A 113,229-nucleotide genomic window follows, 5' to 3' on the forward strand; every position below is an offset into this window, starting at 1 on the left:
CTGTCCATACCTTCCGTATGTTCCGTGTTACCAAGACAGTCACGGTGTGCGTCCCGTGACTCCCCGTCCGCCTCGTCCCCGTCAGGGGTCACCCACGTGACCGAGATCGGACGGCTCTGTCGGTGTCGTGCGCTCGCTCACGCCCCGAGCCGCGCCAGTTCGTCGTCCGTGAGTTGGAGCGTCGACGCGGCGACGTTCTCGGCGAGGTGGTCGAGGCTCGATGTCCCGGGGATCGGCAGCGTCACCGGCGAGTGTGCGAGGAGCCACGCGAGTGCGACCTGGTACGTCGAGGCGTCGTGTGCCGTCGCGATCTCCCGGAGGGCCTCGCCCTTCCCGCCGAGGTCGCCTGCGCCGATCGGGAACCACGGGATGAAACCGATGCCGTACGACTCGCACGCGTCGAGAACGGGCTCCGAGTCGCGGTCGACGACGCTGTAGCGGTTCTGGACCGTCGCGATCTCGACGATCTCGCGTGCGGCCTCCAGCTGGTCGACCGAGACGTTCGACAGCCCCACGTGTTGGATCACGCCGTCGTCCTTCAGTTCGGCGAGCGCCTGCACGGACGCCTCGAACGGCACGTCGGGATCCGGCCGGTGCAACTGGTAGAGGTCGATGGCGTCGACGCCGAGGCGGTCACAGCTACACAGGTGTGCGTTACGGAGGTAGTCCGGGTCGCCGTTCGGGAGCCAGTCGCCGTCGCGGTTACGCATGAGTCCACCTTTCGTCGCGATCACCACGTCGTCGTACGGGGCGAGCGCCTCGCGGAGGAGCCGTTCGCTCACGCCGGGACCGTACGAGTCCGCGGTGTCGACGAAGTCGACGCCGAGATCGACTGCCCGTCGGAGGACTGCCTTCGCGTGGTCGACGTCGTCGGGCTCGCCGATGATCCCCTCCCCGGTGACCCGCATCGCGCCGAAGCCGAGCCGGTGGACGGTGAGTTCGCCGCCGACGTCGAACGTGTCGCTCTCGTTCGTGACCATGGACGAGGACACGGCTCTGCCAGGCATAGGTGTTGGCTCTCTCATGGGTCCCGTCTTCGATCCGCCGTTCGTCGCGAGGGGACCACACGGCTTTGATTCCGCCGACCGTACTGGGGGACATGACGAACCCGACTGACCGGAACGAGGTTCTCGCGGCGTCGTTCGAACGGATCGCCGCGGCTCTCCGCACGGGGGACGCGACCCTCTACGGCTACGACGTCAGCACGGAGCCGCAACTGCGCGAACGCGGGGGGATCTCCCACGAGGGAGGGTGGCTCTCCTTCGAGCTCGTCCGCTCGTCAGAGGCGGACGACTGATCGCGTGGCCGCCACCGCACCGCCACCACACCGCCACCGCTGTCGACCGATCGCGTGTACCGCCGTCGACACCGCCGAACGCGTCGACCCAAAACAGCAGCACGAAGCGCGGAGCGCGACCGTCCAGCCGACGAAGCCCGGGGCCGCACATCGTACGAGTGGCTGGGCCGTGACAGTCGATCGCTCCTCTGATCCCGTCGGCGGTCGATAACAGGGCCCGGTCGTCGGCGTGATCGCGGACGCCCGTTCGGATCGACGCGTGAACCGACCGCCACTACCTGACGAACGACCTGCGACTCGACCACCAGCAGCCAGTCGAAAACGACGAGCACAAACGTCGTGACTGGCTCTCTGGAACCGATGAACGTCCGGTTTCTCGGCGGTGCTCGCGAGGTCGGTCGGAGCGCTATCCTCGTGAACGACCGTCTCCTCCTCGACTACGGGATGCTGACGGGGAACCCACCACAGTTCCCGGTCGGGACGCCCGAGCCGGACGCCGTCGTCGTCAGCCACGGTCACCTCGATCACGTCGGCGCCGTTCCATCCCTGCTCTCCGGGGACCGACGACCCCCGATTCACTGGACGCCGCCGACGCGGGAGCTCGCGCTCACGCTCGCCCGGGACACGCTCAAGCTCCACGGCGTCGCCGGGAGCGGGGCGACCGGCCGATCGCGGCGTCGCCGACGACGCGGTGGCACCTACGCCTGCCCGTTCACCGAGGAGGAAGTCCGACGCGTCACGCAGGTCTCCGAGACCCACGGCTACCGCGAGCCGTTCGAGGCGGCGGGACACGAGGTGACGTTCTACAACGCCGGGCACATCCCCGGGAGCGCGCACGTCCTCGTCGACGACGGCGAGACGCGACTGTTCTACACTGCCGACTTCCACACCGACGACCAGCGGCTGGTGTCGGCCTCGACTGCGCGTCCCGACGCGGACGTCGTCGTCTGTGAGAGTACGTACTCCGACGTCGACCACGAGCCTCGACAGCGGATCGAAGAACGGTTCGTCGAGAGCGTCCGGACGACGGTCTGGGAGGGCGGCACCGTCGTCGTCCCCGCGTTCGCCATCGGCCGTACCCAGGAGATGCTGCTGGTCTGTGCCGCCCACGACATCGACTGTTACGTCGACGGTATGGGCAAACGGGTGACGAAGCTGCTCCGCCGGCACCCCGACTTCGTCCGGGACGCTGACGCGCTCGGGCGCGCGAAGTCGAACGCCCGCTTCGTCACGGGTCGCGACGGCCAGCGGAAGCGCATCGCCGCACAGAACACGGTGATCGTCACGACCAGCGGGATGCTCTCCGGCGGACCGGCCATGACCTACATCCCGGCGATCCGGTCGAACCCGACGAACAAGATCACGCTGACGGGGTACCAGGTCGAGGGGACGCCGGGCCGCGAACTGCTGGAGCGGGGTCGGGCGGAGATCGACGGGCGCGTGATGCCGATCGGTGCGCAGGTCGAGTGGTACGACTTCTCCGCCCACGCCGACCGCGAGGGACTGTTGGATCTCCTCGGGTCGTACCGTGACGCCCGGATCCTCGTCAACCACGGCGACCGCTGTGAGCGGTTCGCGGCCGAACTCTCGGCCGAGGGGTTCGAAGCCTCGGCACCCGACGTGGGTGACGAGCTCACAGTGTAGGCGTCGCCCCCGGACTACTATCCGGCCGTATTCTTTTTGCTCTCGCGCACGTGCGCCCGCAGACACTGCCGGCCCAGGTCGCCCCGCCGGGCCCTGACGCGTCGCGGATCGTCGCCCGCTGCAGAACGATCCTCACGCGTGACGACCCGTCGTCGACTCTCCCGACGGCCTCGCTCCGCAGGTGACCTCCTCGACGAATATCAATTCGAAAAACCGAATCCGCAACGAGAGATCGATCTGAGGTCCTTTGCTTCCCCTGTTTTATATACTATTCAAGTACCCTCTTTTGAGTTCGATATCGTTATTGAGAACTGGCGGGCCACGTTTTTGTACCAGACTCTGAAACGAGGGGGTAAGCACGGGCGGCTGAGGGATCTCGGGGGGGACTGTCCTCCCAACACACCCTGTGTGTGTCGATGGGACGGATCCGCTCGGTCAGAACGTGCCGAGAACGACAATGAACTTCAAGAAACTACTGACGGAGGACCGCGCAGTGAGCCCGGTCATCGGCGTCATCCTGATGGTCGCGATCACGGTGATCCTGGCGGCCGTCATCGGGACGTTCGTGCTCGGTCTCGGCGACCAGGTCTCCGAGAGCGCACCGCAAGCACAGTTCACATTCGAAAACAGTTCGGGTACCCTGGACGCGACCCACGACGGCGGTGACCCCGTCCCGGCGAACACGCTGAGCGTGTCCGTCTCGGGGACCGGATCCGAAGACTTCACCGGCACGCACGGCAGCGAACTCACGGCCGGTGACACGCTCACGGTCGCGACCGGCCTCAGCGGCGACTCGGTCGTCCGCCTCGTCTGGCAGAGCAAGAACTCCGACAAGACCGCGACCATCGCGAAGTTCGAGTCGTAAGTCGGTCGGACCACCTACTTCACTATGAACTTCAAGAAACTACTGACGGAGGACCGCGCAGTGAGCCCGGTCATCGGCGTCATCCTGATGGTCGCGATCACGGTGATCCTGGCGGCCGTCATCGGGACGTTCGTGCTCGGGCTCGGTGACCAGGTCTCCGAGAGCGCACCGCAGGCACAGTTCACGTTCGAGTTCGACGGCACCGACCAGGTGAACGCGACCCACGACGGTGGGGACGCCATCCCGGCCGACGAGCTGTCGGTCGCGTCCGGCGTGTCCCTCAACGTGTGGAACGGCGACAGTGGCTCGTCGTACGCGGGCGGTTCGACGAAGGTGGACCTCTCCGGCAACGGCGGGTTCGCCGCGTCCGACACACTGCAAGCGGGGACGACGATCTACATCCAGGACAACAGCGGATCCGGTCTCTCCGACGAGACCATCCGCATCATCTGGTCCAGCGCGAACTCCGACAAGACCGCGACTATCGGCCAGTTCGAGGCGTAACCGCCTCGTCACCACTTCTCCGATTTTTTTCGACCGGCGAGCGGCGCCACCGGTCACTCTTCGGTTGAGTACCGCCGCACCTGAAACGGCTCGTACCCGCCGTACGCCACCTCCAACGCGCCGAGCCACCAGTTCCACCGGCTCGCGACAGAGCCGTCCGGCGCGTCGTTCAACTGGGTCACGACCTCCTCGACGGTCAGTTCGATCCCGCGATCACGTTCGGCCTTCCCCGACGCTGCGAGGTCGAGCGCCTGCCGAACCACCACGCGCCGCTCCGCCTCGCTCCCGTCGAACGCCTCAGCGAGCGCCCGGTCGAGTTCGCTCTCGTTCACGTCCGTGGTTCGGTGCGTCGACACTTCACCCTTCGCGAGGACGGTCGGCTGTCGGTGCGACGCTCTGCGCGAAGAGGTGGTGGCGCGTCTCGCCGCACCGTCCCCTCGTGTGCGACCCACGACGAGCGACGAGCGAACCGAACGCGTCGAGCGAGCGGGCCGGTCGGGGAGGGCTTCGAACGAGCGACGCGCGTACGAACGGCTCGAAGCGGCTCCGTCGCTTCGGTGGCGTGGTGTCACCGTCCCGGTGACCGCCGTGCCGCGGTCACTGTCTAGTCACCTCCCCACTTCCATCGGTCGGACCCGGGGGTGTGTCTCGTTCGCTCACCGGTGCCGGGTACCGTCCCGGACTGGACGGCCACCCTTCCCACCGAAACCTCTCTCACCGCCACTCCTTTCAGTTCTCGTCCCGCTCACTCCCACCACTCGCTCCGCCGCTCGTCGTACGACGCGTCCCGGAACGGTGGTGGCTTCTCGTCGTCGCTCTCGGTTCCGAACGCCACGGCGAGCCAGTAGCCGGTGTGCCAGCCGAGGGCGGCGGTGTCGATCCCGACGAGGGTCACGGTGAACTGCGAGTACCGTTCGCTGGCACCGTCGCCGTCCGGATCGGGCCCGCGGCTCGACCCGCAGGAGCCCGACCCTGCGGTACACGGCGACGAGTCGGCGTAGCGGACGACGAGGTCGGCGTCGGGGTCGTCGACGACGCGGAACGTGAGGTTGGTCGGCATGCCGGGCGCGCCGCGTTTGTAGTACCCCAGGGCCCGGTACACCTGCTGACGCGCCGCGTCGGGGTCGGGCGCGTCGTCGACGTCGACGAAGACGGTGAAGTCGGGATCGACCCAGGGGAACGCGCGTTCGGTCGCGTTCGGCTGTGGAAGGGTCGTGAGCGTCACGCCGGTCCGCATCACCGCCTGTGGTTCGTCGTCGTGTCCTAGCCCGAGCGTGTGACCGAGTTCGTGCGTGACGACCTGGACGGTCGACGCGTCGGAGAGGCCGATCTTGATCTCGACGGTGACGGGACGGTCGATCTGCCCCGCTCGGGTGATGTACGGCGCACAGCCGGCCGTGTGGTCGGTGCGCTCGCAACCGGTGATCTCGTCGCGGAAGCTGACGACGAGGTCGGGGTTCGGCGCGTCGGGCTGGACCTCGTAGTCGACCGCGTAGCCGGCGTACCGCGTCGCGTTCGCCTCCCAGTACGCCGTCGCCGCCCGGACCAGCGGGACGACGTCACGCCCAGGTGGGCTCTCGACGGCGACGACGACCGGATCGGTACCCCACGGGTTCCCGTCCGGCGCAGTCGGCGTCGCGGTTTCGGTCGTCGCGTCGGCTCCCGGTCCGCCGTCGCTACTCGTCACCGACGACGGACTGCTGCCCGAACTCGGGCGGTCGTCGGCTCTCGACCCACCCTCCGCTCCGAACGCCGGACCGAGACAGCCGGCGAGGACGACGAGAAGGAGGAGCGAGAGGGCCAGCACGCGGCGGGACATCTATCCAGCCATCCGCGACCGAGGCACAAATCAGTTGGCCCACGTTCTCACGCGTGATTCGAGCGACGAGCGGCCCGGACTCACGACGCCGCGAGCCGATCCGTGTCACCCGCGTCGTCTCGCTCGCCGGCGAGCGTCGGCGTCTCGGGCGCGACGTCCGCGAGTCGCATCGCGTTGCCGGTGACGCCGAGACTCATCCCCATGTCGCCGACGACGACGGCGTGGATGACCGACACGAGGCCGAGCGGCGCACCGATCGCGAGCACGGCCTTGACCGCGAGCGACGACCAGACGTTCTGTCTGATGACGCGGCTCGTCCGGCGCGAGAGGTCGACGAGGTACGGCACCCGGTGGAGGTCGTCGCTCATGAGCGCGACGTCGGCGGTCTCGATGGCCGTGTCGGTGCCCGCAGCGCCCATCGCCACGCCGACCGCGGCCGTCGCGAGCGCGGGGGCGTCGTTGACGCCGTCGCCGATCATCGCGACCGGGCCGTGGTCGGCCGCCAGCCGGGAGAGGACGTCGACCTTCTCGTCCGGGAGCAGGTCGGCGTGGACCTCGTCGACACCGACCTCCTCGCCGATGACGCGGGCCGTCCGCTCGTTGTCCCCGGTGAGCATCGCGGTCCGGACGCCGAACTCGCGGAGCCGGTCGACCGTCCAGCGAGCCTCGGGCCGGACGGTGTCGGCGACGGCGACGACGCCCTCTAGTTCCGACTCGGTTCCGACGAGGACGACCGAGGCGCCCCGGTCTTGCAGTCGGGGGATGACCTCGTCGGCGAGGTCGACGTACGCTCCCGCGTCGTGGTCGCAGTCGCGGGTGATCACCCCGCCGTCCGTCCGTGCGTGGAGGTCCGAGTCGGGGTCGAGGTGGGCGTGGCCGAGGTCGAACCCGAGATCGGCGAACAGGCCCGGCTTCCCCGCGTAGTGGGTGACGCCGTCGAGATCGGCCCGTACCCCTTTTCCCGGGATCGACTCGAAGGCGGTGATCTCGCGATCGTCGACGCCCCGCTCGTCCGCGTGAGCGACGACCGCCGCGGCGATGGGGTGTTCGCTCCGCGACTCGAGCGCTCGCGCACAGGCGAGGAGGTCGGACTCGGTGGTCTCGCCCAGTGGCACCACGTCGACGACACTCAGTTCGCCCGTGGTGAGCGTCCCGGTCTTGTCGAACGCCACGACGTCGACATCGGCCATCGCCTCCAGGCGATCGCCGCCCTTGACCAGGACGCCGTTGCGCGCGGCGCTCGTCACGGCCGAGACGATCGACACGGGGGTCGAGATCACGAACGCACAGGGGCAGGCGACGACGAGGAGGGTGAGCCCGCGCACGAACCACGTCTCGAACGCCGCCCCGAGCAACAGCGGCGGGCCGAACGCGGTGAGCAGCGCGCCGACGACGATGACGGGTGTGTAGTAGCGCGCGAACCGATCGATGAACTGTTCGTGGTCGGTCCGGGTCTCCTCGGCGTCGGTGACGAGGTCGACGACGCGGGCGAGCGTCGACTCGCTCGCGGGTGCCGTCGTCTCCACCTCGAGGTAGCCCTCCGCGACGATGCTTCCCGCGTACACCTCCGCGCCGACTGATTTGTCGACGGGGACGGACTCGCCCGTGATGGGTGACTCGTCGACCGCACTCTCCCCCTCGACGACGCGGCCGTCGACCGGCACGTTTTCGCCCGGGCGGACGACGACGACCTCTCCCACCGCGACGTCGTCGGCCGGGACGACCCGTTCCTCGCCGTCGCGCACGACCGTGGCGGTGTCCGGCGAGAGGTCGACGAGTTCCTGCACCGACGAACGTGCCCGGTCCATCGAGAACCGTTCCAGCAGTTCGGCGACCGAGTAGAGCACGGCGAGCGTCGCCGCCTCGAACGGGAGGTCGACCGCGAGCGCCGCGAGGACGCCGATGCCCATGAGGAGGTCGACGTCGAGCGAGCGGTTGCGCGCCGAGTAGTAGCCGTTTTTGACGATCGGCCGCCCGGCGACGACGGCCGCGAGCACGAGCGCCAGCCACGCGACGGTGATCTCGCGCCCGACGACCGTCGCGAGGAGCGGGTCGACCGCCGGGACGGCGAACTCCAACAGCCCGCCGGCGAGGAGGAACACCGCCCCGACACCGGTCGCCAGCGCGCGGCGTGACCGCCAGATCTCACGGGTCGATGCCGTTTCGTCGCCCGACTCGACGTGGTAGCCCGCCCCCTCGACGGCGGCGACGACGTCGCCCCGCGACGCCCGTCCGGCGTCGACCGTGACGATGAGCGTCCCGGTCGTGGGTCGGGGGTCGACCGACGTGACGCCGTCGACGTCCGCGAGCGCGCGTTCGACTTTCCCGGCGCAGGAGGGGCAGTCCATCTCCGGCACCGAGAGCGTGAGTCGCTCGTCGGTCTCGACGGGGTAGCCGGCGCCCTCGACGGCCGCGCGGATCGCCGCCGGTGTTGTCTCGTCGGCGTCGTAGGCGACGACGAGCGTCCCCGACGTCGGCCGCGGCGAGACGCGCTCGACACCCCCGACGTCCGCGAGCGCGTGTTCGACCTTGCCGGCGCAGGAGGGACAGTCCATCTCCGGCACCGAGAGCGTGAGTTCGGTCCCGTCGTTGTCGTCTCTCGCCCCGTCCCGTGTCGAAGCGGTCGCTTCCGCACCCGTCGTTCCTCCCGACCGGCCGTCGGCGTGGGGAGACTCGCGGTCCCCGACTGCCGTGGCGTCACCGTCGCCGACGGAACACCCGTCGGCGCAGTCACAGCCACCGCCGGCCTCGGGTGGCTCGTCTCGCTTCATATCGTCCCGTAGCGGTCGACCAGTTATTAAATCACCTATCATCCGTTCCGTTCTTGATAGGGATGATTAACAACTGAACTCCGTTCAGTTAACAACGAGCGCGAGACGGTCGCCGTGCTCGGCGACGTGAGTGGCTGAGAGGAGTAAGCCCCCTTCTGTTCGTCCCGGCATTCGGCTGAGCGTCCGCGTCCTCCCCGGACGTCGTCCGGGGGCACGGCGGGGAGTGCCCGACCGTGCTGTCCGGACTACCTTGGCGGCGCGGACTTGCACCGGCGAGGATTCGCCGTTCCATCCGTTCTCGACCCGGGGCTCACGGGCGACGCCCGTTCGCCGTCGGGGTACCAGCGGCACCCCGCATCCCTCGGTGGGTTAACTCCCCTTCCTCGCGGTCGGGTTCGCACACCTCATCGGTCGGGTCGAGGGGTCTCGTTTCTGTTCCAGAGCCAGCCGTCTCCGACTCCGGGCTTGCGCCCGGTCGCCTGTCCGGACGGTGGGGGGACTTTCCTCATGGCCGCCTGTGCGGCCACGGGAGCCGGGCTCTCTCTGCCACTATAGACTACTCCCGGTCGGCGGTTAAGCCGTTCGATGTCACGGACGCGCGACGGCGACGAGGCTCGGTACGGCCGCCCGAGGCTGAAATAAACCCTCACGATTCTTCTTGTGTGAAAGGAAGGGTTCAAGTCGACAGCCGCCCTCTTCGAGGGTATGTCGGAGGCGCAGACCGTTCGCCTGACCTACGAGGATGGGGCGCGTGCGGTCGAACTGGCCCGTGAATCCGTCGAATCGTACGTTTTACACGGCCAACGAGAGCAGCCGGGCAGTATGCGCGACGCCTTCTACGCGCGCACCGGTGCCTTCGTTCGCCTGCAGTCGACCCGTGGCCGCGGTCGACTCCGCGGGTGTGCCGGCGCGTATCGGGGCAAAGACCAGCTGGGTCACGCCATCGTCGACGCGGCCATCCAAGCGGCGTCGGGCGACTCCTGCGGCTCGGAGATCGAACCGCAGGAACTCCCGCACCTGAACATCTCGGTCTGCATCGTCTGTAACCACCTTCTCACCAACGACCCACTCGCCGACCTCGAGCTCGGCCGCCACGGCGTCGCCGTCGACAGCAAGGGCAAACACGGCTGGCTCTACCCCACGATCCCCGTCGAGAACGACTGGTCGAAAGAGGAGTACCTCACCCGGGTCTGCCGCAAGGCCAAGCTCTCCCCGTTCGCCTGGCAGACCGACGACGCGATGGTGACGCTGTTCGAGGGGCAGGTCTTCCGCGAGCGCAACGACGGTGGCAGCGTCGAAGAACTCTCGCTGTAACCCGACCTGTTTACTGCGTCGGGCACACTCGCTCCGCTCGCGCACCGTCCCTCGCACAATGCTCTGTTAGAGCCGTCTTCGGTCTGGTTCTCCGGTCGCGTTCGTCGTGTGTCGAGCACGAGTCCCCTCGCCTCGAACAGTGGGAGATCACCGCCGGTCTCAAACGACAGGGGATCACCACCGGTACACCAACGCACGCGAGCTGTCGTCTCCCACGAGGACGTGCCAAACAGTCATTACGCGAGTCGAACGAGAGTAGGTATGAAGATATTCGAGACGCAGCTCCCGGGCGTCGGTCGGCGATACCAGGTGTCTTTCTCGGACGGCGGAACACTCACGATCCTCGTTCACAACGATGGACGGCGAAACGTGTACTGGCGGGACGACCCCGACGAGGACAGCGAGGAACTGTTCGTGACGACGGAGCGCGAGGCGGAGAAACTCGCGGAGATCTTCGACGGGACCTTTTTCGAGCCTGTCGGTGACGACCTCGGTGAGGTACTCTCGGACGCCCGTCTCAAATGGGTGTCTCTCCCCGGGGAATCCCCTATCGTCGGTCGAACGATCGGTGACGTCGGTGTTCGGACGCGGACGGGGGTTTCGATTCTCGCTGTCGAGCGAGACAAACGAACGATCGCAAATCCAACCCCGGGGACGGAGTTACTCGCGGACGACGTCCTCGTCGTGGTCGGAAGCGAGGAAGCACACGACGCGTTCGACGAACTCCTCGCGCCCTGACACCTCTCACGGTGACGTTCGTTCACTGCTCCCCTCCAACGGCACCGGAACATAATTCATCATAGTCCGTCTATCGACGCCGTACGTGTGGCCACTCCGAATCTCGTCCTCACTGCCGGGCTCTTTCTGACGGTCCTCGCCGTCGGTGGACTGGCCGCCCGGCGCGTTGGCCAGTCGGTGATTCCGGCGTACATCCTCGTTGGCAGTCTCCTCGGCCCCTTCGCACCGACGGTTGGTGGGGTCTCGCTCACGCTCGTCGAGTCACCGGCGTTCGTTCGGTTGCTTGCGGATCTGGGAGTCGTGCTGCTGCTGTTCTTCGTCGGCCTCGAACTGAGCCTGACATCGTTAGTTCAGAAACGGGCACGATTCGTTCGTGCGGGTGCAATCGACATCGGAGTCAGCCTCCCGCTGGGCATCCTCGTCGGTCTTCTCTTCGGTTTCACGCTCCTCGAGGCGTTGTTCGTCGGCCTCATCGTGTTCAATTCCTCGACGGTCATCATCGCCAAGTCGCTCATCGACCTGGAGTGGATTGCCAACCGCGAGAGCGAGGCGATTCTGGGTGTCATTGTCATCGAGGACATCGTCACGGCCGCCATCTTCGCGGTCCTGTCGGCGGTCGTCCTTGGTGCGACCGACGTCACCACACTTGGAGCAACACTCGGGCAGGCAGCGGTGGTCCTCCTCCTGCTCGGGCTGGTCGCCTACTACGGCGAGGAGTGGGTCGACCGGGCTTTCGACATCCGGTCGAGCGAACTGTTCCTCCTCGGCGTGCTCGGTGCGACCACACTCGTCGCCGGGATCGGGCTGGCTGCCGGCGTCAGCGACGCGATAGTCGCGTTCGTCGTCGGAGCGTCGTTCGGCCAGACCAGCCACGTCGCCCGCATCGAGAGCCTGCTGGCCCCGACCCGCGACCTCTTCGCGGCGGTGTTCTTCTTCGTCATCGGTCTCCAGACGAACCCCCGAGTGGTCACCTCGGTCGCCGGGGCCGTCGCCGTCGCGGTCGTCGTCACGCTACTCGGTCAGGTCGTCAGCGGGTTTTTCGCCGGACGCAGCTATGGGCTCTCTGTCGAGCAGGCATCACGGATGGCGAGTGCACTCACCCCTCGTGGTGAGTTCTCGCTAGTGATCGCGGCGTTCCTCGTGACGGCAGGCACCACCGACACCCTCCGGGAGACGATCCCCGCGTTCACCGTCGGCTACGTCCTCCTGACGAGCGTCCTCGGGACGGTTCTCATGCGGAACACCCACCTCATCGAACGGGTTGCAAACAGATACACCAACGGCTGAGTGGGGAGCAGGACTTCGGAAAAACGACCCGTCTCGATTCGATTGACTAAACGTCTCCCAGCGGAACCGTCGACTCCTCGCTGGTGTGGTGTTCCCAACTCTTCACTCCTCGCTGGCGTGGTGTTCCCAACTCCTCACTCCTCGCCGTACCCACACAGTGCCGCGTCGGCCTCGGCCCGTGACACTGCCGCGTCGAGAGTCAGGTCGACCCCGTCGACGAGTTCACCGTCTCGAACCAGCGGCTCCAACAGCGCCTCACCGTCTTCGGGTTCGGGGTCGTCCCGCCGGCGAACCTCGTGTCCGCCCTCTCGGGTCCGGTACACCTCCTTCACGCCGCCGAGCTTTCCGCGCTTGGCGCCCGCGACGCCCTCCACCTCGACGATGTCGAGCGCGAAGTCGACCGGATCCGCGTTCGAGACGTATCCACCGACGCCGAAGCCGTCGGCGACGTCGCGGAGGGCGCGGAGGTCGGCGGGGACGAGGCCGCCGCTGGCGAATATCTCGACGTCCTCGTACCCCTCGCTGTCGAGCGCCCACCGCACCTCCCGGAGGATGTGCCGGAAGTCGCCCCGTCTCGAACTCGTCGTGTCGAGTCGGACGCTGTCGAGGCGGTCCATCGCCTGCGCCGCTCGCAACACCTCGTCCACCTCGTCGCTGTAGGTGTCGCAGAGCGCGACCCGCGGGACCTCGGGCGCGACGGTCTCGTCGAACGCGCGCCACGCCGACTCCTGTTCGCCGGGACCGAAACAGATCACGAGCGCGTGGGGCATCGTCCCCGACGCCTCCCGCCCGAGGATCTCGCCGGCGGCCACGTGCGAGAAGCCGTCGAGACCGGCGACGAGGGCGCTCCGCTCGACCATCGCCGCGATCGAGGGGTGGACGTGTCGCGCCCCGAACGAGAGCACGAGCGAGTCGGGTGCGGCGGTGCGAACGTCGAGCGCGGCGGTGGCGACGCCACTGGCGTGGCTCAGAAAGCCCAGGAGCGCGGTCTCGTACTGGGCGAAGTCGAGGTAGTTGCCCGCGATCCGCATCACCGGACCGCCGTCGAACAGCCGTCCCTCGGGGATCGCGTCGACGTCGACCGGGAGCCCACGGAGCAGGTGCGCTGCGTCCTTCACGCCCGCGAGGAGTTCGTACCCTCCGCCCGAGAACTGATCCGCGGTGACCTCCGTGACCACGTGCGGGTTGCGACCGGCCGCTTCGAGCGTCTCCTCTGTGCGCTCGAAGTAGGCGTCCGTCGCTCTCCCCTCGGCGATGGCGTCGGGGGTCACGATGTCGAAGTCGGTCATACACCCGGTTGCGAGCGGGGCGTGAAAAGTTCACTCGTTCGGTCCACGGGTTCGAAGAGGAATCGTCTTCGATGCGGGCGCTGGCTGGCCGGTCTCTCCCGCGCGGCCGCTCCGGACAGAGCGAGGTCGAGTCGAAGTGAGGTGGAGTCGAGACGACGCCGGACGTGACTGGTACTGAACGTTTCGGTCGGCGAGTGTGGGTTCGTGGGATGCGATCGCGCGGGGGTTCCGTCAGTGCCGACCGTCGCCCACCATGCCGGGGGAAGACGCCGATCGGGGTCAGTTCGGTTCCCGCCTCTCACGGGCCACTACTCGCGGACGTCCAGGGCTCCCTCCTCGGCGGTCCGGGCGTCACGCCACCACACTAACTCGAACTCGATACTCTGTTTCGCTTCGGTGTCCCCGTCGGACCAGTCCGACTCCCCCTCCAGTTTGAACGTGATCGGGTCGGACGGGTTCAGCCGCACGTCTGTCCCCCCGAGCTCGAGCGTCACGTCGCCGCCCTGATCGAGCTGGTCGGCCAGGCCTCGAAGGTAGTCGGCAACCTCTGCCCGCGTCTTCTGCGCTTCGGTTTCGAGTTCTCCCATACGACCCGACTCTCCCCGACGAGCCATAAACCGCGCCCGAGGTTCTCGCGGAGCGGTAACCGTCCCGACAGTCCCGCCGTCCGGCGTGGCAAGCAGGTCCGTGCTGACTGCGACGACCGACGGACGCTACACACTGGCGTGGTTACCACCGTCTCCGAGTCACGTATTTCACGCCGGGCGAGTGAATAAGAAGACGGTTCAGCGTGGCCGAACGTCGTCGAGGTCCTCGACCGTCGGCGCGTTGACGATCACGACGCGCGTGCCCGAGCGGGTGACGCGGAACGCGTCGGCGTACGGCCCCTCGGAGACGACCCACACGTCGTCGGCTTCCTCGGTCGCTCCCTGCGCGCGGAGGATCGCACGGTACGCCTGCAGGAACTCGCTGGCGTCACGGTCCGTGTCCCACTCCGTCACCCAGACGTAGCCGTACTCCGCCGACTGGCCCGATCCCTTGTGGTACGGGAACACCCGGTCGTTACCCCACCCGGCCGACGGGTCGGCGGCGTAGTTGTACGTGTCGTAGTCGCTGTCGGTCTCGAACAGCCCACGCGGGTCGAGTGTGTCGGCGCTCGAGTCGCGTGCCTGCGTCCAGAACATCGCGAAGATCGACGCCTCCCCGACCGTATCGGAGCCGTCCTCGCCCTGGTCGGGGTAGAGCGCCCACCCGTTCCGGCTCCGGTCTCTGAACTCGATGGGGACCGGCTCCTCGTCGGTGACGTGGATCACCTGTTCGGTCGTCGTGGGCGGCGCGTCGAACTCGTCGTTGACGGCCTCCCAGCCGCCCTGGTTCTTGAGCGTGGAGACGTACACCGGACCGTCGGAGTACGGCTGGAACACGGTAAGGAGGATGCCGAGATTCGGCGGTGGCCCACTCGACCCGCTCTGCTGGGAGGGCGTCGGCACGCACTCCCACTCGCCGCTCGCACACCGGCGGACGTACTGGTCCTCGACGAAGTTGGCGTCGCCCTCGATCAGCCCGTCGACGGCGAGGTCGTGGTCCTGGGTTCCGCCGCGGTACCGCTCCTCCGTGAGGTCGAACCGCTGGTCCTGGGCCGCGTGGACCAGCTCGTGGATGAGCGTCGTGTTCCGGAGGACCGGCGACTCCGGGTTCTCCGTGATGATCTTGATCTCGTCGTCACCGGGCGCGTAGAACCCGACGACCGAACTGCCCTGCGTGTTCGACAGCTCCTGCTGGACGTTCGCGTCCTCGCCCACGATGAACAGCGCCTCCCACACCTGGTTGTTCCAGGCGGCGAAGTCGTCCTCGGCGGGCGTCGGGACGTCGCTCGATCCGTTGCGGTACTCCGATCGGGCGATGACTTCGACGGGGACCTCGGACCGGAACTCGATCCCGCGGATGACCTCCACGCGGGCCATCGACCGACCGACGAACGCGTCGAGTTCCGCGTCGGAGAGCCCGTCGGACTGGTCGACGTCGATCGACTCGTTGTACCAGTAGCCCGCCTCCCAGCCGAGTCTGTCACTGGTGGGGTCGGCGAAGTCGAACGACCCGTCGCCGGTCGCCGTGTCGCCGGTCGACCCGTCCCCACCGTCCGCCGCGTTCCCGTCGGCGGCGACTGGTGGGGAGTCCGCGAAGGGGGCCGCACAGCCGGCGAGAACCACGAGTGCGACGACGAGGAGGGTCGACAGACGGAGCCGTCTCATACCCGGTCCACGGGTTCGACGCTCAAGAACCTTGTCAGCGGACTGGCCGACGACCGTGCGTGACGCGCTGGGACACGAGCGAGTCGGTTCTCGATCCTCAGTACCACCCCGCCCGCCACCCCGTCGCTCCCCTGAACGGCCCCGTCGCCGCGCCTTTACTCTCGACGCTCCTACAGGTGTGTATGCCCGACAGCTTCGACCCATCCCGGACGGCAGTCGTCGTCGTCGACATGCAGAACGGCTTCTGTCACCCCGACGGGAGCCTCTACGCGCCGCCGAGCGCCGACGCCGTCGCCCCGGTGACAGACCTCGTCTCCCGCGCCCGCGACGCCGGCGCTCGCGTCGTCTACACGCGCGACGTCCACCCGCCCGAACAGTTCGAGGACACCCACTACTACGACGAGTTCACGCGCTGGGGCGAACACGTCGTCGAGGGGACGTGGGAGGCCGACCTGGTCGACGACCTCGACGTGCGAGACGAGGACCTCGTCGTCGTGAAACACACCTACGACGCCTTCCACGAGACGCAACTGGAGGGGTGGCTCCGTGCGCACGGCGTCGACGACCTGCTGCTCTGTGGGACGCTCGCGAACGTCTGCGTCCTGCACACGGCGGGGAGCGCCGGCCTCCGCGACTTCAAACCCGTGCTCGTGACCGACGCGCTCGGCTACATCGAAGCCGACCACAGGGAGTACGCGGTCGACCACGCCGACTGGCTGTTCGGCGAGACGACGACCCTCGACGACGTGCGGTTCGGCTGAGGTCCCCCCTCGACTACTCGTCGCGGTCGCTGTCGCTCGCGACGTCTCTGAACAGCCGGTAGGCCACCTGCCCGGTCGCCACCGGATGCCGGTCCTCGCCGTCGGGGGTCGGTCCCTCGACGGTCACTGCCGAGACGCCGATGGTTCCCCCGGCGCGGACGACCTCCGCCGTCGCCGTCAGGTCGCCCGACGCCCGCCGGAGGTAGTTCACGTTGAGGTTCACCGTCGCGAGACCCCCGGCGAGCGGGTCGTCGAACATCGTCCGCTGGGCGACCGCGCCGGCCGTGTCGACGAGCGTCGCCGCGACGCCGCCGTGGACCTGCGGTGCCGAGCCGAGTTCGGGCTCGTCGTTGGTCAGCTTCTCGTCGAAGGGGATGGACATGGTGACGTGACCGTAGTCGACCGAGTCCACCCGCGTGCCGAGCCACGAGAGGTAGCCGTGTTCCTGTTCGATGTGCTGCTGGACGAACGCCGCGGCGTCGTCCGGGAACTCGGTGGTGCCATCCTCACTCATACACCCGTTGGTGGCGGCGGAGCGTATGTAGCCACCGGTGAAGCCTCGCCGTGATTCGGTTACAGTTCGCCGCGTTCGTGCCGGTGTATCGGCCGACGAGAACGTACGGGAAACCGACCGCTCGATAGGGTTATTCTCGCTGCCATCCAACTGAGGTGTCGAATATGAGTGACGACTACGACGACTACGACGACTACGACGACGTATCGGACGACTACGACGACTACGACGACGTATCGGACGACTTTGAGGTCGCCGAGGGAGCTGATCCCAATGACATGTCACTCGTAGAATCAGATCCTGACGACCCGGACCCGAACGCCGTTCGCCATCCGAAGTTCGGAGGCGGGTACTACGTGACGCTCCCGAACGGTTCGACGGGATACCGCTGGTCGAACGGCGACGTGACCAACCAGAACGGAGATATCGTCGACTACCAACCGTAGGACGGGCATGGGCGCGGGAGTGGAGAGTTACAATCGTCGTTGGAATAGATTAGGCGTTTCCACGACGAGACTGTCGCGTCGACCGAGAGATTCGCTGGCGCCCCCCTGCTCTCTTCGCGGTCGAAAGAGCGTTTTGAAGCTGGTCGATGACCGGTTTGTTCGCCTTCATCGAACCGATGGTCTCTCCAACCGAAAAGTACCACTTCTTCCCGAACTCGCCGGTAACCGTGATACTGGACTTCCGTTCTTTTCGATAGATGTTCGAGAGTATCGGTGTCCAGACGATCGAGTTCAGCGAGTCTTTGCGGCTCCACGGTAGCTCCTCCGGGGAGACGGACCGAACCCGCTCAAGTGGCATCTCCAACCAGTTGTCTTCGGATTCGTACAGGAACAGGAGGCGGTGAGTGGTGACGACCAGCGTACCGGGTTGCCAGCCTTTCGTCTGTTCGTCGTCATTGTGAGCGTGTGATTTGAGCTCGGTCGCCCAGACGACGTCCTCCTCGGGCAAAGCGGTGAGACTCCGTTCTCCATCGTGTAGATTCCGCCAATTGAGTGGCGTACGTTCGGAAGACGAGACGAACGACAACTTGACCGTACCGTCCTGCGGCGTAGGGAGACACAGTATCCGCCCCTCCGTAACCAGCTCTCGGTCCGGAGTTCGGTGGAACTCCTGTGCGACGGCAACCGTGTCCTCGAACCGCTCTACTAACAGCCGTACGACCGAATCAGGTGGGATCAGTCCCCGCAACAAGTCGTTGAAGTCCTTCCTGAGTTCCAGCGCACTGACGCTTGGAACCGAAATAAAGTACCTAGTCGAGCTCCCGTCCTCAGTCAGATAGTTTATGCTAGTGAGTCGGTCCTCGGTGGCCCGCGTATCCTGTCTGTACTCGAAGTCCCGGTCGATCCAGACGGATCGTAGGTGAGAGAATGGTATGTAGCGCTCTTCCTCCTCTCGCAGTCGCTCTTCGAGAGGGAGGAAGTGCAGGCCCTCGGGCGTGGCAACGAACAACGTATCTATGACGTGTGTCTCCCAGTGAGCCATGAGGAACTCTCGTTCACGAGGAGTTTGCAGGTCGAAGACGTAGTCCATTCGCTCATGCGTCAACGTGTGGCGGAATTCATCCTCTCGCTTCGTCGAGTCGATCGTTAGCTCCTCCAGTATCCCAGAACGCATACTAAAAGGAGGACGCCGTAGATATTAAATTGATATCATATATTATATCAGACAGGAACTCCCGAACTACCACGGAAGAGTTCAATGCAGATGCCGTTCTTTGTGGCGGAAGCAGTGATACCGAGCGACTGATCGGTATTTGATTGCTCGACCGGGTCACCTCAGTCGAATCGGGTCGTCGCTGTCTCGCACCGTCACGCGAACCTCGTCGCCGACAGCGAACTCGCGGTCCGGACAGACGAGCTTCGCACCGAACTCAGGGTCGCGGGCGGCGAACAGCGAGAGTCCCGTGATTCGCTCGCCGTTCGCCAGTACGTTCACGTCGCGCCACGCCACGTCGCGACCCGTCGCATCGCCTATCGGGTGACCGAGGAACGACACCGGCCGGAGCGGGTCGCCCGCACCCGCACCGCGAGTGAGGAGTCCGCCGCCCGCGTAGTGACCGAACCCGCCGTCAAGGACGCACCCGTCGTCGGTGGCGACGCCCGCGAACGCCTCGCCCGGTGTGGGGTGGGCGGGTGCGTCGAGCACGACGTACGTCTCCCCCGCCTCGACGACGGTTCCGGTGCCGTCCCACGCGAGCGGTGTCGGCACGACTGGGAGCGACAGCGGGAGCGATCCCGACGCTCGCTGGAGGTTCTGTGTCGGCCTCCGAAAGCCGAGGTGGACGTGGTTGTCGACCCACGGGGCGAAGAAGCCCGATCTGACCAGCTCCCCCAACGAGTCGCCGACAGCGACCCAGTCGCCCGGTTCGACCGCGGGGTCGACGTGGAGGACGCGCGCGACCACCCGATCGAGGCCCGTCTCCGCACACCACGCCTCGTCGCAGTCGACGAGGATCAGGTGGTCGTGTTCGACCGCGTACGGTTTCTCGGGCGTGCGGACGGTCCGGGTGGCGAGCACCTCGCCGGCGACGGGCGAGAGCCCCTCGTTCGAGTCGGGGTAGAGGTCGATCGCGTGCCCGCGGTCGTGCGCCGGGTACGGCGAGTTGTACAGCGAGAGCCGACGGAAGGGGACGAGCGACGCGGACGGGAGGGTGACCCGGCTTCGCCCGCCGTCCGTCTCCGACGCGGGTCTCATCACCTGCTCCAGGGACGACAGGGGTATGAGTGCGTCGGCTCCCACGTCGCCTCGACTGTCCGGACGCACCGTCTCGACCGTCCGGACGCGTCGCTCCGACCGCGGTTCGACCCAGAGCCACCACAAACCCGATACCGTCGCTGGTCGACATCCACCTATGCGCCGCAGAACCGCCCTCGCGACGGCGGGTGGCGTGCTGACGGGCATCGCCGGCTGTGTCGACGCGCCCGGTCGCGGCTCGCAGGTGTCGACTGGAGAGACGCAGACGTCGACCCCGGCCGACCACCCGCCGACCGGCACGTGGCCACAGGTCGCCTACGACGCCCGGAACACGCGCCACACGCCCGACGCACGCGGCCCCCGTGACGACGCGACCGTCGCGTGGCGTGCGCTCGGTGACCGTCCCGTCTATCCCCCCGTCGTCGACGACGATCTCTTCCTCACGGAGGCGTGGACCGACGGAGCCGCGTTCGCGCTGGCGTCCGCGGACGGGTCGGAACGGTGGTCCAACGGCGACCTCCCGCCGATGCGCTGGGCGCCGGCCCTCCACGCGGATCGGCTGTTCGTCCTCACTCGTACGAGCGAGAACGTGGTTCGCCTCCACGCGCTCGACGCCACTACCGGCCGGGAGGCGTGGGTCCGCGAGGACGGAGTCACGGCCGCCAGCGGCGAACACCCACCGACCGGCCCGACCGTCCACGATGGCTCCGTCTACGTCGCCGCCAACCGTGGGGTGCTCGCGTGCGAGGCCGCCACGGGCGAGATCGAGTGGGACGCCACGCTCGGCCCGCACGTCGTCGCGACCGAGGACGGTCCGACGTGGCGGACCGACTGGGCGCGACCGGCGGTCACTGCCGACCGCGTCCTCACGTTCGACACGAACGAGAGCTACCGGGCGACCCGGGAGGTGTACGCGGTCGACCGGGCGACGGGTCGTCGCGAGTGGACGGCCGAACTCGACGTCGGGGATGGCTGGTCGCTCACGGGCCACGTCGTCGCCGGCCCCGATCGCGTCTTCGTCACGGCGATCGACCCCTTCGCCAGCATGGGGGACTCGGTCCGCCCGGGGAACGCCCGCCTGTTCGCGCTCGAAGCCGAAACCGGCGCGATCGCGTGGGACTGGACCGTGTCCGAACGAACGCTCACGGTCCCGGCGTACGCCGACGGGACCCTCTACGTCGGCGCGTGGGAACACGACGCCGACAGCCAGCGCCTCCACGCCCTCGACGCGACCGACGGGAGCCGACGGTGGACGTACCGTGCGCCCGAAGCCGTCCGCACTCCGACCGTCGCCGGCGACACCCTCTACGTCGGCCAGGGGCGGGAGCTCGCCGCGGTCGACGCGACGGACGGGACCCGGCGCTGGCGACTGCCGATCGGCGCGCACGTCGCCCCGCCGGTCGTCGTCGACGACACCGCGTACGTCCAGACGAACCCCGGCCACAACGACGACAGCGCGGTCGTCGCGGTCCGGGAGCCGTGAGTGCGCCGACCGAAGACACCGTTACGTGCCTCCACCCCTTCCGCGGCAGTATGCGACTGGTCAGAGGCCGCGCGGGGACGCTCGCCGCCGACCGCGCCGCGACGACGGCGATGCTGACTCGCGCGGGCGAGACGGGCGAGGCGGCGTTCCGGGCGTGGACGCCACATCGCCAGGTGGCGTTCGGTCGGCTCGACGCACGGACCGACGGCTACGAGGCGGCGCGTCGAGCGGCCCAACGGCGAGCGTACGGGGTCGTCGAGCGGAGCGTCGGCGGACGGGCGGTCGCCTACACGGGGACGACGGTCGCGTTCGCCCACGCGCTCCCGCTGGCGGACCCCCGCCGCGGGCTCACGGAGCGGTACGAGAGTGGAGTCGACGGCGTTCGTACTGCCCTCTCCGAACTCGGCGTCGACGCCGCGCCGGGCGAACCGTCGGAATCGTTCTGCCCCGGTGATCACTCGGTGCAGCTCGGTGGCGACCGCGCGGGGAAGGTCGCGGGCATCGCCCAGCGGATCCAGTCCGACGCGGCGCTCGTCGCTGGCTGCGTCCTTGTCGACGACCGGGCGGCGCTCGTCGACGTCCTCGACGCCGTGTACGAGGCGCTGGCCGTCCCGTTCGATCCGGCGTCGGTCGCGACCGTCGCCGACGCCGGGGACCCGACCGACCCCGCGGCGGTCTGTCGGGCGCTCGAACGGGCCTTCGTCGGCGACCCCGCCGACGAGCGGGTTCGCGTCGAAGCCGTGGCCGAACTCGTGACCGCGGCCGACGTCGAACCGATCGATCCCGACGCGGCCGATGTCGAACCAACCGACCCCGATGCGGCCGATCCCAAGACGGCCGACTCCGATGCGGCCGATCCCGAGACGGCCGGCTCCGGTTCCGCGTCGACCGACGTCGACCACGAGCTTTAGCACCCGCCTCCGCGACGAAGAGGTATGCTCATCCGAAACGCGGTGCTCGCCGACGGCCGTCGCCGTGACGTACGCATCGAGGGCGAGCGGATCGCGGACGTCGCCGACGCGGGGTCGCTCGACAGTGGCGACGACCGGGTCGTCGCGGCCGACGGGCGACTGCTCCTCCCCGGCTGCATCGACGTCCACGTCCACTTCCGCCAGCCGGGTCACGCACACAAGGAGACCTGGGCGACCGGCTCGCGGAGCGCGGCCGCCGGCGGCGTCACCACCGTCGTCGACCAGCCGAACACGACCCCGCCGACGACGACCGGCACGGCGTTCGACGAGAAGGCGACCCTCGCGGCCGACTCGCTCGTCGACTACGGCATCAACGGTGGCGTCACCGAGGCGTGGGATCCCGACACGCTCCTCGAGCGACCACTGTTCGCGCTCGGCGAGGTGTTCCTCGCGGACTCGACGGGCGACATGGGTATCGACGCGGACCCGTTCGCCGACGCGGTCGCCCGCGCCGCCGACGCGGGCGTCCCCGTCACGGTCCACGCCGAGGACGCCTCGCTGTTCGACGACGGCGTCTACGGCAGCGACGCCGGGGGCGTCGGCCGCGACGCCGACGCCGACCGCTGGAGCGCGTTTCGGACCGCCGAGGCGGAGGCGGCGGCGGTCGAACGTGCGGTCGCCGTCGCGGGTGACACCGGTGCGCAACTCCACATCGCCCACACCTCGACGCCCGAAGGGGTCGATACGGCGGCGGCCGCGGGCGCGACCTGCGAGGTGACGCCACACCACCTCTTCCTGTCGCGTGAGGATCTCGACGACCTGGGTACCTACGGGAGAATGAACCCGCCCCTGCGGGACGAAGCGCGCCGAGCGGCCGTCTTCGAGCGCGTCGCCGACGGCACGGTCGACGTGCTCGCCACGGACCACGCACCGCACACGGTCGACGAGAAAGAACAGGGGCTGTGGGACGCACCCAGCGGCGTCCCGGGCGTCGAGACGATGCTCCCGCTGCTCCTCGAAGCGGCACGCCAGGGGCACTGGTCGTACGAGCGGGTGCGAGACCTCACGGCGCGGAACCCCGCCCGGATCTTCGACCTCCCGCGGAAGGGCCGGATCGAACGAGACGCCGACGCCGACCTCGTCCTCGTCGACCCCGACCGCCCACGGGAGATCAGGGGCGAGGCGCTCCACTCGAAGTGCGGGTGGACGCCGTTCGAGGGCTGGACGGGCGTGTTCCCCGACCTGACGCTCGTCCGTGGCCACGTCGTCTACGACGGTCGGGGTGAGAGAGAGACGTTCGGGGACGCGGTCGGTCAGAACGTGCGGACGTAGTCGTCCCGACCGCTGCTCTCACGCTCACCGGCGAACGTCCCAACGAGCTCCACCTTCTCTATCGCTGTTTTCAGGAGCGAGAAACCGTCGTCCTCAACGATCTCCCGGACCGTCTCACCCCGGCACCGGTCCCGGAGCGGTCGTGCGTGGCGGAGACGTCGCTGGACGGGGTTCTACACCGGGTGATCACCCCGCTGCGACTCGCGCGTTCCCGCGCGACTTTACCACACCACCCACGCCGACTCCCGGTCCGGTACGTCCTCCGCCGGTCGGCGTCGGCCGGCACTGCGGATCCACGCGGGGGCACAGTCGCCACGAACAGTATAACTCGTCGACAAGTATGTGCGGTATGGTAGCATATCCGTAGTATTATTTGTAGGGCCATTGAAAACAACGGTATTATGACAGGACTGCAGTACCCGTCGAACTACGTCTCGACGCTCCACGTCGCCCGGCCCACTCTCGGAGTCGAACTGCCCGAAAACGCCTCAGCCCGCCGGATCGACGAGATCAGAAGCGCGCTCGGGGCCGCCCGCGACGCCTACGCCGCCGGGGAGTACCGACGGTCGATCGACCGGTACGAACGTGCCCGGTCCCTGACGTTCGAGCTCGTCGATCCGCGTGATTCGGCTCCCTGGTACGTCGGGTACGACGACCTCGACCTCCCGATGGGTCGGGACGTGGAACTCGCGATCATGGACAGTGGCCTCCAGCTGGCCGAGGACATCCGTCTGTTGGACCAGACGGCGGGTTCCCCGGCGATCGCTCCGGAGACGAAGCTCTCCTCGGACACTCTCGACCTCGAGACCGTCGGATTCCGCGGGCAGGACCCGTCGATCGCGGACCTCAACGTGGACATCCAGGCGGGACTCGAGAAGCTGAACGAGGGGGCGGTCGGTAGCTCGATCGAGCGATTCCGCGGGGTGCTGTCCCGACTGGAGAACCCGACCACCGCCGCGGAGAAGGAGACGGCCGCGACTGCCGCGCTGAACCTCAGCACCGCGCTGGCGATGGCGAACGACGACCAGGGGGCCGACGAGGCGGCCGCCCGCGCCGAGGAACTGTTCTCGCAGACGAACGACGATGTCGGACTCTCGCAGGCCCGGCACAATCGCGGGGCAGCACTGTCACGGCTGGAACGGGGCCGTGCGGCCGAGGAGCAGTTCGAGGCTGCGGCGAACGTGTACGCCCGCGCGCTCGACACCGGCGGTGGCAGCAGCGGTGGCGGTGGTCGTGGTAGTGGCAGCGAACGTGGACGCAGCGGCACGGGCAGTAGTCAGCCGATCGGTGGCTCCGTTCCGACCCCCGAAGGTGTGTTCACCATGCCGAACCTCACCCCGATGAGCGGGTCGCTCCCCGGCGGGACGACCGGCCCGCAGGAACGCGGCCCGTCGTCGTCGCTGCGCGTCGATCCGGGGACGATCCTGCCGTCCACGGACCCCTCGACACTCACGTTCGTCGAGGAACGCGACCCGGAACGTCTCAACATCCGCTGGCCCGAGGGAGGGGTCGCCGGCGTCCCGGTGCCACGGGACGGCGACGCCGACTCCTGGGAGCTGGCGGTGCCCGCGGGGCAGGGGATCCAGACGTTCACCTGGACGGGCGGCAAACGCCCCGACGCGGCCGAGGCGATGGAGACGCTCCTGGGACCGCGCGTCGAGACGTCGACGCTCGACGACCTCCGCATGTGGCCCGAGCACCCCGCGAGCCAGTCGCTGTACCTCACGCACGTCTACGCGTTCGCAGTCCCGGTCGGGCTCGGCGACTGTCACCGACAGCTCGGCGAGTACGCCCGGGCCGAAGCGTACTACCTGAAGGCGGCGGACTATCGGTACCTCAACCGCGAACTGGAGGCGACGAACCTCTGGGGGAAGCTGGCGAAGAACGTCCAGCAGTGGGGCGACTCGATCTACCGCGAGGACGACCTCGAGGGGGCGATGGAGGTCTACCGGAAGCTCCTCGCGAGCGACGGGACGACGCCCGACACCCCGCTCTACCAGCGGGATGCGTTCGAGAAGCCGAGAGCGCAGGCGACGACCGTCGTCGAGAACCTCGACGATCCGGGATCGATCGACGTCGATCCCTCGATCGCCTCCCCGATCCTGACGGTGTGGGCACGCTGGCAGTACCTCAACGCCGGGCTGGACTTCTACGGGACGACGTTCCTCCCGACGTACACGTTCGAGTACCTCCGACGCGTGGCGCGGACGCTCGCGAAGCAGGGCATCCAGGCCGAGCGGTCGTACGTCGAGTTCGCGTCCCGGGCCGAACAGGAGGAGGCGAGGCGGCGCGAGCTCGAACAGACCGCGGAGATGGCGGAGAAGAAGGCCGACGTCGCGCGCGAACGGCACCAGGCGAGTGAGGACGAGACCGACGTCTACGAATCGTCCAGAGATCTCGCCGAAACCCGGCTCCGGAACGCGAAGGACGAACGCAACCACTACCGGTCGGCCGGCTGGTGGCAGTACCGGACCGAGTCCGCCCGTGCGGCGGGTCGGGACGACTGGCGAGAGGGGAAGATCCGGGACCTGGCGCAGAAGTTCGAGGACGGCGAGACCATCTCGGGTTCGCCCGGCAAGCTGAACGCCGCGATGGCCTACCTCGGCGGGAAGAAGTCCTACGAGTACCAGCTGGAACGGCTCGAAAACGACGCGGAGGAGCTCCGCGAATCCAGACAGATCGCCGAAGACCGCCTGGACGTCGCGAGACACCGCCAGGAGGCCGCACGCCTCGAGCGGGAAGCAGCCGAGACACGCGTCGACCTCGCGCGGGACGCGATCCGTGCGTTCGAGAACGAGACGTTCACGCCCGAGGTGTGGGCGCACATGGCGGAGTTCATGCGTGACCTCGCACGCACCTACCACGACCGGGCAGTCGAGGTCGCGAAACTGATGGAGCGGGCGTACAACTTCGAGAACGACACGGACCACTCCATCATCAGCTCGGACTACGGGATCGGCGACCAGGGTGGCCTACTCGGCTCGGACGCGCTCCTGTCGGACATCGACGCGTTCTCCCACCGGCTCGTCACGGAGACGGGCGGGAAGGCCTCGCGGCTGAAGGACGTCGTCTCGCTCGCAAACGACTACCCGTTCCAGTTCCACCAGTTCCAGCAGACCGGCGAGCTGTCGTTCGAGACGATGCTGTACGACTTCGACCGTCGCCATCCGGGATTCTACGGGCAACGGGTACAGGCCGTCGAGCTCGAGATCGCCGGGCTCGTGCCGTCGTCGGGCGTCCAGGGCACGCTTCGCAGTGGCGGATTCTCGCGCTACCGGACGGCCGACGGCGGGGCTGACGTGCGCGTCCACAGCGCCGACACGCTCGCGCTCTCGGAGTACGAGGAGCTCGAGGACCGGTTCGTGTTCCGCACGGATCCCGAGGAGTACGGGCTCTTCGAGGGGCACGGCGTCGCGACGACGTGGCACATCGACCTCCCGCAGCGGGCGAACAACTTCGACTTCCGTCGCATCCGCGACGTCCGGCTCGTCGTCTACTACGAGGCACAGTACGACGCCGACCTGGCGGAGTCGGTCGAGTCGCGCGAGCCGCTTCCGGGCGAGTTGACCGCAGCGAGGGACTTCCAGCCCCGGTACGACTTCCCGGAGTCGTGGTACGCGATGCTCGACGACCGCGAACTGACGTACGAGCTCACGGCGGCCCACCTCCCCAGAACTCAGGAGGGGTTCACCCTGAAACGGCTGTCGGTCGTCCTCGAGACGGCGGCCGACGTGGCCGCGTCCGACGTCGACCTGACGGTGACTCTCCCGGGACAGCAGCCGGTGACCGTGACGACGGACGCCGACGGTCGGGTCGACGCGGCGAACACGTCGCTTTCCGAGGCGCTCGGTGGCGACGTGCTCGGCACGTGGTCGCTCGTGGTCGAACCGCCGGACGGGAGTGAGCTGGCCGACGACGGGGGTGGACTCGATCCCGACGCCATCGACCAGGTGCTCGTCCTGACCGAGTACGGCTTCCAGTATCCGGGGTAACGATGGAGGCAACGTCTGGTGTCCTCGGCGAGGTCGTCTCGCTCCCCGAGGGCGGTGGCGAGATCCGTGGCCTGGGGGAGCGCTTCCAGCCCGACCTGCTGCGGGGGACGGGAAACTACTCGGTTCCGATCGAGGTGCCCGACAGTCCAACTGGTCCCAAACCGGACCTCTCCCTGGAGTACTCGACGGGGACGGGCAACGGCGTGCTCGGGATGGGCTGGTCGATCGCGGGCACGATGGCGGTGAGCCGACGGACGGACGACGGCGTCCCGCAGTACGACGGCACCGACGAGTTCGTCCTGGGAGGTTCGGTGCTCGTCCCCGTCGGGGACGGTCGGTACCGCCCGCGGAGCGACGAGGAGGCCCGTCACATCAGCCGCGGCGACGGCGGCTGGATCGTGCGAACGAAGCAGGGCGACCGCTTCGAACTCGGGACGACGGCGGGTAGCCGGGTCACCGACGACGACGGCAGCCGGACGCTCTCGTGGCGACTCGCCGAGCACACGGACCCGGCCGGGAACACGATCACGTACGAGTACGAGACGGACGGGAACGCCGCCTATCTCTCGGCCGTCTCGTGGGGAATCTACCGGGTCACGTTCGAGTACGAGCCGCGCCCGGACGTCCTCCGGGCCGGCCGGGGCGGGTTCGAGGTCCGGACCGCCCGACGGTGTTCGGCAATCGACCTCCAGAGCGATGCGCTCGATCAGCCGACCATCGCGCGCTGGGAGTTCGGGTACGAACAGGCCGACGGTTCGGGCGTCTCGCTCCTGACGAAGATCGAACAGACGGGAACGGGGCCGGACGGCGAGCGGGAGACGCTCCCCCCGGTGACGATGTCCTACACCGGCCACGACGCCGACGCCGCCAGATACGAGCGCGTCTCGTCACGTGACGGCCTGCCACCGCTCGACGACCCGTCGACGACGCTCGTCGACATGACCGGCGACGGTCTCCCCGACCTTCTCGAGACGGCGGACGACGGGCACTACGTCTGGCCGAATCGGGGCAACGGGACGTTCGGCACGCGTCGGTCTGTCCCGATCCAGCCGTACGGGATGCAACTCGGCCAGCGTGGCGTCTCGCTCGGCGATCTCGACGGCGACGGCGCCGTGGACCTCTTCCGGACGACCCGTGGCATCGGGACGATCGTCCGGAACGCGGGCGACGGCTCGTGGGTCGAGCGGCCGACCGTCTACGCGGAGACGGTGCCGCTGGACCTCTCGGCGACGGACTCCCGCGTGACCGACCTGGACGGCGACCGCTGCGTCGACCTCCTCCAGTCCGGCCCCGGCGGGTACACGCTCTCGTACAACCGAGAGGGCGAGGGGTGGTCGCGGCCCCAGGCCGTCTCGAAGTACGGCGAGGCGGGACCCCTCCCGACCGTCGATCTCGGCTCCGAACTCGTGTACGTCGCGGACTTCACGGGCGACGGGCTCTCTGACGTCGCCGTCGTCGAGTCGGGACACGTCGCGTACTGGCCACACTACGGCCGGGGCATCTGGGGTAACCGCGTCGAGATGACGCATCCGCCGTCGATGCCCGGAGGGTTCGACCACGAGCGCCTGTTCCTCGCGGATCTCGACCGCGACGGCACCACCGACCTCCTGTACGTCGACGGCGACACGGTCTACTACTGGCTGAACCGGACGGGTGCGGGCTGGAGCGAGCGGTTCGAGGTGCCGTTCGTGCCCCCGCCGAACGTGGACGCGCTGCATCTGACGGACCTGAACGGGACCGGGACGCGCGGCCTGGTCTGGAGCGCGACCGACGGCGCGGCCGGCGGCACGTCGCTCCGTCACCTCGACCTCCGGGGGGAGACCAAGCCGTACCTGCTCGCCGAGATCGACGACGGCACCGGACTCCGGACCGAGATCCAGTACACGACCACGACCGCGGCCCGCGTGGCGGACCGCGAGGCAGGCGACGAGTGGGACTCCTACCTGCCGTTCCCCGTCCAGGTCGTGGACGCGTACGTCGAGACCGACACGGTCACAGACACCGTCCGCCGCACGACGCTCCGGTACCACCGCGGCCACTACGACGCCGCGGCCGGCGAGTTCCGCGGGTTCGAGCGCGTCGAACTCGGGATCGTCGGCGACGACCACGCGCCGACGGTCGAGCAGGTGACCACCTTCGAGCAGGGCGACCCGGTCGATCCCGCGCCGTCAGCCGGCCAGTCCCCGGAGGAGCGTGCGGCGGCGCGGGCGCTCCACGGCCGGCCGCTCACGACGGAGACGTACGAGATCGCCGCCGATGGCACGCGCACGCGCACCCGGAGCGCGACGATGTCGTACCGTGCCCGGCTGGCGTTCGTCGATGGCGACCGGTTCGTCCACGTCCCCGAGCGAACGCGCACCGAGACCCGGATCCACGCGCCGGGTGAACCCGACCGGATCGACGTCGCCGAGTACGAGTACGACGAGTACCGGAACGTGACACGGCGCGTCCGTCGTAGTCGCTTCGACGACCAGCCCGCGGGCGAGGCGGCCGTCAGCGACCGCCGCATGCGCTACGTCGACAACGAGGCGGACTGGCTGGTGGGACTGCGGGCGAGCGAGACGGTCCGCGACGGCGACGGCCGGCTGCACGCACACACCCGTCGGTTCTACGACGGCGAGGCGTTCCACGGGCTACCGGCGGGCGAGGCGACGAGCGGTCTCCTCACGCGGAAACAGGAACTGGTGCTCGCCGACTGGGCGCTCCCCGACGGGTACGCCGACGAGATCGACCCGTCGTGGGGGCTCACGCACGAAGGCGAGGGATACTACCGGGAGGCGACCGCGGTCGAGTTCGACGACGCAGGCCGAACGGTCGGGATTCGGGAGTCGCTCGGGGTCGAACACCGGATCGAGTACGACGACGAGGGCTTCCCGACGCGGCTGCTCCAGGCCGTCGGTACGGCCGACGAGGGCACGGTCTCGGCGACGTACGACCGGCGGACCGGCCAGCCGACCTCCATCGAGTATCCCGAGGGCGCCGCCGCACGCTACGACTACTCCCCGCTCGGCCGCCTCCGCGCGAAACACGAGACCACGAGCGACGGCAGCCTGGCGTTGACCGGTGCCTTCACCGTCGACTACGGCGATCCGACGGCGTCGCCGCCGCAGCCACCGAGCGCGACGAGCTACGAGCCACGCGAGGCGGGCTGGGCGACCGACGACCTGCTCGACGTGGACGCCGCGACGCTGTCGGGTGTCGACGTCGCCCAGGAGTTCTACGACGGTCGGGGCAACCGCCTCCAGCAGGTCCGGACCGGAAACGTCGCCGCCGACGGCTCGACGCGGTGGATCGTCGGTCGCCGCAGCACGTACACCGTCCGCGGCGAGACTGGCTTCGAGTACCCGAACGCGTTCGTCGACACGCTCGAGTATCACCCGGACCTGCCGACCGACGGCGAGACCGCGTACCACTACGACAGTACGGACTCGCTCACTCGCGTCGAGCGGGCCGACGGGACTGCCGTCCGGATCGAGCGGTACCCCGACCGTATCGAGCGCTGGGAGCCCGGTGTGTCGACGAGCGACCCGCCGATCGTCGAGCGGCTGACCGCCCGCGGCGACCTCGCCGGCGTCGAACGCCCGACCGGTGACGGGGACGTGAACGTCACGACGTACGACCGGGACCTCCGGGGACGCATCGTCTCGATCACGGACGCGACCGGCCGCGTCGCCACCGAGTACACGTACGCCGGCTCCCCGAACCCGATCCGGATCGACCACGCAGACGCCGGCCGACGCACGTTCTGGTACGACGCCGCCGACAACCGGCGGCTCCGCACGGACTCCCTCGGACACCGCCTGTCGATGCGGTACGACGACCAGGGGCGTCTCGTCGAGGCGGTGGACGAGACCGATCCGGCCGAGCCGACGACCGTCCGGACGAAGACGTACGACGGGACGCGACTCGTCGAGACGACCGACGGGGACGTCACCGTCTCGTTCGGGTACGACGCCGCCGGTCGCCGGACGGAACGGACCGTCAGCGCGGGCGACGATCCCGAACTCGCGGTCGGACGCGAGTTCACCGTGCAGGGCGACCTCGCCGCGATCACGTACCCCGACGGGACCCGGGTGGCGTACGACTACGGCGACCACGGGTCACCAGTCTCCGCCTCCGGGTTCGTCGACCGCGTGACGTACGACGCCCACGAGCGGCCGACCGAGGTCCAGTTCGCCGGGAGCGCGTCGACGAGCTACACGTACGACCACGTCGAGCAGGACATGACCGCGGCCACGCTCACCGACGGGAGCGGGAACACGCTCCGGTCGCTCGACTACGAGTACGACGCCGGCGGGAACGTGACCGCGATCACGGACGACCTCGGCGGTGAGACGCTCGACCGTCGGTTCGAGTACGACCGGTTGTTCCGGCTCACTGCCGCCGAACAGCGCCGTGGCGACCCCGGTGGCGAGCCGGACCGCCGCGACGAGTACGCCTACACCCCGACCGGCGACCTCACGCGGAACGACGAGTCGATGGACGGTCCGATGCGGTACGCCGACGCGGACCACGCCGGTCGGCTCACGGCGTTCACGCGCGCCGGCGACGGGAGTCCCACCTCCGTGTCGTACGACGCCGGCGGCCGGGTGACGGGCTACGGCGACCTGCAGTCGCTGGAGTACGACATCTGGGACCGGCTCGTCGCAGCCGAACGCGCCGACGGAACGGCCGTGACGTTCGACTACGACGCCGACGGGAACCGCGTCTCGAAGACCGTGACCGAGGACACCGAAACCCGGACGACGACGTACGTCGGCGACCGCTACCGGACGGGTCCCGACGGCGAGCGGCTCACGATCACCATCGGAGAGCTCACCGTCGCCGTGCGGACCACCCCCGCCGGCGACGACGACTCCCGGACGGCACACGTGCTCACTGACCATCTCGGGTCGATCGTCGCGGCGTGTGACCCGACCGGGACCGTCGTCCACCAGCAGGTGTACTCGCCGTTCGGCCGCCGGCTCCGACCAAACGGTGAGCACGACCGGTACATCGGGCTAGATGCCGACGACGGCCTCGGCCTCACGCAGTTCGGAGACCGGTACTACGCGCCCGAGCTCGGGCGATTCATCACGCCGGACTGGTTCATCATCGAGAACCCACAGCCCGCGATCGGACATCCACAGGGGCTGAACGCGTACAGCTACGCTGTGAACAACCCGATGCGGTTCAGGGACCCGACGGGGAAGTTCGCGTTCCTCGCCGCGGTCGCGATCGGCGCGGCCGCCGGCTTCGCCGTCGGGTTCGTCGGCGGCACCGTCTACGGCCTGAGCCAGGGCGACAGCCTCGGACAGAGCATGCTCCGTGGGCTCGAAGCCGGGTTGCTCGGCGTCGCCGGCGGCGCGCTCGGCGCCGCGACCGGTGGCCTCGTCTTCGGCGTCCTCGGGTTCCCCGCAGGCGTCGGCGCCGCGATCGGTGGGGTCTTCGGCGCGCTGAACGGGTACATCAGCGGCGCCACACAGATCTACCGCTGGAGCGACGGCTCCGGGTTCGCCGACTTCCTCTCCGATTCGACGTGGGGGCTCGTCGGCACCTCGCTCGGCGTGATGGTCCACCTGGTCAACTGGACGTTCTACGGTGGTGGGAACTACGCCGCGGCTGACAGCCACCGGTCGAACCACCACATCTACGACGGCGGGGTCGCGGTCAAGAGCGACTACGCGTTCACCCAGGGGAACGTGATCAGCAACCTCCAGGGGAACCGCGGCGACCTCTATCGGCACGAACAGCTCCACGTGATGCAGAGCCGGGTGTTCGGCCCGGTGTTCCAGGGCGTCTACGCCGGCTGGCTGGTCGCCGGTGCCGCCGTCGGCTTCGGAATCGGTCTGTTCACCGATCAGGACCTCGGTCAGGACATCGAGGACGTGGCCTACTTCAACAACCCCTGGGAGACGTGGGCGTATTCGCAGGAGGGGCCACGGTTCGGCAGCGGGCGCGAGCCGTGGGGCGATCTGGCCTGGCTCTGAGGCCCGCCCCGGACGAACCGTTGCACTCCCCGGTTAACGTCGACGAACGCTGGATTCGTGTAGCGGTCGCGGAACGTCTCGGCGAGCGCGTTCGAGCGAAGCGTCACCTCGCCACCGACGACCCGGCCGGGGTCGTCGACCAGTCCCATGGCCGACAGCGCCGTCACGCTCTTGCCGCTCCCGGACTCGCCGGCGAGTCCGACGGTCTCGCCCTCGTCGATGTCGAGTGAGACGCCGTCGACTGCCTTGACCTGGCCCCGTTCGGTCGAAAACTGCGTCCTGAGATCGGACAGCGAGAGTACGGGGGGCATCCCCTCTATGTCGATACCTGCGACGGAACTAGTTTTGACTCGTCGAACGTGCGAGTGAAACAAACGCTTATTTGCCGGCGTCGTCCGAAGGTGGCCGTATGAACGGACACAGGTCGGGAGACGTCGGCGGCGGTGCGGACCACCCCCTCGCCGGCGCCGTCGACCGCTGGGAGGCGGTCCTCGACGACATGGAAGCGACCGCCGCGGACTATCGAGACGAGGGCTGGACCGTCGTCGAACTCCACCCGGGCGACGTCACCCCGCTCCCGCCAGCGACGGGGGGCGATGCGCTCGCCGACGACCGGGTCGGCCTCGACGTCCTCGTCCCCGACAACGAGTTCGAGACGGTCGAACGCGAGGCCGAAGACGCGACGTTCGACAGCTACGACGCCTACCGCGCACAGGCCGGAAGCGTCGTCTTCGCCGTCGTCGCCGTCGAGGCCACGGCGAGCGAACTCGCCGTGTTGGTCCCGTTGTACTACCGGGCGGCCGACGCACGAGAGATGACCAGACGGACGCTGGAGCGGGGGCGAATCGACCTGTTCGTCCGACCGCTCGCCGACGACCGCCGGGTAGTGTTCAGCCAGGAGCGACCGGAACTGATTCTGCCCGAGTCCACGGACGAGTGAGTCGGCCGCCGTCCGTCTTCAGGCCGCGGCGGACACCAACTGGTCGCGGACCGCACCCTTGTCGTAGTACACCCGGTGTTCGGTGACGGTGCCGTCGGCGACTCGGACGGTCGCCATCTCGGTGAACTCGACCGTCTCACCCGTCGGTGGCATGCCCTGGAACTCCCCGTCGTGCGTCATCGTCACGTCGGCCTCGTACATGACCACGTCCCCCTCGGCGATCATCCGTCTGAGCTGGACCTCGAAGCCGGAGAACCCGTCCGTGACCGCCCGCATGAACGCCGCCAATCCGTCCCGCCCGTGGAACTCCTCGCCGTCGGGGTCGACGTGAACGAACGACTCCGAGACGAGGTCGGCGATCCGTGAGTCGTCCCCCTCGTTCCACATCTCCACGTAGGCCCGTGCGACACGTTCGGCGTCGTCGGTGTGTTCTGCCATGGTCGTCCGCACTTCGACCCACCGCCGTGTAGCGTTACGCCGTGGGAGGTCTCTCACGGCGTGAACAGCGGCCGAGTGCGGTGTCGCCGGTGGCGAGTTTTTTGTCCTGACGTGTGGTACCATATTGCATGGAAGACGCTATCGCTGAGATACAGTTCCTGGCCAACTCCTCGAACCGTATCCGGGTACTGGCGGCAGTCGCCGACGGTGCGACGACACGACGGGAGGTGGAAGTAGAGACGGGAGTTGCACGGTCGACAGTCGCCCGTGCCCTCGACGAGGCCGAGGACCGTCACTGGGTCGGCTCCGAGGGGAGTCGGTACTGGGTGACCCCAAGCGGAGAGGCCCGGCTCACGGCGTTCCGCTCTTACCTCGCGCGGACGGAAGGAATGCAGCACCTCGACGACGCCTTCGAGTGGCTCCCTGACCCCCTCCACGACCTCGACTTCCGTCACTTCCGGGACGCCGACCTGACGTACCCGACGCCGGACAACCCGACCGCGCCTCACGACCGGGCGCTCGCACTGCTCCGTGAGGCCGACACGTACCGGAGCCTCACGGAGAACGCCCCACCCGAGTATATGCGACTCACCCGCGACCGCGTGGCCGAGGGCGGCCTCACCTTCGAGGGCGTCGTCGAGCGCTCGTTCGTCGAGTCGCTCACCGACCCCGACCGGCTCACCGTCTGGCGCGACGTCGCCCACCGGACGTGGCTGTACGACGGTGACGTCCCACTCAACCTCCAGGTGGCCGACGATACGGCCCTCGTCTGGCTGTGTGGCGAGGGATCCGACGGGACCGAGACCGTCGTCCAGGGCCTCCTCGAGTCCGACGAGCCCGCCGTCGTCTCGTGGGCGTCGTCGGTCTTCGAGGAGTTCCGCGCCGAGGCGGAGCCGCTCGAACCCACGGAACTCGCCACGGCCTGACCATCCGACGACGGGGGTGTGAGCGGGCGACGGTAGGAACCGTTCCCGCACGACCACGCCGGCCGCACACCGCTGCCAGGCGTGCTAGTCGTCCGACGCCTGTGAGAGATCCTCCGCCCGGAGTTCGGAACTCGCCTCGCGGACCTCGCGCATCACGCTGGAGATGCGCTCCTCGGCACCCAACTCCTCGGCGACCGCGAGATCGACGCCCTCGACCTCGAGCAGGAACTTGGCGATCTCCGACACCTCGTACATCAGTTCGTCCAGTTCCTCGGCGGTGAAGAAGCCGCACATCGCGCCGTAGAGGAACGTCGCGCCCGATTTTCTCACCTTGTCGCGGAAGGCGTGACGCGCCTGGTTGACCGCCTGCGGGGAGTAGGTGTCGGTCATGAACGGGACGAGTTCAGGGAGGTTGTCCCCGATCTTCGTCATCTCGACGCCCGTCTCGGTCCGGAAGTCGGCACACAGCCGGGCGATCGCCCACTCGCGGGCGGTGATGTACGTCCGCTCCCGCAGGAAGTCGTTGACGCGGTCGTACTGCGCGCCGTCGACCTTCTTGAACCGTTCGTACTTGCGGACGTCTTCGGGCGGTCGGTCGGTGTCGGTCGGCTCCCGGCTCCCGGCCGCGTCCTCATCGTGCGTCTCACTGTCGGTCTCGTCGACGGACGCGTCTCCGTCGGTCGCGTCCCGGTCGTTCGCTTCGCCGTCGGCCGTGTCCCGGTCGCTCGCTTCGCCGTCGGTCGCGTCCCGGTCGTTCGCTTCGCCGTCGATCGCGTCCCCACCGGTCGCGGTCGATTCGACCGCCTCGACGTCGGACACGACCTCGCGTTCGGCTCCGTCCGCTCCCTCCGCGTCTCCCGACCTCGGCGTCGCCGTGTCCGCCTGTCGTGTCCCTTCGGCCGCCTCGTCTCTCTCCGTGAGACCATCGGCCGCTGTCTCTCGCTCCTCGCCGTTCGTCGCGGCGGGGTCGTCGCTCATGCCCTCTCGTTCCCGCGGCCGAGCGAAAAGCGTGTCGGGAGTGTCAGACGTCCGTCCGTCGGGAAGCGGACGCCACGTCCCGACTACGCCGGGTTCGTGCCCGCCAACGGGCAGTCCTATCGGCTCACCGACCACCCCCGTCGGTCGCTCGCATCCCCGCCGAGACGACCGACAGTATATCCCGTTCCGTCCCGACTCGCGACTGTGAACCCGAACCTGCCCGACGACGTGGCCGCGGCGCTCGGTCGCGCGTGGGTCGACGACGAACCGTGGTCCGTGGTGACCGCCCTCAGCCGGATCGACGGGCGACTCGGCGGTTCCGACGGCGAGCGGGCGGCGGCGTCGGTCGTCGCCGACGCGTTCGAGCGGGCGGGCGTCCGCGACGTCTCGCTCGAACGGTTCCCGACGCAGGCGTGGACGCGCGGCGAGAGTCGTCTCGAACTCCTTGAATCGGGCTCGGGGTCGTCGCCGCGAGCGTTCGACTGCGTCGCCCTCCCGTACTCACCGTCGGGCGACGTCGAGGCCGACCTCGTCGATGTCGGCCACGGGACCCCGGCCGAGACCGATGCCAGAGACGTCTCCGGTGCCGTCGTCGTCGCCTCGACGACCACGCCGGGTGAGAGCCGCTTCGTCCACCGCATGGAGAAGTACGGGAGCGCGGTCGACGCCGGTGCCGTGGGTTTCGTCTTCGTCAACCACGTCCCCGGCCAGTTGCCCCCGACGGGGAGCCTGCGGTTCGACCGCGAGGCCGAGATCCCCGCCGTCGGTGTCTCCCGCGAGACCGGTGACTGGCTGACGGACGCCGCCCGAGACGGGACCGCGAACGAAGACGCCGGGCGGGTCCGGCTCTCTGTCGAGGCACGGACCGACGCCGCGGAGAGCCAGAACGTGGTCGGCGTTCTCGGGCCCGGACCGAAGGCGGTGACCGACGACGACTCGGCTGGGGAGGGGACGACCGACGGCGACCTGCTCCTCGTGGCGCACTACGACGCCCACGACGTCGGCGAGGGCGCGCTCGACAACGCCTGTGGCGTCGCGTGCGTCGTCGGCGCGGCCCGGATCCTCGCCACGATGGACCTCCCACGCCGCGTCCGCGTCGCCGCGGTCGGCTGCGAGGAGACCGGCCTCGTCGGTGCGGAGTCCCTCGCGGCCGACGTCGACCGCGACGAGATCGCGGCGGTCGTCAACGTCGACGGCGCGGGGCGGTTCCGCGACCTCGTCGCGATGACGCACGCGTCGGCCGACAGCCGCGACGTGGCCGAGACTGTCGCCGAGGCGACAGGACATCCGATCCAGATCGAGACGGAGCCGCACCCGTTCAGCGACCAGTGGCCGTTCGTCCGCCGGGGAGTGCCGGCGCTCCAGTTACACGCCGACAGCGGCGAGCGTGGCCGTGGCTGGGGCCACACCGCGGCGGACACCCGCGACAAGGTCGACAGCCGGGTGCTCCACGAACACGCGATGCTGACCGCGTTGCTCGTCCGCGAACTCGCCGGTCGAGGGCCCGCACGTCTCGACCGCGACGCGCTCGCCGAACGGTTCCGTGCGATCGACTTCGAACCCGGCATGCGCGCGGCCGGGCTGTGGCCCGACGACTGGGACTGAGCGGGCCCATCTCGACGGCGCTCAAGCGAGGGGCGCGAGGTCGTCGAGCGAGTCGATCTCGTACGTCGGCTCCGCGGTGAGGTCGTAGTCCGCGCGGTGCGGTCGGCGGACGAACGCGGAGTCGATGCCCGCCCGGCGGGCGGCCAGCACGTCGACGTTGCTGTCGCCGACGTAGAGCGCGGTTCCGTCCCGTGAGTCGACGCCGAGATCGGCGAGGGCGCGTTCGAGGTAGTGTGGGGAGGATTTCGTCAGGCGGACGGCATCGAGCGTCGGTTCGCGGCCGTACCGGACCGCGAAGCGTTCGGCGAGGTCGTACGCCTCGACGACGTGGTCGACGGTGCGCTGCTGCGTGTTCGAGACGATCGCGAGGTCGCAGTCGAGGTCGAACAGGGCGTCGACGTCGTCGTACAGCGACTTGCGCCCCGTCTCGAGCGCCTCCCGCTGGGCCGCCGCGGCGCACGCCTCGTGTCGGGGCCAGAACGTCTCGGCGGGGACGCCGTGGACGTCACAGACGCGCCTGATCCGACCGAGTCCCCCGTGAACGACGCTGTCGATCCCTTCGGTCGTCGGGTCGACGTCGAACGCCGCGAAGGCCGCCCGCGCCGCCGCCCGCCACACCTCGCTCGACGTCCGCTCGGTGAGGACGCCCTCGTTGTCGAGGATGATCGCGTCGTACCCCATACGCTCCACAGGTCGACGAGCCTCCCAGTCTCTTGCTACGAGCCGTACTGGGGGTGGCCTACCGTTCCTGTGTGCTATTGTGTCGCGTCGCCGGACCGCCGTCACTGTCTCGGATGTCTTCCACGGGGCCGCCGTCGAGTCCGTCGCGGATGTGCCCCGCGACCCGAGCACGGACGAGTCCGTCGACGACCCGGTCGTCGAACAGCGCCTTCGACCGCGCTGCCGCCTCGTCGTCGACCGAAAACGACAGCTCGGGGTAGTCGACGGCGGTGAGCACGAGCGGTTCGGCGGGCGCGGGTGGGATCCCGTCCGGCCCGGCGAGCGGTGTCGGGATCAGGGCCCGCTCGACGGTCGCGAGCGGCTCGCCCTCGCCGACGGCGTGGACGAGTGAGACGGCCCGGCGGACCAGCTGGCGGGCGAACCCACCGGCGACGAACCGGACCACGAGAAACGCCCCCTCTCGCTCGACCATCGCGCGCAGTTCCCGGAGCGTCCCCTCGTCGTCGGGGGTGAGGTTGGCGAAGTCGTGTTCGCCGCAGAGCGCCGCCACCGCGGCGGCGACGCGGCCGTCGTCGGCGTCCGGTGCGTGCAGGTAGTAGGTGTACGTCCGGCTGGCGGCGTCGTGCGTCGCGTGGAACCCCGCTCCGGTGTCGGCGCGAGCCCACGCCCGAACCTCGGCCGGGAGTTCGCTGTTCAGCGCGGCCGGCGAACACCACGCGGGACAGCGGAACCCGACCGTCTGTGCGAGCGCCGAGACGCCCGCGTCGGTCCGACCCGCCGCCGCGTAGCCGGGTGGGAGGTCGTCCTCTGCGGCGAGCCCGAGCGCCCTGATCGCGTCGAGGAGCGTCCCCTCGACGGTCGGGACCGTGGGCTGGCGCTGGAAGCCGTAGAACGACCGGCCGTCGTAGGCGATCCGGAACGCTCGCATCCGGTCTTCTCCCCCGGAGGGGTCGTCGGTCGTGATCCGTGGCGTCCCGTCGCTTCCGCGGCCGCCGCTCTCGTCGGCGCTTCCAGGGGATCCGACGCCCCCAGAACCTTCGAACGCGTCGACCTCCACGGCTCCGTCGACGCTCCCGCCGTCTTCGGCCATCGGAGGACCCTTCTCGCGGCCGACACTTGAGTCCGCCGAGGCGCGTCAGATCACCGCCGGAGCGTCAGACCCCGCCCAGGGCGTCGCTCCCGCCATCGGTTTCGGTCTCGACTTCGGCTTCGGCGTCGTCCGCGTCGGTTCGCTTCTCGCCCCGGACGGTCAGGACGGGCACCGCGCTGCTCCGGACGACACGCTCCGTCACACTGCCGAGCAGGAACCGCTGGACGCCGTGTCTCCCGTGCGTTCCCATCACGACGAGGTCGATGCCGTGTTCGTCGGCGTAGTCGGTGATGACCTCGTGAGGGTGGCCGTGGAGGACCGCCGTCTCGCAGTCGACGCCCGCGTCCGCCGCCGCGTTCGCCACGTCGCCGACGAGGGACGCGCCCTGCTCCTCGAAGCCGGCGAGGACCACATCGGAGTCGGCTCGCGCGGCGCGGAGCGCCTTGTCGTCGATGACGTAGATGGCGTGGAGCGTCGCGTCGTACGCCGCCGCGAGGCCGATGGCGTGTTCGCGGGCGGCCTCGCTCGGGGCGCTGCCGTCGGTGGGGAGGAGTATCGTCTCGTACATGTTGACGGGGACGACCGCGGAGGTGTTAAACACCCGCGCCGGTTCCCCCGCGATGAGACCGGGGTCGGTGTCGATCGTGTGGCCGAGGTCGGTGTCGATCGTGTGGCCGAGGTCGGTGTCGATCGTGTGGCCGAGGTCGGTGTCGATCGTGTGGCCGAGGTCGGTGTCGATCGTGTGGCCGAGGTCGGTGTCGACCGCCACGGCGTCCGCCCGTGCGTGCCCGTCGGACCGACACCATCGGGCGACGTCGCCGGGGTCGGATCTGCAGCCGACTCGTCCCGTCTCCGTCAGGCGAAGTCGTCGTAGCCGGGCGCGTCGCGGTCGCCCGGGAAGTCGTCGACGGGCGCGGTCGTCTGCTCGCCGGTCGCCATCTCCTTCAGTGTCACCTCGTCGTTCGCGAGGTCCTGTTCCCCCACGACGACGACCGTCCGGGCGTTGATCGAGTCGGCGTACGACAGCTGCGAGCCGAACCCCCTGTCGGCGAGGTCGGTCTCGACGACGTGTCCCCGGTCGCGGAGGTCGCGGGCGATCCGCGCGGCGACCTCGCGGGTGTCGCCCACGGTGAGGACGTAGTAGTCCGTCGCGAGCTCCTCGGCGGGCCAGACGCCGGCCCGCTCGCAGAGCAACTGGAGCGTCGCGTCGCCGAGTGCCACGCCCACCGCGGGCGTCGGCTGGCCGCCGAACGACTCGATGAGGTCGTCGTAGCGGCCCCCGCCGAACACCGCCCTCGAAACCGAGCCGGTGGTGTCGAAACACTCGAAGACGACGCCGGTGTAGTAGTCCAGCCCCCGCGCCGTCTCCAGCGAGAGGGTACAGTACTCGCGAACGCCGAGGTCCTCGGTCGCGTCAAGGACGGCCCGGAGGTTCCCGACCGCGGCCTCGACCCGGTCGGTCCCCGCGAATTCGACGAGGGCGTCGAGGTCCTCTGCCGAGAGCAGGTCGTCGAACTCTCGAGCCTGATCGTAGCTCAGCCCCGCCTCGTGGAGGAGGTCGTAGTACTCGTTCCGCTCGACCTTCGCGCTCTTGTCCACGGCGCGGATGGCCTCGCGCACGTGAACGCTTTCGTCGAACGACTCCAGGAGGCCACCGAGGATGTCGCGGTGGGAGACCCGGAACTCGAACTCGTCGGCCGACAGCCCGAGGCCGGTGAGCGCGTCGGCGGCCACCGCGAGGATTTCGGCGTCGGCCTCCGGTTCCGCGGAGCCGAAGACGTCGACGTTCGTCTGGTAGAACTCGCGGAAACGACCCTGCTGGACCTGCTCGTACCGCCAGAACGGTCGCGTCGAGGTCCACTTGATCGGCTTCGACAGCTCCTGTCCGCGGGCGACGACCATCCGCGCCACCGTCGGGGTGAGCTCGGGAGTGAGCGCCACGTCGCGTCCGCCCTTGTCCTCGAACGTGTACAGTTCGTCGACGATCTCCTCGCCGCTCTTGTCGACATACATCCGCGTCCGCTCCAGCGCCGGCGTCCCCACCTCGCGGAAGCCGTAGCGGGCGGCCGCGTCCTCGACGGTGTCGAGTACCTCCCGCCGGGCGGCCATCTCCCCGGGGTAGAAGTCACGAAACCCCTTGAGTCGGTCGTACATGGCCGGAAGTTTGCGAGGCGGGCTTGAAAGCTTTCACATCCCGCTCGTTCGCGTTCTGCGTGCGGACGTGTGACACTCGTTCGCGCCCGGTGCGTGGTTGTGCGACGTTCGCTCGCGTTCGGTGTGACGGCGTCCGACTTGGTTGGGCACGACTCGCGGAGTCCGGTGGGCACGTCCAACAGTGAGACACAGTGAGCACGTCCGACAGCACGACGACCGCACGACGCACGGGCGCGGTGACGCCACAGACCTCCCCAGCCGACTCCCTCACTCACTGCGTTCGCTCGATCGTCCCTCGCGCGTGTCGCGGACGGAGCCGCGACCGTCACGCGCCACCGCATCCCGTCTCGTGTGCTCGGTTCGCCCGTTCGCGGCTTCGGCTTCCACGACGGCGTACGAGATCTTCGGGAGGGGACTGAACGGGTTTCTCGTCGTAGAGGCTGTCACTGGTACCGTTCTCGTGTTCCCGACCGACACCCGGTCACGATTCAGAGACGCGTACACGCACTGTCCCACTCGGCGCACGACTGTCCTCCCGTGTCACCACAGACACCCGTCCTCCGACCTTCACAGCGCGATGAGACCCACGCCACAGACCGCCAGCGCGGCGGCGACGAGTCTGGTCGCGAACGCGCGTTCCCGAAGCACGATCCCCCCGAGCACCACCGCGACGATGGCCTGCGTGTTGATGATGGGCGAGGCGATGCTCGCCGCCACCTGCTGGAACGCGAGTGAGGTGACGTGCTCGCCCAGGGCGACGCCCCCGCCGGCGGCGACGAACTTCGGAAGGTCCTCGCGCACGGGCACCCACTCGCGGAGTGCCAGGGGGAGAACGACGACGAGCACGCCGACGAGGAGCGTCGGCACCCAGAGTTCGGGCTGGAGACCGAGTTCTTGGAGGGCGAGTCGCTTGCCCACATCGCTGACGCCGTAACACGCGGCGCTCAGGAGCGCGAGCTGTGCAGGGCGGGCGGTCGCGGCCTTCCGAAGCGGGTCGAGGAGGCTCCCGGTGCGGTAGTTCGCGACGTAGACGGCGAGCGTGGCGACGACGACGCCGGCCACCTGGAGGGGCGTCAGCCGCTGGTGCAGGAACAGCACCTCGATCGGGAGGACGAAGACGGGGACGATCTTGTTGATGGGGGTGACGTACGACACCTCCCCTACGGAGAGCGCGCGGAGGAACAGCAGGAGCGCCGCCGCCGTCGCCAGGACGGTGCCGACGACCACCCCCGCCTCGCTCGCGCCGAACGCGCTGAACGGGGAGAGCCCCACGGTCCGGACCCGCGAGGCGGCCAGGGGGAGATACCAGAGGATCGCGGCGGCGTTGACGACGACGGTCAGCACGGTCCCTGGGTAGCGTGCGAAGTAGCGTTTCAGGCCGAAGATGTACGTCCCCCAGACGAACGCGGCGACCACGGCGTAGGCGATGCCGGGCGAGACGAGAACCATCAGTGGCGCGTCTTCGGTCGGTGGCCAAAGACGTTCGGGTTCGTCACGGGCGGCCGGTGCTACCGCTCTTTCAGCCCGCGAACGCGCGTCTGGGTGTGGTCCGGGAACACCTCACTCACCGCGGCGTCGCCGTGGACCTCGGCGAGCAGCGCGCGGAGTTCCGACTCGTAGTCGGCTTTCGGCACCGCCGCGCTGGGCCCCGACTCGACGTCGAGCCGGCGTTCGACGAGCCGGTCGATCGCGCGGCGTCCGAACCCCGACAGCGGCGAGAGGTAGTCGACGTCGTAGCGGTCCTCGAGCGACTGTGCTTGCGCGCGCGAGACGGTCGGGACCCGGTCGTCGCGGCGGGTCCCGTCGGCGATCGCGGTGACGTCCAGCTCGGCCACCCGCTCCAGTGCGTGGATGTGGACCCGCTGGATCCCGTTCCGGGGGTAGCCGTCGTCGTAGATGCGGTCGACGGCCTCCCGCGCGACGTCGGGGTCGAGTTCGACGCGCTCGAAGCCGTAGCCGAGCGCACGGGCGGCCTCGCGGGCGTGACGCCAGTCCTCCGTGACGCCGAAACAGGCGGTCACGAGCGTCACATCGTAGAACGAGTCGAGTAGGAGCGCGGCCAGCGTGGAGTCCTTCCCGCCGCTGTACAACAGGGCGAGCTCCATCACCGGCGTCGGATGTCGAAGCTCTTCGAGTCGGGCTGCATCTCCTTCAGGAGGTTCTTCATCTGTTCCTCGTCGATGCGCTGCTGGAGTCGACCGCTCTGGGCGAGGGCGACCAGCTGGCGCTCGACCTGGTCGGCGAAGTCGGGCTTCGACATCTGGACCGCGTTGAGCCGCTGGCGCGCCCCGTCGGTGAGGTGCTGTTTGAGCAGGGCCTGCTTCTGCGCCTCCGCCTGTTCCTGGGCGGCCTGTTGCGCCTCCTCGTCGACGGCCCCCTGACCCTGGCCGCCGCCCTGCTGCTGCTCTCGGAGTTCCTGCATCTTCTTCTCGCGGAGCTCTTCGAGCCGGTCGTCGTCTGGACTGCCACTCATACGCTCGTGTTCGCGGTAGCGACAAAAAACCGTTACGGACCCCTCAGCTCGCGTGTTCTCTCCCCGGTCCGACGAAACCGGCGGACGCGACGTTCAGGCGTACCGTTCGAGGTCGGGACGGTCCAGCGAGCCGAGCACGTCGCCGGCGACGGAGTCGAGGAAGCTCTGCCCCTCGGGCGTGATGCGGCGTCCCTCGCCCTTGACCGTCGTCACCAGCCCCTCTTCTTCGAGCTGCTGGAGGGCGACGCGGATGATCTTCTTCGACCCGTCCGACTTACTCGCCTTCGCGACGCGATAGCGGCTCGAGCCGCGCTTCTTTCCGCCGTACTCCGTCGCCAGCCGGTCGATACCCGTCGGCCCGTCCATCGCGATCTTCCGGAGGAGCGACGCCGCACGGACGTACCAGAAGTCGTCCTGTTGTGGCGGGAGCTCCCGGCCCGATCCGCTCTTCGTGAAGTTCGCCCACTCGGGCGGCTCGATCCGGTCTTCGAGTTCCGCGGCGACCGCCTCGATGAGGGCGTCTGCCGGGACGTCGTAGAGGGTTACCATGGGCAGTAGTTCCCGAGGACGGCGTTTAAACCCATCGTATCAGACCGATGGTGTGGGCGTCTCACACGCCCCCTGAGCCGCCTGCGGCGGTTTTAGGGAGGTTCCGGCTTCGAGCGCTGTGTGTCGTGACCGTCCGCCGCGCTTTCGGATTCGTGCGCGTTCGTGCCGGCCGCGCTCGGCGTCTCGGACGCGGCTCGGCGGCGACTCAGAACCGACTCCCCATGCCGGTCGTCCCGAGCACGGTCCCGCCGAGCACGACCGGCGTCCAGTAGACGAACCCTCGAAAGAGCACCACGCCCGCGGTCGCGATCTTGAAGCCGACGGCCGGCGAGGCGGCGGCGATGAGGATGGCGAGCGTCCACTCGATCCCGCCGGCACCCCCCGGAAGCGGCGTGACGCCCGCGATCGCGCCGATGGGGACGACGAACAGCGCGATGGAGAACGCGATGGGCTCGCCGATGGCGACGAACGCGAACCAGAGCGCGACCATCTGGAACCCCCAGCCGACGGCGGAGAGCACGAGCGCGATAGCCAGCCCTCGGGGGTTCGTCGCGATGCGCTCGATGGCGCGGAAGAAGCCCGTGATGCGCTGTTCGAGCCCCTCGGCGGTCGGGACCGACACCCGCGGAACCACGCGGGCGACCGCACGGATGAGCGGGATGAGCGCGTCGACGATCCGGTGTTCGAGTTCGTACCGGCGGGTCCAGCCGACGTAGACGAGCGAGGGCACCACGAGGGCGAGGATGCCGACGGCACCGATGGCGAACTCCAGCCGCCGGCCGAGCGTCACCTCCGTGGCGTAGTAGCCCGCGCCGACGAGCGCGATGGTGATCGACGGGACGAAGTTGAGCGTGTCGACGCTGGCGATGGCGGCCAGTCCAGTCTCGTACTCGGCGTCGGTTGTGCGGTTGATGAGGAGCGCCGTGACGGGTTCGCCACCGGCCTGCCCGAACGGCGTGATGTTGTTCGAGAACATCGCCCCGCTGAACACCAAGAACGACCGCACTCGCGAGAGTTCGACGCCGAGGACGCCGAGGACGGTCCTGAGCGCGCCCCCCCACGCGGCGAGCCACCCCAGCGTCGCGAGGAGGACCAGCCCCACGTAGCGCGAGTCCGCCGTCGTGAGCTGCGTAACGAGGTCGTCGACGCCTGCGGTGTAGAACAGTACGGCGAACACCGCGAGGGTCGCCGCGAACCCGACAAGGGTCGCACGGAGGTTCTCGCGGCCCATACCGGCGCGTGGTGGAGCGAGTGTATTAAGGCTCCGAAAGCGACCGTCGGGAGCGACTCCGAACGCGACCGGCGACTGCCACGAGCGGAAGGGAACCTTTTCGACGGCGGCCCTCCCGGTGGGGACATGGACGAGCGGACCGCGCTGCGGATGCTCGCCGACGTGCTCCCCGTCGCCGGGGACGACGCCGCCGTCGTCGACGACCTGGTCGTGACGACGGACATGCTCCACGAGACGACGGACTTCCCGACGGGGACGACCCGGTACACGGCCGGCTGGCGCGCCGTCGGGGCGTCGCTCTCCGACGTGGCGGCCATGGGCGTCCCGGCGACGGCAGCCGTCGCCGCCTACGCCGCCCCGCAGTTCGACGAGGACGAACTCACCGCCTTCGTCCACGGGGCACGCGACGTCGCCGAGCGCGTCGACGCCACGTACGTCGGCGGGGACCTCGACCAGCACGAGGAGTTCACGACCGCCACCACCGCCATCGGTCGTGTCGGAGAGACGGTGCCGGTACTGCGGTCGGGAGCCCGTCCGGGCGAGGTGGTCTGTGTCACCGGAACGCTCGGTCGCAGTGCCGCTGGCGTCCGGGCGTTCGAACACGACGACGCCGACCGGGGCAACGAGCTGTTCCAGTTCGTTCCCAGAGTCCAGGAAGGGACGCGGCTCGCCGCGCACGCGACCGCGATGATGGACTCGAGCGACGGGCTCGCCCGGTCGCTCCACCAGCTGGCCGACGCCTCCGACTGCGGGTTCGTGGTCGACGCCGATCGGATCCCGGCTCACGACGCTCTCGCCACGTACGCCGATCCGGCCGACGTGTGGGACCTGACCGTCGCCTTCGGCGAGGACTTCGAACTCGTCTGTACCCTGTCCCCGTCGGCCCTCGCCGAGGCGCAGGCCGCACTCGACGCGTTCGGCACCTCGCTGACGGTCGTCGGCGACGTCGTCGAGTGCGACGCGGGGATCACGGTCGACGGCGAGCCGCTCCCCGACCGTGGATACACTCACGGCCAGTGAGTGCGGGACGGCACGCACGGTGTGCGAATCGTGGCGGCCTGATCGGGGCCATATCCCCCGATTAATGGGTCGTTAACGCCGGATTTCTCGACGCACTTCCCGACGTCAGACGCCCATGATTCGGATCGGGACGAGGAGGAAACAGAGCGCACCGAGCGCGAACGTGAGCAGGCCGACGACCTGCCGGCGCCCATCGAGCGGTGTCTCGTCGATGGGTTCTGCCGGGCCGTTGTAGGCGATGACGGTCGCGAACAGCCCCCAGAACGCCCAGAGTCCCACCGACTCGTTGAGTCCCAGTCCCCGTCCGTAGTGGAGGTACGCCGCGAGACCGAACAGGACGAGCGGCACCAGCGCGGCGACGGTCTCCTGCCGTTCGCCGAGCATCGCGCGGAGCATGTGTCCGCCGTCCAGCTGGCCGACGGGGAGCAGGTTGAGCACGGTGAAGAACATCCCCACCCACCCGCCGATGATGACGGGGTGGACCGTCTTCGCCGGATCCGTGTAGCTGGTCGGCTGGCCGATGGCCGTCGCGATGAGATCCAGGAGGGGCGGGTTGTTGAACACGATCACCTCGCCGCTCTGCTGGAGCACGCGGGCGGGGACCGTCATCGGCGGGAGCGAGAGCCCGACGACGGTGACCACGATGGTCGCGGCGAGTCCAGCCAGCGGGCCAGCGACGCCGATGTCGAACAGTGCACGCCGGTCGGGCATCTGTCCGCGCATCCGGATGATCGCCCCGAGCGTACCGAACGGGAAGATGAAGGGTATCAGATAGGGGAGCGAGACGTCGACGCCGTGGTACCGGCCGACGACGTAGTGACCGAGTTCGTGGGTGGCGAGGACGCCGAGGACCGCGGCGGTGAACGGCCACGCACGCAGCACCAACAGCGGGTTCCGCTGGAGCGACTCGAGCGGGACGTAGTACCACGCGACGCTCCCGACGAACAGCGTCGACAGCACCGTCGCCACGAACAGCGCCACGTTCTTCCACGGAATCCCGTCGGGACCGGGTGAGATCGGTTCGGCGATCACGACGTCGTCGGTGCCCGACCGCGTCGTCGCCAGACGGGCGTCGTACCCCGCTTCGCGGAACGCCGGCCACACCTCCTCGATGAGCGTCCCGCGTGGGACCAGCGCCTCGCCGTAGAAGAGGATGCGGTCGCCGTCGCGATGCGTCTCGCGGAGGGCGAAGACGGACTGGAGCACCTCTCTCGGCGTCTCCGATTCGGCCGGAGCCATCACTCGCGGTAAGGGGGACACCGGTATAAATCTCGTGTCACCCGCGGCTGCCGACGCTGTCGAGTGTCAAAAAGCAACCGCAGAGAGCGGGGGGGGGGGGGACGTGTCGGGCGAGCGTGTTACGCGGGGGCGGCCTCTCGTCGCTCGATGCGCCAGGTGGTCGCGGACGTGTACGACCACTTCTCGACTTCGAGTTCGGTCGCGGAGTCACGGAGTTTGACCATCAGGGCGCCGATCTCCTTGGGGGACAGACCGACGTCGTCGGCGATGAACTTGCTCTTGAAGTACATCTCGCCGTCCTGTGCCTTCTCGAGCAGGTACTGCTTCAGGCGTTCTTCTTTCGAGCTGCCGTCGGTGGAGGGGGGTACGGTTGCGCTCATCTCGTTCACCTCACTCCACTGCTGGACTCGGAAGGGTATATAAACGGAGGAACGTTAGGAGCAGTTCGGATGCTTTCAGGCCGATCCGACGTTTTACGAACGGTTCACGACTCTTTGAGACATTGTTAGACATTTTATACTGACTCTTGAGATTTTTATTCGGCAAAAATTATATCGAATTTAATACCTCCCTCTCGGCGTCGAAACCCGTCTGACGGGCGGCATGTTGACGCAATAATTGCCGAAAGAGCCGTGCCAGGCACCTGGGGCGTGCGGCGAGCGCCACGGCGTGTCGCGGGGATCGCGCCCCTCGACACCGACCGAGAGACGCCCGGGGTGCGTTCCGTTCTCGACTGAGAACGTCCAAGACACGTCGTCGATCCCCGAGACAGTCGGCGACTGGACGGTCGCGCCCGCGCGTTCGCCCGCGACGACCGACCCGACTACCGCTCGTGCCGCCAGAACGTGTCTTCGACCGTGACCTCCTTTTTGAACAGCGGCACCTCGTCCTTGAGCCGGTTGATACCGTCCTCGACGGTCCGGAACGCCTCCTCGCGGTGTCCGGCGAGGACGACGACGAAGACGATGTCGTCGCCGTCGGGGATAACGCCGGTTCGGTGGTGCATCTCCACGTCGAGCACCCCCTCACGCGCCTCCAGTTCACGGCAGATGGTCGCCATGCGCTCCTCGGCGACGCCCTCGTACTTCTCGAACTCGAGTGCCGTCGTCCGCGGGTCGTCGTCGCCGTCCTTCGCACGGACGCGGCCAGTGAACGTGGCGATCGCTCCCGCGCGGTCGGCTCGGGGGGACGCCTTGATCCGGGCGACGAGCGTCCCCAGCGTGACGTGTGGTTCGACGCCGCCGAGCGCGTCGAGCACCGCGTCGAGGTCGACCTCGTCGGCCGACGCCGCCGCCACGAGCGACTCTGGCACGTCTACGTCGCCGAGAGCGACCGTCGGCACGTCCACGTCGGCGAATCCGAGACAGATCGCGTAGGCGTACCGTGGTGCGACGTCGTCCAGCACTGCCCCGAGCGAACGGCCGGTTCCCGCCGCGTTCCACGACTCGTCGGCCAACCGGTACGTGTCGGCCGTCCCGTCGTGGTCGACTGTCTCAACCGACTCGACGACCACGACGGGTCCGTCGAGCCGTGGGGTGAGCCGCGCCGCCAGGTCACCCGCACCCGTACCGGCGATGCCGAATACTCGCATACCCCAACGCGGTGACCGACCGGCTTTAGTGTTTCCCGCGCCGGGTCGACCGCGGCACACGGCGCCTCCACGGCTCGTCCCTGGCTGCGACTTGATAACTCTTAAGCCCCGCTCTCGGCAATCCGATGCCAATGAGAGTCGTGGTTTCTATCGGCGGGAGCGTGCTCGCGCCGGAGCTCGATCCTCGACGCGTCGAGGGGCACGCTGCCGTCATCGAATCTCTCGCGACGGAGGGCTGTGAACTCGGTATCGTCGTGGGCGGCGGCGGCGTCGCACGCGACTACATCTCTGCCGCACGCGATCTCGGAGCGAACGAGGTCCAGCTCGACCAGCTCGGTATCGACGTGACGCGCATCAACGCGCGGCTGCTCATCGCGGCCCTCGGTCCCCGCGTCGATCCGAAGCCGGCACACACCTACGAGGACGCGGGCGACTCCATCAGGCGCGGGGACGTGTCGGTGATGGGTGGCGTCACGCCGGGACAGACGACCGACGCGGTGGCCGCAGCCCTCGCGGAGTACGTCAACGCCGACCTCCTGATCTACGCGACGAGCGTCGACGGCGTCTACAGTACCGACCCGAACGTCGACTCCACGGCGGAGAAGTACGAGACGCTCTCGGCCGCGGAGCTCGTCGACGTCATCGGCGGCATCGAGATGAACGCCGGGGCCTCCGCCCCCGTCGACCTCCTCGCCGCGAAGCTCATCGAGCGGTCGAAGATGCGGACGATCGTGCTCGACGGCACGGACCCCGGCCGGATCGAGGCGGCCGCCCTGCGCGGCGACCACACCGGGACGGACATCGTCCCCGAAGGGACGGACGAGGTGCCGACCTACTGGGCACAGCGATGACCGACGACGGGCGCGACCCGGACCTGGACGCGGACGAGGTCGACACGGATGCCGACGAGGCTGACACGGATGCCGACGAGGTCGATCCGGTCATCGATGGCGACGACGGCCCGACAGACGAAGCCGACGGGGAGACCGGCCCGTACCGCGTCTTCTGGGCCGACGAGGTCGCCGACGCGATCGAGGCGCGGTCGCCGGAGGACCCGATCGTCATCAAGGGTGGCGTCTCCCCCTCGGGGATCCCGCACCTCGGCCACTTCAACGAGATCATGCGGGGCTACTACGTCGCCGCGGTGCTCCGCGAACGCGGCCACGAGGTCCGACAGGTGTTCACCGCCGACGACCGCGACGCCCTCCGCAAGGTGCCGCGAACGCTCGCCGACGCTGACTGGAACCTCGTCGGCCTCGGCGACGTCGACGCGGGCGCCCTGGGACGGAACCTCGGGGTGCCGTACACGTCGATCCCCGACCCGTTCGACGACTGCGACCACGACTCCTACGGCGACCACTTCAGTTCCCTCCTGGACGAGAGCGCCGAGCGCATCGGCGTCACCGTCGAGATGCTGTCGAACACCGCGATGTACGAGGCGGGCGACTTCGACGACGTGGTCCACCACGTCCTCGCGAACGCCGACACGGCCCGCGAGGTTCTGAGCGCGTACCAGGGGGGCGTCGACGACTCGTACGTCCCGTTCATGGCGCAGTGTGCCGAATGCGGGCGGCTCACGACCGCGATCGTGGGGGTCGACCTCGACGCCCGGACGGTCGACTACGTCTGTTCCGGGCTGGAGGCCGGCGGCCAGCAGATCGAGGGCTGTGGCCACGAGGGGACCGCGACGTTCCGCGAGGGCAAGCTCCCCTGGCGGTTCGAGTGGCCCGCCCAGTGGCAGGTCCTCGGCGTCGACTTCGAGCCCTTCGGCAAGGACCACGCCGAGGGGTCGTGGCCCTCCGGCGAGGAGATCGCCCGCACCGTCCTCGGCATCGAACCGCCCGTCCCCATGACGTACGAGTGGTTCACGCTCAACGGCGAACCCCTGTCGTCGTCGTCCGGCAACGTCGTCACGGTCGACGAGGTGCTCACGCTGCTCGAACCCGAGGTGCTGCGGTACTTCTTCGTGCGGAACCCGAAGAAGGCGAAGGACTTCGATCTCTCTCGGCTGGACCAGCTCGTCGACGAGTTCGACCGCTTCGAGCGCGTCTACTTCGGCGAGGTCGACGACGACACCGTCGAGGCGCTCGCCGACCGTGCCTACCCGTTCGTGGTGGACGACGTGCGCGAGGAGCGAGTCCGCATCCCGTACACGTTCGCCGCGGTACTCGGGATGACCGACGATCCCGAACTCAGAGAGCGGATGGCCCGTAACGAGGGACACATCGCGGACGACACGCCCGCGTGGGCCGTCGAGGAGGCGCTGGCTCGGGTGGAGAAGGCCCGTGCGTGGGCCGAACGGATGGACAACGAGTACAACTACCGCCTCCAGGCCGACCTGCCAGACGTCGACGTCGACCCGCCGGTCGCGGCGGCGCTCGACGACCTCGCCGACTTCGTCGCCGAGGGCCACGCGGGCGAGGAGATCCAGGGACAGATGTACGAACTCCCCGACGAGCATGGCATCGAGACGGGCGCGTTCTTCGGTGCCGGCTACCGACTCTTCTTCGACGCCGACTCCGGTCCCCGGCTGGGCGAGTTCCTCGGCGAACTCGACCGCGAGTTCGTCGTGACCCGGCTTCGGCGCGAGGGCTGAGGGCTAGTTCCCCTCGATGGCGTCGACGACGACCGTTCCGATCACCGCCAGCCGCGGGTCGACGTCGCCCGTGAGTTCGATCGTATATTTATCGCGGAACGAGAACTGTTCGCCGACGGTCCCGACCACGGTCCCGTCGGGTGTGACGATGTCGTACGAGAAGGGGATGAGCGTCGTGACCAGTCGCCGGAGGGCGGCCATCAGGTGGTTGTCCTCGCGGAGGACCGCGACGACAGTCCCCTCGGCGTCGAGCAGGGCGTACTCGTGTTTGAGGAACGACGCGATCTCGCGCCTGACGCTCCCGACACGCTCGTCGGTGCGGGCGTCGACGACGTCGTACGCGGCGGCGACGTCGAGGACGCTGTCTGCCTTCACGCGGAACATCTCCTCGCCGTCGGGCGTCGAAAAGCGGAAGTCCTCCTTCAGTTTGAGCTTCTTCTTCTTCGCGGTGAGGATCGGCTCGTCGGCGTCACCCTCGTAGACGTTGTACTTCGTGCCGATGCCGATCTTCTGGCGGATCTCGTAGCGGGTGGCGTCGAACATCCACCCCAGCCACGCCGCGCCAGCGGATCAATCTGTCTCCTGCTCGAGAACTGTATTCGCCTCCTGTCACCGTGCTGGAAACTACGTTCGCACCGGGCGCGCCGTCCCGGTTCCGAGAGGGGACACGCTCAAGAGGGTTGCGACCCTCCACCGGACGAGAACAATATGGGTATCCTCGACATCGGCGGCGGACGGGACGCGGACGACGAATCGTCGGTCGACGACGCGACGGACGCGACGGACACGACGGACACGGAACGCGGTGGCCGTGGCGGTCGCCGGCTGCTCCTCGCGCTCGCGATCGTCGGCGGCATCGGAGTGGTGCTGTACCTCCGTTCGCGGCGGCGGGCCGCCCGCGAGGCCGAGTTCACGGAGATCGAACTGGAGCCCACCGACGCCGCGTCGGAGTCCGAATCCGAGTCCGCCTCGACGGAGTAGTGCCTCGCGAACGCGCGACACGCCCCCTCCTGTGACGCACCGGCGACACGCACAATCCGAACGTCTTTGAGCGCGGCTCCCTTCCTCTCGGCTGATGAACACGCTGATCTGGGTGCTCGTCGGCGTCTTCGCCTACTCCCTCATCGGCTTCTTCCTGAAGTCGCGCGGCATCCTGCCCTCCTCCGTTCGTGTCCAGGGACCGCTCACCACGCTGCACACGAAACGGGGGCGTGACTTCCTGAACTGGCTCGCCCGGCCGAAACGGTTCTGGCGAGCCTGGAGCAACGTCGGCGTCGGCATCACGCTGGTCGTGATGGTCGGCACGTTCGCCCTCCTGTTGTTCCAGGGACTCAGCATCCTCCAGAACCCGCCCGCTCCCACGCAGGTGAACCAGCCGCGGAACTTCCTCGTCATCCCGGGCGTCAACGACTTCCTCCCTCTCTCGGTCGCGCCCGAGATCGTCTTCGGGCTCCTCGTCGGCCTCGTCGTCCACGAGGGCGGCCACGGCCTCCTCTGTCGCGTCGAGGACATCGACATCGAGTCGATGGGGCTGGTCTTCCTCACACTGATCCCCGTCGGGGCGTTCGTCGAACCCGACGAGGAGAGCCAGCGCAACGCCGACCGCGGTGGGCGGACACGCATGTTCGCCGCGGGCGTCACCAACAACTTCGCCATCACGGTCGTGGCGTTCGCGCTGCTGTTCGGCCCCGTGATCGGTGCCGTCGGCGTCGCACCCGGCATGGCCGTCCAGGGAACGTTCGACGGCGCGCCCGCGTCCGCCGCAGGTATCGGAAGCGGCGACCGGGTGCTCGCCGTCGCGGGCGAGGACGTCTCCACGGAGACGGAACTCGACGCGGTCCTGTCGTCGACCGACGCCCGGACCGTTGACGTGCGGGTCGACGGCGGCGACGGCCCGCGGACGGTGTCGGTCGAGCGCCGCCTCGTCGTCGTCGGCTCCGTGGGTGGGAACCCGGCGAACCTCGACGTCTCCGACGGCGACGAGCCCATCGCCGTCACCGCGGTCAACGGCACCGAAGTGTTCACCCGGGCGGGCCTCCGCGACGCGACCGAGAACCGGACGTTCGCACGCCTCTCGACCGCTCGCGGTGAGGTCACCGTCCCCGTCGGCGCGTACATCACGCAGGTCGCCCCCGACGGCCCCCTCGCCGACGGTGAGGCCCCGACGAACGGGAGTCTCATCGTCACGAGCCTCGGCGGCGAGCGCGTCACCTCGTCGGCGGATCTCAACGCGGTCCTCGACGGGACGACGCCCGGCCAGACGGTCGAGGTCCGTGCGTGGGCCGACGGCTCGCTGGAGACGTACACCGTCACGCTCGGGGAGAACCCCCGCGACGGCAACGGCTTCCTCGGCGTGAGCATCTTCCCGGGGACGAGCGGTCTCCTGCTCACGGACTTCGGCGCACGGTCGTACCCCGCGGGCACCTACCTGACCCTGCTCGGCGGCGACGGCGGCGACGCGCCGATCGACGTCGTGGACTCGCCGCTCGGACTCGTCTACGTCTCGCTCATCCTGCCGCTCGCTTCGGTGATCCTCGGCATTCCCAACTTCCCGGGGTTCACCCCCGCGGTGATGAACTTCTACACAGTCCAGGGACCACTCGCGGTCCTCGGGAACGGGGTGTTCATCCTCGCGAATCTGCTGTTCTGGACGGCGTGGATCAACCTCCAGCTGGGGCTGTTCAACTGCATTCCGGGCTACCCGCTCGACGGCGGGCGCATCCTCCGCACCGGGACCGAGGCGATCGTCTCCCGGCTCCCGGTCGACCAGCCGCACGCGCTCGTCCGGACCGTGACGACGAGCGTCGGCCTCGTGATGCTCGCGTCGCTCGTGTTGCTCATCTTCGGGCCGACGCTTCTGCGGTGACGAGCTAACCGGACACTGGCGCGGAGCACTGTACTGTACTGTCCGTTCGCGTCGTGAGCGTCCAGACGGTAGTGGGAGCGATCGGGACCGGCGTGTCGCGCTACTCGACGATCACGCCGTCGTCCTTGACGTTGGGCGCGCCGACGATGAACAGCTCCCCGTCCTCGAGCGCCGTCACCTGACGGGCGACCTCCGGCTCGACCACGAGCACGTCGCGGGCGGCGAGCTCGAACGTCTCCTCCCCGCTCTCGGATTCGATCCGGACCTCGAACCGTCCCGAGAGAGCGAGATACAGCTCCTCCTGCTCGCGCTGTCGGTGGTACGGCGTCGACTCGCCGGCGGGGAGGTTCCAGACGGCCGGGCGCATCTTCTCCGGCCGGAGTTCGTAGCCGATGGGGAGGACGGACGCCTCCGTATCCGGTCTGTCGACCGCGACCGGGTCGAGGTCGTCGAGTGAGAGACGTGCGGGCATACGCCACTGCTCGCCCCGTGAGCGCAAGAAGGTATCCCTGTCTGCTCCTCGATGGCCGAGTCACCCGGGGTCGACACGGTCGAGCCGGTCGGGCACCTCCCCGTAGAGCGCGTCGAGCAGGTCGGTGGACAGTGCCAGGAGCTCCGACTGTGCGTCGACGTCGAGCGAGACCCCGACGACGCGGCCGGACGGCTCCACGAGGTGGACGACGAGCGCGCCGTCGAACAGGTGGTACGAGAGGTTGAGTCGGCCGAGTTCGGAGTCGTCGACGAGCGGCGTGGCGCTCAGCCGCTCGGCGTGGTACAGCTCCTCGATCCGGACGAGCCGCGCCTCCGCCTGCGATTTCTCGACTTCGATGTCGTCTCGGAGGTAGTGGATGCGGCTGTTGTTCGGCGTGTACTCGACGCAGCTGCGCAGTGCGTCCCCGAATCGGTCGTCCAGATAGCGCAGTAACCGCTCGATGTCCGCTCCCGGGGACTCGTCCATCCGAGAGAGTGCAATTCGGGACAGATAACTGTAGCCCCTGGCATACCGCCGCGCGTCTCTGCCGTCGTGGTCCCGGCGTTCGATGGCACGCCGCTCACGACGCGACCGTCGTCGCCCAACGGCCGACGGCTCTCTCACGGGAGTGCTCCCTCGCTGGGCGCGACACGCAAGCCCCATACTCCTCGCCTCCCAACCGCCGGGTATGACAGAGGCTCCGCCGACCGACGAGGGGTGGTTCGTGCTCCACGACTTCAGAACCGTCGACTGGGACGCCTGGCGCGACGCGCCCGAGCGCGAGCGAAGCCGCGCCGTTGAGGAGGGGGTCGCCTACCTCTCCGCACACGAGGCCGTCGAGGACGACTCGGCGGGCGCGTCTGCGGTGTTCAGTGTCGTCGGCCACAAGGCCGACCTCCTGCTCCTGCACCTCCGACCGACGCTCGACGCGCTCTCGCGGGCGGAACGACAGTTCGAGACGACGGCGCTCGCCGGGTTCACGGACCAGCCGACGTCGTACGTCTCCGTCACGGAGGTGTCGGGGTACGTCTCGGACGACTACTTCACCGGCGACGAGGCGGCGATCGACGAGGGACTGCGCCGGTACATCGAGGGGAAGCTCCACCCCGACCTCCCCGACGACGAGTACGTCTCCTTCTACCCGATGTCGAAGCGCCGGGTGGGCGACGACAACTGGTACGCCCTCTCGTTCGACGAGCGGCGCGAGCTCATGTCCGAACACGGCGACACCGGCCGCGACTACGCCGGCCGGATCAAACAGATCATCTCCTCTTCGGTCGGCTTCGACGACCACGAGTGGGGCGTGACGCTCTTCGGTGCCGACCCGACCGACATCAAGGACATCGTCTACGAGATGCGGTTCGACGAGGTCTCGGCCAGATACGGCGAGTTCGGCCAGTTCTACGTCGGGCGTCGGTTCCCGCCGCACGACCTCGGCCCCTATCTGCGAGGGGAGTCGGTGCCGACCGGCGAGGCCGCGGGCCACGACGAGGGAGTGGCGCACGGCCACGCTCACGACGCCGCTGGCGACCACCCCCACGGTCCCGACCACGATCACGGCGGGGGCGAGGGCGACCACCCCCACGGGGCGGAGCACGACCACGGGAGCGGCGGTCAGCACGACCACGACCACGGAGACGATGGCGGATCGGACACGGGGACCGACGCGGACATCCGCGGCGAACTCGACGACCTGGACGTCTACGCGGGCAAGCCACACGGCGAGGACGTCTACGCGACCGTCCTCTACTCGGAGGCCGACCCGGACGACCTCTTCGAGGAGGTCGACGGCCTGCGGGCCAACTTCGACCACTACGGCACGCACGTCAAGACGGCGGTGTACGAGGCCGACTCCGTGGACAGAGCCGCCGTGGTGAGCATCTGGGAGACGGCGTCGGCGGCCGAGACCGCCGCGGGCTTCCTCTCGGAGCTCCCCGGCGTGGTCTCTCGCGCCGGCGAGGAGAGCGGCTTCGGGACGATGGGGATGTTCTACACCGTCAAACCGGAGTACCGCGAGGAGTTCGTCGAGAAATTCGACGTCGTTGGCGGGGTGCTCGACGAGATGGAGGGTCACCACGAGACGGCGCTGATGGTCAACCGCGAGGACGACAACGACATGTTCATCTCCAGCCAGTGGCGCTCGCAGGAGGACGCGATGGGATTCTTCCGCTCCGACGACTTCCGCGAGACCGTCCAGTGGGGCCGCGACGTGCTCGCGGACCGCCCCCGGCACGTCTTCCTGGCCTGATTCCGGACCGGCCGGTTCTTCCCGGGTTCGAGTCCCGTACCGTCGTCCCTCCACTGCCCGGTCCGCCCGACGGCACGACGGCTCCCGGCCGAGCGTGGGCGCGCGCTCGACGGTCGGCGGCTCCGGCACGCGGAAGACGACACGGACGACGGTGCCGTCGGTCGGCTTTTGCCCTCCGAGCACCACGTCCCTCCCGATGCCGGACCACGGGTCCCGACAGGACGGAGACGCGGTCGGTCGGTACGTCGCCCGGGACGGCGCGTTCCTCGACGTGAACGCGCGGCTCGCGGCACTCGTCGACGCCTCCCCCGAGTCGCTCCTGGGTGGCGATCCACTCGACGTGATCGTTCCGGCCACCCCCGACGAGACGGACGCCGAACCGCTCCTGCGCGGGACAGAGACGGCACGGGCCGACGGCGTCACACACCCGGTCACGCTCCTCGGACGCGACCCGCTCGACGCGACTATCCGGCTCGCACGGATCGACGACGACGGCGAACCGGCGGTCTTCGGCGTCGTCGTCCCGCACACCGACCCGTCCGTGCCGCATACGGTGTCGGTGCTGGAACGCGCGACCGCCGACCTGGTCCGGGCGACGGGTCGCGAGGAGGTCTGTACGGTCGCCGTCGAGACGGCGGTCGAGGCGCTCGGCCTCGACGTGGTCGGGATCTACGCCCTCGACGACGGACGGCTGTCGCCGGTCGCGTCGAGCGAGGCCGCTGCGGGGCCGTCGTTACCCACGATCGGTCCCACGGACGGGACGCTCTGGGAGCCGCTCCGCACCGGCGAGCCACGCGTCGTCTCCCGGACGGATCACGATCTCGACGTGCCGCTGTCGCTCCTCGTCGTCCCCCTCGGCGACCACGGGCTGCTCGTCGCGGCGGCCGACGGCGACCGGCGTCTCGAGGAGAGCGTCGAGGTGGTACGGCTCCTGGCGACGAACGTCGGCGCAGCCCTCGACCGGGTCGAACGCGAGGAACGACTCGCACGGCTCCACGAGACGACCCGACGCCTGATGAGCGCCGAGACCGCGGCCGAGGTGGCGGACGTCGCCGTCGACATCGCCCGGGACGTCCTGAGCCACGACATCTGTTCGATCAATTTCTACGACCCCGACCGGGACGCGCTCGTGCCGGTCGCGGCGAGCGAGCGTACCCGCGAGTTCCTCGGCGACGAGGGTGATCCGCCCTCGTTCGAGCGGGGCGAGAGCCTCGCGTTCGAGGCGTTCGAGACGGGCGAGACGCGCGTCTACGACCGCGTGAACGAAGAACAGGGCGTCATGGACCCGACGACGCAGATCCGGAGCGAACTCATGATCCCACTGGGAGATCGGGGACTGTTCGTCGCCGGCTCCGTCGTCGCCAGCCAGTACGCCGACACCGACGTCTCGCTGGCGCGCGTGCTCTGTGCGAACGTCGAGGCCGCACTCGAACGGGCCGAACGCGAGGAGACCCTCCGCGCCCGGGAAGCCGAACTCCGCGAGCGCAACGCCCGCCTCGACGAGTTCGCTTCCGTCGTCTCGCACGACCTCCGCAACCCGCTCAACGTCGCGGAGGGACGGCTCGAACTCGCCCGCGAGGCGTGTACGTGCGGCGATCCGGTCGATCAGCACCTCGATATCGTGGCCGAGAGCCACCGGCGGATGGCGGAGCTCGTCGACGACCTCCTCACGCTCGCCAGACAGGGTCGGGGGCTCGGTGACACCGAACCCGTCGACCTCGCGACGCTCGCGCGGACCTGCTGGGAGGGGATCGGCAGCGGCGACCTGGTGATCGTCGACGACGTGACCGTCGACGCCGACCGCAGCCGCCTGCGCGAACTCGTCGAGAACCTCCTGCGGAACGCCGTCGAACACGCCGGGCCGGAGCCGACGATCCGGATCGGTGCGCTCCTCGAAGACGGCGACGACGCGGCCGACGACGGTGAGCGCGCGGGCTTCTACGTCGAGGACGACGGTCCGGGGGTCCCACCCGAGGAGCGCGAGACGGTGTTCGACCACGGTTACTCGACCGACGACGACGGGACGGGCTTTGGCCTGGCGATCGTCGGCGCCGTGGCGGAGTCGCACGGCTGGAAGGTGCGGCTGACCGACGGGAGCGACGGCGGCGCGCGGTTCGAGTTCTTACTCTAGCTCGACCCGGTCGACGAGTTCGTCCAGCGGGAGCTCCTCGTCGCCGCCCGAGCGGAGGTAGACGACGACGCCCACCAGCCCCGTCAGGAGCGTCAGGGCGACCCACTTGCCGATCGGCCGGCCGTGGCGTTTCGCGTCGGCGGCGACCAGGGTCGCGAGGACGGCGTGGACCGCGAGGGTGGCCTTGAGGAGTGTCGCCTTCGACATGGTCAGTCACCCGCCGCCTGCTTGTCGACCCCTTCGAGGTCGGCACCGCCGACCGACGATCGCAGGGAGTCCATCCCGTCGAATCGGTCGACGCCGAAGTTCTCCCGGTACAGCGCTTCGACGCGCTCGAACTCCTCGTCCGAGAGCGGCGGTGTCTCCGGTGCCCGCGCCCACTCGGTCACGTCGTCCTCGGTGCGGAACGTGGGCGTCACGGCGGCGACCTCGTCGTGGGCGAGGAGCCACTGGATCGACGCCTGCGCCATCGTCCGGTCGCCGTCCCGCTCGAGGAACCGCAGCGATTCGAGCTTCTCCCAGCCGGTCTCGTACCACTCCGTTGGCCGGTGGGCACGGTGGTCACCCTTCCCCAGCTCCGTGTCGGGCGTCACCTGCTCGTTCAGGAGTCCCGAGGAGTGTGGGACCCGGGCGACGATGGAAGTGTCGGCGTCGTGTTCGCGGATGGTCTCGACGAAGTGCCGGCCCGGTGTCTGCTCGAACACGTTGAACACCGTCTGGATCGCGTCGAAGTCGAGTTCGACCGCGCGGTCGCCCTCGGCGAGCCAGCCGATGGAGGGGCCGAGCGCCCAGCCGAGCGCCTCCACTTTCCCCTCCTCACGGAGCTCCTCGAGCGTCTCCATCACGTCCGGGGTGACCTCGTCGACGTTCGCGTTGTGCAGCTGGAGGAAGTCGACGTACTCCGTCCCGAGCCGGTCGAGCGAGCGGTCGACCGCCGTGCGGATCCACTCCGGCGTCACCTTCTTCGGGAGTTCGCCGTGACCCGCCTGGGGGTTGTTGTAGAAGTCGTAGCCGATCTTCGTCGCGAGCGTCACCTCGTCGCGTCGCCCCTCGAGCGCCCGCCCGACGAGTTTCTCGCTCTCGCCGTGGCCGTAGACGTCGCCGGTGTCGACGTACGTGATGCCGCAGTCGAGCGCGTGGTGGACCAGATCGATCGCCTGTTCCTCCGTGCGGTCGCCCCACCAGTCGGTGCCGACGACCCACGCGCCGAAGCCGACTTCGGAGACCTCGACCCCGGAGTCACCGAGTTCGCGGTAGTTCATGTCTCGGTCTGGGGGTTCCGGCGACTTATACCGTCCGCTGTCTCCCGGCACGTGGGACGGTCGATAGCTCACTCGAGTCGCGGTCCTCACTCGAGTCTCGTCCCGTCGCGCGGACAGTAGTCGTACGCCTCGTCGGTCGTCTCGAACCCGCAGACCGGGCAGGTCCCGAGGTCGACCGCTTCGTCGCGTGCGTCACGACCCGCCCTCCGGAACAGGAACGGGACGAACGGGACGAACAGGAAGAACGCGAGCGTGTCGAACACCCACCAGAGGGCGACGCTGAGGAGGAGGCTGGCGACCAGTCCGACCAGCGCGGTGAGCGCGCGGGAGCCGACCATACCGATCGGACGTGGTCGAGGGGCAAAAATACCGACCAGCAGTGGCCGAAAGCGAACGGAACGGTGAGTGCCGTCACCGACCCCCGACGGGGAACTGCGACAGCCGCGACTCAGTGCCACCACAAGTCGGAGCCGCAGCCGGTCTGCTAGAACGCGATGTACGGCTCTTCGTCCGCGCCCTCTCTGCGGATCTCGACGAGGAGTTCGTCGCCCGGTCCCTCGCCGGCACAGTCCGGGTAGAACAGGTAGTCCGCCCGGACCGACCGGTCGTCGTTCAGGTGTGCCCGGACGACGAGCTTCCGACTCTCCACCGCGTCGACCCGCCGCACCGCCGAGGCCGCACCGTCGTCGGGCGGGGGAAGCTGGTATTCCTCGTGTAACACGACCGACTCGCTCCGTTCGCTTCCTCCCGCCCGGAGGAGTTCGAGGTCCAGCCGGTGTGGGGCGGCGTCGAAGTTCAACAGCGTCAGCGTGAGTCGCGGCCCGACGAACGGCAGGTTCGCACAGCCGGCGAGCGTCGACAGGCCGACGCTCCCCCCGAGCGCGAGGATCGATCGACGAGTGAGAGCCATCTCACTCGAGCCGTGTCCCGGTGTCGGGTTGTAACTGGTGGATCGTCGGTGGCCTCCCGACCCCCGACGATGCGAGGGGCCAACGCGTTGCGGTCCAGTCCCGCATCCACCTCCCGTTCGCGTCTCCGACGGACGCCCGCGTCGAGAGGAGCGTTTTTGCGTCCCCTCCACGGAGACGACGCCATGGATCTGCACGGACTCCGGATCGCGACTCTCTCACTCGGGGAGCCGACGCCGGAGCAGGTGGCGGCGTACGACTCGCTCGCAGCCGTGGGCGGAGTCGACCACGTCGACCTCGCGGCGGTCGCCGCCGCCGAGGTCACGCTCGCCGACTACGACGTCCTGTGGTGGCACCGCGACCGCCCGCTCGACTGGGACGCCGACGACGGATCGACGCTCGCCACCTGTGCCGACCCGATCGGCACCTACCTCGACGATGGCGGTGGGCTCCTGTTGACGCTCCACGCGCTCTCGGCCGTCTCCGCGTTGGGAATCGATCCCGTTCCCCCCGACGCGACCGGCCACGAGACCGCGCCGGCACAGGTGGGCTACCTCGCCAAGGCGGTCCACCGCGACCACCCCGCGTTCGAGACGTTCGGAGCCGCCGCCGGCGACCTCCGCGTCTACACCCGCGCCGCGGACGCCGACACGGCGTTCGCCCGGTACGAGCGCGTCCTCCCCGAACGCGGGACGGTCCTCGCGGCGGGGCTCCGCGGCGACGACTACCTCGTCGGGCAGAAACCGCTCGTCGAGTGGCAGGTCGGCGCCGGCTCCGTGGTCGGCGCGGGCGTCGGTCTCTCGTTCGCTCACGCCCGCGACTACGAGTGTGCGGCGAACCAGGAACGGCTGGTCGGCAACCTCCTCGTCGCGCTCGGGGGGAACCGGCTCCCCGCGTTCACCGACCGTCCCACGACGGCGGCGGGGTTCGAGCGCCTCCGGGCGACGTTCGCCGACGACCACCACCGTCCCCGATACCACTTCTGCCCACCGGCGAACTGGCTGAACGATCCAAACGGGCTCATCCACCACGACGGCACGTACCACCTCTTCTACCAGTACAACCCCGGCGGCCCGAACCACGGGACGATCCACTGGGGCCACGCGACGAGCGACGACCTCGTCCACTGGACGGACGAACCGGTCGCACTGACGCCCGACGCCGACGGGCCCGACCGGGACGGCTGCTGGTCGGGGTGTGCCGTCGACGACGACGGGACGCCGACCCTCCTCTACACGGGCGGGCGGGGACGCGACCAGTTGCCCTGTCTCGCGACGGCGGCGACGGACGACCTCCGGGCGTGGCGGAAACACGACGACAACCCCGTCATCGAGGCCGCGCCGACCGACCTCTCGATCCTCGGCACCGACCACTGGGACGCGGAGTTCCGCGACCACTGCGTCTGGCGCGAAGAGGGGACGTGGTACCACCTCATCGGCTCCGGCGTGACCGACGTCGGCGGCACCGCCCTCCTCTATCGAGGCGACCGCCTCGACGAGTGGGAGTACGTCGGTCCCCTGCTCACGGGCGACTGGGAGGGTGCTGGTCCGGTGTGGGAGTGCCCCGAACTGCTCGACTTCGGCGAGAAACAGCTCCTGCACGTCTCGAACTACTCGGAGGTGCCGTACTTCCTCGGCGAGGCCGACCTCACGAGCCCGGGCTTCCTCGTCGAGGAACACGCCCTGCTGGATTACGGCGACTTCTACGCGCCGCAGACGATGCGCGACGCCGACGGGCGGAACCTCGTGTGGGCGTGGGTGCCCGAGGCCCGCGGCGTCGAGGCGCAGTGGCACGCCGGCTGGTCGGGGTTGCTCACCCTCCCTCGGGTCGTCGACCTAGGCGACGAGGGACGCCTCCGCCAGCGCCCGGCGCCCGAACTCGCGGCACTCCGGGGCGACGGCGAGAGCGAGACAGTCGCCCTCGCGGCCGACGAGCGGACGTCGCTGCCGCTGTCGGGCAACGCCTACGAACTCGATCTGACGCTCCGGGTCGAGGCGGGTGCGACGGTCGAACTCGTGCTGTTCGAGTCGCCGGCGCGGACCGAACGGACCGTCGTCCGGTGGATTCCCGGTGCGGACGAAGCCGAGGGGGAGATCGTCGTCGACCGCTCGCGGAGCGGCCACGGCCACGAGGACGAAGAGCGCGACCAGCGCATGCCGCTCGGCCGCGTGACGCGGACCGACGAAGCCGTCGACGAACAGCCGTCCGTCGCCGACGGTGGGTCACCGGACGAGCCACTCGAACGAGGGACGACGGCCGCCGCCGAGTCGGGGAGGCGCGAACTGTCGCTCCGGGTCTTCGTCGACGGCTCCGTGGTCGAACTGTTCGCGAACGAGTCACGCTGTCTGACCTCACGCGTCTACCCGACCCGACCGGACGCCGACGGCGTCGCGCTCGTCGCCCGCGACGGTCCGGCGACGGTCGACGTCGATGCGTGGGAACTGGACGGGGCGTTCTGACTGCTGACTGCCCGGCGACTCAGTGGCCGTAGCCGCCACGGTCGCGGTCGTGACCGCCGCGGAGCCGGCCGATCCGTTCGTCGATCGTCTCGGGCAGCTCCTCGTCTCTCGTCGGGAGGTGGCCGTGGTCGAGCGTCCCGCGGATCCACGTCTCGTGCCCGTCGACGCCCAGGCGGACCGTGGGTGCGAGCGTCCCGCCGAAGCGCCGGAACTGCTCGGGTTCGGGGAACAGGCCCACGTCGTCGAGGCTGGGTCGGTCGTAGTCGTAGTAGTTGAAGAAGGAGGTGACGAGGATCTCGTCGCGGTGGCCGTACGCCAGCCACGAGTACGCCTGGAACGGGGCGTTGGCGGGGTTGGTGAGGACGAGCCCCGAGCCGTTGAGCGGCTCGTACTCGCCGAACAGGGCGTCGGCAGCGAACCCGTACAGGGCGTCGTAGCCGTCGAGGCCCGGCGCGAACGTGTGCTTGTGACTGGCGATAAACAGGTAGTACGTGCCGTCGCGGTAGACGACGTGCGGCCGTTCGAGTTCCTGGTTGACGCAGACGCCGTCGATCAGTGGCGGCAGGAGCTCGCACGCTGTCGGCTCGTCGTGCGCGGCCCGGGCGATCCCGACGGAGCCGTTGAACTCCTGCTGGACCGGGTCGCCATCGCACGCCTCGGACCCCTCGGGGACCGGGGTGTTGCCCTCAAACAGGACGTACGCCTCGCCCGTCTCGGGGTCCTCGAAGTACCACGGGTCGCGGAACGTGTAGATCATCCCTCTCGATTGCTCCTCGCGTTCGTACCACTCGCCGTCGGGACGGGCGAGGGTGTCGTGCGTCCACGGCCCCTCGAAGCTGACGCCGTCGTCTTCGTCGACGACGAGCGACCCGCCGTGGGCGACCGCGAGGCGCTGGGTGTACGAGAGTTCGTCCTCGCCGCGGCTGCCGGCGGCGGTGTAGTACAGCGACACTGCCCCCGTCGAGGGATCGTAGATAGCCGACCCGGCCCACTGTCGCGAGCCGAGCGGGTCGGTGTCGCCGAAGACGCGACCGCCGGGCGTCCACTGTCTCCCGTCGGTCGAGTAGTAAAAACGGTGCGTGGCGACGTCGTGTCGTTTCCCGGGGAGGAGGTCGTTCGGGGCCGACAGCGCGACGATGACGCGGTAGCCGTTGACCTCGGCGATCTCCCCGCCGGGCGTGCGGAGCAGCCAGGTGTCCCAGATATGGTTGTCGGGGTCGGTCTTCTCGGCGGGCGGGTAGATGATCGGCGCCGTGTTGTCGTCGGTCCGTTCGATCCCGTGGGCGTGTTCTCGCGTCCACGCGGTCGTGTCGAGAGACGGGCGTTCGCTCATGCGCTGGTGTGGACGACGCCGACAAAAATACCCCCTGCTCCGGACGGCCGCGGCGACGAGACACGCTCTGACTGGCGGCTCGCACATCCAAATCCCTATGAGCGCCGCCGGCCAACAGTGATCGATGACAAAGCGTCACGTGTCTCTGCCCCCGATCGCAGAGGACGGAGTCCGGTCTTTCATCAGTGAGGTGGACGAACGGCTCTCGTCGGACGAGGAGACGTGCGAGGTGGTCGAAGACGTCCTCGTCGACCTGTTCGGCGACCGGGAGGCGTACGATCGGTGGCAGTCCGGGGAGTCGATCTCGGCGGCGGAACGTGTTCGCCTGCAGGGGTACGATCCGTGCAACGCGACGCTCGAATCGGAGTACTACGCCGAGAAGGACGAGGCCGTGTTCAAGCGATCGAAGTACCTCCAGTGGCTCTGGCGGCAGTTCGACGCGACGCCGATGGCCGACAACGTCGCCTTCGCCCTCCGTTTCAGAGCGATGCTCGCAGAACACCTCTTCGACGAGGTGGGCGAGAACTGCCGCTTCTTCAAGGGGATCACGTTCACTTACGGCCACAACATCTCGATCGGCGACAACACTGTCGTCCACGACGACGTCCACCTCGACGACCGCGGCCGCCTCACGATCGGCGACCGCGTCTCCATCTCCGACAGTGCGCACGTGTACAGCCACGACCACGACGTCGTCGACCAGACCGCGGTCGACAACTACCACACCATCATCGACGACGACGCTCGCGTCACGTACGACTCGATGGTCACTGCGGGCGCCCGCGTGGGCAAGAACGCCATCGTCGGCGCGAAGGCCATCGTCCGCGGCGACGTCCCCGACCACCACATCGCGGTCGGCTCCCCCGCCAAGAGCGTGAAGATCAAACCCGGCTGGGAGGAGGTCGCCGAACCCCTCGACGCCGGCGGCGAGAACCGCAAGGCAGAGCGGCTCATCGACTACGACCTCCCCGACGACCTCGACGTCTTCGACGAGTTCGAGCGGGACCTCGGCCCGTCCTCTTCGTCCACGTAGTCGACCTGGTGACCCGCGCCAGCGTGCGGATTCGGCGTGTCGATTCTCGCCCCCGGTGGACGTCCCCACGTCTCTCGCCCGTCGATCGAGACAGGCGACTGCCCGTTTCGTCGACGAGTCCGTGTTCTCTCCGTCCGCTCTCGGCCGTTCTCGCGGTTGGGTGGTGCGCTACGCGCCCCTCCGTCCGAAGAATCAAGTGTGTTGACACCATATCTCACGGTGATGGACGTCTGGGGATGGATCGTGGTGTACGCGGTCGGGCTGACGCTCCTGCAACTGCTCGTCTACCGCTACCTCCTGAACAACGGGGGGTCGCTGACGCGACGCGTCGGCACCCCCTTCGGCGACGGCGAGCGCGACGCGTCCGTGCCCAACGGTTCGGGATCCTCGAACTCCTCCGGCTCGAACGGCCCCTCGGGAGCCAGTGACGCCGACGGGGAACGAGGCCGAGCCCACTCGCGGCGTCGGTACTCGTGGGCGCGTGACGACGTGCACGTCCCCGACCAGGTGGGCGGGACCGATCCGACGAACGCCCGGCGCTGTCCGCACTGTGGTGCCGAGAACGAACTCGACGCGACGTTCTCGCGCTGCTGGAACTGCACGCGCGAACTGTGAGCCGGGCGCCGCGGGCCATCGCGATCAACGTCGGCGCGAACACGAACCTCCCCGGCGTTCGCGGCCCGATCTTCCCCGACGGTCGCTTCGAGTACGTCCCGATCCCGGAGCGACGGCCCACGACCGAGACGGTCCCGACGTACGGCGAGCTCGACGCACGCCTGTCGATCGACCTCCCCGAACGGCTCTTCGACCGCCCGATCCACCTCGACCCGTCGTTCGCCGGCTACCCGTTCTGCACGACGTACACCTACGGCGACGAACACGCGGTGAAGGCCGGCCCTCTGTCGCGGCTGGAACCCGGGGACTTCCTCCTGTTCTACGCGACGCTGGACCTCTACGGCGATTCGGACAGTGCGGCCGAGTGGGTCGTCCCGGACTGGGGTGCGTACCTCATCGGCGAGTTCCGGGTCGAACGCGCGGTGACGGGCGAGGAGTACGAGTCGCTCCCCGCGGCCGACCGGCGTCGGTTCGCGACCAACGCACACGTGCGTCGTGACCCGTTCGACGCGAAGGTGCTCGTCGCGGGCGACGACCGCTCACGGCTGTACGACCGTGCGGTCCCCCTCTCGACGCCCGACGGCGGGACGACGGCGAACGAACTCGTGACCGACCTCTCGAACGATTCCGGTCGGGGGCCGTGGTGGCGCCGCCGCCTGTGGTTCGACGCCGACGCCACCGCCCGGCTCCGCGACCACCTCCGCGACCACCACCGTTCGACCGGAACGTGACGAAAAACGGGATGTTCTCTCTGATCTGGCGAGCACTTAACTGTCCAGGAAGCGTTCCGTTCGTATGGCACCAACGACGAGCGACGCGTCGCGGGACGACGACCGACGGTCGTCCCCGGACGACGAGTTCAGCATCGGACGAGAGACCATCCAGGGCCGCGAGGCACTCGTCCACCGACACCCGGATCGACTGTACGTCGAGTGGCGCGCCGGTCAGCCCGTCTACTACGGCGTCAGCGTCGGCGACCGACTCAAGGACGCCGACTCCGACGTCTCCTCGCCTCGAATCACCGAGTGGACGGTGACGGAGATCACCCCCGACCGGATCGTCGGCGAGGCCATCAAGACCGGCGACCGACGCGAGTTCGACCGCGAGCGCGTCGAACGCGGTCTCGTCGTCGGCAACTACGCGACGAACCTCTCGGACTTCGCACGGGTGGCGGTCCACGCCGTCGGGGACTGGGACGCGTACGATCCCGACACCACCGACGGGACGGTCTACCGTGGCCGCCCGTACGTGACGGTCGTCGCCTACGGGAACAACGGCCGGAAGTACGGCCTGCGATACCGGTACGTCACGGACGGAGACGACGAGACGCTGACGCTCTGGGAGGAGGACGTCGTCGTGGGGGCACTCGATGCGGAACCCCGCCGGCGACTGTTCGACGCCGTCGAGGCGACGCTCGCCGCCGAGGGGTACACGACCGAGTAGCCGCCGGTCACGCTCGTCGACTGCTCTCTCCCGGTGTCCGATCTCTCCGTCTCCGCGATACGTATCAGAGGAGGTGAATTTGTCTGACGTAGACTTATCTCGGAACGACGTAGAGGTGTACGTATGACAGAGCGAGTGAGCCGCCGCCGCCTGCTCGCGGGCGTCGGAACGCTCGGGCTGAGCGCGCTCGCGGGGTGTGGCTCGGCCGCCGGGTCGTCCACCTCGCGTCTCGCGTACGTCCGGGTCGCGAACTGGCACGCCGAACCGCACACCGTCCACGTCCTCGTCGAGCGCGACGGGGAACTCGTCCACTGGTCGTCGCACGACCTCGCCGCGCGGGACGGGCAGATCACGACCCAGCCGCTGGATCGGACCTGGGCCGACGCCGAAGCCGAGTTCGTCGTTCGCGTCCGCCTCGACGACGGGACGACGTGGAAGGTGTTCGACCTCGCGAGCCGCGAGGGCGACTGCTACGGCGTCGAGGCCAGGGTCGACGAACAGGGCTCGATCGGCGTCTGGTACGAACAGTCGCCCCGACAGTGCCGGACCGCGACCGACCAGTCCACCGACTGAGGCGACCGACTCCCCGCCGACGCCCTCCGTCCTCCTCACTACCGACCGACAGATTCCTGCTCGTGTCCGCCCTCCATCCTCGCATGAGACGCGACCGACGACCCCGAGGTGACGGTGGCGAGCCGACCGACGAGCGACTGGACGACCTCCTGGCCGCGCTCGCGTCGGCGTTGCGTGCGACCGAGGAGCTTCCGGTCTCGCCGTCGGCGAGCGTCTGGCTCGGCGAGGCCCACGCCGTCGCCGAGGACCTCGCCCGCGGCGACGCCGATCGCTCCGTCGTCCGCGAGCGCGTTGGGCACGTTCATCGCCTCCTCACCAACGCCGACGACCTCGACAACGACGAGGCCGCGGCGCGGGTCTCCGAGGCACTCGACCTGGCCGAGTCGATCGTCGATCGGACCCGCGACGCCGCCGACCCCTGAGCCGTCGGCGGTCCTTCGTCGTCGTCTCCGGCGGCAGTCGCTCACGGGTGCGCGGAGACGGCGCTCCGCGCACGCAGCTCGCTCACAGAACGCGGTGGGACTGGGATTTGAACCGGAGCCAGACGGTCGCCCCGCTTCGCTCGGGCGCTGCGACTGACAGGGCTCACATCGCCAGTCGTTCCTGGCGACAGTCGCTCGCTGGAACCGCGCAGACGAGACTGCGCGGTTCAGTACTCGCTTCAGAACACGGTGGGACTGGGATTTGAACCCAGGAGGCCGTAGGGCCACCTGCTTTCAAGGCAGGCGCGTTAGTCCACTCCGCCATCCCACCTTGGTTCTCACGAGGACCAGCCGACTGAAATCCGTTCCGGTCCCGACGGTCAGGCACGACCGCCCGGTCGCTGGCGGGTGCTCGGACTCTCGGTCGACGCGGGTGCTCGGACTCTCGGTCGACGCGGGTGCTCGGTCTCCGCGGTGAGTGGGGACAGAACGGCGACGCGCTGGCGTCGAGCCGTCTGACGAGAGACGAGTGCGAGCTGTGACGTTCAGTTCAGGTGAACCTGAACGGTACCGTGGTGTCCGCCGGACCGCTACTGAGCGTCGGTGACAGCACGACCTCGGCCTCGTACTCGTCCTCCGGGTCGAAATCTCCCGGCAGCCGGAAGGGGATCGCTGCCCGTCCCCGGTTGTCCGTCCGACCGCGCACGATGCCGACGACCGTCTCGTCGTCCGCGGCCGTGACACGGACCGTTACGTTCGCCCCTCTGATCGGGTTCTGGTCTGCCGTGGTCTCGACGTACACGGTAATCTCGTCGTCCTCCATCCGCTCGACGTCGGCGTCGAAGTCGGCGCGCTTGACGGTGTGGATCCTCGACGAGACACCACCGATCGGGGTGTACATGCAGCCGTAGAGCGCGTCGAACCGGATCGACACGACCGGCACGCCCATCTCCTCCTGGCGCCTCGCTTCGTCGAGCAGCACCCAGTCTTCCGCGCTGAGGCGGGCGGTCGGATTCGCGACCTCTCCGGGTTCGAGCCAGAACTCGACGGGATCGATATCGACGTGGTAACCCTGTTCGACGCCGTCGACCTCGATACGGAAGTGTTCGCGCCGCGGTAGCGGGTTCTGCACCTGCAGTTCGAACTCGACGGGTTCGTAGGGGCTCCCGCTCTCGAGATACCAGTCGGTGACGTTCTCCTGCGCGGAGTTGTTGCTCGCGTTGAGTTCGTCGGCCTGGTGGAGGACGTCGACCTTGATACAGACGTGTCCCTCGTTGGCGTTCCGGGGCGTCCACTCGACCATCGCGAGCTCGAAGTCTCCCGGCGCGATCGAGGGGATGACGTCGGTTCCGATGTTGTTCGCCGTTCCGGTCCCGGCTGGAAGGACGACGCCGAACCGCACCTCGACGTCGGTCGCCTCCTCGGTGCCGTCGTTCCAGACGCGGGCGTACACCCGGCTCGGCCAGCCCACGCGGGAGCGGTCGCCGTTGGCGACAGGGCTGCCGGCGACGTCGGGGTTCGCCGACGCGTCCGTGTGAGCGTACTCGTCCCATTCGTTGTCGACCTCCGTGTCGACCCAGATGTCGTCCGACTCCCACGGCGGGGGTGACCAGGTATCGATGCGGAGGTCGTAGTACTCGCCCTCTCCCCAGGTCACCTCGACGAGGTAGACCGACGGGTCGGTGCCGATCACCTCCACGCACTCGACGGTGATCGAGTTGGTCGCGGTCAGCGGTTCGGTGAGCAACTCGCCCATGACGTCCAGGGGGTCCGTGTACGGTGTCAACAGGGTCGAGTGTGACCGGTAGATGGGGAGGCCAGTCATATCGTTCACCGCGTCCGAGACGATGACCCCCTCTTCAGGGATGGCGGCGTCGTACTCCGTATCCTCGAACGTTGGACTGGTGAACGGGCGTTCGCGAGCCTCGACGTAGAGGTCGTGGTTCTCCTGGAGGTGGAGTCGAACCGCGTGGACCAGCGGGACTCCCGGGTGGCTCGCCGCGAACGGGTTGATCGCGGGCATCTCGGTACTGCTCGGCAGGACCAGGTACCGCTCGTTGCGCGTGGCTCCCGCCGCCGGTGCGTTCATCACGGCGACGTCGCTCGGGTCCATCCACGGCTGGTCGTACCCCGGTTCGGTGCTCCCCGGGCTGTGACTCCGGTGTGATTTGATCCAGGCGCTCGGGTGGGAGTCGTTCCACCCCGTGTCCATGATGTCCCACAGCTCCATCTCCTGACCGACCCACTCCGGATCACCCGGCTCGTCGTAGAGATCCGGGAAGCCGAGGTTGTGGCCGAGTTCGTGCGCGAACACTTCCCACGGGTAGCCGCTGGTGATGTGGACGAAGCCGTACTTGTACGAATTCCCACGGACGTTGAACGTCCGGCCACTGAACGAGGCGTACGCCCGGAGGTACGAGAGCCCGTCCTCGACTGCGTGACAGACGATGTACCCCTCGTAGCCACTGAGCAGCGCGTTCGCCTCACCGTCGCTCAGGCTCTCGACGCGCTTCTCGAGCGCCTCGACGCTCATCGCGTGTCTTTCGTTCAGCGCGTCGACACCTGCCGTGACGATCGCCGCGTCGAGGCCGAGGAGGGTGACGGCCGATCCGCCGTCGACCGACAGCGTGGCGCTGGCGCCGTCGGTGGTCGTCTCTAGCCGCAACTCCCCGCTGTCCTCCCGCGCGACGAATGGGATCTCGGTGCCGTCGGCGGTCGCTGCCGCCTCTGTCGCGTCGTTGATCGCCGTGATCACTTCCGAGAGTGTCTGACTCCCGGCGGGGAAGCTCACTGCGACCGTGAGCCCGCCGCCGGAGAGATCGAGCGTCTCGCCACCGGTGAACATCACCGGGTACGTGGCCCCCGAGCCGTCGATGCGCATGGGTTCGGCCTCGTGGTAGTAGTCGAACCAGTCCTTGTCGAGGCCGATGACCTGGTCGTAGACGTCGAACTGGAACGAGGTCTTGCCGTACGACGCCTCGCGCCAGAACTCGCCGGCACACTTGCCCGGTCCCGCGAGTTTCGTCGTGAGGTCGGCGATCACGTCCTCCGCCGTCAACCCCGTCGGCAGCGACTGGTCGCTCGGGAGCACCGGCAGGACGAGATACGGCTGGTCGGTCCCACTGGGCGTGATGACCTGGTTCTCCGGGGCGGAGAACCGGTAGCTCGTGTCGACCGGTGGGGTTGGCTGCACGATCTTGAACGCCTCTTTGACGACGTCCTGGCCTACCCGGTTCGTGACGACGATGTCGAGTCGGCGCTGACCGAACAGACGGCGCTCGCGGAGCTCCCTGCGCAGATACTCCGGCGCCTCGGGTCGTTCCAGTTCGGCTCCACCGTCCCCCGCGAACACGTCCCGCAGGAACGGTCCTCTCCCGAGCACCGGGAACGGGTTCCACGGGCGGGCGTCCTTCGGCACTCTCACTGTCAGCTGGTTTCGGCTCCGATCGACGACCTCGGCGGCGTACGGTCCGAACCCCACGCTCGCCTTCTCGAAGTTGTACCCCGTAATACGCACTTCGGTTCCCGGTTCGCCCTCATCGGGGTCGTAGCCGGTGATCCGTGGCGCCCCTCGCAGGAACGGCCGATCGTGGTATCGCTCGAACAGGTCGTCGTACGAACCGGGCATCGAGACGAGGTCTCGGATGCTCTCCCTTCGATCGTCGTCTCCCCCCGCTCTGAATTCTCTGAAACTCATTGTCTTCCACCGGTTAGGTCATCCCACCGACGAGGGTAGGCGCCTCCCGTGGGAGTACGACGTCACAGATAATAAATATAACAATATTTTATTACATTTACGATCGCGGGTTTAAAGACTGTCATTCCATCGAATAGCTGATTTCGAACATACAGACTGTCGATCCGGCTGGTTCCGAGCGCTGCGCTAGTCGCTCCCGCGATCTGCCCCCAGACGCCGGTCGGGCAGACGTCCCTCGCTCTGTACCACCGTCCGGCCGCTCGTGTCACGATCCGTTGTGCCCACACCACCCACTCGATCCACCCTCCGGACGGACCGCCTTCGCGGGGAACGGCGGATACTGGCTCGTCGTTCGCGAACGCATCCAACCCGGCCCCGAGACACCGCACGAGCGATGCGATGGGTCGATCCCGTCCGAGAACCCTCCGGCACCGCTCGAGACGCTCTGGTGTCGGTGACGGCGGCGAGCCGTCCGTCGAGCGGGTCGCAACAGCCGGGTCCACGACTCCCGCAGAACGTCCGGCGACGTGGGTCGCTCGGCGAACGCGCGCCGTGCTTCGTCCGGCGTCTCGCTCCTCGGGAGGTACTCCCACCGCTTCGAGACCGCACGTCTCTCAGGAGGAGCGGCGGCGACAGCGATCGGTTCGCGACGTGTCGGTACCAGCGCCGGTCACGTCTCGACTCTCCTGGCGGATATCGATGTTTACGAATGGATTACGATGTACGGTGGACGTATGAACACCTTATATCCGTATCAACAAAAATTTAAAAACAAGCATCGGGCTTCTGGAGTCGTATGTCACGTACGCCACGGTCGGAGGACTGTTCTCGACGGCGACTTCTGCAGGTGCTCACGGTCGGGGGACTCGCGGGTGTCGCGGGCTGTACCGGTGCCCAGGGAGGTGACGGCTCCAGTGGCGGCGAATCGACCGGCGAATCCGGTGGTTCCAGCGGTCCAGCGGAGACCGAGACGCCGGAGAGCACGGCCGACGCCAGCGGTTCCGAGAGTTCGAGCGGCTCCGCTCCGATCGTCTTCGGCGAACCGACGATGAAGACCGCACAGTTCGGATTCATCATGCCCGGCACCAACCAGGCGATCGACCTCGCCCTGAAGGAGATCAACGAGGAGGGTGGCGGTCTCCTCGGGTCGGAGTTGCAGATCGTTCGTCGGGAGACGGCCAGCAAGCCGGCGCAGTTCCGGAGCGTCCTCGAACAATTCCTGAACAACGACGGCGCGGTCACCATCATCCGAGCGACGTCGACCGAACTCACGCCGAACCTGGAGTTCGTCAAGGAGAAACAGGTGCCGCTGATCACCAGCGGAGCGGGTACCCGGGCACTCGACAGCTACGGCGGCGACAAGGGGACGCCCGACGACCTGAGCGACGACGAGTGGGTGTGGCGGACGATCGCCAGCGACTCGATCCCGACCGCCGGGGCGGCCCGGCACATGATCGACCAGGGGTACGAGCGGATGGCGATCATGCAGGGGAACACGCAGGGCGAGCGCTCCTGGGCCGACGGCTTCGAGAGCGCCTACACGCAGGCTGGCGGCACCATCGTCAACCGCCTCGAGGTGCAGAACGAGAAGACGTCCTACCAGTCGGAGCTGAACCGGCTCTTCCAGGACGACTTCGACGCCTGGGGGCTGACGATGAAGCGCAAGGACGCGACCACCATCATCCGCGAGTGGGCGAACGCGGGCTACGAGGCGATCCCAGTCCTCGAGAGCGGCGTCCGCAGCCAGGAGTTCCTCGACGCCGTCGGCGAGAGCGGCGCGGGCGCGCTCATCGCGTCGACGTCGTCGACGACGGGGCCGAACTACGACCGCTTCGCCGAGAAGTTCGCCGCATTCGGCGACGCCGACCTCCACCAGTGGGGGCTGGCCGGCTACGACGCGGTCAACGTCGCGGCGCTCGCGGCCCAGCGCGGCGGCGAGGCGACGCCCGAGACCATCCAGCGAAACCTCTCGGCGGTGTCGAACCCGCCTGGGACGGAGGTCGCCACCTTCGCCGAGGGGAAAGAGGCGCTCGCCAACGGCGAGGAGATCAACTACCAGGGGGCGCTGACCCCGACTGACTTCACCCCGAACGGGAACGTCGTCGGCGACGTCCAGATCGAGGAGCTGACCGCGGACGGGTTCGAGCCGGTCACACTGATCCGCGCCTCGGAGATCCGCGACCTCTACGCGGCCGAGTAACCGCCCGATGTCGCTGGTTCAGCAGACGATCTTCGGTCTCGTCACCGGCTCGTACATCGCCATCGCGGCCATCGGCTTCACGCTCGTCTACGGGCTGATCAACATGCTGAACATCGCCTACGGCGAGTACCTGACGATCGGCGCGTACGTCGGGTTCGTCTCGATGGAGCTCGGACTCCCCCTGCTCGTCGTCCTGCCGGTGGCCACCCTCGCCACGGCGGTCGTCGGCCTGGGACTGACGAAGGCGTTCTTCCGGCCGATCGTCGAGAAGGGACCCATTCCGCTGTTGATCACCTCCGTCGGTGTCGGCATCATGGTCCGGAACGGGATCCGCCTGCTCGCGGACAACGACCTCCGCTACCTGAACGCCGGTCCGCCGATGGTCTTCCGGTTCGACGTGCTCGGCGAGGTGTTCTTCAACACCGCACACCTGCTCGTCGTCGGCATGGCGCTCACGTCGTTCGCGACGGTCCACCTGCTGTTGACGCGCACGACCGTCGGCGTCGCCATGCGCGCGATGAAGGACAACGAGAACCTGGCGCGCATCAACGGCGTCGACGTCTTCCGCGTCCGGAACGTCGTCTGGCTCCTCGCCTGTGGTCTGGGCGGGCTCGCCGGCGTGCTGATCGGCGTCCAGACCGCCGCCAGTCCGCTGATGGGCTTCCAGCAGTTGCTCGTCATCCTCGCCGCGGCGACGCTCGGCGGTGCCGGCAGCGCCTACGGCGCGATCGTCGGCGCGTACGTGCTGGGGATCACGATGGAGCTGTCGATCGGTCTCCTGCCGGCGTGGGCGGCCCAGCTCGGAACGACCATGGCGTTCGTGATCCTCATCGGCGTCCTGTTGATCCGTCCCGGCGGCGTGACCGGCCAGGAGGTGACGAAGGTATGACCGACGACGCCGAGTCGATCGACGGTTCGAGCGGTCGCCTCTCGGGGTCGCTGGCGCTCTTTCGGGCCGAATCCGTCGGTATCGTCGCTCTCCTCGTCGGCCTCGCGTTCGTCCTCGGCCCGTTCCAGGTGAACACGCCCGCGAGCCTCTCCGTCCTCTTCGAGATCGGCGTCCTCTTCTTGGTGTACGGGCTGCTCGTCCTCGGGGTGAACCTCCACTACGGGTTCACCGGGCTGATCAACTTCGGTCACGTCGCGTTCTTCGCGGTCGGTGCGTACGCGATGGGGATGCTCTCCGCGCGCGATCCGTTCGCAGGCATCGGTCTGGGCCTCCCCTGGCCGGTCGGCCTCGCGGGGGCGGTCCTCGCGGCGGCGGTGCTCGGCGCGGTGCTCGGCCTGACGACGCTCCGCCTCCGGGACGACTTCCTCGCCATCGTCACGATCGCGACCGCCGAGATCGTCCAGGACCTCGTCGGCAGTTTCGAGGGGATCACCGGGGCCGACGTCGGCCTGCTCAACATCCCGAGACCGATTTACGATCTCGCCGGTGGCGACGGCGACTCCGCCGTCGTGGCGACCATCGTCCTCTTCACCGGCGTGTTGCTGTTGAGCTACGCGGTGCTCAGACGCCTCACGGACGCGCCCTACGGCGACGTGCTCCGGGCGATCCGGGACGACGAGCTCGTCGCCCGCGCGCTCGGGAAACCCGCCTTCGACTACAAGTTCCAGGTGTTCGTCTACGGGACCGCGCTGGCCGGCCTCGCGGGTGGCCTGTGGGCGCTGTATCTGGGTGCGATCTCGCCGGGCTACTTCACTATCGACGTCACCATCACGCTGTACATCGCGATGTACGTCGGGGGGATCGGCACCCACCGCGGCGCGCTGCTCGGCCTCGTGATCATCATCGGGCTCCGCCTCGTCACCCGCTTTCTCAACGAGGCCGCGCCGATCACTCAGAGCCAGTTCGCCTCCGCGCGCCTGTTCCTGATCGGATTCGTCCTCGTGCTCATCATCCGCTACCGGCCGGAGGGGATCCTGGGCAACCGGAAGGAGCTGGGGATCGACTGATGGCGCTGTTCGAGACCACCGGCCTCCGCAAATCGTTCGGGGCGCTCCAGGCGCTCGACGAGCCGGACGTCGCCGTCGAATCGGGCGAACTCGTCGGCCTCATCGGCCCGAACGGTGCGGGCAAGACCACGTTCTTCAACACCGTCACCGGTATCGAGGACCTCGACGAGGGAACCGTCCGGTTCGACGGCCGGGAGATCACCGGGTTGCCCCCCGAGGAGATCGCCCAACGGGGGCTCGTCCGGACGTTCCAGCAGACTCGTGAACTGGAGACGATGACCGTCCTGGACAACGTCAGGCTCGGCGGGCGCGACCGTCCGGGCGAACGGACCCTTCCCGGCATCGTCAACGGTCGACGGACGCGCGACCGCGAGGCCGCGGTGACCGAACGCGCGCGGGAACTGATCGACTTCTTCGATCTCGACGGGATGGAAGACGAGTACGCCAGCGCCCTCTCGGGTGGCCAGCGGAAACTCCTCGAGATCGCCCGGGCGCTGATGCTGGAGCCGAAACTGTTCATGCTGGACGAACCGCTGGCCGGCGTCAACCCGACGCTCGAACGCACGATCGTCGACTACGTCGAACGGCTCAACGACGACGGTATGACGTTCCTGGTGATCGAACACAACGTCGAACTCCTCCGGGAGTTCGTCGACCGACTCGTCGTCATGCACCAGGGGCGGGTGCTGGCCGACGACGACCCTGAAACGATCCTGCAGAACGACGCCGTCGTCGACGCCTACCTCGGCGAGACGCTCACCGGTGGCGTCGACTGAGTGGCGATCCAGGGTGGTGCGGCGGTCCCGGTCCTGCTCGGGGGGGTCGGTCCCGGCCCTACCCGGGGGTCGGTCCGCGTCGCGTGTCGCCGCTCACAGCGTCGCTACCGTCACCCACCGAGGAACTCCCGGCGGACGTCCTGGTTCGCCAAGAGCGCCTCCCCGGTGTCCGCAAACCGGTTCTCGCCCCCGACGAGGACGTAGCCGCGGTCGCACCGGCGGAGCGCCTCGACGGCGTTCTGTTCGACCATGAGCACCGACGTCCCGCTTTCGGTGATCTCGTCGACCTTGTCGAACATGCGGGCGACGAGGTCCGGTGCGAGGCCCGCGCTGGGTTCGTCCAGGAGCAGGAGGTCGGGATCGAGCACGAGCGCCAGCCCCATCGCGAGCATCTGCTGTTGGCCCCCGCTCATCGTCCCGGCCTTCTGGTCGATCCGTTCCTCGAGGATCGGAAACCGCTCGAACACGGTCTCCAGGCCCGCTTCGGGCAGCTCGCTGCGGACGTACGCGCCCATCCGGAGGTTCTCCCTGACGGTCAGATTCGGGAAGACGTTCGACGTCTGGGGGACGTAGGAGATGCCTTTCCGCGTGATCTCCTCGGGCGTGAGCCCCCGCAGCGACTCGCCCCGGAAGCGGACGTCGCCCTCCGTGACGTCCGTGAGCCCGAAGACGGACTTCATCGCGGTCGACTTGCCCGCGCCGTTGGGACCGACGACGGCGACGTACTCGCCGGCGTCGAGGGTCAGATCGACGCCGTGGAGCACCTGGAGGTCACCGTAGCCCGCGTCGAGGTCGACGAGCGCCAGTTCGTGATCTGCCTGCCCGTCGGTGGCCCCGTCGCTCGTCGTCTCCGTGTCGCTCATCGCCAGTCGTACCGCTGTTTCTCCATGGCGGCGTACAGCGTCATCGCCTTCACCAGCTCCGCCACGTCCAGCCGACACGAACGCACCTCGCCCTCCTCGACCTCGACGTCGAGGACGAACGAGAGGTCGCGCAGGTGGACCTCTTCGACGCTGGCGCTCTCGCCGACGGAGGAGACGAACTCGACGGCGGTCTCGGGCGTGAACTCGACGGTCCGGGCCATCTACGCCTCACCGGCGTTCTCGAACGCCAGTCGCATCCCCGCCTCGATCGAGTCGAACTTCGCGTTCGAGAGCTCGCGCATCGTCCCGTAGTCGTCGGACGTGGCGAAGCGCTTCGCCACGAGTCGCCCGGCGTGGGTGTGGTCGCCCTCGTCGGCGACGACGTCCCTGAGGGAGTTGGCGACGTTGGGGTACTCCGCGTCGAGGTAATCCGCCAGGTTCCGGATCTGGAACGCGGCCCCGATCTCCGTCGAACACTGAAAGCCCGCGGCGACGTGGTGGGGCTCCTCGTGGTCGGCCCCGGCGTACCCCGCCTCGACCAGCGCGTCGTAGTAGCCCTCGGGGTGGTTCGGCGCGTCCCACGTCGCCATGTCGGCGTCGATCCCGAACCCGGCGGCGAGGTTCGAGAAGATCCGCGCGTGTTTGATCTCGTCGCGGATCTGCGTCCCCAGCCCCACGATCAGGTCGCGGTCGTCGTAGTAGGGGTCGCCGCGGCGGTAGATCAGGTCGATCTGTCGTACCGGCGGCAAGAGCCCGAAGTAGAACTCCTTCCAGGCGAACGCGGGGAACTCCGCCGCAACCGTCGCCTCCGGCCCGCCCAGCCGGTCGAAGTACTCGTCGCTGTAGTATCTGTCCGCCAGCCGCTCGGCCCGCTCGCGGCTCTCGTCCATGAGTTCCTGGACGAACCGGTCCGGCGGTTTCGTCGACTCTTCCATATCCGGGGGATCTGTTCGGATGGTAATAAATTCGGTGCTCGTGCGTGTGCTTCGGAGAGAGATTAGCGCAATATTTGCACCAGTTTGCCTTTCTCAGGGGACGAAATGGAACTGAGAGGGGGTCTCTAGTTGCGTTCTCTCGATTCTGTCGGCGATGGATCGGCAGCGCTCTCGTCACCTCTTCGGCCTCGATCGAACGCGGGTCGTGCTCTGAGAATCCGGTTTTTCCGACGTTAACGGAGACGAGAGAACGCACAGGCCGGGATCCGAACCGGAGCGGGACGTGCTCGCTCGTGCCTCGCTGCGCGACTGGCAGGGTTCGAATCGCCGGCGACGGCTCCGACCGACTCCAGCGGGTGCTCGGCGACGAGACACCTCGCAGGAGTGGAATCGACGAAAGCCTAGGCCGGGATTTGAACCCGGGCTCTCGTCCTTACCAAGGACGCGCTTTACCGCTAAGCTACCCAGGCGCAGTACGGCGTAAGCCCGAATCGTCTTTAGGCGTTTCGATACGCCGACGGGTCTGCGCCCGTCTCGCACGGGAGTTCAGGGATCGGTCGCCGACGACGGTACGCGGTCCGCGTCGCCGTCGCCGGGGTTCACCAGCGCGGCGATCCCCTCGGTGGTCGTCTCCGCGAGGGCGACGGCGGCCGGCGGAAGCCCGTCGCCCTCGCGGGCGAGCGTGGTGGCGTACTCCACGAGCGCCTGCGGCGGCTCGACGTCGACGGCGGTCGTCCCGGCGATGGCCGCGAGCACGAACACCGAGGCTTCGAGGTTGCGGTCGAGCGTCGCGGTGTCGGCGCCCGGTTCGCGGCGGAGCGTCTGGTCGCGACCGAACGCGCGGACCGTCTCGACCGCGTGGTCGGCGGCGTCGGTCCGGGCGAGGATGTAGAACCCCCGCGAGACCATCACCGACGCGGCGAGCATGTCGAGGTCGGCCGCGATGTCGCCCTCGCCTTCGGCGGTCGTCCACGGCTCCTCGTGGGCCAGCGTGCGCGTCAGCCGGAGCCCCTCGTAGATGAGCTGGACGCCGGCGGCTCGCTCCACGACCACGTCGGTCGCGTCCGCCGGGCCGAGCGCTCGAGCGCAGAGCAGCGCGAACACGGCCGGTGCCATCGAGGCACCGTCCAGCCTGTCGTAGAGCGCGTCGCGGAGACGTGGCGGTTCGATGTCGGCCAGTGCCTCGCGCGCGGCGTCGCGAACCCGCGCGGCGTCGTCCATTATCTCAGCGTAGCGACGGAGGAGGCAAAGACCTTTGGAAAGTGGCTCACATCCGACGACATGATTCGAACGACGGACGACGGTCCCGTCCGCACGATCACGCTCGCGCGGCCCGAGCGTCGCAACGCGCTCCGTCCCGCCGACCTCGACGCGCTGGCGGCCGCCGTCCGCGACGCGGACGCGCCCGTGGTCTCCCTCCACGGAGCCGGATCGAGTTTCTGTGCCGGAGCGGACCTCGACGCCGTCGTCGCGCTGGACGACCCCGAGGCGTTCGCCCGTCGGGGCCAGCGCGCCGCCACCGCGATCGAGGAGAGCGACGCCGTCGTCGTCGCTGCGGTCGACGGGGCCGCACGCGGCGGCGGCGTCGAACTCGCGCTCGCCTGCGATCTCCGCGTCGCCACGCCGCGCGCCACGTTCGGCGAGCCCGGCGTCCGGTTCGGCCTGTTCGGCGCGTGGGGCGGGACGGTCAGGCTCCCGCGCGTCGTCGGCGAGGGAAACGCGTTCGACCTCGCTCTCTCGGGACGCGTCGTCGACGCCGACGAGGCGCTCCGGATGGGGCTCGTCTCCCGCGTCGTCGACGAGCCCCGGCTGGTGGCCGACCGCCTCGCCGAGGGCGCACACGACGCGCTCGCTGTCGTCAAGCGGCGCGTCCGGGACCGCGACGACCACGAGACACAGGAGCACGCCGAGGCGACGGCGTTCGCCGCGCTCCACCGGGCCCACGCCGACGACATCGCGTCGGCGCGGGAGTGAGCCGACGGCGACCCTGGCCACGCACCCGTCCGAATCCGACACGACCACACACTTCCGCCCTCGATCGACTGCGCGACGGGCGAACACGCGGCGCGTAGCTCTTTAGCCTCCCGCCCGACAGGACGGGTATGCGCGACTGTCCGCACTGCTCGGCGTCGTTCGAGGCGGACGACGAGGTAGCGTCCCTCGAACACCTCCGGGACGAGCACCCCGACGAGTTCGGTCCCGTCGACCGACGCCGGCTCGATCAGCTCAGTGGCGACGGCGACAACGGCGTCTCCAGCACGGCGTTGCTCCTCGGGGGTCTCACCGTCGTCGTGGTCGGCATCGTCCTCTTCGTCACGTTCGGGCTCGGCGGGTCGTCGCCGGACGAGGGCGTCGCCGCTGCGCGGACGCCGTCGAACGTCGGCGGGGCCCACTACCACGGGACGATGGAGATGGTCGTCCTCGGCGACCGCGTCGACTTCTCACAGCAGGAGTACCAGCTCCGGGCGAACGCCTTCCACTTCGAGGCCGGTGACGGCCGGGTGTGGCACGGCCACGCAGAGGGCGTCACGCTGGAGTGGGCGATGGCGTCGCTCGGCATCGGGGTGACCGAAACCTCGGTGACGTTCGAGGGGACCACGTACGACGATTCGGACCCCGCGTACACCGTCTCGGTGACGGTCAACGGCGAGCCGGTCGACCCCGCCACGTACGTCCTCCGGGGCTCGAGCGACGCCGGTGCTGCCGAGTCACAGGGGGATCACGTCCGCATCGTCGTCAGCGAGGCCTGAGTCGACACCCGTCTGCCGCGGGTCGAGGCGGGTAGCTGACGGCTGACCGTGGCGCTGACAGCCGACGGCGATGTCGACAGCGACGCCGACGCCACGTTCGTGTTCGAGCTGTCCGGGACTCAGCGCCACGGCAGTTCGGGTGCCGGCGGCATCCGCCGTTTGTGTGCGCTCCGCTCGTAGAGATCGACGACCCGATCGACGTGCGCCGGTTCGACGCCGAGCTCGCGGACGGTCGCGGCCTTCGACAGCGGGCCGTCGACGTGCAGCGCGAGGACCGCGTCGAGCGTATCGTAGTCGAGGCCCATCTCCTCCTCGTCCGTCTGGCCGAGCCACATCTCCGCAGAGGGCGTCTTCATCACGAGGTCGCGCGGGAGGCCGAGCGCGGCGGCGAGCTGGCGAACCTGCTGTTTGTAGAGCCCGCCGATGGGGTTGCAGTCGACCGCCTGATCGCCGTACTTCGTGAAGTAGCCCGTCAGCGCCTCGCTTCTGTTCCCCGTGCCGAGGACGATCCGGTTCTCGTGGTTCGCGACGAAGTAGTTGAGCACGCCCCGCACCCGGACGCGGACGTTGCCCGTGGCCATCCGGTTCTCGGTCGCCGAGGGGTACGCCTCGAAGAACGCCTCAGCGATCGGGTTGATGTCGACGACGTCGTACTCGATCTCCAGCCGTTCGGCGACGCGCTCGGCGTCGCTCATGTTCTCGTCGGTGTTCACCTCGCTGGGCATCACGAGGCCGTGCACCCGGTCGGCTCCCAGCGCCTCGACCGCGACGGCGGCGGTCGTCGTCGAGTCGATCCCGCCGGAGAGCCCGATGACCGCGCCCTCGGCGTCGGCGTCGTCGACGACTCCCTGAACGAACGAGACGATGTGTTCGCGGGTCGCCTCGAGTTCCTCCTCGGAGAGGCGGAGGTCGAGCGGTGCCGTGTCGGAGAGAACGGACGTGTCCTGACTCATCGCCTCACGATAGCGGTGGCCACGACTAATATCCCCGTCTCGTGCTCGTGCGGTGGACGTGCGTGCAGTTTCGGGCCCCACTCGGTCGCCCGGTTCGATGGTCGTCCGGCTCCTCCGTGATCCACTCGAAGCGCTATTTTCAAGTACGGTGGTACGATATGACGTAGTGCGCGCCGTTGGTGAGCGGTCCGGAAGGACGGACGCGAGCCTCGGGGTGCGAGCGACGTGAGCGCGCCGTTGGTCCAGTGGTAGGACAGTGGCTTCCCAAGCCACTAGCCCGGGTTCAATTCCCGGACGGCGCATGTCTCGAACGCCGGTGAGAGACATCGCCCGAGGACAATTGAACCCTGTGAGTCGCAGCCCGCGCAGCGAAGCGAGCAGGAACGTCTCACTCCGGTTCAATTCCCGGACGGCGCATCCTGCGAGGAACGAACGTGACGAGCGGATGCGCTCACGGGAATCGAATCAGAGAGCGAGCGGCGCGAGCGACCGTGGTTCAATTCCCGGACGGCGCATTTTCTGCCGATCGAATCAGAGAACGAACCGAGTGAGCGACTCCCGGATCGCTCCGGACGGTGTCCCGTCGCCCAGCAGAGACGAACGTCTCTCCGAAATGGTAGATACTCCGTAATTATTTATAAATAATCATATCGTACAACTATGTCTCATGCAGTATAACATCGAGAACGGCCCGAGCTACGCGGTGCTCCGGACGACGATGGACCGGGGCGACCGGCTCATGGCAGAGACCGGAGCGATGATCAGTCGAAGCGAGAGCGTCAACCCCGACCCGGAGATCGGCGGGGGCGAGGGAATCGGTGGAATGATCAAGTCGGCGGTGAGTTCGAGCAAGGACCTCGTGGAGAACGCGTTCGAGGCCGAGGCCGACGGTGCCGAACTCACGCTCGCCCCCGACCACCCCGGCGACGTCTTCGGCGTCGACGTGGGCCAGGACGGCCCGATACGGGTCAACTCGGGGTCGACCCTCGCCTGGGAGCCGACTGTCGAGCGGTCGAGCGCGTTCAACGACGCCGGCGGGTTCTTCTCCTCGGGGAGCCTCCGGGTGCTCGAACTCTCGGGCACTGGGCGGGCGTTCCTCTCGGCGTACGGGTCGATCGTCGAGACCGAGGTCACCCCCGACGACGCGACGGTCGTCGACACCGATCACCTGATCGCGTGGACCGACGGGCTGTCGGTCTCGCGTGAGCAGGACGGCAGCATCAAGTCGACGATGCTCGGCGGGGAGGGTATCGTCTCGAAGTTCTCCGGTCGGGGACGGGTGTGGATACAGACCCGCGACCCGGCGGTGTTCCGGGCTGCGACCGGCGGCGGTGGCGGCGGTGACGGCGGTGGGAACGACCCGGGAATCGATCCCGGCGACTTCCTCTGACGCGGACTCGTTCCAGTCCCCTCGACCCGCCGTCACCGCTCCCGCGACGCCTTCGTCAGTCGGTCGTCGACCAGCCCTACCAGTCCCCGGTAGACGTCCTCTTGCACCTCGTCCGAGAGGTCGAGCACCTCACTCATCACCACCTCGTCGAGCGCCCGGCGGTCCGCTCTCACGCTCTCGAGCGACACTGCCTCCCGCCGGCGGGCACCACACTCCTCGAACACGCTTCCGAGCGACCGCGACGCGACCGTCTCGAACCGGTCGACGAGTCGCCCTCTCGTGACAGCGTCGATCCTCCGGGGGTCGGGCACCTGTACGGAGCGGTGGTCGCCGGTCATCAGGTCCAGCGCCCCCTCGCCGAGGTTCACACGCCCGGCCACCTCGAGCAGCAGCAACCCCAGCGTCGAGTTCACCAGCGCCGCCAGCAAGGGAGGATCTACGGCGTCGATGCCGTACAGCGACTGGTGGACCCATAGCGGCGTCGACGGCGTCCAGTAGGCGTGCGTCGCGTGGACGTCCTTGTTCGGGAGGATCGCCCCGCGCGTGAGCTGTCGCGTGATGTCGTACCACGGCTCCCCGGGACAGTACGCGGGGAAGGGCTTCGTCCGTCGGCAGTGTGGGCACGCGGTCACGTCGTGGTTCTCACCCCACTCGACGTACGCTCGCGCCGCCGGATCGAGTTCCGACCGCGGCTCCGGGAGTCGGATCACGTACCGGAGCTGGCTCCCGAGGTCGAGGTCGGCGACGTCGAAGCGGAGACGGTCGACCCCCGTCGTTCGTTTCAGCAGGTAGTTCGGGAGCCACCCCGTCGTGGCTGCGTCGTTCGTCTCGTCGGCCACGTCGCTCGCCCTGCCCGTCGTGTCGTTCACCCCGTCGGGATCGTTCACCCCGTCCGCGTCGGTCACGCGGTGCATCCAGTACCGGCGCGGGAGGCGACACGGCCCGTCGAGCCCCGCCCCCCCGCGCGGGACGACGCGAAGCGCGTCGCCGTCGACGACGACGTCGTGGTGGCTGTTGGGCAGGTAGAAGAAGTCCGGCGCGCCCGAGCGCGTCCCGTACGAGAGCCGCGCCCAGCCGGCATCAGCGAGGTCGTGGAAGTCGACGAACCGGTCGCCCCGGCGTTCGAGCACGGTCCAGTACGCCGGTGGTGCGCGCAGGTATCGACCCCACTTGGCGTTCCGTCGGCGTCCGTCGTCCGTGGTCGCCTGCCGGAGGTCACCCTGTCGCCGTCGGACGGTCTCGACGTCCGGGACCGATCGGTCGTCGTTGTCCACCGCGTCCACGGCGTCCACGGCGTCCGCGAGACACGTCCCGAGCGTCCCGTTGGCCGCGAACGTCTCGGGTGTGGACCGGAGGCGAACGAAGGAGACGGCGTTGTCCGCCCGCGTTTCGGGATCGCCCGCTCGTTCGAGGAGCAACAGGACGGCGTTCACGTCGGCGGTGTCGACGAGGTGGTGCCGGGGGGCGTCGACGACCGCTCGGATGCGGAATCGGTCGAGGAGGAACGCCTGGAGTTCGGTCCCGTAGTCGGCGTCGAGCCACGAACTCCCGACGACGACGCCCATTCGCCCTCCCTCCCGAAGGAACGACGTCGCGTGTCGGAGGAAGTACGGTGCCAGCCCTGCCCGTCGACCGACGCTCGATCCGCCCTCGACCGCCCGACGGACGAACGCCACGTAGTCGTCGTCCAGCGCCTCGCGTCGCGTGTACGGTGGGTTCACGAGGACGGCGTCGACGAGTGGCAGTCGGTCGACGCCGTCCTCGTCGACCGTGTCCTCGTCTCGGCTCTCGGAGTCGGTCTCGCCCGGCGGCACACAGGCGAAGAAGTCGCCCACGGCGACGTCGGCGATGACGTCGTCGGGCAGCGACCGACTCGTCATCGCGACGGGAAGCCCGAACACGTCACGACCGTACACTGCCGGCGGTGGGTGGCCGTGATCCCGTCGGCTCTCGACCGCCGCGCGGACGAGCCGACCGGTCCCACAGGCGGGGTCGAGCACGATGTCGTCCCCCCTCTCGACCCGTTCGTCGTTCTCCTCGTCGTCGACTTCCGCATCATCGTTCCCGTCGGCTGATCCCGCGTCATCAGCCCCGTCTGCCCTCTCGCGTTCACCGACGGTCCACTCCGCCAGGAGTCGGGCGACTGGTGCCGGCGTGTACACCTGTCCCCATCGTCGGCGGCGGTCGGTGGACATCAGGCCCTCGAACAGGCGGGCGAGCGTCGACCCGCCCAGCGACAGCCACGACCGGGCGAGCGCGTCGACGGTCTCTACGACGGCGTCGAGCGCCGCGACGAGTGTCGGGCCGAGAACGGACGGCGGTGGTGCGCGAAGCACGAGGTCGGCGAGCGGCGTCACGTCCGGGTCGAACAGCGGGTCGTCGACGCCGCGGCGGACCTGGTCGACGACGCTCGTCCAGGCGGTCCGGGTGGATCCGGACGGCTCGTCCTCGTCTCCGACGGCGACGGCTCCCGGTTCGAGGTCGGGCGCGGCGTCGACGAGCGCGTCGACGAACAGACAGCTCGCCTGCGCGGCCAGTGTCGCTCGTCCGTCGGCGTCGAACGGGACCTCGTCCGCGGCCGGCCCGGCGGCGTGCAGCGAGTCGCGGAGCCGCTCGGTGAAGCCGGCGTCGTCGAGACGGGACGCCAGTCGTGCGTGCGCGAGCGGTTCGACGGCTCGACGGAGCGCGTCGAACTGGACGTCGAGCGCCGCCGCGGCCCTCCGAACGCGCCGGGCGACGACCGCGAGGACGCTCCGGAGCCGCGAGAGCGGGGCCGCCGTACACACCGCCCGGTCGCAGTCGGCGTCGGCGGGGTCCTCGATCCGCCGGATCGTCAGTGTCTCGCCGGTCACGACGCCGTACAGCCCGCTTCCCTCGACTGTGAGCGCCGTGTGTCGAGCGTTCGCTACCCACGGTCGGTCCGCTTCCGTATGCGTGTCCGTCGTGTCCGTCTTCCCGTCCGGCTCTCGTTCGTCCCGAGCGGCGAGCACGAGGACCCGTCGAGCGTCCTCGACGACGAACTCGACGAACAGCGTCTCCGTCGCCTTCGTCGAGTCGGGAACGTCGGGCGACGGCCGGAGGCGGACGCGGCACGTTCCGAAGCGTGTCGGGAGCTCCTCTCGGAGCCGCCCGGCGACGGCGTCCCCCGTGGGCATTGCCGTGGAGTCGGGCGCGCGAGCGATAAGCGTTGCCCGGATCGTGAGCGAGCGTCACGCTCGCGACTGCCGCGACTCGGGCGTGCGAGTCGGCGTCCGGTGCCGTCCGAGACTGTCAGGGCGCGGGTCGACGGTTCCGATCCCGCCTCCGCCAGTCCTGTCTGACGATCCCGGAGAGCTGGTCTCTCCCGGAGCAGACAGCGTGGCCCTGGCGAGGTACCGTCGGAACGAACGCGCGGTGACACCGGGACGGTACCGGAATCCCAGCGGTGTTGGACGCCACTCGGTCGCCACGCCGCCGAACTCAGCGGTAGGGGGCCACGAACGAGACGAGTCGATCCGGGAGTCGGTCGAACACGTCCTGTGGGATCCGCGGGACGAACCGGTCGGCGAGTGCCACCAGCGGCTTCCGGGCGAGCGTGTAGGCGAGGGAGACCCCGAGTGCGGCGAGGATCGCGGTCTCCGCACGCCCGTCGAGGACGACGAGACCGGGGAGGGCCAGAACGGCACAGAGGAGCAGGTCCTCGGGTGCACCGTCGTAGCGGATCCACCGCCGGGGCGCAATCCAGCGGCGACGGGCGTGGTCGTACACCGCACGGTCCGACTGGCCGAGCCACGGTCGTGGTTCGAGCCCACCCCCTGCGGCGTCCATCACGGAGTGGAGCGCGGCGGCGGCCAGGAAGCACGCGACGGCCAGCGTCGCCGTGGTCGTCACGGCGGCTGCGACGGCGGCGGCGGCCAGCGCTGCGACGGTGTAGTACACCGGGAAGTGCAGCGTCTTGCGGTGGTCGCCGGTGAGGTCGAAATCGGGGAACAGTCCCCCGAACGCAGCCGCCGCGATGGGGAGTCCCCCGGCTTCCGGGACGACCAGCGAGACGCCCACGGCGAGTGCCACGCCGGCGAGGGCGTGGGTGGTAGCCATCATCACCGCTTCGTAGGCAGGTCCGAGAAAAAACCCTGTCGTGGGGCGTGGTATCGCTTCGGCTCGCTGTCGTGAGTGGTGTCCATCTTTTAAGTTCGGGGCGGCGTACACGTGGGTATGCGATTCGTCATCGTCGGATACGGCCGCGTCGGTGCTCGGACGGCCCGCGTGCTCTCCGAAGAGGGGCACGACGTCGTCGTGGTGGAGAACGACGATCGGAAGATCGAACGCGCCAGAGAGGCGGGGTTCGAGGTCGTCGAGGGGGACGGTTCCAACGAGTCGGTCCTCAGGCGTGCCGGCGTCGAGGACGCCGACGCCGTCGGTGGGCTCACCGGCGACCCGAACGTGAACTTCGCGGCCTGTATGGTCGGCAAGGAGTTCGGCTGCCGCGCTGTCATGCGGATCAGCGAGGACTACCGCGAGGAGATCTACGAACAGTACGCCGAGGACGTCGACGAGGTCATCTACCCCGAGCGACTCGGTGCAGCGGGGGCGAAGACGGCGCTGCTCGGCGGGAACTTCAACGCGCTCGGCGACCTCACGGAGCGTCTTCAGCTCACGTCGGTCACGGTCCCGGAGGACGCCCCCGTCGTCGGCAAACGCGTCACGGAGGTTGCTCTCGGGCCGAACGCGCGCATCTACGCCCATAGCCACGACCGCGAGGAGATGACCATCCCCCTGCCGGGGACCGAGATCCGGGCGGGCGACCAGCTCGCGCTCATCATCGACCTCGACGCCGTCGACGACGTCAAACGGACGCTGCTCGGCGAGGCCGCGGAAGCGCCCTGAGCCGCGTCACGTCGTCCGGAGCCGACGTGCCCCTCCCGCCTTCTCACGGTCCTTCGACACTCGTTCATCGATTCTGTCTCCGACGTCAGCTCACCGGTTCTGTCTCCGACGTCCGCTCACCGGTTCTGTCTCCGATGTCCGCTCACCGGTCTCGTTTCCAGCGGTCGCTCACCGACGCCGTCCCCCCGTTCGTCCTCCCGCTCCGGGTCTTTCGCCGGGAGTGCGACTGGCCTCCGGCTCACGCCCGTGCTCGGACCGCGTTGCGGTTCCACCGACGTACGAGGAAACCGGATGCCCCCGGCACCGGCGTGTGCACCGAGAGCGGGGGCTACCGGGAGAAACGGAGCGCTGACGACACCGTCGAACGACGGCGCCGCACACCGACACGTTGGACACGTGGGGTGTGCCGGGCGCGCGGTGGGAGGATGGGAACTGAGGCCGTAGTGCGCGCCCAAGCGTTTGCACCGCAGGTGAACACTTAAATCCGCGTCAGACGAGCGTGTGACTTTTCGGCCAATACCGGCGGACTGCGACGGCACGAGGTGGATCTCTCCTCCGTGCCGACGGCTATATGAATGATCGTCGTCCCGGCGACCGTGTCGGCTCCGCCGGTTCGTTCTGTGACCGGTTCGCCCCGACGAACCGACAACCCTCTTGGGCCGACACGCGTAGTCGTCCACGTGACCCATCCGTGGACCGACCTCTTCGAGCGGGCGGCGGCGTACGAGACGTCCGAGGCCGCCGTCAGCGCGGCCCTGGCGGGGATCCGCGACGCCGACGGTCGAACCGACGACGGAGCCGTCGACGGTGCGGAGAACGATGTCGACTGAGCCCAGTCCCGCGCGCGTCGTCGCCGACGCGGACGTCCTGGCGGCCGACCTCCTCGTCGGCGGCCCCTCGCGCGCCGCGCTCGACCACGTCTGGCGGCACTCGTGGGTGACGCTCGTCGCCAGCACCCCTCTCCTCGACGACGCCGAGGCGACCGTCTCGAAGCTCGCCGACGCGTCGCTGGCGGCGGACTGGCGCGACTGCGTGGAGGCGTGGCGCGAACCGGTCGACCACCCCGACGCCGACCACCCGGGGCTCGCCTCGGCGTACCGCGGCGGCGCGATGCACCTGCTCTCGTTCGACGACCGACTGCGCAGCGCGACGGCGGGGGCGTCGCTGCAGGGACGCGTCCCGCTCAGCGTGCGCCACCCGCACGCGTTCGCGACGCTGTTCGACGCCGACAGCCTCTACCGCGAGGTCGTCGGCGGCGACTACCCCGGGCCGGACCGCGATCCGCGGGCGTGAGCACACCACTCGACGCCCGACGACACCACTCGACGCCCGACGACACCACTCGACGCCCGACGACACCACGCCACGCTGCCACGACGCCACGCCACACCACGCAGATGTGCCGGTACGTTTCACTGGCGGTTCGGTTCCTGCAGTCGCATCGCCGTCTTCCGGACGGTCGACCGCGGGAGGAACCGCACGAGGAACGCCAGCAGACGGTTCTTGAATCCGGGCACGACGACCGCCTTCCCCTGTTTCATCCCCCGGTAACCGGCGCGAGCGACCGTCCGCGCGTCCATCACGCCGCGCTGGAAGAGCACCGTGTCGGCGACGTCCGCTCGCGACTGAAAGCCGGTGTCGGTCGGTCCCGGACAGAGCGCCGTCACGGTGACGCCCGTCCCCGCGACCTCCTCGGAGAGCGCCTCGGAGAAGTGCAGGACGTACGCCTTCGTCGCGTAGTAGACGGCCATGAACGGCCCGGGCTGGAACGCGGCGGTCGACGCGACGTTCAGCACGGCCCCCGTTCCCCGGTCGACCATCCCCGGGAGGAACCGACGGGTGAGCTCCGTGAGTGCCGTGACGTTGACCCGTATCTCGTCGAGTTCGCGGTCGAGGTCGCTCTCGACGAACGGGCCGTGGGTGCCGAAGCCGGCGTTGTTGACGAGCACGTCCACCGTGATGCCGCGTTCGGCGAGCGCGTCGGCGGTCGCCCGTGGCGCGTCGGGGTCGGTGAGATCCTTCACGACGACCGTCACGGTGACGCCGTCGTCGGCCTGGAGGCGTTCGCCGAGCTCGCGGAGCGTCTCCTCGCTCCGCGCGAGGAGCACCAGGTCGTATCCGTCGCTCGCGAGGAGGTCGGCGAACTCGCGGCCGATTCCACTCGACGCACCGGTGACGAGAGCGGTTGGCATGGACGCGAGAGGCGCGGCTCGGACAAAAGCCGAGGGGTCGTCGACGCCTCGCTCCGGAACTCTGTGGACGGCAGTGGTCACCGATACCGATCGCCCGGCTCCCGTCGTTCCCCTCACGGCGGTTCGGTGACGCGTCCACGGGCTCGGCCCCTTCGCCTGCCGACGCTCGCCTCGCTCCCGAGGTTCGCTTCGCTGCCGTTCAGCGAACCACCAGCAGACTCTCGCCGTTCGTCTGCTGAGGTATCAGTCGCTCACCTCGTTCGCTCCTGATACCACTCCGCGAACTTCGCGAGCGCCCGGCCGCGATGAGAGACGGCGTTCTTCTCCTCCGTGTTCATCTCGGCCAGCGTCCGGCCGTTGTGCTCGAAGATCGGATCGTAACCGAACCCGCCGTCGCCGCGCGGTTCGACGATCCGTCCGCGGACGATCCCCTCGAACAGCTTCACGGGGAGGCCGTCGTCCGACCCGTCTCCGTCCGGTCCAGTCGCTGCAGCCTCGATCCGGTCGTCACGGTCGATCGGGTCGGGACTCGCGTCGAACCCGTCACCGTCACAGTACGCCAGCACGCAGCGGAACGCGGCACGGTGGGTCGCCGCGTCGTCGACGAGCGCCTGGACGCGCTCGATGCCCACGGTCTCTTCGACGTACGACGAGTACGGTCCCGGGAAGCCGTCGAGGGCGTCGACGAACAGGCCCGCGTCGTCGACGAGCACCGGTGCGTCGGCGTGGCGGTACGCCTCGCGAGCGCCCCGGGCCGCGATCGGCCCGAGCTCGGCGCTCTGTATCTCGACGTAGTCGAAGTCCAGCTGGGCGACGTCGTCCCCGAGATAGTCGGTCGCCTCGCGGACCTTCCCGGGGTTCGTGGTGACGTAGTTGAGCACGTCCACCCCTCTACCGGCAGCGGAGAAAGGGAGTTCGATTCGGCGAGCCCTCAGTCGTCGATGATGACCTCGACGGGGTCGTCGGCGACCTCGGACTCGGGACCGTCTCCCTGCCGTTCGTGCCAGAGGAGGCCCGCGACGACGAGGAGGACGACCCACGACCGCCACGAGGCGAGGTTGATCGTGTAGCCGATGCCGAACGGTTTCTTGACGAGCATCCCCTTTCCGGGCTGCCAGTACGACGAGAGGAGGCGGCCGACGCTCGGTCGTTCGAAGTTGTACGGGACACCGAAGATGGTTCCGGACTGGGGTTTCTCAGCCATACCCTCCCGTACGACGCCGCCCGATAAATGGTTTAGCCTCGTTCCGGACCGCGTCTCCTCACGGGTCGGGTCTCCGTGTCGTCCGTCGTCGTTCACCGACCGGCCCTGCGGTGGCGCGACCGGGGTGATTCCGGTCGCCTCCCGCGCGAGGAATGAACGAACGAGCACACGCGAGTGAGTGAGTGAAATCGGCTGGGGAGGACCGTGGCTTCACCGCCCTGGCGGCCGCGTCCTCCAGTGTACTCACCGACCACGCTGCCGATCCGCTCCCGTCTCGCACGGACCAACCCGTCGGTACGACTTCGTCCCCTACGACAGGTCGATCCGCCCGACGTCGCGGTCGACGCCTGCCACGACGAGCTCGTCGGTCGCCTCCAGCGTCGTCCAGTCGCCGACGTCCGCGGAGATCCGGCCGTCGCGGTGTTCGACGGCGATGACGGTCACCCCCGGAGGCAACTCCACGTCGCCGATCGTCTGCCCCGCGACGGGTTCGGCGGAGAGCCGGACCACCTCTACCTGTGTGTCGACGGAGACGACGTCCTCGTCGAGGATGGTCGACGCCAGCAGTCGTCCCGTCACCGACGCCAGAGAGAGCACGTAGTCCGCACCGGCCCGGTAGAGCTTCTTCACGTTGTCGACGTCGTCCGCCCGGGCGATGACCTCGGCGTCGGGGTTGACCTCCCGGACGACGAACGTCGCGAGCAGCGTCGTGGTGTCGTCGTCGAGCGCGAGGATGACCGTCCGCGCCTCGTCGACGCCCGCCTCTCTGAGCACGCCGGGATCGGTGGCGTCGCCGACGACGTCGACGCCCGGTCGCTCTTCGAGGTCGACCACGGTTCGCGGGACGTCCTCGCGCGCGAGCACCTCGTCGACGGTCGAGCCGACGACGCCGAAGCCGACAACGATCACCTCACCGCGCGAGTAGCGACGGATTTCCGAGAGGGTCCGACGCTTGAGTCCCGACAGCGCCGTCTCCGTCCCGATCACGAGCAACACCGTGTGTTCGTCGAGGACGAGATCGGTGAACGGCGGCGTCCGGAACTCGCCGTTCGACCACGCGCCGATGAGCGTCGCACCCGTCTGCCGCTCGATGTCGACCTCGCTGATCCGCTCCCCCTGGAGTCTGCTCCCGGGCTGGATGGGAAACTCGGCGACCTCGAGCCCACCACCCAGGTCGACGTTGTCGCCCGTCGCGGTCGTGACGGCGTTCCGCACCTTGTTCGCCAGCCCCCGTCCGAGCAGAACGCGGGGGGAGAACGCCTCCGTCGCCCCCGCCCGCTCGTGGTACGGCGCGAGCGTCGGCTTCTCCACGACGCTGTAGACGGGCACGTCGGCCGTCACCTCCCCGACCGCCATGATGACGCTCAGGTCGACCTCGTCGTCGCTGTCCGCGACCACGGCCGTGGCGCGTTCGACGGACGCGTCGCGGAGCGCGTCGACCGACTCGGGGTCGGCGTGGACGACGTCGTGTCCCTGGTCGTGGAGGTCCAGGGCGCGCTCGCGGTCCGGTTCGACGACGACTCCGTCGACGCCCTGTGCGTCGAGGTCGGACAGCAGCGTCCGCGTGCGCGAACTGGAGCCACAGATCAGGACGTGGTCGGCGCGGTCGATCCCGGTCGGCGGCGACGTCGACAGCGCGTCCTCGACGAGGGGGACGATGACGATGGGGAACGCCGCGAAGATCAACAGGAGCGAGGCGATCTGCATCCCTACGACGAGGAACGTCATTACGGGGCTCTCCCAGGGGGCGTCCTGGCCGTAGCCGGTCGTCGTGAACGTCTGCATCACGACCTCGAACGCCTCGAGGAACGTGCGTGGCCGGCTCTCGAAGAACGTCATCCCGGCGTCGTACGCGACGGTGAAGACGAGCAGGGAGCCGACGACCGTGACGAGGTAGACGCGGAAGAGGCGACGCCGGACTACCATACGTCTCCCTCTCGGTCCGTGACCGTATAACGACGGGGCCCGACCCGAACGTTGAAACGCGATTCCGCAGCCACACCTCGTATGCGCTGACGACGGCTGCGGGACGCTCGGCGACGCGACGGTGCGCCGTCCCGCCGCGTGACGAGCACCGTCCGTTCGCCCCCACCTGCCGCGTCACGGACGCGACCCGCTACTGGTACCGTCCGCGCCCTTCGACCTCGCGGAGTCGGTCGACGACCGTCCGCGCCGCGTCCCCGCCCGCGGCGAGATAGCCCGTCTCGAACGCGTCGAGCAGCGGTGCCGGCGTCTCGGCGGTCCCCTCGATGCTCTGGCCGAACACGTGGAGATCCATGGCGTGGTCCTCGACGTGTCCGGTGTGGAACCCGAGACCGAAGTCGACGAGGAACACCTTCGAGGGACCGACACGGACGTTCCGCGTCGTCGGATCGCCGTGGACGATCCCGGCACCGTGGAGCGCCGCGAGGTGTTCGCCGACCCGTTCGACGGCATCGGTCGAGAGCCGCGCCGCCAGGTCCGCCTCGCCCACGCGCTGGAGCGTCAGCGTCGCTTCCCGACGGTCGACGTCGCGGACGAGCGGCGTCGGGACGCCGACCCGCCGTGCCTCGCTCAGCAGCCGTGCCTCGGCGGTCGTTCGCTCCCGTCGCAGTCGGGCGTCAAGGACCGGATGCCGATACTCCTTCGGGAGGCGTCGCTTCGTGACCAGGTCGTCGGCGACCGTCACTGTCGCCTCGGCGCCGCGGATCTCCGACTCGTCCTCAGCTCCGTCGTGTGACACTCGCGCGACCGACTCCTCGCCGCCACGCCAGGTGACCGGCACCGCGTCGGGCCGGAAGTTCGGATCGACCGCCGACGCCTCGATCGCGAGCGTGTCGTCTGCCGCGAACATCTTCGCGCCGAGCACGGCGATCATGCCCGCGTTGTCTCGGAGGAACCGGGGGTCGGGCGCGTAGAACTCCGCGCCGCGCGCGTCACACATCGCGCCGAGCATCTCGCGGAGGCGAGCGTTCTGTCCGACCCCGCCACCGAGGACGAGTTCGTCCGTCCCGGTCAGCGAGAGCGCCCGCTCCGACACTTCGGTGAGCATCGCGAAGACCGTCTCCTGCAAGCCGCAACAGACGTCTTCCACTGCGGCACCGTCGTCGTACGCGTCCTTCGCGGCGCTCATGATCCCCGAGAACGAGAAGTCCATCCCCTTCACGACGTAGGGGAGGTCGAGATATTCCCCCTCCCGCGCCGCCTGCTCGACCTTCGGCCCACCCGGGTGGGACCAGCCGACGTGCCGGGTGAACTTGTCGATCGCGTTGCCCACGCCGGTGTCCATCGTCTCGCCCAGCACCCGGTAGCGACCGTTGTGATAGCCGAGGAGGTGCGCGTTCGCGCCCGAGGCGTTCAGACAGACCGGAGAGTCGAATCCCGACTCGTGACGACCGATCTCCAGGTGAGCGACCATGTGGTTCACGCCGACGAGCGGCACGTCGAGCGCGCCGGCGAGCGCGCGTGCCGCCGTGCCGACGATCCGCAGACAGGGGCCGAGCCCGGGACCCCGCGAGAAGGCGACGGCGTCGACCGGTGGTCCCTGTTCTCCGGCGTCCAGCTCACGGGCGCGGTCGAGCGCCAGTTCGACGACCCGAGGGATCGCCTCGCCCATGTGTTCGGCCGCCTCGCGCGGGTGAATGCCGCCGCTGTCCGGTTCGTACGGGTCCGACTCGATGAAGACGTCGTCGGCCTCGACGTCGAAGACGGCGGCGCTCGCTGCCCACGCCGTCCCTTCGATGCCGAGGACGCGCACCTGTGGGCGAAATCAGGCCTCTTCGGCCTCGACTTCGGGCTCGTCGCCGCTCGTGATCTTGTTGCGCTCGAGCATGTACTCCTGTTCGACGTCGCGGGCGAACTCGGGGCTGTCGTACACCTTCGCGTAGCCCACGGTCTTGCGCATGCCGAACTTGGTGTCGAGCGTGTGGACGACGACCTCGTCGGAGTCCTTGTTCAGTTTGGCGGCGAGGCTGTCGCGCACGGAGAGCCGGGAGGGGGTCGCCTCGTCGTGGACGACCTCGAACCGAACGTCCGTCCTGTGCAACATCGGGTTCTCGTCCTCGTCGATAATGTCGATCTCCATAGTCAGTTACCTCTACTTCTCTTCGATGCGATGAAAAGGATTTCGAAGGACGTGACGGTCGTACTCCACGTGGCAGCCGGTTCGCCCGCGATGGCCGGTCGGACGCGGGTCATTCGGCGTCGTCTCCGTCGTCGGTGTCGTGGTCGGCGTCCGCTCGCGCGTGGCCGAGGAGCGACAGCGCCGCGTCCGCGTCCCCCTCGAACTGCGTCAACAGTTCGACCATCTCCGCCCGTGTCTCGGGCGTGACCCGGACGAGCACCATCCCCTCGTCGGGCTGGCCGTAGACGACGCTCGCACCGTCGGGCGCGACGACGACCGCCGGGAGCGTGGCGAGGTCCTCCTCGCCGTCGACGTCGAGCACTCGTGGTTCGGCCGCGTCGACGGCCTCGCGGAGCGCCCGAAGCAGCGCCTCGGAGAGCTCACCGGCGGGGTTCGTGACGGTCTTCCCCTCGGGAAGCGCCTCGAGCGCCGACGCCGTCTCCGTGGAGACGGCTTCGCGTTTGGTCCGTCCGTCGACGACGGCGACGTCGGGCGTCGTTCCGGCACGAAGGAGGTGTGCGGTGACGACGTCGCCGACGGCGATCACGGGACGGCCGGCCGCGTCGAGCAGGCCCTCGGTGTCGGTGTAGACGGTGCCGAACGGTTCTTTGAACGCGCTCCGGAGCGGTCGTGGGAGCCGAAGCATAGCCCGTTTCGATCTCCCCAGCGATCAGCGGACCTTCAGCGCGTAACCGCCGGGTTCGCTGACGTTCATCTCCTCGGCGATCTCGCTCTCTTCGGGGTGGGTGATGTAGACGTACCCCGCCCAGTCCTCGGTCAGCGAGGAGGAGCCACAGAGGTCACAGGTCTGGTTGTTCGGCTCGTTGATGTGGTGACACTCCCGACAGGCGAGCCGTTTCTTCGCCATCAGTCACCGGCCTCCGCTTCGCTCTCCTGACGCTTGGCCTCGAGCCAGCCGTGTTTGCCGAGCCCGGGCTGTTTGGCCGTGAGCCCGATCTTCGAGTCGCGCGGGTTGCGCTCGTCGATGCTCTTGGTGACGATCCGTACCCGGACGGAGTCGCCGACGCCGAGCGTCTGGTTCGACTCGGTGGAGGCGAGCTGCTGGTTCTCGCCGTCGTAGGCGAGGTATTCGTTGGAGATCTGTGAGACGTGGAGCAGCCCGTCGACGGGACCGATCCCGACGAACGCGCCGAACTCGACGACCTCGACGACGTTTCCGTCGACGACCTCCTGCATCTGCGGATCGAAGGTGATGGCGTCGAAGTCGGCCTCGTAGTAGACGCCCGGACGACCCGGGAGCACAGAGCCTTCCCCGATGTCGTGCACCTTGCTGACGCTGACGACGCTGCCGACGTCCTCGTCCATCCGTCCCTCGAGTTTGTCCTGGAGCAGCCGTTTCACCCGCTGGGGAGTGACGTCTGCCAGATGGCGGGGCGGCACTTCGACCGTGTCTTTGAGTCGTACCCGTTTGTACATGCGTTATCGTTGAGTTCCTGCTACGGTTCCGTAATCGCAAGTGTGTTGCGGCCCCGGACGCCGACGACCGGCACGTTCCGGTCGAGCAGTCGGTCCCGGAGGGGGCTGTCGTCCGTGACGACGTAGTCGCAGTCGTGCTCGGGGGAGACGGCGAGTTCGACGACCGCGTCGTCGGCGTAGGTGGCGTCGGTGTCGGCGATCCGACATCGATCCACGAGGTCGCGCCCGACGCTCGCGGCGACTCCCTCCTCGCCCGCGCCCGCTGCGAGTTTCTCCAGTTCGGCGACGACGGCGCGCGGGACGACCAGCTCGACGGTCGACCCGTCGGTCCCGACGGGCTCGCCGAGCAGGCGGGCGAGCTCGTCGAAGACGCGGACGTTACGTTCGACCGGCATCATGAGCGCGTTGGTGTCCAGCACGACCGTCGTCACTTATTTGAGCGTCCCGATGCCGATGAGGCGCCAGCGCGCGCCCACCCGTCGGTTGATGGCGATCTTCGCGCCCGATTCGGCACACACCGGCCGCTTGAGGTTCACCTCGCACTCGCCGGCGCGCGCGCTCGTCACGGCTCCCACGGTGGTCGCGGTGCCGACGGTCAGCATCAGCGGCTCGCCGGTCGAGATCTCCTCGACCTCGTCGCCCGTCCCGTCGGCCCCGACGACGCGGTCGAGGAGGTCGACGTCCATGGTGAACGACTCGCGGGTCGGCGGGAGCGTCCCGGGTTCGCCGGCGACCTGCCCGGCGAGCGCGTCCCCCTTCGTCAGTGCGGGATCGAGTCCCGTCCCGACGCCGAGCAGCCCACCGGGTCGGACCGTGTCGAGCTGCGTCCCGCCGGCCTGGAGCGACCGTACCGTCGTCTCGATGGGGCGCCACTCCGACTGGCCGCCCTCGTCGACCTCGCGGCCGGGACGGAGTTCGATCTCGTCGTTCACGGAGAGCTCGCCCTCGACGAGGCTGCCGCCGATCACGCCTCCCGTGAGGTTCTCCCACGTCGTCCCCGGGCGGTTGATGTCGAAGCTCCGTGCGACGAACATCCGGGCGTCCTCGGTCGCGTCGCGCTCGGGCGTGGGGATCTCCCGCTCGATAGCGTCGATGAGGAGGTCCATGTTGATCTCCTGTCCCGCGCTGATCGGCACGATGGGTGCGTCCTCGGCGACGGTCCCCTCGACGAACTCCTGGATCTGTTCGTAGTTCGCGACCGCGCGGTCGCGGTCGACGAGGTCGATCTTGTTCTGCGCGATGACGATGTTGTCGATGCCGATGATGTCCAGCGCCATCAGGTGTTCTTCGGTCTGTGCCTGCGGCACCTGCTCGGTCGCCGACACCACCAGGACGGCGCCGTCCATCAGCGCCGCGCCCGACAGCATCGTCGCCATCAGCGTCTCGTGGCCCGGTGCGTCGACGAACGACACCGTGCGCAAGATCTCGCTCGTCGAGCCGTCCTCGCACTCTTCCTCTACGGTGTAACATTCGGGCGCGTCGACCCCCGGACACTGGCGGAACGTCGCGTCCGCGTAACCCAGTCGGATGGAGATCCCGCGCTTCATCTCCTCCGAGTGCTGGTCGGTCCACGACCCCGACAGGGCCTGGACCAGCGTCGTCTTCCCGTGGTCCACGTGGCCGACGAGTCCGATGTTCACCTCCGGTTGTTGTGTTGTATCCGTCACCATTGACCTCCTGAGAGTAATCTTGGGGAAGTTTCGCCCTGAACGACTGATAAAGGTGCTGTTCTCGCCGCCCGCGTGTGTCGGGGTGACGGTGTGCCGTCGACCGCTCCGTCGACCACCCACGCGCCGTCGCGGCTCGTGCGTCGGTTCTCCCCCGACACCGCCGTCTGTCCCGGCCGGTGTCGTTTTGCTCGTCGAGCGCCGAGGGTCGAGCGTGCGGGAGTACGCCTTCGAACTCGCGCTCTGTTCGTGCCTCGAACGGGAGACCGACTGGATCGTCTCGCGTCAGCTGGGGGGCAGCGTGGCGGCTCCCGGTGGTCGGGTCGTCGACGTCGTCGGCGTCGTCCCCGGCCCGGGGTTCGACCGTCGAGCCGCCATCACCGCCGACACCATCCCACCGCTCGCCATCGAGAGCGACGTCGGCGTCGGCGCTCCCGTCCGGCCCGAACGGGCCTTCGACTGCTCGGCGGACGTCGCCCGGCGCGTGGCCGACGCCGCCGTCGACGTGGGGTTCTTCGAGGCCGACCAGCGCGGCGGACGTCGGCTCGTCCGTCGCGCGACCAGGTACCCCGACGACTGGTTCTCCTCGCTCGTGGGAATCGAGAACAAGCCCGACCTCGGCTCGCCCGGCGACCTCGAATCCCAGCTCAGAACGGACGCGAGCCTCGCGCTGTTCGACGAGGTGGTCCTCGCCACGGAGAGCTACGTCACGCGCGCACACCTGAACCGCCTGCCGGAGCAGGTGGGCGTCTGGCGGTTCGATCCCGATGAGGGCGACACAACGGTCGTCCGTCAGCCGACCCGCCTCCCGGTCGACGAGACGGGCGTCGAACCCGTCGACTCCCGGCCGCTCCGCACCGACGTCGCACTCGTTCCGGCCGCGGAGAAGGCCCGGATCAGACGGCGTATCGCGGAACGGGCGTACGGCAAGGGGTGGCGACCCGATCCACCGGGCTGTGTCCACGCGACGGTGACCGACGACGGCCGGCCGTACTGCGAGCAGTTCGACCGCGTGGTCCACCCTGCCGCCGAGTGCGGTGACGGCTGCCCGTCCTTCACCGGGGCCGACCGCCCGACGTTCGACCGCGCGTCGTTCCGCGACGACCGGACGCCGTGGGTGGCCGACCCCACCGGTGTCGTGCGTCGACAGACCGGCCTCGACCGCTTCTCGTGAGTGGTCGCGGTCGTCACGACGATCGCTCGACGACCGCCCCGAGCGCGAGCGCGGTCGACTCGTCGCCCCGGTCGGTGACGAACTGACAGCCGACGGGTCGGCCGTCGACCGTCCCACAGGGGACCGACAGCGCCGGGTTTCCCGTGAAGTTGAACGGGGCCGTGTGTGAGATCGTCCTGACGAAGGCCTCGTCGTCGGTGACGCTCCCGAAGTCGGGCGCGGTCGTCGGTGTCGTCGGGAGGACGAGCGCGTCACACGCCGCGAGCGCCTCGTCGACCTCGCGGGTGAACGCCTCGCGGACGCGCTGTGCGGCCACGTAGTGACGCCCGCCCGACGATTCGAGGAGTCCACCGCCCACGAGTAGCTGGTCGGAGACGTTCTCCCCGACGCGATCCATCGGGAGGTCGGCCAGCGCCGCCCGGAGGCCCTCGCTGTACCCCGTCCCGGTGCCGTACACCTGCCCGTCGTCGGCGAGGAGACGGGCGAACTCGACGCTGGCCGTCGCCAGCAACGCCAGCGGCGTCGCCTCGAACGTCGGGAGCGAGATCCGGTCGACCACGACCCCGGCGTCGGTGAGCGTCTCGACGACGGCGTCGATCCGTGCCTCGACCGCGTCGTCGGCACTGGCCATCGCCTCCTCGACGACGCCGATTCGGTCGGTGTCGACGACGTCCGGGACGCTCACCTCGGGTGTCGGCATCCCCAGCGTCGAGGGGTCGCGCCGGTCCGGGCCGGCGATCGTCTCGAACACCGCTCCCGCCAGCGCGACCGACTCCGCCAGGACGCCGACGTGGTCGAGCGAGGGGGCGAGGTCGACGAATCCGAACCGCGGCACCGACCTGTGTGTCGGCTTCAGGCCGACGACGCCGCAGTACGACGCGGGGATGCGGACGCTCCCGCCCGTGTCGCTCCCGAGCGCGGCGTCGAGCGTCCCCGCGGCGACGGCCGCACCGCTCCCGCTCGAAGAGCCACCCGGCACCGCGCCCTCGGCGGCGGGGTTCTCGACCGGGCCGTGTGCGCAGGTCTCGCCGGTCGTGAAGTAGGCGAACTCGTCCATGTTGGTCGTCGCCCGGAGGTCGCCACCGGCGTCGAGGAGCCGCGTGACGACCGTCGCGTGGTACGTCGGCGTGTACGACAGGGCCGCCGATCCACAGGTCATCGGGACGCCGGCGACGGCGAGGTTGTCCTTCACGCCGAGGCGGTACTCCGAGAGCGGTCCCTCTCCCCGCGAGAGCGAGAACGTGTACCGGAACGCGTCGTGCGGATCGTCGCCCTCGCGCACGTCGGTCGCGGGCTCGTCGTCGGGATCGGCGGCGCCGAGCGTCTCGAACAGGTCGCTCGTCGCCTCCAGCTCGGCCGCGTACTCGTCGACCGCCTCGTCGCCGAGGTCGATCCCGTAGCTGTCTGCCGCCGTCCGGATCGCCTCGGCGCTGTCGCGTGTCATAGCTGGTTTCGGCGTACAGCTGTCACTCAATTAACTGTTGTGCCGACCGTGGTCCGACTCGTCGTCGGCACGACGGAACGGTCGGCGTCGCGGAGCGTCGTCGTTCCGCGCACCCCGACACCGTGGAACAGCGCGTGCGGAACTGCCACCCGGCTCGTCGCGCGGGACGGCCTCAGAAGGCTCTGAGATCCGCCGATCCACAGTCATCGCACTCGACGGCCGACCCCCGGGGCCGGTACGTCGCGTCGCAGTCCCAGCAGTGGTAGAGTTCTTCGCGTGCGATCCCCAGCATCGTCCGTACACCTTCGAACACGCTCATGGCTGGTCGACGACAGTACGCCACGCGAAATAATAAGCGCATCGTTCGAATTAGACTATAAAAATTACCGGTTCGGTATCGAAAGAGGTCACAACGGATCGCTACCTGGGCCGGACCGGTCAGAGGTCGTACTGCTCGCCGTCCACGGCCAGCGGCTCTTCGAACGCCTCGTCCGCGGGGTAGAAGTGAGCCGTGTGGACGAGCCGCGTCTCCCGCGCGCCCAGCTCCCGGGCGAGGTCGAGCGCCCCCTCGCGGGTCATGTGTTTCGTGCCGAACGTCCGGGGGACGCCCTCGTCGTCTTCGTGCTTGCCGCCGAGGGGGTGGTAGTCGCAGAGCGAGGCGGGGACGATGGCGTCCGCCAGCAGGAGGTCCGGATCCGCCAGTCTCGACCGGGAGTCGTCGGGGACCCCGTAGCTCGTGTCCCCCGTCAGGGCGAGCTTCGCCCCCGTCTCGGGGTCCTCGACGACGAGCCCGTAGCAGACGAGCGGTGGGTGGTCGACCGGCACGAGCGTACAGTCCAGCCCACAGGCCGAGAACCGCTCGAACGGGTCGTGATCGACGACGGTGATGCGGTCGAGGTAGTCATACTTGCGCCGGATGGTGTCGGCCACGGACTCCCCCGTCCGGGGATCGATCTCGTTCGCCGCGTGCACCGGGAGATCGTCGAAGAGGCGGTAGGCGTTGCCGAGGCCGTCGAGGTGGTCGAAGTGGATGTGCGTCACGACCGCCTCGTCGGGGAGCGGCGCGTCCCAGGTGAGGAACTGGTGGCGGAAGTCGGGGCTGAGGTCGACGAGGAGGCTCTCACCCGTCCGAGGGTTCTCGACGTGGACCGAGAAGCGCGAGCGTTCGACCCCGAGGTCGCGGGCACGGGCGCAGGTGTCGCAGTCGCAGCCGACGGTCGGGGTGCCGGTGGTGTCGCCGGTGCCGAGGAGCGTGACCCGCATCTACCCGGAGGCAGGGGACGACGGCGTATAAGCCTGGGCGAAGCGGTACGACCTCGTCCCGTCGTCACTGCTGCCACTGCTCGAAATACGTCGCCCACACGGGAACCGTCGTGTCGTACTCGCGCCCCGCGAGCGAGACGGTCGCGTCGACCCGTCGCGGGGCCGCAGCCACGAGGTCGTCGAAGGGAACCTCGGTCGCCGAGATCCGGTTCCCCTGTCGGTCGTAGGTGACGGTCCGCGCGACGACGACGGCGAGCACGCCTCCGCGTGATCCGACGCGGACGGAGGCGTCCAGTTCCTCGTGCCCGAGTCGCTCGGCTGTCGTCTCCCCGACCGCGTTCGCTGCCGTGCTCGCACACCGAACCTCACCCCACCGCTCGAACGACATCGTGTCGTACACCGGCTCTCGCTCGGATGCGGAGCCGTTCTCGACGGCCTCGCGGTTCGCGTGGCGATACGCCGAGACGTACCGGACCACGTTCCGATCTTCGAGGTAGGTGTACGAGTCGCCATCGGTGAACCGCTCGCGGACCGATATCGGCGCACCCCGTGGACGGGTGGGTTCGGGTGTCGCCGGGTCGTCCCGTTCCACTGGCTCTCGTTCCGTGGCTGTCGTGCTCGCCGCGGCGGTCGTCGTCGACTCCCGTCGTTCTGCGACGGGTGGATCGACGGTCTCCGTACCGAGACAGCCGGCCAGGGTCGCGACGGCGACACTGGCTGCTCCGAGGACCGTCCGTCGGGTGGTGGCGGGCATCCGTCGAACCACTGCCTCGCGATGGGTAAGTGTCTTTCCGGTGTCCCTCGGTGAGACGGTCTCTGCCGGGTTCGAAACCCGTGACGTCGGCCGTGGCCGTCAGTCGTGACTGTGCGAGTGGTCGTGTCCGTCCGCGGACGAGGAGCCGCCGTCGCCGGCGACCAGCGTCTCCTGGTCGCCGTCGATCATGTCCATGTTCTTCAGGTTGTCACGCTCTTCGAAGTCGGCGACGGCGTCGAGGATGTCCTGCTGGGTGAGCATCATCCGCTCCTCGGTCAGGGCTTCGAGGACGGCCTCGCGAAGGACCAGCCGGAGGTCGCTCCCGGTGAGCCCCTCGGTCTTCTCCGCGACGGATTCGGGATCGAACTCCGCGATGTCCATCCGCCGGGTGACGATGCGGAGGATGTCCGCGCGCATCTGGTAGTCGGGCTTCGGGAAGTTGACGATCTCGTCGAACCGACGCCACGCCGCCGAGTCGAGCTGGTCGGGGTGGTTCGTCGCGCCGATGAGGAGCACGTCGTCGCGGATGAGCGAGATCTCGTCGATGCATTTGAGGAGCGTGTTGACCGCGCGCTTGAGCGCGGCGTGTTCGTCCGACCGCCGTGTCTTGGCGACGGAGTCGAACTCGTCGATGAAGAGGATGCAGGGGGACAACCGCCGAGCCACCTCGAACGTCTTGTCGACGTTTTTGGCCGTCTCGCCGAGGTACTGGCTCGTGATCATCGACAGTTTGACTTCGACGAACGGGAGGCCGAGTTCGTGTGCGAGCGCCCGCGACACCGTGGTCTTCCCCGTGCCGGGCGGCCCGACGAACAGCAGCTTCCCGATCTCGCGGAGGCCGATCTGTGCGAGGTAGTCGCGGTGCTCGATCGCCTTGACGATCTTCTCGATCTCGCCCTCCTGGTCCTCGGTCAGGACGAGGTCGTCGAGCGTCATCTCGATCTCCTCGGGCGCCCGGACCGAGACCAGATCGAGCATCTCGGCGTCCTCCTCCTCGTCGAAGTACGACTCGAGGAGGCTGTCGATCCACACCCGGTCGGCCTGGATCGGTCGGTTGGAGTCGCGCGCCTCCTCGTGGGTCACGCCGACGTCGTGGTCGTCGTGTTCCTCGATCGCGGCGGCCAGCGCTGGATTCGTCGCGAACCGCTCCCGGTCGCCCCGTTCGACCAGCCAGTCGAGCGCCATCTCCGGCTGTGTGAGCGAGAGTCGCCCGGAGAACTCCTCCTTCTGGGTGAACATGAGGTCCGAAATCGCGTCCCAGGGGTCGTCGACACCCGTCGCCTGTCGCGTCGTCTTCTCGGTCGCGACCAGCGGGCGTTCGACCCCGCCGATCTCGTCCTCGTCGTCGGACTCCGCCCAGAACACGCGCCGATACCGCGGTGGCAGGTCGTTCTCGTCCAGCTGCCGGTTCTCGCTGTAGATGTGGGCAGTCAGAAGGAACTCAACCACGTCGAGAGCCCAGTCACTCATCCGTTCTTCGTTGCTACCACAGGCGCATAAGACCGTCGAAGGACGTCGGGCCGCGGGGTCGACGAACGTCACCACGCCTGACACTATTTCTCGACGTGAACGGGACGTCCGTGTGGTCGTCTCGGAGACCGATGCGCGATTAGGTGTCTCACTTCCTCACATCGTGCTACAAAACATACCGACATTCCACTGTAATGGCGTATAACTTTACGTCTACAACGGGTAGCGTTATCACGCTTCGCTGATGCAGGTCTGGCCGAGTGCATGAAACGGACCGACACGGATCCGGACGGAAAATGAACGATCCGCTCCGTACCCTCCGAGATCGTACAGAGGTAGTCGGTCGTGGCTGACCCCGTTCCGACGACGTGCATGCGATGTGCCGTCGGCTGCGGGCACGTCCACCAGGGTGCCGACGGCGGCTACGGGCTCGACACGGTCCGCGGCGACACCGGCGACACCGCGGCGAGCGGCACGTGGTCGTTCCACACTCCCTCGGGACGGGCGCGGTTCTCGACGCGATCCGTCGAGAAGCTCCCCGAACCGACCGACGACGACTACCCGCTCGTCCTCACTACCGGACGGGAGGCGGACGGCTACAACACGGGTGTCCGCTCCCGGCCGCGGTGAACGTCCGGGCGGCGGTCGGTGCCCGCTCCGAGGTGCTCGCCGCTGGCGGACAGTTCGACGACGTCGTCGCGGCGCTCTCGCCCGTCGTGATTCCCGAACGCGCCGTTCGTGCCAGCGTCGGCGTCGACCGACTCGTCGATGTCGACAGCCGCGCCGATCTCGCGCGTGTCGACGTGGTTCTCGCGCGCGCGGCCGCTCGATCAGAGCGATGCGAGGAACCGAACGAGGGAGAAGCGAGTCGACCGAACCGTCGATAACCGGATCGAAAACAGTGCGTTCGGGCACCTTATATCCACAGTATTCGGTTATACACCGACCGACTGCTCGATTTCGGACAGCACAATTGCATATTTTCAACGATTAACTCTATATGTGTCTATCGACGCACGATTAGACGTCGAACGTACGCGAATCAGCACTCGAACGGCCTCTCACGTACACGAACACACACCTCACACGACGCACTACCATGGCACACGAGAAGGAAGACTGGAAAGAGGAACTGTACGCGGACGACTCGTTAGCAAGCACGTCGCGGAAGTTCGACAGCAGCGTGACGGGTATCCCCGACGGCTCCGCACAGGACGCGATCAACGACGTGGCGCTCGAACCCCCATCCAGGACGGTCGACGGTGACGAGGTTCTGGGGTTCAATATCCGCGTCGGCGGCGGCCTCGGCGAGGAACCGTCGTTCGTCGAGTGGCTCCGACAGCGCGTCCCGGCCGACGAGATGTCCGGCGCGCTCCGGAACCTGATCGAGGCGTTCGCCGCCCACTGCGCGGAGCGCGTCGTTCCTCCGGAACGACGGAACGGAGACGTTCACGGAGGCCAGGCTTCCGTGAGCCAACCAGAAGCGGACGCTTCTGGTGACGACACGGCCGTCGAGGGACAGACGTTCCGCGAGTGGTGCGACGAGACGGGTACCGAGGCGCTCGTCGACCTCTGCGAACCCGAGGAGGCGACGTACGAGGAGCCGTACATGGGCGACGCGAAACAGTCGTGGTACCCCTTCGCCGACGAGAGCGAGACCGAGACGGCCGACGTCGCAGCCGGCGACTGACGACGATGGCCGAACCGGAATCCACCACGACGGAGCCCGAGACCGATCTCGAACCCGAGGCCGACCCCCGAGCGGGTGGCCGCCGACAGCACGCCACGGCCGACGTGGCACCGGAACTGTTCGGGGGCGGCCGGTGACGACGCCGTCGACGCCGTCACAGCCACGGACGGCGCTGCCGACACCGTCCACGCCCCTCCGTCCCCGACGGTTCGCGCCCCGCCCTCTCACCCGTCGGTACCCCGTTCCGTCCCGTCGGTTCTCCCGGCCATCCGGTCGGGGGGCTCGCGCCTCGGAGATCGTTACGGCTGGCTCGTTCGGCCGGTTCCGACGATGAAGCCGGACACCGGGTGCGCGGGGGTCGTCCTCGCCGGCGGCCGGTCGCGGCGGTTCGGCGGCACCGACAAGGCGACGGTGCCCATCGGCGGGATGCCGATGATCGGCCACGTCGTCGGCGCGCTCGTCCCGGTCGTCGACGAGGTTGTCGTGAACTGTCGTCCGGACCAGGAGTCGGCGCTTCGAGCTGCCCTGTCGCCCCGCGAGGTGACCGTCGCCGTCGATCCGATCGCCGACCGCGGTCCCGTGGTAGGGCTCCGGACGGCCCTCCGGGCGACCGAGCGTGCCCTGGCGGTCGTCGTCCCCTGTGACACGCCGCTCGTCCCGTCGAGCCTCCTCGCCCACCTCCGCACACGCGCCCGACACGCCAGCGGTGCCGTCCCGACCGTCGAGGGAAGCGTCCGACCCCTGCCGGCGGCGATGCACGTCCGCGCCGGTGTCGCCGCCTGTTCGGAGGCCGTCGGGCGGGGACAGCCGACGCTCGACGACGTCGTCACGGCGCTCTCGCCCGTCGTCGTCCCCGAGCGCGACGTCCGAGCGTACGCCGACCCCACGGCCTTCCTCGACGTCGACACCCCCGCGGCCCTCGCGGTCGCCGAGGCGACGCTCGCGCGTTCGTCCGACGCGGACGGGCGCTCACGGCTGGAACGCTCGACGGACTGAGTCGACCGGTCGATTGCCCAGCCCGATCGTGACCGACACGCGACACGCGCGACCGACCGGGCGTCGGCTGAGCGGGGGCGTCCTGCGCCGTCCCGACCCGGTCTCCAGGCGTTTATATCGCTCCCGGCCGATGACGTGGCTATGTCTACACCCGTCGTCGCCGCCGCCTGTCGGACCCCTCAGGGGAAAGCGAGTGGCGTCTTCGCCGACGTCCGAAGCGAGGACCTCTCGGTCGCGCTGATCGACCACCTCCTCGACATCACGGGCCTCGACCCCACGGTCGTCGAGGACCTGCTGTGGGGCTGCGCCCAGCAGCGCGGGGAACAGGACGCCAACCTCGCCCGTGTGGTCGCGCTGCTCTCCGACTTGGGGGAGGAGACGCCCGCAGCGACGCTCAACCGCTGGTGTGCCTCCTCGATGCAGGCGGTCGTCTCTGCCGCCGACGCCGTCGCCGCGGGCAACCGCGACTGCGTCGTCGCCGGTGGCGTCGAGAGCATGTCGCGCGTCCCGCTGTCGTCGATGCCGTACGGCGACCTCCACCCCCGACTCCAGGCCGAGTACGACGTCGCCGAGCTGGAGATGGGTGCCACCGCCGAGAAGGTCGCCGACGTGTACGACGTCTCCCGCGAGGCGCAGGACGAGTACGCCCTCCGGTCGCAGCGACACGCGGCCGAGGCGACCGACTCGGGGCGGTTCGACGACGAGATCGTCCCGATCGGTGCCGGCGACGACGCCGTCACCGAAGACGAGGGCCTTCGCCGCGACACCTCGCTCGACGACCTCGCGGGGCTCCCGCCCGCCTTCGCTGAGGACGGCACCGTGACCGCGGGCAACGCCTCGCAGATCTCCGACGGCGCGGCGCTCGTCCTCGTCACGAGCGAGTCGTTCGCGGACGACTACGGACTCGACGTCCTCGCCCGCGTCGGGACGAACCACGTCGCCGGCGTCGACCCGACCGTGATGGGGATCGGTCCCGTCCCCGCGACCCGTGGGCTGCTCGACCGCGCCGGGACCGATATCGACGACTACGATCTGGTCGAACTGAACGAGGCGTTCGCCTCGCAGACCGTCTACTGTCGCCGCGAACTCGCCGTGGACGAGGACCGGCTGAACGTCAACGGCGGCGCCATCGCCATCGGCCACCCGCTCGGCGCGTCGGGCGCACGGCTCCCGGTGACGCTCCTCCACGAGATGCGCAGGCGGGATGCGTCGCGGGGGCTAGCGACGCTCTGCGTCGGCTTCGGCCAGGGCGCGGCGATCGAGTTCGTCCGGTCGGGGTGAGAGTCGGGTTCGTGTGGTCGACAGGGTGGTGCGAGCGTTCGGCGTGTTCGGCGTCGTCGGAGTGAGACGAGTCGCCCCTCGTTCCGTGCGACTGCGCGGAGACAGCTGGGATCGGACGCTCAGTCGCTCTCGGGATCGGACACTCAGTCGTCCGCGGGTGCGGCGTCACCCGATCCCCCGACCCGTGCGTCCGGAACGGTCCCCGAGGCGGTCCAGCCGCGCGCCTCGTAGTAGTCGTCGAGCGCCGCGTCGAACCCCGGCAGGTCGTACGGGAGGGCGTCGTCCGCGCGGTCGAAGCCGCGCTGGTTGTTGAAGTGTCGCTCCAGGTCGACGACGCGAGAGCCGACGGCCATCAGGTCGTCGAACGACGCGCCCAGCAGTTCGGCGAGCCGCTCGTCGGTGACGAAGCCGCGAGAGAACTTGCAGACCACGCCCGAGTCGAGCACCGCGTGGTGATTCTCGCGGTCGATCAGCCGCCGTGGTTTCGCGTCGAGGCCCGCCGGAGCCATCGCCTGATCCTTGTCAACGAGCGGGTACTCCACCGCGTAGAAGGTGGCGTACATGTGGTCGGCACCCCGATTGGCGACGGCGAACGAGAGCCCCTGTCCCTGGAGCGTGCGACCGTCGTGGCCGGGGAACTCCAGTCCCTTCACGGACCAGTTCTCCACGCCGAGTTCGTCGTGACAGCGGGCGACGCCCTCGGCGAGCAGGTCGCCGACGCCCTCGCGATAGGCGATCTTCTCCACCGTCTCGTGGATCCGCTCGGAGTCGCCGAACGCGTCCTCGCTCGCGAGATACGCCGCCACGGTGTCGCCACAGGAGATGGTGTCCATCCCGAGCTCGTCGCAGAGTTCGTTCGACCGCATCACCGAGACGACGTCGTCGACCGCACAGTTCGACCCGAACGCCATCACCGTCTCGAACTCCGGCCCCTCGGTTTCGAGCCCCGACTCGTCGTCTCGCGTGGGGAGTTTGCAGGCGAACGCGCACGCCGAGCACGTCCCCTTCTTGTACTTCTTCTCCTCGATCCTGTCGCCGTTGATCCCCTCGACGCCCTCGAACTGGAGCTCCGAGAAGTACCGCGTCGGGAGCGCGCTCACCTCGTTGCCGAGATCCGTCACCGAGGTCGTCCCCTGTCGCTTCATGATGTGGTCGGCCGTCGCCGCCTCGCGGTGGACGTCCGCCTGGACGGACGGAATCTCGACCGTCGGGGTCGAATCGCCGTCGAACGTGAGGAGTTTGACGTTCTTCGCGCCCAGCACCGCCCCGAGTCCCCCGCGGCCGAACGCCCGCGACTCCGACGTCATGATCGACGCGAAGCGGACCGTGTTCTCGCCGGCGGGTCCGATACAGGCGGTGTGGTCAGCCCCGAGATCCCGCGTCTCTTCGGCGTACGCGACCGTCTCGGAGACGGTCGCACCCGCGAGGTCGGGTACGGGCTCGAACTCGAC

The 113,229-nt window shown here is 68.8% G+C and carries 104 protein-coding genes, 3 tRNA genes, 1 other RNA gene and 4 pseudogenes (2 of these 112 running past the window's edge); 50 read left to right on the forward strand and 62 right to left on the reverse strand.

The genetic code is table 11. The features are described from left to right. Together FZP69_RS02400 and FZP69_RS02405 are read right to left on the reverse strand one after the other, a co-directional pair. Positions 1-8: the start of a hypothetical protein gene (locus FZP69_RS02400; protein ID WP_152039789.1), read on the reverse strand. The gene continues 382 nt to the left of window position 1, outside the view; only the first 8 of its 390 coding nucleotides appear in the window; its start codon is at positions 6-8; its stop codon lies beyond the left edge, outside the window. Positions 9-137: 129 nt separating this feature from the next. Further along, on the reverse strand, positions 138-980 hold the full coding sequence (locus FZP69_RS02405) for an aldo/keto reductase (RefSeq protein ID WP_152039790.1): 843 nt from the start codon (positions 978-980) through the stop codon (positions 138-140). Between the two features lie 119 nt (positions 981-1,099). Here FZP69_RS02405 and FZP69_RS02410 point away from each other — a divergent pair, with 119 nt between their 5' ends. The 4 genes from FZP69_RS02410 to FZP69_RS02425 all read left to right on the forward strand — a co-directional run bounded on the left by FZP69_RS02410 (position 1,100) and on the right by FZP69_RS02425 (position 4,310). Further along, positions 1,100-1,297 (forward strand): hypothetical protein, encoded by a 198-nt coding sequence (locus FZP69_RS02410; protein WP_152039791.1) that lies wholly within the window; start codon positions 1,100-1,102, stop codon positions 1,295-1,297. Between the two features lie 360 nt (positions 1,298-1,657). Beyond that, on the forward strand, positions 1,658-2,941 hold the full coding sequence (locus FZP69_RS02415) for an MBL fold metallo-hydrolase (RefSeq protein WP_152039792.1): 1,284 nt from the start codon (positions 1,658-1,660) through the stop codon (positions 2,939-2,941). A 457-nt stretch (positions 2,942-3,398) separates the two neighbouring features. Continuing rightward, positions 3,399-3,806 (forward strand): type IV pilin, encoded by a 408-nt coding sequence (locus tag FZP69_RS02420; RefSeq protein ID WP_152039793.1) that lies wholly within the window; start codon positions 3,399-3,401, stop codon positions 3,804-3,806. Positions 3,807-3,830: 24 nt separating this feature from the next. Further along, on the forward strand, positions 3,831-4,310 hold the full coding sequence (locus FZP69_RS02425; RefSeq protein WP_152039794.1) for a type IV pilin: 480 nt from the start codon (positions 3,831-3,833) through the stop codon (positions 4,308-4,310). 53 nt (positions 4,311-4,363) lie between these two features. On the opposite strand, the gene FZP69_RS02430 is transcribed toward FZP69_RS02425, so the two are convergent. The 4 genes from FZP69_RS02430 to rnpB form a co-directional block, all read right to left on the reverse strand. After that, complete coding sequence (locus FZP69_RS02430; RefSeq protein ID WP_152039795.1) at positions 4,364-4,642, reverse strand: hypothetical protein; 279 nt, start codon at positions 4,640-4,642, stop codon at positions 4,364-4,366. Between the two features lie 413 nt (positions 4,643-5,055). Beyond that, on the reverse strand, positions 5,056-6,129 hold the full coding sequence (locus FZP69_RS02435) for a matrixin family metalloprotease (RefSeq protein WP_152039796.1): 1,074 nt from the start codon (positions 6,127-6,129) through the stop codon (positions 5,056-5,058). An 80-nt stretch (positions 6,130-6,209) separates the two neighbouring features. Continuing rightward, positions 6,210-8,900, reverse strand: coding sequence for a heavy metal translocating P-type ATPase (locus tag FZP69_RS02440; RefSeq protein WP_152039797.1), 2,691 nt, complete (start codon positions 8,898-8,900; stop codon positions 6,210-6,212). A gap of 132 nt (positions 8,901-9,032) precedes the next feature. After that, positions 9,033-9,448, reverse strand: an RNA gene (rnpB, locus tag FZP69_RS02445) — RNase P RNA component. 157 nt (positions 9,449-9,605) lie between these two features. Here rnpB and FZP69_RS02450 point away from each other — a divergent pair. The 3 genes from FZP69_RS02450 (at position 9,606) to FZP69_RS02460 (ending at position 12,239) form a co-directional block, all read left to right on the forward strand. Then, positions 9,606-10,214 (forward strand): TIGR00296 family protein, encoded by a 609-nt coding sequence (locus FZP69_RS02450; RefSeq protein ID WP_152039798.1) that lies wholly within the window; start codon positions 9,606-9,608, stop codon positions 10,212-10,214. A 261-nt stretch (positions 10,215-10,475) separates the two neighbouring features. Next, the gene (locus FZP69_RS02455; protein ID WP_152039799.1) at positions 10,476-10,952 is read left to right on the forward strand and encodes a cation:proton antiporter regulatory subunit; all 477 of its coding nucleotides are present in this window, start codon (positions 10,476-10,478) and stop codon (positions 10,950-10,952) included. A gap of 87 nt (positions 10,953-11,039) precedes the next feature. Next, a complete protein-coding gene (locus FZP69_RS02460; RefSeq protein ID WP_192918432.1) occupies positions 11,040-12,239 on the forward strand; it encodes a cation:proton antiporter in 1,200 nt (399 codons plus the stop codon). Between the two features lie 134 nt (positions 12,240-12,373). Here FZP69_RS02460 and FZP69_RS02465 read toward each other — a convergent pair whose 3' ends face one another. The 3 genes from FZP69_RS02465 to FZP69_RS02475 all read right to left on the reverse strand — a co-directional run bounded on the left by FZP69_RS02465 (position 12,374) and on the right by FZP69_RS02475 (position 15,780). Further along, positions 12,374-13,528, reverse strand: a complete 1,155-nt coding sequence (locus FZP69_RS02465; protein WP_152039801.1) for a nicotinate phosphoribosyltransferase — start codon at positions 13,526-13,528, stop codon at positions 12,374-12,376. 308 nt (positions 13,529-13,836) lie between these two features. Continuing rightward, positions 13,837-14,115, reverse strand: coding sequence for an amphi-Trp domain-containing protein (locus FZP69_RS02470; protein ID WP_152039802.1), 279 nt, complete (start codon positions 14,113-14,115; stop codon positions 13,837-13,839). 198 nt (positions 14,116-14,313) lie between these two features. Next, complete coding sequence (locus FZP69_RS02475) at positions 14,314-15,780, reverse strand: Hvo_1808 family surface protein (protein WP_152039803.1); 1,467 nt, start codon at positions 15,778-15,780, stop codon at positions 14,314-14,316. A 182-nt stretch (positions 15,781-15,962) separates the two neighbouring features. Here FZP69_RS02475 and FZP69_RS02480 point away from each other — a divergent pair, with 182 nt between their 5' ends. Continuing rightward, positions 15,963-16,541, forward strand: a complete 579-nt coding sequence (locus FZP69_RS02480; RefSeq protein ID WP_152041485.1) for a cysteine hydrolase family protein — start codon at positions 15,963-15,965, stop codon at positions 16,539-16,541. Positions 16,542-16,554: 13 nt separating this feature from the next. Here the strand turns inward: FZP69_RS02480 and FZP69_RS02485 are convergent, their stop codons facing one another. Further along, positions 16,555-17,055, reverse strand: coding sequence for a PaaI family thioesterase (locus FZP69_RS02485; RefSeq protein WP_152039804.1), 501 nt, complete (start codon positions 17,053-17,055; stop codon positions 16,555-16,557). Positions 17,056-17,219: 164 nt separating this feature from the next. On the opposite strand from FZP69_RS02485, the gene FZP69_RS22310 reads away from it, so the two are divergent. Beyond that, complete coding sequence (locus FZP69_RS22310) at positions 17,220-17,501, forward strand: hypothetical protein (RefSeq protein ID WP_192918433.1); 282 nt, start codon at positions 17,220-17,222, stop codon at positions 17,499-17,501. A 49-nt stretch (positions 17,502-17,550) separates the two neighbouring features. On the opposite strand, the gene FZP69_RS02495 is transcribed toward FZP69_RS22310, so the two are convergent. Together FZP69_RS02495 and FZP69_RS02500 are read right to left on the reverse strand one after the other, a co-directional pair. Next, positions 17,551-18,591, reverse strand: coding sequence for a hypothetical protein (locus FZP69_RS02495; RefSeq protein WP_152039805.1), 1,041 nt, complete (start codon positions 18,589-18,591; stop codon positions 17,551-17,553). Between the two features lie 240 nt (positions 18,592-18,831). After that, entirely contained in the window at positions 18,832-19,755 is a 924-nt protein-coding gene (locus tag FZP69_RS02500; protein ID WP_152039806.1) for a hypothetical protein, read from the reverse strand. Positions 19,756-19,912: 157 nt separating this feature from the next. Between FZP69_RS02500 and FZP69_RS02505 the strand changes: the two genes are divergently transcribed. The 5 genes and pseudogenes from FZP69_RS02505 to FZP69_RS02525 all read left to right on the forward strand — a co-directional run bounded on the left by FZP69_RS02505 (position 19,913) and on the right by FZP69_RS02525 (position 33,442). Then, the gene (locus FZP69_RS02505; RefSeq protein ID WP_152039807.1) at positions 19,913-21,238 is read left to right on the forward strand and encodes a PQQ-binding-like beta-propeller repeat protein; all 1,326 of its coding nucleotides are present in this window, start codon (positions 19,913-19,915) and stop codon (positions 21,236-21,238) included. Between the two features lie 50 nt (positions 21,239-21,288). Then, a pseudogene (locus FZP69_RS02510) lies at positions 21,289-21,990 on the forward strand (lipoate--protein ligase family protein); the annotation flags it as partial. A gap of 183 nt (positions 21,991-22,173) precedes the next feature. Then, positions 22,174-23,481 carry a dihydroorotase gene (locus tag FZP69_RS02515; protein WP_152039808.1) on the forward strand — a complete coding sequence of 436 codons (1,308 nt, stop codon included), beginning with the start codon at positions 22,174-22,176 and terminating at the stop codon, positions 23,479-23,481. Positions 23,482-23,882: 401 nt separating this feature from the next. After that, a complete protein-coding gene (locus tag FZP69_RS02520; protein WP_152039809.1) occupies positions 23,883-27,473 on the forward strand; it encodes a Tc toxin subunit A-related protein in 3,591 nt (1,196 codons plus the stop codon). 2 nt (positions 27,474-27,475) lie between these two features. Then, entirely contained in the window at positions 27,476-33,442 is a 5,967-nt protein-coding gene (locus tag FZP69_RS02525; RefSeq protein ID WP_152039810.1) for a SpvB/TcaC N-terminal domain-containing protein, read from the forward strand. Positions 33,443-33,480: 38 nt separating this feature from the next. Here the strand turns inward: FZP69_RS02525 and FZP69_RS23190 are convergent. Beyond that, positions 33,481-33,753, reverse strand: a pseudogene (locus tag FZP69_RS23190) (ATP-binding cassette domain-containing protein); the annotation flags it as partial. 98 nt (positions 33,754-33,851) lie between these two features. On the opposite strand from FZP69_RS23190, the gene FZP69_RS02535 reads away from it, so the two are divergent. Continuing rightward, positions 33,852-34,382 carry a DUF7529 family protein gene (locus tag FZP69_RS02535; protein WP_152039812.1) on the forward strand — a complete coding sequence of 177 codons (531 nt, stop codon included), beginning with the start codon at positions 33,852-33,854 and terminating at the stop codon, positions 34,380-34,382. 18 nt (positions 34,383-34,400) lie between these two features. On the opposite strand, the gene FZP69_RS02540 is transcribed toward FZP69_RS02535, so the two are convergent. After that, complete coding sequence (locus tag FZP69_RS02540) at positions 34,401-34,820, reverse strand: ester cyclase (RefSeq protein WP_192918434.1); 420 nt, start codon at positions 34,818-34,820, stop codon at positions 34,401-34,403. A gap of 128 nt (positions 34,821-34,948) precedes the next feature. On the opposite strand from FZP69_RS02540, the gene FZP69_RS02545 reads away from it, so the two are divergent. Further along, complete coding sequence (locus FZP69_RS02545) at positions 34,949-35,746, forward strand: helix-turn-helix transcriptional regulator (RefSeq protein WP_152039814.1); 798 nt, start codon at positions 34,949-34,951, stop codon at positions 35,744-35,746. 84 nt (positions 35,747-35,830) lie between these two features. Here the strand turns inward: FZP69_RS02545 and FZP69_RS02550 are convergent, their stop codons facing one another. Then, positions 35,831-36,724 carry a DUF5806 family protein gene (locus FZP69_RS02550; RefSeq protein ID WP_152039815.1) on the reverse strand — a complete coding sequence of 298 codons (894 nt, stop codon included), beginning with the start codon at positions 36,722-36,724 and terminating at the stop codon, positions 35,831-35,833. A gap of 204 nt (positions 36,725-36,928) precedes the next feature. On the opposite strand from FZP69_RS02550, the gene FZP69_RS02555 reads away from it, so the two are divergent. Continuing rightward, complete coding sequence (locus FZP69_RS02555) at positions 36,929-38,329, forward strand: M28 family metallopeptidase (RefSeq protein ID WP_240137434.1); 1,401 nt, start codon at positions 36,929-36,931, stop codon at positions 38,327-38,329. Positions 38,330-38,350: 21 nt separating this feature from the next. Here FZP69_RS02555 and FZP69_RS02560 read toward each other — a convergent pair whose 3' ends face one another. From FZP69_RS02560 to FZP69_RS02600, 9 genes are all read right to left on the reverse strand, one after another. Next, on the reverse strand, positions 38,351-39,010 hold the full coding sequence (locus FZP69_RS02560; RefSeq protein WP_152039816.1) for an HAD family hydrolase: 660 nt from the start codon (positions 39,008-39,010) through the stop codon (positions 38,351-38,353). A 58-nt stretch (positions 39,011-39,068) separates the two neighbouring features. Further along, a complete protein-coding gene (truA, locus tag FZP69_RS02565) occupies positions 39,069-39,938 on the reverse strand; it encodes a tRNA pseudouridine(38-40) synthase TruA (RefSeq protein WP_152041487.1) in 870 nt (289 codons plus the stop codon). Positions 39,939-40,164: 226 nt separating this feature from the next. After that, entirely contained in the window at positions 40,165-40,668 is a 504-nt protein-coding gene (locus FZP69_RS02570) for a universal stress protein (protein ID WP_152041488.1), read from the reverse strand. Positions 40,669-40,955: 287 nt separating this feature from the next. After that, entirely contained in the window at positions 40,956-42,254 is a 1,299-nt protein-coding gene (gene hisS, locus FZP69_RS02575; RefSeq protein ID WP_152039817.1) for a histidine--tRNA ligase, read from the reverse strand. A 567-nt stretch (positions 42,255-42,821) separates the two neighbouring features. Next, positions 42,822-43,703, reverse strand: coding sequence for a DMT family transporter (locus FZP69_RS02580; RefSeq protein WP_152039818.1), 882 nt, complete (start codon positions 43,701-43,703; stop codon positions 42,822-42,824). Between the two features lie 59 nt (positions 43,704-43,762). Further along, the gene (locus tag FZP69_RS02585; RefSeq protein WP_152039819.1) at positions 43,763-44,359 is read right to left on the reverse strand and encodes a DUF7411 family protein; all 597 of its coding nucleotides are present in this window, start codon (positions 44,357-44,359) and stop codon (positions 43,763-43,765) included. Next, positions 44,359-44,727 (reverse strand): DNA-binding protein, encoded by a 369-nt coding sequence (locus tag FZP69_RS02590; RefSeq protein ID WP_152039820.1) that lies wholly within the window; start codon positions 44,725-44,727, stop codon positions 44,359-44,361. The genes FZP69_RS02585 and FZP69_RS02590 overlap by 1 nt, the downstream gene beginning before the upstream one ends. 93 nt (positions 44,728-44,820) lie before the next feature. Then, entirely contained in the window at positions 44,821-45,276 is a 456-nt protein-coding gene (locus tag FZP69_RS02595) for a 30S ribosomal protein S19e (protein WP_152039821.1), read from the reverse strand. Positions 45,277-45,481: 205 nt separating this feature from the next. Beyond that, positions 45,482-46,507 carry a lysylphosphatidylglycerol synthase transmembrane domain-containing protein gene (locus tag FZP69_RS02600; RefSeq protein ID WP_152039822.1) on the reverse strand — a complete coding sequence of 342 codons (1,026 nt, stop codon included), beginning with the start codon at positions 46,505-46,507 and terminating at the stop codon, positions 45,482-45,484. A gap of 126 nt (positions 46,508-46,633) precedes the next feature. On the opposite strand from FZP69_RS02600, the gene thiL reads away from it, so the two are divergent. Further along, a complete protein-coding gene (gene thiL / locus FZP69_RS02605; protein WP_152039823.1) occupies positions 46,634-47,527 on the forward strand; it encodes a thiamine-phosphate kinase in 894 nt (297 codons plus the stop codon). Between the two features lie 105 nt (positions 47,528-47,632). On the opposite strand, the gene FZP69_RS02610 is transcribed toward thiL, so the two are convergent. The 3 genes from FZP69_RS02610 to FZP69_RS02620 all read right to left on the reverse strand — a co-directional run bounded on the left by FZP69_RS02610 (position 47,633) and on the right by FZP69_RS02620 (position 50,357). Then, complete coding sequence (locus FZP69_RS02610) at positions 47,633-48,766, reverse strand: site-2 protease family protein (protein ID WP_152039824.1); 1,134 nt, start codon at positions 48,764-48,766, stop codon at positions 47,633-47,635. Between the two features lie 119 nt (positions 48,767-48,885). Then, positions 48,886-49,146, reverse strand: coding sequence for a DUF7123 family protein (locus FZP69_RS02615; protein ID WP_152039825.1), 261 nt, complete (start codon positions 49,144-49,146; stop codon positions 48,886-48,888). 443 nt (positions 49,147-49,589) lie between these two features. Next, positions 49,590-50,357, reverse strand: coding sequence for a molybdopterin synthase (locus tag FZP69_RS02620; protein WP_152039826.1), 768 nt, complete (start codon positions 50,355-50,357; stop codon positions 49,590-49,592). A gap of 131 nt (positions 50,358-50,488) precedes the next feature. On the opposite strand from FZP69_RS02620, the gene pyrH reads away from it, so the two are divergent. Together pyrH and lysS are read left to right on the forward strand one after the other, a co-directional pair. After that, positions 50,489-51,208, forward strand: coding sequence for a UMP kinase (pyrH, locus tag FZP69_RS02625; RefSeq protein ID WP_152039827.1), 720 nt, complete (start codon positions 50,489-50,491; stop codon positions 51,206-51,208). Beyond that, positions 51,205-52,953: a lysine--tRNA ligase gene (gene lysS, locus FZP69_RS02630; RefSeq protein WP_152039828.1), complete on the forward strand. Its 1,749-nt coding sequence runs from the start codon at positions 51,205-51,207 to the stop codon at positions 52,951-52,953. The genes pyrH and lysS overlap by 4 nt, the downstream gene beginning before the upstream one ends. Positions 52,954-52,956: 3 nt before the next feature. Here the strand turns inward: lysS and FZP69_RS02635 are convergent, their stop codons facing one another. After that, on the reverse strand, positions 52,957-53,496 hold the full coding sequence (locus FZP69_RS02635; RefSeq protein WP_152039829.1) for a hypothetical protein: 540 nt from the start codon (positions 53,494-53,496) through the stop codon (positions 52,957-52,959). Between the two features lie 165 nt (positions 53,497-53,661). On the opposite strand from FZP69_RS02635, the gene FZP69_RS02640 reads away from it, so the two are divergent. Then, positions 53,662-53,934 (forward strand): hypothetical protein, encoded by a 273-nt coding sequence (locus FZP69_RS02640; protein ID WP_152039830.1) that lies wholly within the window; start codon positions 53,662-53,664, stop codon positions 53,932-53,934. 94 nt (positions 53,935-54,028) lie between these two features. Continuing rightward, positions 54,029-55,819 (forward strand): site-2 protease family protein, encoded by a 1,791-nt coding sequence (locus tag FZP69_RS02645; RefSeq protein WP_152039831.1) that lies wholly within the window; start codon positions 54,029-54,031, stop codon positions 55,817-55,819. Positions 55,820-55,919: 100 nt separating this feature from the next. On the opposite strand, the gene FZP69_RS02650 is transcribed toward FZP69_RS02645, so the two are convergent. Together FZP69_RS02650 and FZP69_RS02655 are read right to left on the reverse strand one after the other, a co-directional pair. Next, positions 55,920-56,291 (reverse strand): cupin domain-containing protein, encoded by a 372-nt coding sequence (locus FZP69_RS02650; RefSeq protein WP_152039832.1) that lies wholly within the window; start codon positions 56,289-56,291, stop codon positions 55,920-55,922. Between the two features lie 60 nt (positions 56,292-56,351). Then, positions 56,352-56,777: a hypothetical protein gene (locus tag FZP69_RS02655; protein WP_152039833.1), complete on the reverse strand. Its 426-nt coding sequence runs from the start codon at positions 56,775-56,777 to the stop codon at positions 56,352-56,354. Positions 56,778-56,979: 202 nt separating this feature from the next. Between FZP69_RS02655 and FZP69_RS02660 the strand changes: the two genes are divergently transcribed. After that, positions 56,980-58,539, forward strand: coding sequence for a heme-binding protein (locus FZP69_RS02660; protein ID WP_152039834.1), 1,560 nt, complete (start codon positions 56,980-56,982; stop codon positions 58,537-58,539). Positions 58,540-58,735: 196 nt separating this feature from the next. Further along, positions 58,736-60,670, forward strand: coding sequence for a sensor histidine kinase (locus FZP69_RS02665; RefSeq protein WP_152039835.1), 1,935 nt, complete (start codon positions 58,736-58,738; stop codon positions 60,668-60,670). Here the strand turns inward: FZP69_RS02665 and FZP69_RS02670 are convergent. The 4 genes from FZP69_RS02670 to FZP69_RS02685 all read right to left on the reverse strand — a co-directional run bounded on the left by FZP69_RS02670 (position 60,662) and on the right by FZP69_RS02685 (position 62,842). Further along, complete coding sequence (locus FZP69_RS02670) at positions 60,662-60,877, reverse strand: hypothetical protein (RefSeq protein ID WP_152039836.1); 216 nt, start codon at positions 60,875-60,877, stop codon at positions 60,662-60,664. The genes FZP69_RS02665 and FZP69_RS02670 overlap by 9 nt on opposite strands. A gap of 2 nt (positions 60,878-60,879) precedes the next feature. After that, positions 60,880-61,932, reverse strand: a complete 1,053-nt coding sequence (locus FZP69_RS02675) for an aldo/keto reductase (protein ID WP_152039837.1) — start codon at positions 61,930-61,932, stop codon at positions 60,880-60,882. A gap of 86 nt (positions 61,933-62,018) precedes the next feature. After that, positions 62,019-62,270, reverse strand: coding sequence for a hypothetical protein (locus FZP69_RS02680; protein ID WP_152039838.1), 252 nt, complete (start codon positions 62,268-62,270; stop codon positions 62,019-62,021). A gap of 146 nt (positions 62,271-62,416) precedes the next feature. After that, entirely contained in the window at positions 62,417-62,842 is a 426-nt protein-coding gene (locus FZP69_RS02685; RefSeq protein ID WP_152039839.1) for a hypothetical protein, read from the reverse strand. 183 nt (positions 62,843-63,025) lie between these two features. On the opposite strand from FZP69_RS02685, the gene FZP69_RS02690 reads away from it, so the two are divergent. After that, entirely contained in the window at positions 63,026-65,299 is a 2,274-nt protein-coding gene (locus FZP69_RS02690; protein ID WP_152039840.1) for a GH32 C-terminal domain-containing protein, read from the forward strand. Positions 65,300-65,318: 19 nt separating this feature from the next. Here FZP69_RS02690 and FZP69_RS02695 read toward each other — a convergent pair whose 3' ends face one another. Continuing rightward, on the reverse strand, positions 65,319-66,632 hold the full coding sequence (locus tag FZP69_RS02695; RefSeq protein WP_152039841.1) for a glycoside hydrolase family 68 protein: 1,314 nt from the start codon (positions 66,630-66,632) through the stop codon (positions 65,319-65,321). 124 nt (positions 66,633-66,756) lie between these two features. Here FZP69_RS02695 and FZP69_RS02700 point away from each other — a divergent pair, with 124 nt between their 5' ends. From FZP69_RS02700 to FZP69_RS02725, 7 genes and pseudogenes are all read left to right on the forward strand, one after another. Continuing rightward, entirely contained in the window at positions 66,757-67,665 is a 909-nt protein-coding gene (locus FZP69_RS02700) for an acyltransferase (protein WP_152039842.1), read from the forward strand. A gap of 222 nt (positions 67,666-67,887) precedes the next feature. Next, positions 67,888-67,974: pseudogene (locus FZP69_RS23500) on the forward strand (DUF7577 domain-containing protein); the annotation flags it as partial. A gap of 6 nt (positions 67,975-67,980) precedes the next feature. After that, positions 67,981-68,280, forward strand: a complete 300-nt coding sequence (locus tag FZP69_RS02705; protein ID WP_394350154.1) for a DUF7577 domain-containing protein — start codon at positions 67,981-67,983, stop codon at positions 68,278-68,280. Further along, positions 68,277-69,011, forward strand: coding sequence for an Nmad3 family putative nucleotide modification protein (locus FZP69_RS02710; RefSeq protein WP_152039844.1), 735 nt, complete (start codon positions 68,277-68,279; stop codon positions 69,009-69,011). The genes FZP69_RS02705 and FZP69_RS02710 overlap by 4 nt, the downstream gene beginning before the upstream one ends. Before the next feature lie 64 nt (positions 69,012-69,075). Continuing rightward, positions 69,076-69,723: a hypothetical protein gene (locus tag FZP69_RS02715; protein WP_152039845.1), complete on the forward strand. Its 648-nt coding sequence runs from the start codon at positions 69,076-69,078 to the stop codon at positions 69,721-69,723. Positions 69,724-69,846: 123 nt separating this feature from the next. Further along, positions 69,847-70,296: a hypothetical protein gene (locus FZP69_RS02720; RefSeq protein ID WP_152039846.1), complete on the forward strand. Its 450-nt coding sequence runs from the start codon at positions 69,847-69,849 to the stop codon at positions 70,294-70,296. An 83-nt stretch (positions 70,297-70,379) separates the two neighbouring features. Continuing rightward, positions 70,380-70,718 (forward strand): hypothetical protein, encoded by a 339-nt coding sequence (locus FZP69_RS02725; protein WP_204959891.1) that lies wholly within the window; start codon positions 70,380-70,382, stop codon positions 70,716-70,718. A 247-nt stretch (positions 70,719-70,965) separates the two neighbouring features. Here FZP69_RS02725 and FZP69_RS02730 read toward each other — a convergent pair. Continuing rightward, positions 70,966-71,049, reverse strand: a tRNA-Ser gene (locus tag FZP69_RS02730). A gap of 219 nt (positions 71,050-71,268) precedes the next feature. Next, positions 71,269-74,415, reverse strand: a complete 3,147-nt coding sequence (locus FZP69_RS02735) for a CARDB domain-containing protein (RefSeq protein WP_152039847.1) — start codon at positions 74,413-74,415, stop codon at positions 71,269-71,271. Positions 74,416-75,211: 796 nt separating this feature from the next. Between FZP69_RS02735 and FZP69_RS02740 the strand changes: the two genes are divergently transcribed. The 4 genes from FZP69_RS02740 to FZP69_RS02755 are packed head-to-tail and all read left to right on the forward strand — an operon-like array spanning position 75,212 to position 79,347. Next, positions 75,212-76,615, forward strand: a complete 1,404-nt coding sequence (locus FZP69_RS02740; RefSeq protein ID WP_152039848.1) for an ABC transporter substrate-binding protein — start codon at positions 75,212-75,214, stop codon at positions 76,613-76,615. Between the two features lie 7 nt (positions 76,616-76,622). Then, complete coding sequence (locus FZP69_RS02745; RefSeq protein ID WP_152039849.1) at positions 76,623-77,504, forward strand: branched-chain amino acid ABC transporter permease; 882 nt, start codon at positions 76,623-76,625, stop codon at positions 77,502-77,504. Beyond that, positions 77,501-78,571 carry a branched-chain amino acid ABC transporter permease gene (locus tag FZP69_RS02750; protein ID WP_152039850.1) on the forward strand — a complete coding sequence of 357 codons (1,071 nt, stop codon included), beginning with the start codon at positions 77,501-77,503 and terminating at the stop codon, positions 78,569-78,571. Before FZP69_RS02745 ends, FZP69_RS02750 begins: the two co-directional genes overlap by 4 nt. Continuing rightward, positions 78,571-79,347 carry an ABC transporter ATP-binding protein gene (locus FZP69_RS02755; RefSeq protein WP_152039851.1) on the forward strand — a complete coding sequence of 259 codons (777 nt, stop codon included), beginning with the start codon at positions 78,571-78,573 and terminating at the stop codon, positions 79,345-79,347. Before FZP69_RS02750 ends, FZP69_RS02755 begins: the two co-directional genes overlap by 1 nt. A gap of 110 nt (positions 79,348-79,457) precedes the next feature. Here the strand turns inward: FZP69_RS02755 and FZP69_RS02760 are convergent, their stop codons facing one another. The 5 genes from FZP69_RS02760 to FZP69_RS02780 form a co-directional block, all read right to left on the reverse strand. Next, the gene (locus tag FZP69_RS02760; protein WP_152039852.1) at positions 79,458-80,210 is read right to left on the reverse strand and encodes an ABC transporter ATP-binding protein; all 753 of its coding nucleotides are present in this window, start codon (positions 80,208-80,210) and stop codon (positions 79,458-79,460) included. Then, positions 80,207-80,431 carry a hypothetical protein gene (locus tag FZP69_RS02765; RefSeq protein ID WP_152039853.1) on the reverse strand — a complete coding sequence of 75 codons (225 nt, stop codon included), beginning with the start codon at positions 80,429-80,431 and terminating at the stop codon, positions 80,207-80,209. Before FZP69_RS02765 ends, FZP69_RS02760 begins: the two co-directional genes overlap by 4 nt. Further along, the gene (locus FZP69_RS02770; protein WP_152039854.1) at positions 80,432-81,145 is read right to left on the reverse strand and encodes a hypothetical protein; all 714 of its coding nucleotides are present in this window, start codon (positions 81,143-81,145) and stop codon (positions 80,432-80,434) included. Between the two features lie 398 nt (positions 81,146-81,543). After that, positions 81,544-81,615, reverse strand: a tRNA-Thr gene (locus FZP69_RS02775). Positions 81,616-81,691: 76 nt separating this feature from the next. Continuing rightward, a complete protein-coding gene (locus FZP69_RS02780; protein ID WP_152039855.1) occupies positions 81,692-82,366 on the reverse strand; it encodes a DUF7114 family protein in 675 nt (224 codons plus the stop codon). A gap of 60 nt (positions 82,367-82,426) precedes the next feature. Between FZP69_RS02780 and FZP69_RS02785 the strand changes: the two genes are divergently transcribed. Together FZP69_RS02785 and FZP69_RS02790 are read left to right on the forward strand one after the other, a co-directional pair. Continuing rightward, positions 82,427-83,119 (forward strand): enoyl-CoA hydratase/isomerase family protein, encoded by a 693-nt coding sequence (locus tag FZP69_RS02785; RefSeq protein ID WP_152039856.1) that lies wholly within the window; start codon positions 82,427-82,429, stop codon positions 83,117-83,119. A gap of 128 nt (positions 83,120-83,247) precedes the next feature. Next, positions 83,248-83,895, forward strand: a complete 648-nt coding sequence (locus FZP69_RS02790) for a hypothetical protein (RefSeq protein ID WP_152039857.1) — start codon at positions 83,248-83,250, stop codon at positions 83,893-83,895. 119 nt (positions 83,896-84,014) lie between these two features. On the opposite strand, the gene FZP69_RS02795 is transcribed toward FZP69_RS02790, so the two are convergent. Beyond that, a complete protein-coding gene (locus FZP69_RS02795; protein ID WP_152039858.1) occupies positions 84,015-84,848 on the reverse strand; it encodes an NAD+ synthase in 834 nt (277 codons plus the stop codon). 231 nt (positions 84,849-85,079) lie between these two features. Here FZP69_RS02795 and FZP69_RS02800 point away from each other — a divergent pair. Next, positions 85,080-85,150, forward strand: a tRNA-Gly gene (locus tag FZP69_RS02800). 365 nt (positions 85,151-85,515) lie between these two features. Continuing rightward, positions 85,516-86,238, forward strand: coding sequence for a TIGR00266 family protein (locus FZP69_RS02805; protein WP_152039859.1), 723 nt, complete (start codon positions 85,516-85,518; stop codon positions 86,236-86,238). A gap of 32 nt (positions 86,239-86,270) precedes the next feature. Here the strand turns inward: FZP69_RS02805 and FZP69_RS02810 are convergent, their stop codons facing one another. Both FZP69_RS02810 and FZP69_RS02815 read right to left on the reverse strand, forming a co-directional pair. Beyond that, complete coding sequence (locus tag FZP69_RS02810; RefSeq protein ID WP_152039860.1) at positions 86,271-89,393, reverse strand: HsdM family class I SAM-dependent methyltransferase; 3,123 nt, start codon at positions 89,391-89,393, stop codon at positions 86,271-86,273. Positions 89,394-89,697: 304 nt separating this feature from the next. Continuing rightward, positions 89,698-90,318, reverse strand: coding sequence for a metal-dependent hydrolase (locus tag FZP69_RS02815; protein WP_192918435.1), 621 nt, complete (start codon positions 90,316-90,318; stop codon positions 89,698-89,700). A gap of 114 nt (positions 90,319-90,432) precedes the next feature. On the opposite strand from FZP69_RS02815, the gene FZP69_RS02820 reads away from it, so the two are divergent. The 3 genes from FZP69_RS02820 (at position 90,433) to FZP69_RS02825 (ending at position 92,397) form a co-directional block, all read left to right on the forward strand. Then, positions 90,433-91,104 (forward strand): potassium channel family protein, encoded by a 672-nt coding sequence (locus FZP69_RS02820; protein ID WP_152039861.1) that lies wholly within the window; start codon positions 90,433-90,435, stop codon positions 91,102-91,104. Between the two features lie 680 nt (positions 91,105-91,784). Continuing rightward, positions 91,785-91,934, forward strand: a complete 150-nt coding sequence (locus FZP69_RS22315) for a hypothetical protein (RefSeq protein ID WP_192918436.1) — start codon at positions 91,785-91,787, stop codon at positions 91,932-91,934. After that, positions 91,924-92,397, forward strand: a complete 474-nt coding sequence (locus FZP69_RS02825; RefSeq protein WP_152039862.1) for a DUF7384 family protein — start codon at positions 91,924-91,926, stop codon at positions 92,395-92,397. The genes FZP69_RS22315 and FZP69_RS02825 overlap by 11 nt, the downstream gene beginning before the upstream one ends. 119 nt (positions 92,398-92,516) lie before the next feature. On the opposite strand, the gene FZP69_RS02830 is transcribed toward FZP69_RS02825, so the two are convergent. From FZP69_RS02830 to FZP69_RS02880, 11 genes are all read right to left on the reverse strand, one after another. After that, positions 92,517-93,296 (reverse strand): SDR family NAD(P)-dependent oxidoreductase, encoded by a 780-nt coding sequence (locus FZP69_RS02830; RefSeq protein WP_152039863.1) that lies wholly within the window; start codon positions 93,294-93,296, stop codon positions 92,517-92,519. Positions 93,297-93,547: 251 nt separating this feature from the next. After that, positions 93,548-94,177, reverse strand: a complete 630-nt coding sequence (locus FZP69_RS02835) for a non-canonical purine NTP pyrophosphatase (protein ID WP_152039864.1) — start codon at positions 94,175-94,177, stop codon at positions 93,548-93,550. A 50-nt stretch (positions 94,178-94,227) separates the two neighbouring features. Further along, positions 94,228-94,500: a DUF5808 domain-containing protein gene (locus FZP69_RS02840; protein WP_152039865.1), complete on the reverse strand. Its 273-nt coding sequence runs from the start codon at positions 94,498-94,500 to the stop codon at positions 94,228-94,230. 309 nt (positions 94,501-94,809) lie between these two features. After that, positions 94,810-96,426: a potassium channel family protein gene (locus tag FZP69_RS02845; protein WP_152039866.1), complete on the reverse strand. Its 1,617-nt coding sequence runs from the start codon at positions 96,424-96,426 to the stop codon at positions 94,810-94,812. Positions 96,427-96,616: 190 nt separating this feature from the next. Continuing rightward, positions 96,617-98,236 carry a bifunctional N(6)-L-threonylcarbamoyladenine synthase/serine/threonine protein kinase gene (locus tag FZP69_RS02850; protein ID WP_152039867.1) on the reverse strand — a complete coding sequence of 540 codons (1,620 nt, stop codon included), beginning with the start codon at positions 98,234-98,236 and terminating at the stop codon, positions 96,617-96,619. A gap of 12 nt (positions 98,237-98,248) precedes the next feature. Beyond that, the gene (locus FZP69_RS02855; RefSeq protein ID WP_152039868.1) at positions 98,249-98,563 is read right to left on the reverse strand and encodes a 30S ribosomal protein S24e; all 315 of its coding nucleotides are present in this window, start codon (positions 98,561-98,563) and stop codon (positions 98,249-98,251) included. Positions 98,564-98,672: 109 nt separating this feature from the next. After that, a complete protein-coding gene (locus FZP69_RS02860) occupies positions 98,673-99,248 on the reverse strand; it encodes a GTP-dependent dephospho-CoA kinase family protein (protein WP_152039869.1) in 576 nt (191 codons plus the stop codon). A gap of 24 nt (positions 99,249-99,272) precedes the next feature. After that, positions 99,273-99,470: a transcription elongation factor subunit Spt4 gene (gene spt4, locus FZP69_RS02865; RefSeq protein ID WP_152039870.1), complete on the reverse strand. Its 198-nt coding sequence runs from the start codon at positions 99,468-99,470 to the stop codon at positions 99,273-99,275. After that, positions 99,470-100,039, reverse strand: a complete 570-nt coding sequence (locus tag FZP69_RS02870; protein ID WP_152039871.1) for a DNA-directed RNA polymerase — start codon at positions 100,037-100,039, stop codon at positions 99,470-99,472. Before FZP69_RS02870 ends, spt4 begins: the two co-directional genes overlap by 1 nt. A 20-nt stretch (positions 100,040-100,059) precedes the next feature. Beyond that, positions 100,060-100,455, reverse strand: coding sequence for a PIN domain-containing protein (locus FZP69_RS02875; RefSeq protein ID WP_152041491.1), 396 nt, complete (start codon positions 100,453-100,455; stop codon positions 100,060-100,062). A 15-nt stretch (positions 100,456-100,470) separates the two neighbouring features. After that, positions 100,471-101,709: a translation initiation factor IF-2 subunit gamma gene (locus FZP69_RS02880; protein ID WP_152039872.1), complete on the reverse strand. Its 1,239-nt coding sequence runs from the start codon at positions 101,707-101,709 to the stop codon at positions 100,471-100,473. 211 nt (positions 101,710-101,920) lie between these two features. Between FZP69_RS02880 and FZP69_RS02885 the strand changes: the two genes are divergently transcribed. Then, complete coding sequence (locus tag FZP69_RS02885; RefSeq protein ID WP_240137436.1) at positions 101,921-102,880, forward strand: DUF5787 family protein; 960 nt, start codon at positions 101,921-101,923, stop codon at positions 102,878-102,880. 13 nt (positions 102,881-102,893) lie between these two features. On the opposite strand, the gene FZP69_RS02890 is transcribed toward FZP69_RS02885, so the two are convergent. The 5 genes from FZP69_RS02890 to FZP69_RS02905 form a co-directional block, all read right to left on the reverse strand. Continuing rightward, positions 102,894-104,324, reverse strand: a complete 1,431-nt coding sequence (locus FZP69_RS02890) for an amidase (RefSeq protein ID WP_152039874.1) — start codon at positions 104,322-104,324, stop codon at positions 102,894-102,896. Between the two features lie 172 nt (positions 104,325-104,496). Then, complete coding sequence (locus FZP69_RS22320; protein ID WP_192918437.1) at positions 104,497-104,643, reverse strand: hypothetical protein; 147 nt, start codon at positions 104,641-104,643, stop codon at positions 104,497-104,499. A gap of 119 nt (positions 104,644-104,762) precedes the next feature. Next, positions 104,763-105,587, reverse strand: coding sequence for an MBL fold metallo-hydrolase (locus FZP69_RS02895; protein WP_152039875.1), 825 nt, complete (start codon positions 105,585-105,587; stop codon positions 104,763-104,765). Between the two features lie 64 nt (positions 105,588-105,651). Further along, positions 105,652-106,341, reverse strand: coding sequence for a hypothetical protein (locus tag FZP69_RS02900; protein WP_152039876.1), 690 nt, complete (start codon positions 106,339-106,341; stop codon positions 105,652-105,654). A gap of 99 nt (positions 106,342-106,440) precedes the next feature. Continuing rightward, the gene (locus FZP69_RS02905) at positions 106,441-107,811 is read right to left on the reverse strand and encodes an ATP-binding protein (protein ID WP_152039877.1); all 1,371 of its coding nucleotides are present in this window, start codon (positions 107,809-107,811) and stop codon (positions 106,441-106,443) included. Positions 107,812-108,183: 372 nt separating this feature from the next. Between FZP69_RS02905 and FZP69_RS02910 the strand changes: the two genes are divergently transcribed. The 6 genes and pseudogenes from FZP69_RS02910 to FZP69_RS02930 all read left to right on the forward strand — a co-directional run bounded on the left by FZP69_RS02910 (position 108,184) and on the right by FZP69_RS02930 (position 111,778). Further along, positions 108,184-108,441, forward strand: coding sequence for a hypothetical protein (locus FZP69_RS02910; RefSeq protein ID WP_152039878.1), 258 nt, complete (start codon positions 108,184-108,186; stop codon positions 108,439-108,441). Further along, the gene (locus FZP69_RS02915) at positions 108,438-108,698 is read left to right on the forward strand and encodes a hypothetical protein (RefSeq protein WP_152039879.1); all 261 of its coding nucleotides are present in this window, start codon (positions 108,438-108,440) and stop codon (positions 108,696-108,698) included. The genes FZP69_RS02910 and FZP69_RS02915 overlap by 4 nt, the downstream gene beginning before the upstream one ends. 212 nt (positions 108,699-108,910) lie before the next feature. Next, positions 108,911-109,216, forward strand: a pseudogene (locus FZP69_RS23355) (ferredoxin--nitrite reductase); the annotation flags it as partial. 290 nt (positions 109,217-109,506) lie between these two features. Further along, positions 109,507-109,638 carry a hypothetical protein gene (locus tag FZP69_RS23195; RefSeq protein ID WP_275689334.1) on the forward strand — a complete coding sequence of 44 codons (132 nt, stop codon included), beginning with the start codon at positions 109,507-109,509 and terminating at the stop codon, positions 109,636-109,638. 193 nt (positions 109,639-109,831) lie between these two features. Further along, entirely contained in the window at positions 109,832-110,497 is a 666-nt protein-coding gene (locus FZP69_RS02925) for a molybdenum cofactor guanylyltransferase (RefSeq protein WP_152039881.1), read from the forward strand. Positions 110,498-110,638: 141 nt separating this feature from the next. Next, positions 110,639-111,778: a thiolase family protein gene (locus tag FZP69_RS02930; protein ID WP_152039882.1), complete on the forward strand. Its 1,140-nt coding sequence runs from the start codon at positions 110,639-110,641 to the stop codon at positions 111,776-111,778. A gap of 143 nt (positions 111,779-111,921) precedes the next feature. On the opposite strand, the gene FZP69_RS02935 is transcribed toward FZP69_RS02930, so the two are convergent. After that, positions 111,922-113,229, reverse strand: partial view of an aldehyde ferredoxin oxidoreductase family protein gene (locus FZP69_RS02935; protein WP_152039883.1) — the 3' portion only. It continues 381 nt past the right edge of the window; only the last 1,308 of its 1,689 coding nucleotides appear in the window; its start codon lies off the right edge, out of view — the gene reads right to left on this strand; its stop codon occupies positions 111,922-111,924.

The organism is Salinigranum salinum, assembly GCF_009176545.1.
GTDB classification, from domain to species: domain Archaea; phylum Halobacteriota; class Halobacteria; order Halobacteriales; family Haloferacaceae; genus Salinigranum; species Salinigranum salinum.

Bases quoted from the DNA above. Each gene is read 5' to 3' on its own strand.
- FZP69_RS02405 (WP_152039790.1), bottom strand. From the start codon at position 980: ATGGTCACGAACGAGAGCGACACGTTCGACGTCGGCGGCGAACTCACC.
- FZP69_RS02410 (WP_152039791.1), top strand. From the start codon at position 1,100: ATGACGAACCCGACTGACCGGAACGAGGTTCTCGCGGCGTCGTTCGAA.
- FZP69_RS02415 (WP_152039792.1), top strand. From the start codon at position 1,658: ATGAACGTCCGGTTTCTCGGCGGTGCTCGCGAGGTCGGTCGGAGCGCT.
- FZP69_RS02420 (WP_152039793.1), top strand. From the start codon at position 3,399: ATGAACTTCAAGAAACTACTGACGGAGGACCGCGCAGTGAGCCCGGTC.
- FZP69_RS02425 (WP_152039794.1), top strand. From the start codon at position 3,831: ATGAACTTCAAGAAACTACTGACGGAGGACCGCGCAGTGAGCCCGGTC.
- FZP69_RS02435 (WP_152039796.1), bottom strand. From the start codon at position 6,129: ATGTCCCGCCGCGTGCTGGCCCTCTCGCTCCTCCTTCTCGTCGTCCTC.
- FZP69_RS02440 (WP_152039797.1), bottom strand. From the start codon at position 8,900: ATGAAGCGAGACGAGCCACCCGAGGCCGGCGGTGGCTGTGACTGCGCC.
- FZP69_RS02450 (WP_152039798.1), top strand. From the start codon at position 9,606: ATGTCGGAGGCGCAGACCGTTCGCCTGACCTACGAGGATGGGGCGCGT.
- FZP69_RS02455 (WP_152039799.1), top strand. From the start codon at position 10,476: ATGAAGATATTCGAGACGCAGCTCCCGGGCGTCGGTCGGCGATACCAG.
- FZP69_RS02465 (WP_152039801.1), bottom strand. From the start codon at position 13,528: ATGACCGACTTCGACATCGTGACCCCCGACGCCATCGCCGAGGGGAGA.
- FZP69_RS02470 (WP_152039802.1), bottom strand. From the start codon at position 14,115: ATGGGAGAACTCGAAACCGAAGCGCAGAAGACGCGGGCAGAGGTTGCC.
- FZP69_RS02475 (WP_152039803.1), bottom strand. From the start codon at position 15,780: ATGAGACGGCTCCGTCTGTCGACCCTCCTCGTCGTCGCACTCGTGGTT.
- FZP69_RS02480 (WP_152041485.1), top strand. From the start codon at position 15,963: ATGCCCGACAGCTTCGACCCATCCCGGACGGCAGTCGTCGTCGTCGAC.
- FZP69_RS02485 (WP_152039804.1), bottom strand. From the start codon at position 17,055: ATGAGTGAGGATGGCACCACCGAGTTCCCGGACGACGCCGCGGCGTTC.
- FZP69_RS22310 (WP_192918433.1), top strand. From the start codon at position 17,220: ATGAGTGACGACTACGACGACTACGACGACTACGACGACGTATCGGAC.
- FZP69_RS02495 (WP_152039805.1), bottom strand. From the start codon at position 18,591: ATGGACTACGTCTTCGACCTGCAAACTCCTCGTGAACGAGAGTTCCTC.
- FZP69_RS02500 (WP_152039806.1), bottom strand. From the start codon at position 19,755: ATGAGACCCGCGTCGGAGACGGACGGCGGGCGAAGCCGGGTCACCCTC.
- FZP69_RS02505 (WP_152039807.1), top strand. From the start codon at position 19,913: ATGCGCCGCAGAACCGCCCTCGCGACGGCGGGTGGCGTGCTGACGGGC.
- FZP69_RS02515 (WP_152039808.1), top strand. From the start codon at position 22,174: ATGCTCATCCGAAACGCGGTGCTCGCCGACGGCCGTCGCCGTGACGTA.
- FZP69_RS02520 (WP_152039809.1), top strand. From the start codon at position 23,883: ATGACAGGACTGCAGTACCCGTCGAACTACGTCTCGACGCTCCACGTC.
- FZP69_RS02525 (WP_152039810.1), top strand. From the start codon at position 27,476: ATGGAGGCAACGTCTGGTGTCCTCGGCGAGGTCGTCTCGCTCCCCGAG.
- FZP69_RS02535 (WP_152039812.1), top strand. From the start codon at position 33,852: ATGAACGGACACAGGTCGGGAGACGTCGGCGGCGGTGCGGACCACCCC.
- FZP69_RS02540 (WP_192918434.1), bottom strand. From the start codon at position 34,820: ATGGCAGAACACACCGACGACGCCGAACGTGTCGCACGGGCCTACGTG.
- FZP69_RS02545 (WP_152039814.1), top strand. From the start codon at position 34,949: ATGGAAGACGCTATCGCTGAGATACAGTTCCTGGCCAACTCCTCGAAC.
- FZP69_RS02550 (WP_152039815.1), bottom strand. From the start codon at position 36,724: ATGAGCGACGACCCCGCCGCGACGAACGGCGAGGAGCGAGAGACAGCG.
- FZP69_RS02560 (WP_152039816.1), bottom strand. From the start codon at position 39,010: ATGGGGTACGACGCGATCATCCTCGACAACGAGGGCGTCCTCACCGAG.
- truA (WP_152041487.1), bottom strand. From the start codon at position 39,938: ATGCGAGCGTTCCGGATCGCCTACGACGGCCGGTCGTTCTACGGCTTC.
- FZP69_RS02570 (WP_152041488.1), bottom strand. From the start codon at position 40,668: ATGTACGAGACGATACTCCTCCCCACCGACGGCAGCGCCCCGAGCGAG.
- hisS (WP_152039817.1), bottom strand. From the start codon at position 42,254: ATGTACGACCGACTCAAGGGGTTTCGTGACTTCTACCCCGGGGAGATG.
- FZP69_RS02580 (WP_152039818.1), bottom strand. From the start codon at position 43,703: ATGGTTCTCGTCTCGCCCGGCATCGCCTACGCCGTGGTCGCCGCGTTC.
- FZP69_RS02585 (WP_152039819.1), bottom strand. From the start codon at position 44,359: ATGGAGCTCGCCCTGTTGTACAGCGGCGGGAAGGACTCCACGCTGGCC.
- FZP69_RS02590 (WP_152039820.1), bottom strand. From the start codon at position 44,727: ATGAGTGGCAGTCCAGACGACGACCGGCTCGAAGAGCTCCGCGAGAAG.
- FZP69_RS02595 (WP_152039821.1), bottom strand. From the start codon at position 45,276: ATGGTAACCCTCTACGACGTCCCGGCAGACGCCCTCATCGAGGCGGTC.
- FZP69_RS02600 (WP_152039822.1), bottom strand. From the start codon at position 46,507: ATGGGCCGCGAGAACCTCCGTGCGACCCTTGTCGGGTTCGCGGCGACC.
- thiL (WP_152039823.1), top strand. From the start codon at position 46,634: ATGGACGAGCGGACCGCGCTGCGGATGCTCGCCGACGTGCTCCCCGTC.
- FZP69_RS02610 (WP_152039824.1), bottom strand. From the start codon at position 48,766: ATGGCTCCGGCCGAATCGGAGACGCCGAGAGAGGTGCTCCAGTCCGTC.
- FZP69_RS02615 (WP_152039825.1), bottom strand. From the start codon at position 49,146: ATGAGCGCAACCGTACCCCCCTCCACCGACGGCAGCTCGAAAGAAGAA.
- FZP69_RS02620 (WP_152039826.1), bottom strand. From the start codon at position 50,357: ATGCGAGTATTCGGCATCGCCGGTACGGGTGCGGGTGACCTGGCGGCG.
- pyrH (WP_152039827.1), top strand. From the start codon at position 50,489: ATGAGAGTCGTGGTTTCTATCGGCGGGAGCGTGCTCGCGCCGGAGCTC.
- lysS (WP_152039828.1), top strand. From the start codon at position 51,205: ATGACCGACGACGGGCGCGACCCGGACCTGGACGCGGACGAGGTCGAC.
- FZP69_RS02635 (WP_152039829.1), bottom strand. From the start codon at position 53,496: ATGTTCGACGCCACCCGCTACGAGATCCGCCAGAAGATCGGCATCGGC.
- FZP69_RS02640 (WP_152039830.1), top strand. From the start codon at position 53,662: ATGGGTATCCTCGACATCGGCGGCGGACGGGACGCGGACGACGAATCG.
- FZP69_RS02645 (WP_152039831.1), top strand. From the start codon at position 54,029: ATGAACACGCTGATCTGGGTGCTCGTCGGCGTCTTCGCCTACTCCCTC.
- FZP69_RS02650 (WP_152039832.1), bottom strand. From the start codon at position 56,291: ATGCCCGCACGTCTCTCACTCGACGACCTCGACCCGGTCGCGGTCGAC.
- FZP69_RS02655 (WP_152039833.1), bottom strand. From the start codon at position 56,777: ATGGACGAGTCCCCGGGAGCGGACATCGAGCGGTTACTGCGCTATCTG.
- FZP69_RS02660 (WP_152039834.1), top strand. From the start codon at position 56,980: ATGACAGAGGCTCCGCCGACCGACGAGGGGTGGTTCGTGCTCCACGAC.
- FZP69_RS02665 (WP_152039835.1), top strand. From the start codon at position 58,736: ATGCCGGACCACGGGTCCCGACAGGACGGAGACGCGGTCGGTCGGTAC.
- FZP69_RS02670 (WP_152039836.1), bottom strand. From the start codon at position 60,877: ATGTCGAAGGCGACACTCCTCAAGGCCACCCTCGCGGTCCACGCCGTC.
- FZP69_RS02675 (WP_152039837.1), bottom strand. From the start codon at position 61,932: ATGAACTACCGCGAACTCGGTGACTCCGGGGTCGAGGTCTCCGAAGTC.
- FZP69_RS02680 (WP_152039838.1), bottom strand. From the start codon at position 62,270: ATGGTCGGCTCCCGCGCGCTCACCGCGCTGGTCGGACTGGTCGCCAGC.
- FZP69_RS02685 (WP_152039839.1), bottom strand. From the start codon at position 62,842: ATGGCTCTCACTCGTCGATCGATCCTCGCGCTCGGGGGGAGCGTCGGC.
- FZP69_RS02690 (WP_152039840.1), top strand. From the start codon at position 63,026: ATGGATCTGCACGGACTCCGGATCGCGACTCTCTCACTCGGGGAGCCG.
- FZP69_RS02695 (WP_152039841.1), bottom strand. From the start codon at position 66,632: ATGAGCGAACGCCCGTCTCTCGACACGACCGCGTGGACGCGAGAACAC.
- FZP69_RS02700 (WP_152039842.1), top strand. From the start codon at position 66,757: ATGACAAAGCGTCACGTGTCTCTGCCCCCGATCGCAGAGGACGGAGTC.
- FZP69_RS02715 (WP_152039845.1), top strand. From the start codon at position 69,076: ATGGCACCAACGACGAGCGACGCGTCGCGGGACGACGACCGACGGTCG.
- FZP69_RS02720 (WP_152039846.1), top strand. From the start codon at position 69,847: ATGACAGAGCGAGTGAGCCGCCGCCGCCTGCTCGCGGGCGTCGGAACG.
- FZP69_RS02725 (WP_204959891.1), top strand. From the start codon at position 70,380: ATGAGACGCGACCGACGACCCCGAGGTGACGGTGGCGAGCCGACCGAC.
- FZP69_RS02735 (WP_152039847.1), bottom strand. From the start codon at position 74,415: ATGAGTTTCAGAGAATTCAGAGCGGGGGGAGACGACGATCGAAGGGAG.
- FZP69_RS02740 (WP_152039848.1), top strand. From the start codon at position 75,212: ATGTCACGTACGCCACGGTCGGAGGACTGTTCTCGACGGCGACTTCTG.
- FZP69_RS02745 (WP_152039849.1), top strand. From the start codon at position 76,623: ATGTCGCTGGTTCAGCAGACGATCTTCGGTCTCGTCACCGGCTCGTAC.
- FZP69_RS02750 (WP_152039850.1), top strand. From the start codon at position 77,501: ATGACCGACGACGCCGAGTCGATCGACGGTTCGAGCGGTCGCCTCTCG.
- FZP69_RS02755 (WP_152039851.1), top strand. From the start codon at position 78,571: ATGGCGCTGTTCGAGACCACCGGCCTCCGCAAATCGTTCGGGGCGCTC.
- FZP69_RS02760 (WP_152039852.1), bottom strand. From the start codon at position 80,210: ATGAGCGACACGGAGACGACGAGCGACGGGGCCACCGACGGGCAGGCA.
- FZP69_RS02765 (WP_152039853.1), bottom strand. From the start codon at position 80,431: ATGGCCCGGACCGTCGAGTTCACGCCCGAGACCGCCGTCGAGTTCGTC.
- FZP69_RS02770 (WP_152039854.1), bottom strand. From the start codon at position 81,145: ATGGAAGAGTCGACGAAACCGCCGGACCGGTTCGTCCAGGAACTCATG.
- FZP69_RS02780 (WP_152039855.1), bottom strand. From the start codon at position 82,366: ATGGACGACGCCGCGCGGGTTCGCGACGCCGCGCGCGAGGCACTGGCC.
- FZP69_RS02785 (WP_152039856.1), top strand. From the start codon at position 82,427: ATGATTCGAACGACGGACGACGGTCCCGTCCGCACGATCACGCTCGCG.
- FZP69_RS02790 (WP_152039857.1), top strand. From the start codon at position 83,248: ATGCGCGACTGTCCGCACTGCTCGGCGTCGTTCGAGGCGGACGACGAG.
- FZP69_RS02795 (WP_152039858.1), bottom strand. From the start codon at position 84,848: ATGAGTCAGGACACGTCCGTTCTCTCCGACACGGCACCGCTCGACCTC.
- FZP69_RS02805 (WP_152039859.1), top strand. From the start codon at position 85,516: ATGCAGTATAACATCGAGAACGGCCCGAGCTACGCGGTGCTCCGGACG.
- FZP69_RS02810 (WP_152039860.1), bottom strand. From the start codon at position 89,393: ATGCCCACGGGGGACGCCGTCGCCGGGCGGCTCCGAGAGGAGCTCCCG.
- FZP69_RS02815 (WP_192918435.1), bottom strand. From the start codon at position 90,318: ATGATGGCTACCACCCACGCCCTCGCCGGCGTGGCACTCGCCGTGGGC.
- FZP69_RS02820 (WP_152039861.1), top strand. From the start codon at position 90,433: ATGCGATTCGTCATCGTCGGATACGGCCGCGTCGGTGCTCGGACGGCC.
- FZP69_RS02825 (WP_152039862.1), top strand. From the start codon at position 91,924: ATGTCGACTGAGCCCAGTCCCGCGCGCGTCGTCGCCGACGCGGACGTC.
- FZP69_RS02830 (WP_152039863.1), bottom strand. From the start codon at position 93,296: ATGCCAACCGCTCTCGTCACCGGTGCGTCGAGTGGAATCGGCCGCGAG.
- FZP69_RS02840 (WP_152039865.1), bottom strand. From the start codon at position 94,500: ATGGCTGAGAAACCCCAGTCCGGAACCATCTTCGGTGTCCCGTACAAC.
- FZP69_RS02845 (WP_152039866.1), bottom strand. From the start codon at position 96,426: ATGGTAGTCCGGCGTCGCCTCTTCCGCGTCTACCTCGTCACGGTCGTC.
- FZP69_RS02855 (WP_152039868.1), bottom strand. From the start codon at position 98,563: ATGGAGATCGACATTATCGACGAGGACGAGAACCCGATGTTGCACAGG.
- FZP69_RS02860 (WP_152039869.1), bottom strand. From the start codon at position 99,248: ATGCTTCGGCTCCCACGACCGCTCCGGAGCGCGTTCAAAGAACCGTTC.
- spt4 (WP_152039870.1), bottom strand. From the start codon at position 99,470: ATGGCGAAGAAACGGCTCGCCTGTCGGGAGTGTCACCACATCAACGAG.
- FZP69_RS02870 (WP_152039871.1), bottom strand. From the start codon at position 100,039: ATGTACAAACGGGTACGACTCAAAGACACGGTCGAAGTGCCGCCCCGC.
- FZP69_RS02880 (WP_152039872.1), bottom strand. From the start codon at position 101,709: ATGGTGACGGATACAACACAACAACCGGAGGTGAACATCGGACTCGTC.
- FZP69_RS02890 (WP_152039874.1), bottom strand. From the start codon at position 104,324: ATGACACGCGACAGCGCCGAGGCGATCCGGACGGCGGCAGACAGCTAC.
- FZP69_RS22320 (WP_192918437.1), bottom strand. From the start codon at position 104,643: ATGAGCGTGTTCGAAGGTGTACGGACGATGCTGGGGATCGCACGCGAA.
- FZP69_RS02895 (WP_152039875.1), bottom strand. From the start codon at position 105,587: ATGCGGGTCACGCTCCTCGGCACCGGCGACACCACCGGCACCCCGACC.
- FZP69_RS02900 (WP_152039876.1), bottom strand. From the start codon at position 106,341: ATGCCCGCCACCACCCGACGGACGGTCCTCGGAGCAGCCAGTGTCGCC.
- FZP69_RS02905 (WP_152039877.1), bottom strand. From the start codon at position 107,811: ATGAGTGACTGGGCTCTCGACGTGGTTGAGTTCCTTCTGACTGCCCAC.
- FZP69_RS02910 (WP_152039878.1), top strand. From the start codon at position 108,184: ATGCGATGTGCCGTCGGCTGCGGGCACGTCCACCAGGGTGCCGACGGC.
- FZP69_RS23195 (WP_275689334.1), top strand. From the start codon at position 109,507: ATGGCCGAACCGGAATCCACCACGACGGAGCCCGAGACCGATCTCGAA.
- FZP69_RS02925 (WP_152039881.1), top strand. From the start codon at position 109,832: ATGAAGCCGGACACCGGGTGCGCGGGGGTCGTCCTCGCCGGCGGCCGG.
- FZP69_RS02930 (WP_152039882.1), top strand. From the start codon at position 110,639: ATGTCTACACCCGTCGTCGCCGCCGCCTGTCGGACCCCTCAGGGGAAA.